Genomic DNA, 112,979 nt, shown 5'->3' on the forward strand with positions numbered 1-112,979 from the left:
AGGTCCACCGCAACAACTGCACTTGAGAAATCAGGGCAGTTGATGAGATCCCGTCCGATCGGTTGATCGGGCGGGATCTTTTTGTGCCCCGAACTTGCTCCGAACTCCCCGCCGCCCGGGGGCGGCGGGCCCGCATCAGGGCGTGAGCGGCTTGGCGAAGCACAGGCTCAGATCGTGGAAGCGGTAGTAGCCGAACTTCGCGCACGGCTCATAGCCGCTGGAGCGGTACAGGGCGACGGCCTCCGGCTGCTTCGTGCCCGTCTCCAGCACCATGCGCAGCCGGCCGGCCGCGCGGGCGTCCTCCTCCAGAGCGGCGAGGATGCGCCGGGCGAGGCCACGGCCGCGCATGGCGTCGATCACATACATCCGCTTCAGCTCGGCGTCCCCGTCGAGGTTGCCCTCGCCGTTGGCGTCCTGGACGCGCCAGCCGCCCGAGGCGACCGGGGAGTCGTACGCGTCGTAGGCGATCAGGTACACGCCGTTCGGCCGTTCGAAGTCGGCCGGGTCCATGGGAGTGGCGTCCCCGCCGTCTCCGTAGCGGACGTCGTACTCGGCCTGGACCGCGTCGTTGAGCTTCCTGGCGTCGGGGTGGTCGAAGGGGACGCGACGTATGTGCATGCGGGCAACCGTACATTCATGGGCAGTCGGAATCTGGACTCCGTCCAGTGTGCCGGTATCGTGCCCGGGTGCTCACTGTGACCTCCGTAAATGTGAACGGGCTGCGTGCCGCCGCGAAGAAGGGCTTCGTGGAGTGGCTGGCCGGTACCGCCGCCGATGTGCTGTGCCTCCAGGAGGTGCGCGCGGAGCCCCAGCAGCTGCCCGAGGCCGTGCGCGCGCCCGAGGGCTGGCACGTCGTGCACGCGCCCGCCGCCGCCAAGGGACGCGCGGGGGTCTCCCTCTACGCGCGGCGCGCGCCCGACCGGGTCCAGGTCGGCTTCGGGTCGAGCGAATTCGACGCGAGCGGACGGTACGTCGAGGCCGATCTGCCCGGTGTGACCGTCGCCTCCCTGTACCTGCCCTCCGGGGAGGTCGGCACCGAGCGCCAGGACGAGAAGGTCCGCTTCATGGGCGAGTTCCTGGCCTACCTCAAGGAGCTGCGTGAGCGTGCCGCCGCCGACGGGCGCGAGGTCTTGGTCTGCGGCGACTGGAACATCGCCCACCAGCAGGCGGACCTGCGGAACTGGCGCGGCAACACCAAGAACTCCGGGTTCCTGCCCGAGGAGCGCGACTGGCTCGGGCGGGTGCTCGACCCGGCCGAGGGCGGGTACGTCGACGTCGTGCGCGCCCTGCACCCGGACACCGAGGGGCCGTACTCCTGGTGGTCGTACCGGGGACGGGCCTTCGACAACGACACGGGCTGGCGCATCGACTACCAGATGGCCACCCCGGGGCTCGCGGACCGGGCGGTCAAGGGGTTCGTGGAACGTGCCGCCAGTCATGCGGAGCGCTGGTCCGACCATGCGCCGGTGACGGTGGTCTACGACCGCCGGCAGCCCTAGGACTGCCTACGACCGCTTGCGCAGCCTCCTGTCCAGGGCGAGGGACAGCTCCGCCTCCACCACGCTCTTGGCGAGGGGGCGCAGGCGGGGCAGGTCCTCCTCGGTGCCGTGGCGCAGGATCAGGTCGGCGAACAGGTCGGCCAGGACGTCGGCGTGCACGCGCAGTTCCTTGCCCGCGGCCAGGACCTCGGCCAGCGGGATGCCCTCGCGGACCAGGGCCGCCGACACCTCCAGCAGCCGGCCGCTGATGTGGACGATGTCCTGGCCGTCGGTGGCGAGATAGCCCAGCTCCAGGGCGGCGGCGAAGTTCTCCGGGGTGACCTCGCCGGCGAAGCGGTCGGCGAGTTCCTCGGGGGTGAGGCGGACCGGGATCTCCTCGGTGGGGGTGTCCATGCCGAGCAGGTCGGCGACGTCCCGGCCGTGGTCGAAGGCCTCGGCGAGGTCCGCGATGCCGCTGAGGGTGTGGCCGCGTTCCAGCAGGGCCGAGATCGTGCGCAGCCGGGCCAGGTGGCGGTCGTCGTACCAGGCGATACGGCCCTCGCGGCGGGGTGGCGGGATGAGCCCTCGTTCGCGGTAGAAACGCAGGGTGCGCACGGTGATGCCGGCCAGCCGGGCCAGCTCCTCCATGCGGTACTCGTGTCGGCCCTCGGGTCGTCCAGCGTCTTCTGCCACGCGGGAAGCCTATGGCGTACCGGGGGTAACTTTCCTTCGTCCACCCCCTACCCATGAGTACGGAGCTGCTCTACCCTCCCATTGCGCCAGTGTTTACTGGCAGAGTCGCACGGCTGTGGAGGGCTTCGGGATGACCGAACACGAGCATGTACGGGTGGCGGTGGTCGGATCCGGGTTCGGAGGGCTCGGGGCCGCGGTGCGGCTGCGGCGCGAGGGCGTCACCGACTTCGTCGTCCTGGAGCGGGCGTCGAGCGTCGGCGGCACCTGGCGGGACAACAGCTATCCCGGCTGTGCCTGTGACGTCCCCTCCCACCTGTACTCCTTCTCCTTCGCGCCCAACCCGGACTGGCCGCGCACCTTCTCCGGGCAGGAGCACATCCGCGCCTACCTGGAGCACGTCACGGACGTGTTCCGGCTGCGCCCGCACATCCGCTTCGACTCGGAGGTGAAGCGGATGGCGTGGAACACCGAGCGGCTGTGCTGGGACATCGAGACCACCAGCGGGAACCTCTCCGCCGACGTCGTCGTCTCCGCGACCGGGCCGCTGTCCGACCCGAAGGTGCCGGACATCCCGGGGCTGGACTCCTTCCCGGGCAAGGTCTTCCACTCCGCCCGCTGGGACCACGACTACGACCTGCGCGGCAAGCGCGTCGCCATGGTCGGCACCGGTGCCTCCGCCATCCAGATCGTGCCGGCCATCCAGCCGGAGGTCTCCCGGCTCACCCTCTTCCAGCGCACCCCGCCGTGGGTGATGCCGCGCATGGACCGCGCGATCAGCGGGGCGGAGCGCTGGCTGCACAAGCGGCTGCCCTTCACCACCCAGGCCCGGCGCGGACTGCTGTGGGGCATCCGGGAGTTGCAGGTCCAGGCGTTCACCAAGCGCCCGAACGAGCTGGGCCTGGTGGAGAAGCTGGCCAGGCAGAACATGACCCGCGCCATCAAGGACCCGGCCCTGCGCGCCAAGCTCACCCCCGACTACCGCATCGGCTGCAAGCGGATCCTGCTCAGCAGCGAGTACTACCCGGCGATCGCCCGGCCGAACGTCGACGTCGTCGCCAGCGGGCTCGCCGAGATCCGCGGCTCGACGGTCGTCGCCGCCGACGGCACCGAGACCGAGGTCGACGCGATCGTCTTCGGCACCGGCTTCCATGTCACCGACATGCCCATCGCGGACCGGGTCGTGGGCGCCGACGGGCAGACGCTGGCCGAGACGTGGAAGGGCGGCATGGAGGCCCTGCGGGGTGCGTCCGCAGCCGGCTTCCCGAACTGGATGACGATCATCGGGCCCAACACGGGCCTCGGCAACTCGTCGATGATCCTGATGATCGAGAGCCAGCTCAACTACCTGGCCGACTTCCTGCGCCAGTTGGACGTGCTCGGCGGACGGGTCGCGCTCGACGCCCGCGCGGAGGCCGTGCACGCCTGGAACGGGCGGGTGCAGGAGCGGATGAAGCGCACGGTGTGGAACACCGGCGGCTGCACCAGCTGGTACCTGGACGAGAACGGGCGCAACACCACCATCTGGCCGGGCACCACGAGCGAGTTCCGGCGGGCGACCCGGCGGGTGGATCTCGCGGAGTACACCGTCGTGCGCGCCGGGGAGCACGAGGGTGCGCCGAGTGCCGCGGCCGTGGCCGAGGGGTCCGCCGGGGCCGGCGAGCGCTCGGAGGTGGACGCGTGAGCCGCCTGACGCACGTGAGCTCCGGCCCCTACGCGCCGCCCACCCCCACCCGCGAACTCGCCGCGACCTCCGCCGACGGCGCGCGCCTGCACGTCGAGGTGCACGGCCCCGACGGCGCGCCCCCGGTCGTCCTCGCCCACGGCTGGACCTGCTCCACCGCCTTCTGGGCGGCCCAGATCCGCGAACTGGCCACCGACCACCGGGTCATCGCCTACGACCAGCGCGGCCACGGACGCAGCCCGGCGAGCCGGGCCTGCGGGACCGAGGCACTCGCCGACGACCTGGAAGCCGTACTGAAGGAGACCCTCGCGCCGGCCGAGAAGGCCGTGATCGTGGGGCATTCCATGGGTGGGATGACGGTGCTGGCCGCGGCCGGGCGGCCGGCCTTCCGGGAGCACGCGGCCGCCGTGCTGCTGTGCAGCACCGGATCGTCGCGGCTGGTGGCCCAGGCCACGGTCCTGCCGATGCGGGCCGGGCGGCTGCGGACGTGGCTGACCAAGCGGGTGCTCGGGTCGCGGGCGCCGCTCGGGCCGGTCACACCGCTCGCGCGGCGGATCCTCAAGTACGCCACCATGGGGCCCGGTTCGGCGCCGCACATGGTCGAGGCGTGCGCGCGGATCGTGCACGCCTGTCCGCGGGCGGTGCGGCACTCCTGGTCGCAGGTGCTGGACCTGCTCGATCTCGACCACGGCATACGGGAGATGACGGTACCGGCCGCCGTCGTCGTCGGGACCGCCGACCGGCTCACCCCGCCGGTGCACGCGCGGTCGCTGGCCGCCGCGCTGCCCGCCTGCGTCGGGCTCACCGAGCTGCCCGGCATCGGGCACATGACGCCGGTGGAGGCGCCCGAGCTGATCAGCGCCCGGATTCGTGAACTCGTCGTCACTTACGCACAGATCAAGGAGGGCGCATGAGCAGGGTGAGCCTCGAAGGACAGGTCGCCGTCGTCACCGGAGCGGCGCGGGGCGTGGGCGAACTGCTCGCCCGCAAGCTCTCCGCGCGCGGCGCGAAGGTGGCGCTGGTCGGGCTGGAGCCGGACGCGCTCAAGCAGGTCTCCGATCGGCTGCACAGCGAGAGCGACCACTGGCACGCCGACGTCACCGACCACGAGGCGATGGCGCGGGTGGCGCGGGAGGTCAAAGAGCGGTTCGGGAAGATCGACATCGTGGTGGCCAACGCCGGTGTCGCCTCCGGGGGGCCCTTCGTGGACTCCGATCCGGTGGCGTGGCGGCGGGTCATCGAGGTGAACCTCATCGGGTCGGCGGTGACCGCGCGGGCGTTCCTGCCGGTGCTCATGGAGAGCCGCGGCTATCTGCTCCAGATCGCCTCCCTCGCCGCCATCACCCCGGCGCCGATGATGACCGCGTACTGCGCGTCCAAGTCGGGCGTGGAGGCGTACGCGCACAGCCTGCGCGCCGAGGTCGGCTACAAGGGCGTGCGGGTGGGCGTGGGGTACTTGTCCTGGACCGACACGGACATGGTGCGCGGCGCCGACCAGGACGACGTCATGCGGGAGTTGCGGCAGCGGCTGCCGTGGCCGTCGAACAAGACGTATCCGCTGGGGCCCGCGGTCGACCGGATCGTCGCCGGGATCGAGCGCCGGTCCAGTCATGTGTACGGGCAGTGGTGGCTGCGCGGGATGCAGGGCGTGCGGGGGTATCTGCCGGCGGTCATCGGGACGGTCGGGCAGCGCGAGATGCGGCGGTTCGCGGACCGGCTGGACGGGATGCGGATCGGGCTCGTCGGGGCGGGCGGCGCGGCCGACGAACAGGAGAGGGCTACGCACCGTAACTGATCGACATGCGAAGCGTCACCGGGCATGTGAATCTGGTCGAGCTTGATCCCCTCACCCATCACGGGAGTGAAAACTCATGGGCATGAAGGACCAGTTCCAGGAGAAGTCCGAGCAGTTCTCGCAGCAGGCCAAGGACAAGATGCAGCAGGCCCGCGAGCAGGCCTCGCAGCGCGGCAAGCAGCGGGACCGCGACGAGGAGCCGGAGCGCCGCCAGCCGGAGGAGCGCGACCGCTTCGACCAGGACTTCGACGCCTGACGCTGCGCGCGAGCGGAAAGGGTGCCCCCCGATCGGAGGGCACCCTTTCTCATGCGCGGGGGTTCATGCGCGGGGCGGCAGTTGCGGCCTCGACCTGTCCGGTACCTGGGAGTAGTCCGGCGGGTCGGCCGGGGGGTTGGTCTCCAGGAGGTCCAGCGCGAGCCGCACCGCGTCGTCCAGCTGGGTGTTGCGGCCCTCCGCCCAGTCCAGGGGCGTGCGCAGGATCTCCAGGTCGGGGGTGACGCCCTTGTTCTCGATCGACCAGCCGTACGCGTCGAACCAGGCCGCGTTCATCGGCACCGTGATCACCGTGCCGTCGCCCAGCTGGTGGCGGCCGGTCATGCCGACCACGCCGCCCCAGGTGCGCTGGCCCACCACCGGGCCGAGCTTGAGGAGTTTGAAGGCGGCCGTGATCATGTCGCCGTCGGAGGAGGTCGCCTCGTCCGCCAGGGCCACCACCGGCCCGCGCGGCGCGTTCGAGGCGTACGACACCGGCTCGGCGTCGCGTGTGAGGTCCCAGCCGAGGATCGTGCGGGTCAACTTCTCCACCACCAGTTCGCTGATGTGGCCGCCCGCGTTGCCGCGTACGTCGACGATCAGGGCGGGGCGGGACACCTCCATGCGCAGATCGCGGTTGAACTGGGCCCAGCCGGAGCCGCCCATGTCGGGGATGTGCAGATAGCCGCAGCGCGCGTCGCTCAACTCCCGTACGACCTGGCGGCGTTTGGCCACCCAGTCCTGGTAGCGCAGCGGACGTTCGTCGATCAGCGGGACCACGGCGACCCGGCGGGAGCGTCCCTCGCCCTCGGCCGGGGTGAACGTCAGCTCCACCGTCGTACCGCCCGCCCCCGCGAGCAGCGGATACGGGCCCGTCACCGGGTCGACCGGGCGGCCGTCGACGTGGGTCAGCACGGCGCCCTCGCGGATCCCCGTCCCGGCGAGCGGGGAGCGGGCCTTGGAGTCGGAGGAGTCGCCGGGGAGGATGCGCCGGAGCGTCCAGCCGTCGTCGCGGCGCACGAAGTTGGCGCCGAGCAGGCCCTGGCGGCGCTGGTAGTGGGGCGGGCCCTCGTTGCGGCGGGCCGCGGCGACATAGGCGTGGGAGGTGCCCAGCTCGCCCAGCACCTCGCGGAGCAGATCGGCGAACTCGTCCGGGGACGCCACCTGTTCGACCAGCGGCCGGTACTGCGTTAGCACCGCGTCCCAGTCGATGCCGCACATGCCGGGGTCCCAGAAGTAGGCGCGGATCAGCCGGCCCGCCTCCTCGTACGCCTGCCGCCACTCGGCGGCGGGGTCGGCCTCGTGCAGGATGCGGCGGGCGTCGATCCACACCGTGGAGTCGCTGTCGCCGCTCTCGGTGGCGGGGACCGCGCGCAGCTCGCCCTCGTCGACCACGACGAGCCGGCTGCCGTCCCCGCTGACCGCGAACCAGTCGAGGTGCTCGACGAGTTCGGACTTCTTCGCCTTGCTGATGTGGAAGTGCTCCAGGGTCGGCCGCCCGCTGGTGTCGTCGGGGTTGGCGAACGTCTCGCCGAGCGCCCCCGAGATCGGCCAGCGCAGCCAGACCAGGCCGCCGCCCGCGACCGGGTGCAGCGCCGAGTACTTGGAGGCGGCGACCGGGAACGGCGTCACCCGGCTCTCCAGGCCCTCGGTCTCCACGGTCACCGCGCAGCCTTCGCCGCCCTCCTCCAACGGGTCCAGGCCCCCGGCGGCCGGACGGCCCTCCGGGTTCAGCGCGAACGGGGAGGGGGTCGCCGAGGAGAGCGGCACCAGATAGGGACGGCAGCCGAGCGGGAAGGACAGGTCGCCGGTGTGGACGTCGTACACCGGGTCGAAGCCGCGCCAGGACAGGAACGCCAGATAGCGGCCGTCGCTGGTGAAGACCGGGTTCTCGTCCTCGAAGCGGCCGTTGGTGACGTCGATGACGAACCGGTCCTTGATCCGGGCCATCTTGATCTGGCGCAGGGAGCGGCCGATGCCGGGATGCGACCAGGTCAGCCAGCAGCCGTCGGGGGAGAACGCGAGGTCGCGGACCGGGCCGTTGGCCGACCGGATCAGCTCGGTCACCTCGCCGCCGGAGTCCTCGGTGGCGTCGAGGAGGAGGAGCCGTCCGTCGTGCGCGGCGATGGCCAGGCGCTCGCCCTCGGGGTCGCAGACCAGCTCCAGCACCCGGCCCAGCTCGCCCGAGGCCAGCCGGCGTGGCGCGCGGTCCCCGGTCGCCCGGGGAAGGTACGCGATCTCGACGGCGTCCTCGCCCTCGGCGTCGGTGACGTAGGCGACCTGGCCGACCGAGCCGAGCATCTCCGGGAGCCGGACCCGTACGCCGGGCGTGTCGGTGATCGTGCGGGCCGGGCCGTCGCGGTGGGTCATCCAGTACAGGCTGCCGCGGACGACGACGGCGCTCGCGCGGCCCGTCTCGTCGACCGAGATGCCGTCGACGTGCTGGGCGGCCGGCACCTGGTAGCGGCGCCGCCCGGCGCGCGGGCCGCTCAGCCGGACGTCGAGCCTGCGCGGCTTGTCCGCGTCGGACAGGCCGTCCACGATCCACAGGTCGCCCGCGCACTGGTAGACCACCCGGGTCCCGTCGCTCGCGGCGTGCCGGGCGTAGAAGGCGTCGTGGTCGGTGTGCCGGCGCAGGTCGGAGCCGTCGTGGGCGCAGGAGTAGAGGTTGCCGACGCCTTCGTGGTCGGAGAGGAAGGCGATCCGGTCGCCGACGAACATGGGGCAGGCCAGATGGCCGTCGAGGCCGGCCAGCAGCCGTTCGCCGTGCAGCCACAGGCGGCCCGTGGCGCCGCCCCGGTAGCGCTTCCAGGCGGCGGGTTCGTGCGGCGGGGTGCCGGTGAGCAGCAGGGTCCTGCGCTCGCCGTCCAGGTCGGCGACCTGGAGGTCGGAGACCGGGCCCCAGGGCAGTTTGCGGCCGGGGGAGCCGTCGGGGGAGACCTTGTAGGCCCAGGTGAAGTACGAGAAGGGCTCGCCGTGGGAGGCGACCGCGAGGATGTCGCTGGTCCCGTCCCGGTCCGGCGGGGTCCAGCCGGTGACCTGGGTGTCCGGGCTGCCCCAGTAGCTCAGTCGGCGGGCCGGTCCGCCCTCGGTCGGGACCAGGTGGATCTCGGGGACGAGACTGCGCCAGCTGGTGTACGCGATCTGCTCGCCGTCCGGCGAGAAGCGCGGGTGGCCCGCCTTGGTGCGGTCCACGGTGAGCCGCCAGGCGCGTCCGGGTCCGTCCAGGGGGGCCAGCCAGAGATCGTCCTCGGCCACGAAGCACAGCAGGTCACCGTTGAGATGAGGGAGGCGAAGATAGCTCACCTCCTCATGCTTTGCCCCGGGATGGGCAGGAGCAACTCGTACGCAAGCGGACGGCGTGACCCAGAACACGTACGAAACCGTTTCGTTTCGATGGACGGCTGCGCTACCTTCGGACCGTACGAAACGAAACCGTGTCGTTCGCGAGTGGGAGAAGGTGATGAGCCATGACTGAGACCGCCGCGGCACGCCGCAGTCGCATCACCCCCGAGCGGGCGGCCGAGCTCTACGGAGCCGTGCTCGACCTGCTCCGCGAGGTCGGCTACGACGCGCTGACCATGGACGCGGTCGCCGCGCGCACCAAGTCCAGCAAGGCCACGCTCTACCGCCAGTGGGGCGGCAAGGCCGAACTGGTCGCGAAGGCCGTACGGCACAGCAAGCCGGGCGGCTCCCTGGACGGGATCGACACCGGCTCGCTCAAGGGCGATCTGCACGCCCTCACCAGGCGGTCGGACGACTGCCAGATGGAGCGGGACTCCGCACTCATGCGGGGTCTGGCCATGGCGGTGCACTCCAACCCGGACCTCCTGCGGGCGTTCCGGGAGCACCTCGTCGAACCGGAGCTGGCGGACTTGCGGCGCGTGATCCAGCGCGCCGTCGACCGCGGCGAGATCCGTCCGGACAACCCCGCGATCGAGTTCGTGATGCACATGATGATCGGCGGGTTCGCCGCCCGCACGATGATCGACGAACAGCCGCCGACCCAGGCCTTCCTCATCTCGTACATCGACGCCGTGGTCCTCCCCGCCCTCGGCGCACCCACCAGCTGACACCTCCCCAGCAAGCCCTCTCACCTGACGTCACCGCTCACGTCGCCGGGCTGATCCACCCTGCCCTGAACACCCCCACGACATGACCGGGAGTACGCCTCCGTGGCCACGTTTCTCTATCGACTCGGCCGGTTCGCCTTCCGCCGGCGCCACTTCGTCGCCCTGATCTGGGTGGCCCTGCTGACGCTCGCCGGCGTCGGCGCCGCCTCCGCGCCCGCAGCGGGCAGCGGATCCTTCTCCATACCCGGCACCGAGGCCCAGAAGGCCTTCGACCTGCTGGACGAACGGTTCCCCGGGATGAGCGCCGACGGCGCGACCGCCCGGGTCGTCTTCCAGGCGCCCGACGGCCAGAAGCTCTCGGCCGCCGACCACAAGTCGGCCGTCGAGGAGGCGGTGAAGGACCTCGGCACCGGCCCCGAGGTCGTCTCGGTCACCGACCCCTTCGCGACCAAGTCGGTCTCGAAGGACGGCAGCGTCGGCTACGCCCAGGTCCGCTACGAGGTCTCCGGCATGGAGCTGGAGGAGTCCACCAAGGAGGCCCTGGAGCACGCCGCCGAGGACGCGCGCGACTCCGGGCTGACCGTCGAGATCGGCGGTGACGCGCTCCAGGCCACGCCCGAGACCGGCTCCACCGAGATCATCGGCATCGCGGTCGCCGCCGTCGTCCTCGTCATCACCCTGGGCTCGCTGGTCGCCGCCGGACTGCCGCTGCTGACCGCCCTCATCGGCGTGGGCATCGGCGTCTCGACGATCACCGCGCTGGCCAGTGCGCTGGAGCTGGGCTCCACCACCTCCACGCTGGCCATGATGATCGGCCTCGCCGTCGGCATCGACTACGCGCTCTTCATCGTCTCCCGCTACCGCGCCGAACTGGCCGAGGGCCGGGACCGCGAGGAAGCCGTCGGCCGCGCCGTCGGAACGGCCGGCTCCGCGGTGGTCTTCGCCGGTCTCACCGTCGTGATCGCCCTGGTGGGTCTGGCGGTCGTCAACATCCCGATGCTGACGAAGATGGGCGTCGCCGCGGCCGGCACGGTCGTGATCGCGGTCCTGATCGCGCTCACCATGATCCCGGCCCTGCTCGGCTACGCGGGCCGCAAGGTGCAGCCGGCGGGCGCGCGGAGCAAGCGGTTCGGCCGCCGCAAGGCCGCCGCCGAGGACCGTCCGGCCACGCCCAACATGGGCACCCGCTGGGCGAGCTTCGTGGTCCGCCGCCCGGTCGCCGTCCTGCTGTTCGGCATCATCGGGCTCGGCGCCGCCGCGGTCCCGGTCGGCTCGCTGGAGCTCGGTCTGCCCGACGACGGTTCACAGCCCACCTCCACCACCCAGCGCCGCGCCTACGACCTGCTGTCCGAGGGCTTCGGGCCCGGCTTCAACGGCCCGCTGATGGTCGTCGGCGACGCCAAGGGCAGCGACGACCCGAAGGCCGCCGCCGCCGAGGTGGCCGACGAGATCAAGGGCCTGGACGGCGTGGTGACGGTCGCGCCGGCGACGTTCAACAAGGCCGGGGACACCTTCACCATCACCGTCGTCCCCGACTCCAAGCCCTCCTCCACCCAGACCGAGGACCTGGTCCACGCGATCCGGGACACCGGCGCCGGCGTCCAGGCCGACACGGGGACCGAGGTGCTGGTCAGCGGCACCACGGCGATGAACATCGACTTCTCGCAGAAGATGAACGACGCGCTGGTGCCGTATCTCGCGCTCGTGGTGGGCCTCGCCTTCCTCCTGCTGATCGCGGTGTTCCGCTCGATCCTGGTCCCGCTGAAGGCGGCCCTCGGCTTCCTGCTCAGCGTGCTCGCCGCGCTCGGTGCCGTCGTCGCGGTCTTCCAGTGGGGCTGGCTGTCCGGCCTCATGGGCGTGGAGGAGACCGGCCCGATCATGTCGATGATGCCGATCTTCATGGTCGGCGTGGTCTTCGGACTCGCGATGGACTACGAGGTGTTCCTCGTGACCCGGATGCGCGAGGCGTACGTCCACGGCGAGAGCCCCAGCCAGGCCGTGGTCACCGGGTTCAAGCACGGGGCGCGGGTGGTCACCGCCGCCGCGGTGATCATGATGGCCGTCTTCGCCGGCTTCATCGGCTCCTCCGAGTCGATGGTCAAGATGATCGGCTTCGGCCTCGCCATCGCGGTCTTCTTCGACGCGTTCGTGGTCCGGATGGCGATCGTCCCGGCGGTGCTGGCACTGCTCGGCAAGCGCGCCTGGTGGCTGCCGAAGTGGCTGGACCGCGCGCTGCCGAACGTGGACGTCGAGGGCGAGGGCCTGAAGGCCGCGGCCGAGGCGCACGCCGGCAAGGACAAGGAGCTGGTACGCGCCTGACGTACCGCTCCTGAGCGAGACCAGCCGGTGAGGGCCGCCGTGGGGACGGCGGCGCCCTCACCGGCTTCCTCGTTCCCGCCGCCCCCGAATCCGGTCGCATGTCTCGTACACGGACCGCTAGCGTGCCCCGCATGACGACTGCCGACTCAGGAGCACACCCCCGGTTCGCCGCCGCCCTGGAGGAACTGGGGCTCGGTGCCGTGCAGGAACGGATCCGGCGCTTTCCGGAGGCCACCCGGACCGCCGCGGAGGCGGCCGCCGCGATCGGGTGCGAGCTCAGCCAGATCTGCAAGTCCCTGATCTTCGCCGCCGACGGGGTGCCGGTGCTGGTCCTGATGGACGGGGCCTCCCGGGTCGACGTGGAGCTGGTGCGCCGGGAACTCGGCGCCGGGAAGGTCACCCGGCCGAAGGCGGACGTCGTCCGGGAGACCACCGGGTACGCCATCGGCGGGGTGCCGCCCTTCGGGCACCGCACGCGTACGCGGGTGCTCGCCGACCGCTCGCTGCTCGACCACGACCTCGTCTGGGCCGCCGCCGGCACGCCGTACACCGTCTTCCCCATGGAACCCAAGACCCTGATCGCCCACGCCGGCGGCACCCTGGTGGACGTGCGCGAGCGCGACGCGTGACGCCGCTGGTCGCGGCCGCCGTCCTGCTCGCCGCGGTCACCCACGCCGGCTGGAACGCCCTCGCCCACCACATCCCCGACAAGCTCGCCGGGTTCGCCCTGATCTCCGGGGGCGGCGTGGTGATCGGGCTCGCGCTGATGCCGTTCACGGCGGTTCCGGCGGCCGGGGCCTGGCCGTATCTGCTCGCCTCCGCGGCGATCCACATCGGCTACTACGCCCTGCTGATGAGGTCCTTCCGGCTCGGCGACTTCGGGCAGGCCTACCCGATCGCCCGCGGCACCGCGCCGCTGGTCGTCACGGTGCTCGCCGCGCTCTTCGCCCACGAGGTACCGGACGGCTGGGCGGCCGCCGGCGTCGTCGTCTCCTGCGCGGGGCTGACCGGGGTCGCCCTGTGGGGGCTGCGCGGACGCCGGCCGGACTGGGCGGCGATCGGCGCGGCCCTCGCGACCGGCCTGACCATCGCGGCGTACACGGTCGTCGACGGCCTCGGCGTGCGGGCCTCGGGCTCCTCCCTCGGCTACATCGCCTGGCTGATGACCGTGCAGGGCGTGGTGATCCCGGCGTACGCGCTCCACCGCTGGCGGGGCGGGACAGTCGCGGTCCTGCGGCCGTTCGCCGCGCTCGGCCTGCTCGGCGCCGCCCTGTCCGTGGCGGCCTACGCCCTCGTCCTGTGGGCCCAGACCCGGGCGGACCTGGCACCGATCGCCGCGCTGCGGGAGTCCTCGATCATCGTCGGAGCGGCGATCGGCGCCGTGTTCTTCAAGGAGAAATTCGGAACCCCGCGCATCGTGGCGGCGGGCCTGGTTGTGGTGGGGATCGGACTGATGCTGCGGGCGGGTTAGTCCCGCTCGGCGGGCCGCACGGCCACCGCGTCGATCTCGAAGAGCATGCCGGGCAGGGCGAGGGCGGCGACGCCGGTCAGGGTCTGGGCGGGCAGCCGGTCGCCGAAGCGGGCGCCGATCGCCTTGCCGAGCACCTGCAGCTTCCCCGGGTCGTGGTCGACGACGTAGGTGCCGAGGCGTACGACGTGCTCGTAGCCGAGGCCGACGCCCGCCAGTGCCGAGCGCAGCCGGTCCAGGGCGAGTTCGACCTGGGTGGCGAAGTCACCGGGGACGGGGGCGCCGGAGGAGTCGGAGGCGTACTGGCCGGCGATGTGGACGGTCTCGCCGGGGGCGGAGACGGCGTGGCTGTAGCCGAAGGGGGTGGGGTCGTGGAGCGTGGCCGGGTTGGTGATCGTGCGCTCGTCGGACGTCATGATCCACTCAACGTCCCGGAACCGCCCGCCCATTCCGGGTGCGTGCGGTGGTGCGGAAGGTGGCTGGAGGAGCACCCTGGAAGCAACGGTTCCGGAGGTGATCGTCATGATGCGGACCACAGTGGGATGGCACGTCGAGATGGAGTTCAGCGAGGACGACCAGCACACGCGCGCGGCGGCGATGGTGCGTCTGCCCGACGGGTCCGAGGTACGGGCCCAGGGCCACGCGAGCCGCCACCACACCGACGCGAATCAGCCACGGGTCGGTGAGGAGATCGCCGGGGCGCGGGCGCTGAACGAACTCGCCATGCAGCTGCTGACGAAGGCGCACGGGGAGATCGACGCGGCGTCGGGGCGGGCCTCGCACCCGATCCACGTATGAGGTGCGAGGGCTGAGGGTCACGCGCCCCGCGTGAGCGACTCCCGTACCGCTCGCACCAGTGCCTGCGCGCGGGGGTCAGCCGTCACCGTCTTGCGGAAGCCGTTGGTGACATAGCCGAAGGCGATGCCCGAGGCGGGGTCGGCGAAGCCGAGCGAGCCGCCGCGGCCGGGGTGGCCGAAGGAGTCGGGGGACAGGAGCGGGGACGCGCTGCCGTGCAGCATGAACCCGAGGCCGAAGCGGGTGTTGACGACCAGCACCCGGTCCGGGCCGGCCGACTCCTCCGCGCGGGCGAGCCGGGCGGTGGCCTCGTCGAAGAGCCGGACGCCGTCGACCTCGCCGATCAGCGCCGCGTAGACGCGGGCGAGGCCGTCGGCGGTCGCTATGCCGTTGGTGGCGGGCAGCACGGTCGCCCGGTACGCCGGGTCGTTCTGGTCCGGGAAGGGGGTGATCGCGGCGAAGGCCCGGCGGGTGAGCGAGCCGGGGTCGGCGTACGCCTCGGTCACCGACCGCTTGGGCCGGGCGCGCAGCACCGCACCGGAGGAGGGCTCGGGGCCGTCGACCCGGCCGACCCGTCCTGCCCGCCCCGCGGCTTCCTCCGCGGCGGGCAGCCCCAGCCAGAAGTCGGCGCCCAGCGGCCCGGCGAGGTGCGCCGCGATCCACTCCCCGGCGCCCTGCCCGGTCACCCGGCGCACCAGCTCGTCGAGCAGCCAGCCGTAGGTCAGCGCGTGATAGCCGTGGGCGCTGCCCGGCTCCCACGCCGGGGCCTGCGCGGCGACCGCCTCGGGCCCCTTCGCCGGGTCCAGCGCCTCCGCCGGGCTGAGCGGACGGTCCAGCACCGGCAGCCCGGCCCGGTGGCCCAGCACGTGCCGGACCAGCACCCGCTCCTTGCCCCGCGCCTTGAACTCCGGCCAGTACTCACCCACCGGCGCGTCCAGGTCCAGCAGCCCCCGCTGCCGCAGCAGCAGCGGTACGGCGGCGGCGACGCCCTTGGTCGCCGAGCGCACGACCTGCGCGGTGCCGCGCTGCCAGGGGGCGGTGCCGTCGATGTCCTTGGTGCCGGCCCACAGGTCGGCCACCTTGCGGCCGTCCCGGTACACGGCCACCGCGGCGCCCCGCTCCCCGAGCGCCGCGAAGTTCCGTGCGAACGCCTCCCGGACCGGCTCGAAGCCCTCGGCCACTGTGCCGTTCACGTCCACGCCCGTACTCCTCGTCCCGCCGCCCGGTGCCTGCTTCTCCCCTTCACCCAAGCAGGATCGTCACGCCGATGTTCCCGCGGGTCCCGTCGGAGCAGGGGCGGCCGGGACGGCACGCGGGTCGAAGCCGAAGGGCAGCTCCAGCCGGTGCGCCCGCATCAGGTCCTCGTCCGCGAGCAGTTCCCCGGTCCGGCCGTCCGCGGCGATCACCCCGTCGCTGAGGACCAGCGCGCGCGGGCACAGCTCCAGCGCGTAGGGCAGATCGTGGGTGACCATCAGCACGGTCACGTCCAAGGAGCGCAGGATGTCGGCCAGTTCGCGGCGGGAGGCGGGGTCGAGGTTGGAGGACGGCTCGTCCAGGACCAGGATCTCCGGTTCCATCGCCAGCACCGTCGCCACCGCCACCCGGCGGCGCTGCCCGAAGGACAGATGGTGCGGCGGCCGGTCCTTGAACGCGGCCATGCCGACCTGCTCCAGCGCCCGGTCCACGCGCTCCTCCAGCGCGGCCCCCTTCAGCCCGGCCGCGGCGGGACCGAAGGCCACGTCCTCCCGGACCGTCGGCATGAAGAGCTGGTCGTCGGGGTCCTGGAAGACGATGCCGACCTTGCGCCGGATCTCCGCCATGTGCTCCCGCCCGACCGGCAGCCCCGCGACCTTCACCGTGCCGGTGCCGCCGGTCAGGATGCCGTTGAGGTGCAGCACCAGGGTGGTCTTGCCGGCGCCGTTCGGGCCGAGCAGCGCGACCCGTTCGCCGCGTGCGACGCGGAAGTCGACGCCGAACAGGGCCTGGTGGCCGTCGGGGTAGGCGAAGGCGAGGCCGGAGACCTCCAGAGAAGCTGTCACAGCGTCCATCCCAGCAGACATACGACGAGGGCGGCGAGGGGGAGGGTGAGCGCGTACGTCCACTGCGCCCGGGACGCGGTCACCTCGTCGATGACCGGCATGGCACCGGCGTACCCGCGGCTGATCATGGCCAGGTGCACGCGCTCGCCGCGTTCGTAGGAGCGGATGAACAGGGCGCCCGCCGTCTTCGCGAGCACCCCCCAGTGCCGCACGCCGCGCGCCTCGAACCCGCGCGATTCGCGTGCGATGCGCATGCGCCGCATCTCGTCGGTGATGACATCGCCGTAGCGGATCATGAAGGACGCGATCTGGACCAGCAGGGGCGGGAGCTTCAGGCGCTGCAGGCCGAGCAGCAGCTCGCGCAGCTCGGTGGTGGACGCCAGGAGCACCGACGCGGCGACGCCGAGGGTGCCCTTCGCCAGCACGTTCCACGCGCCCCACAGGCCGCTGACGCTCAGCGACACGCCGAGCACCTCGACCCGCTCGCCCTCCGCCACGAACGGCATCAGCACCGCGAACGCGACGAAGGGCACCTCGATCAGCAGCCGCTTGAGCAGGAAACCGGCGGGCACCCGCGCGACGCAGGCGACGCCGGCGAGCAGTACGGCGTACAGGCCGAACGCCCACATCGCCTCCCGCGGGGTGGACACCACGACCACCACGAACGCGATCGTCGCGGCGAGCTTGGTGTGCGGCGGCAGGCCGTGCACGGGGGAGTGCCCGTGCCGGTAAAGCTTGTGGGCGTGCCCGGCGCCCATGTCAGACGCTCGTGCTCACGGGCGAGGCGTCCTCGTGCGCGCGCCGCCTGCGCACCGTCCAGAACACCGCGGTGCCCGCGACGACCGTGACCCCGACGCCGATGACGCCCGCCAGCCCCCCGGACAGGCGGGCGTCATCCACGTCCTTCACGCCGTAGTCCGCCAGCGGCGAATCGGCGTAGGCGTGCTCCTCGGCCTTCTCGTCGATGCCGTTGTCGGCGGCGACCTTCTCCAGACCGTCCGGATCGGCGGAGGCGTAGAAGCTGACGACGCCGGCGAGGACGAGGGAGGTGGCCAGGCCCGAGATCCACAGCGTCCGGCGGGAGGCGCGCGCCGCGACGGGCGCCGCGTCCGCCCCGTCGGCCGCCGGGACGTCGACCAGCTCGCCGTCGACCCGCAGCCGCAGCCGCTGACGCAGGTCACGCGCGCCGTACACGAGGTCGGGGCGTACGGCGATCACCGCGCCCACGGTCAGTGCCGTGATCGCCGCCTCGCCGATGCCGATCAGGAGGTGCACGCCGACCATGGCGCCCGCGACCTTGCCGATGGAGACGTCCGTGGTGCCGCCGATCGCGTACATCAGCGTGAAGGCGAGTGCCGCCGCCGGGACCGAGACCAGGGCGGCGACGAAGGAGGCGACGGTCACCGAGCGGCGGGTGCGCGGCAGCAGCTTCACCAGGGCGCGGAAGACGCCGTACGCCACGACCGTGGTGACCACCGCCATGTTGGTGATGTTCACGCCGAGCGCGGTCAGGCCGCCGTCCGCGAAGAGGATGCCCTGCATCAGCAGCACCACGGACACGCACAGCACGCCCGTGCAGGGGCCGACGAGGATCGCGGCGAGCGCGCCGCCGAGCAGATGGCCGCTGGTGCCCGCGGCGACGGGGAAGTTCAGCATCTGCACCGCGAAGATGAACGCGGCCACCAGGCCGGCCAGCGGCGCGGCGCGCTCTCCCCCCTGCTCGCGCCGCGCGCCGCGCAGGCTCACGGCGACCGCGGCGGCGGCGACCGCTGCGGTCGCGACCGACGTGGGGGCGTCTATGAATCCATCAGGCACATGCACCGTTCGATGATAGTGGCTTGTTGCGAACATCTTGCAAGAGCGTGTGGCGTTGAACAACCCGCGCGGGGTCTCCGGGCGCAGGGTCTCCGGCCCCCACGGGCGCCCGGCGGAAAATATGCGACATTGGAGAGGAAGCGGATCCACAGCTTTCGCACAGGTCGCTCAGCGTAAGGGGCCGTCCGATGTCCGTAGTCGAGCAGTACGCACGAGCCCACATCGTCACGGACACCGACGTCCGCGTGCAGGAGGACCGGGACGCGGTACCGGTCGTCCTGCGCTACGACCCCGACCGTGACCCCCGCGCGGTGCGGTTCGGACTGCCCGGGGCGCACGAATGGACGTGCGACCGGGCGCTGCTGGAACAGGGGCTGCGCGCCCCGGCCGGCAGCGGCGAGGTGCGGGTGTGGCCGTGCGGCCGGGTGCAGGCGGTGGTGGAGTTCCACTCCGCGCAGGGCGTCTCGGTGGTGCAGTTCGAGACCAAGACCCTGCTGCGCTTCCTGCGCCGCACCTACATCGCGGCCGCCGAGCCCGTACGCGGCTGAGTCAGCCGCCCAGCTTCAGCAGCGCGGCCACGATCGGCCCCGCCGTCTCCCCGCCGTGCCCGGCCGCCTGGACGACGCCCGCGGCGGCGAGGTCGCCCCGGTAGGCGGTGAACCAGCCGTTCGGCTTCTTCTGGCCGTCGACCTCCGCCGAGCCGGTCTTGGCGCCGACGTCACCGCTCACCCCGGCCATCGCCTCGGCCGCCGTGCCATAGGCCGCCGTATAGGCCATCAGGTCGCGCAGCTGGGACAGCGTGCCGGCGGACATCGTGCGCGAGGCCGTGGCGAGCTCGCGGCCGTCCACCTCGGGGGAGACCAGGTAGGGCTGGCGGAAGACGCCCGACTTCACCGTCGCGGACACCGACGCCATGTTCAGCGGGTTCATCCGCACCCCGCCCTGGCCGATCAGCTCGGCCGCCATCTGCGCCTGCGACTGCACCGGGACGGCACCGTCGAAGGTCGAGACGCCCACGGACCAGTTGTTCAGGCCGAGGCCGAACACCTGCTGGGCCTGCTTGGTGAGGCTGTCGTCGTCCAGCTCGGGCGCCTGGCTGATGAAGGCCGTGTTGCAGGAGCGCGCGAAGCTCGCCTTGAAGGTGCCGCCCTTGATCAGGAACTTGTCGTCGTTCTGGAACTTCCAGCCGCCGTACGTGAAGTACTTCGGGCACGGATGCGCCTTGTCCGCCGAGGCCAGGCCCTTCTCGATGAGCAGCGAGGAGGTGATGACCTTCATGGTGGAGCCCGGCGCCAGGGAGCCCTGGAAGGCGGTGTTGAAGCCCTTGGAGGCGTTCGCGGCGGCCAGGATCTCGCCGGTGGAGGGGCGCAGCACGACCACCGAGGAGCGCGCCCTCTCGGCGACCTGCTTCTCGGCGGCGGCCTGGAGGGCCGGGTCCAGCGTCGTCTTCACGGTGCCCGGCGTGCCCTTGCTGAGCTCCAGCAGGGTCTTCTCCGCCGCCTCGGACTTCTTGGCGCGGACCACGCGCAGCTCGATGCCCGCCTTGCCGCCCGCCGTCTTGCCGTACTTCTCGCGCAGCGAGTCCAGGACGGGGCCCAGCGAGGGGTACTTCGCGGTCGTCAGTTCGCCGCCCTCCCGGTCGAGCGCCTTGACCGGCGGGGTGCCGGACTCGCCGGTGACCAGGGTGTCGCCGTCCTTGAGGCCGGGATGGACGACGGACGGCCGCCACGCGACGACCGGTTCGCCGTCGGTCTGCCGCCGTACGACGGTCAGCGCGCTGTCGTAGGCCAGCGGCTTGCTGAGCTTGCCGTGGGTCACCGTGCCCTTGACGGAGAAGGGGACCTCGGCGCCGGTGGGGGTGCCCGCGGTGAGCGTGACGTCCCGGACCCGGGCGTCCTCGGTGAAGCCGGTGAGCAGCTTGCGGGCCGCCGCCGCGTCGTCCGTGGCCGCGGCCGCCCCGGCGACGCTGCCCTGCTGCCAGGCGGTGAGGAAGGCGCGGGAGGCGGTGGTGACCTCCTTGGCGGACAGCGGGCCCGTCTTCACCCTCTTCTCGCCGGCGGAGGTGCTGCGCCCGCGGTCCTCGGCCGCCGAGGAGCCGCCGTACAGCGCATAGCCGGCCACGGCCGCGCCGACGGCGACCACGGCGATGGCCCCGCCGGCCAGCACCGCGGGACTCGTCTTCCGTCGCTCGGCGACGCGCCTTCTCTTGCCCACTGTCTTCCGATCCTCCGCGAGATCCCGAGGCCCCCGTCAGCCCAACGACGGGACCACCCTAGAGTCCCGGAACCCGGCGGGTGACGTCAGCCACCCGCCGCCAGCACCGCCTTCACGATCGGGCCCGCCGCCTCGCCGCCGCGTCCGCCGGACACGCTCATCGCCGCCGCGGCGATGTCATTGCGGAAGCCGGTGAACCAGCTGTTGGCGGTCTGTCCGTCCACCTCGGCGGAACCGGTCTTGGCGCCGATGTCGCCACCGAGCCCGGCCATCACGTCCCGGGCGGTGCCCTGGGTCGCGGTGAGCCGCATCATCTGCTTGAGCTGGGCGGCGGTGTCCGGCCGCAGGCCCTGGGCGGTGGCCAGGGGCCGGTCGTCCAGGTCGGGGGAGACGAGGTACGGCTGCCGGAAGGTTCCGGTGATCGCGGTGGCTGTGACCGACGCCATGTTCAGCGGGCTCATCTGGACCTGGCCCTGGCCGATGGCGTTGGCCGCGCGGTCCGGTCCGGTGGAGGCGGGCACGCTGCCGTCGAAGGAGGAGATGCCGGTCTTCCAGTTGTCCTTGCCGAGCCCGAACCGCTCCTGCGCCTCCGCGGTCAGCGAGGCGTCGGTCAGCGGCTCCTCGTCGACGAGCTTGATGAAGCCGGTGTTGCAGGAGCGCATGAACGTGTCGGCGAGCGTGGCGCTCTCGTTGGCGGCGAGGCCGGGCAGGTTCTTGAAGGTCTGGCTCTGCCAGGTGGCGGTGTCCGGGCAGGGGGCGGGGCCGTTCATCGAGGCGACACCGTTGTCGATCAGCATCGCCGCGGTGACGATCTTCATCGTGGAGCCGGGCGCGACCCGGCCCTCGAAGGCGGCGTTGAAGGCGTCCGCACGGTGGTTCGCCACCGCCAGCACCTCGCCCGTGCTCGGCTTGACGGCCACCACCGACGACTCGGCGTAGCTCTTCACCGCCCGCTCGGCCGCCGCCTGCACGCCCGCGCTCAGCGTGGTGCGCAGCGTGCCCGCCTTGCCCTCGGCGAGCGTGAGCAGCGGGGTGTCGGCGACGTCCTCGGCGGCGTGCCGGATCACCAGCTCGACGCCGGGCGTGCCGCCGGCCTTGTCGCCGTAGCGGTCGCGCAGGGTGTCCAGGACGGGGCCGAGCGAGGGGTACTTCGCCTTCGTCAGCACCTGTCCGTCGCGGTCCACGGCCTCGATGGGCGGGCTCTTCGATTCACCGGTGACGAGGGTGTCGTCCTTCTTCAGCTCCGGGTGGACCACGGCCGGATCCCAGTCGACCAGCGCCTTGCCGGAGGTCTTTCCCCGCACGACCTTCAGCTCGCTCCGGTAGGTGAGCGGCTTGCTCTTCCCGTCGTACGACACCTTCGCGTCGACGGTGAAGGGCACGACCCCGCCGTTCGCCGCACCCGGCGTGATCTTCACGCCGGTGATGTGCGCGGCCTGCGCGTACGCGGTCAGCAGCGGCCGGGCCGCCTGGTCGAAGTTGGTGTACGAAGCCGCCTCGGCCGCCTGCCCCTTCTCCCAGGCCGCGAAGAACTTCCCGGCCGTCTCCTCTACCTCGTCCCCGCTCGGCGGCCCGGTCCGCGCGACCGCGGGCCCGCTACCGTCGCCGTCCAGCGCCGACACCACGTTGTAGGCGCCGTATCCGGCGCCCCCCACCATCACCGCGAACACTCCCCCGATGACGGCGGCCTTCACCCCCTTGCCCATTGGGCTGTCCCTCCCCGTTTCCCCAGTGGTCTTCGCACTGTAAAGGCAGGGTGTGACAGCGGGGGCGGGTGTTCCCGGATTGTTGCTATACCCAGGTATCCAGCCACATGCGGGAACGCCAGTCGTCGATGGGGATGGCGGTGCCGGTGAAGATCGGCCAGAAATAGATGAAGTTCCAGGCGATCAGCAGCACCAGCACGCCCGCGCCGGTCGCCCCCGCCACCCGGCGGGTCTCGCTCGACTTCGGCGGTCCGACGATCGCGCCGAGCAGCATCGCGACGGCCAGGCACAGGAAGGGCAGGAACACCACGGCGTAGAAGAAGAAGATCGTCCGCTCCTGGTACATGAACCAGGGCAGATAACCGGCCGCGATGCCACAGGCGATGGCGCCAGCCCGCCAGTCGCGGCGGAAGAACCAGCGCCACAGCACGTACAGCACCGCGAACGCGGCCACCCACCACAGCAGCGGCGTGCCGATCGCCAGCACCTCGCGCGCGCATTTCTCGCCCGCGTCGACCGGGCAGCCGTCCTTGCCGGGCGCGGGGGACTCGTAGAAGTACGAGACCGGGCGGCCGGTGACGAGCCAGCTCCACGGGTTGGACTCGTACGTGTGCGGCGAGGACAGGCCGACATGGAAGTCGTACACCTGGGACTCGTAGTGCCACAGGCTGCGCCACCAGTCCGGGAAGAGCCACGACCAGTCGCTGTTCTTGCCGTCGGTGGCGGCCCAGTTGCGGTAGTAGCCGCCGGAGCCGTCGGCGGGGGAGAGGATCCAGCCGGTCCAGGACACGATGTACGTGAGGACCGCGACCGGCACGGTGGCCAGGAACGCGAAGCCCAGGTCGTGCTTGAGCACCGCCGTATGCGGGCTGCGGGCGCCCGCCACCTTGCGGGAACCGACGTCCCACAGGACCGTCAGCAGGCCGAACGCGGCCAGGATGTACAGGCCGTTCCACTTGGTGCCGATGGCCAGGCCCAGCATCAGGCCGGCCGTCCAGCGCCAGGGGCGCCATCCCAGGCGCAGGGTCTCGGCGAGGTGCGCGTCCGGGCGGACCCGGCCGTCGGCGTCCGCGGGCAGGGCGGCGGCGAGTTTCTCGCGCGCCTTGTCGCGGTCGATGACCAGACAGCCGAACGCGGCCAGCACGAAGAACATCAGCACGCCGTCGAGCAGCGCGGTGCGGCTCATCACGAAGTGCAGTCCGTCCACCGCCATCAGGGCGCCCGCGAGGCAGCCCAGGAAGGTGGAGCGGAAGATCCGGCGGCCGATGCGGCACAGCATCAGCACGGACAGCGTGCCGAGCAGCGCGGTCATGAACCGCCAGCCGAACGGGTCGAACCCGAACATCAGCTCGCCGAGCCCGATGACGTACTTGCCGACCGGCGGGTGCACGACGTACGCCGCGTCCGACGGGAGCTGGACCTTGTCGCCCATGGACAGGACCAGGTCGTTGGCGTTCTTGTCCCAGTTGACCTCGAAGCCGCGGTGGACGAGCGCCCAGGCGTCCTTGGCGTAGTACGTCTCGTCGAATATCACCGCCTTCGGGCTGCCCAGGTTCCAGAACCGCAGCACGCCCGCGAACAGCGTGATCAGCAGCGGACCGCCCCAGCCCGACCAGCGCACCAGCCGGTCGGCGAGCGTCGGCGGCAGCCCGAGCACCGCCCACAGCCGCGGACTGGGCTGCACGTACGGCGGCACCAGGCGGTCGCGGACGTCGGCTCTGGCCCCCGCCGAGTATCCGAATCGGCGCAGCCGCTGCTGCCACGAGGGCCGCTGGTCGTGCGGCGCCTGGCCCTGCCGGGTGTCCGTGGAGTCCATGGACGACGCTGTACTGGTCACCGCGCCATCGTAGGGAACCCTTCTGTGGGAGTCCCGCGCATGGCGCCTGCGAGGATGGAAACGTGACAGGAACCCTTGTTTTGGCAGGCACCCCGATCGGCGACATCACCGACGCCCCGCCCCGGCTCGCCGCGGAACTCGCCGGCGCCGACGTCGTCGCGGCCGAGGACACCCGGCGGCTGCGCCGGCTGACCCAGGCGCTCGGCGTCACGCCCAAGGGGCGGGTCCTGTCCTACTTCGAGGGCAACGAGTCCGCCCGGACCCCCGAACTCGTCGACGAACTGCTGGGCGGCGCGCGGGTGCTGCTCGTCACCGACGCGGGGATGCCGTCGGTGTCCGACCCCGGGTACCGGCTGGTCGCCGCGGCGGTCGAGCGGGACATCAAGGTCACCGCCGTGCCCGGGCCGTCCGCCGTGCTCACCGCGCTCGCGCTGTCCGGGCTGCCCGTGGACCGGTTCTGCTTCGAGGGGTTCCTGCCGCGCAAGGCGGGCGAGCGGCTCTCGCGGCTGCGGGAGGTCGCCGAGGAGCGGCGCACGCTCGTCTACTTCGAGGCCCCGCACCGCCTCGACGACACCCTCGCCGCGATGGCGTCCGTCTTCGGCGAGGAGCGGCGGGCCGCGGTGTGCCGGGAGCTGACCAAGACCTACGAGGAGGTCAAGCGCGGCCCGCTGGCGGAGCTGGCCGCATGGGCGGCCGAGGGCGTGCGTGGCGAGATCACCGTGGTCGTGGAGGGCGCGCCGGAGAAGGGACCCGAGGAGATCGGCCCCGAGGAACTGGTGCGCCGGGTGCGGGTGCGCGAGGAGGCGGGCGAACGGCGCAAGGAGGCCATCGCGGCGGTGGCGGCGGAGGCGGGCCTGCCCAAGCGGGTCGTCTTCGACGCGGTGGTGGCGGCCAAGAGCCGCTGACGGGGGCGTGAGGGGGGCTTGCTGGCGGGGTGGGGGCGGCCTGGGCTCGCTGACGCGGGGTGAGGGCGGTCTGGGTTCGCTGGCGGGGTGGTGACGGTCTGGGTTCGCTGGCGGGATGGGGGCGGTCTGGAACCGCTGACGTGGTGGGGGGGGTCTGGGCTTGCTGGTGGGGGTGGCGGGCCGTGGGATGGGCGGTGGGCGCGGACTCGATTTCGGCCGGTTCGACGCGGAAGCCGCGGATCTTGGCCTGGTCGTCGCCCGGCCGAGGCTCAAGAGCCGCTGGCGGGTGACGGTCTGGAGCCGCTGGCGGGGTGGTGACGGTCTGGAGTCGCTGACGGGCCTAGCCGCTGACGCGGTGGTGGCGGCCGAGAGCCGCTGACGTGCCGAGAGTCGCCGGTGCCCCCTTTCGTAGGATCGGGGCATGCCTTCCTCCAGCGACAAGAACGCGGCGCCGCCGCTCCCGGAACCGCTCCGGGTGCCGGTCGCCGACTCCCACACCCACCTCGACATGCAGTCCGGCACCGTGGAGGAAGGGCTCGCCAAGGCCGCGTCGGTCGGGGTGACGACGGTCGTGCAGGTCGGCTGCGACGTACGCGGCTCGCAGTGGGCCGCGGACACGGCGGCCGCGTTCCCGGAGGTGCACGCGGCGGTCGCCCTGCACCCCAACGAGGCGCCGCGCATCGTCCACGGCGACCCCGACGGCTGGTCCCGGCAGGGGGCCCGCGAACCGGGCGGCGACGCCGGGCTCGACGCGGCGCTCGCCGAGATCGACCGGCTGGCCGCGCTGGAGCACGTGAAGGCCGTCGGCGAGACGGGCCTCGACCACTTCCGCACCGGTGACGAGGGCAAGGAGGCGCAGGAGCGCTCCTTCCGCGCCCACATCGAGATGGCCAAGCGGCACGGCAAGGCGCTGGTCATCCACGACCGCGACGCGCACGCGGACGTCCTGCGGGTGCTGAAGGAGGAGGGCGCGCCGGAGCGGACCGTCTTCCACTGCTACTCCGGTGACGCCGAGATGGCGGAGATCTGCGCCGCGGCCGGATACTTCATGTCCTTCGCCGGCAACGTCACCTTCAAGAACGCCCAGAACCTGCGGGAGGCGGTGGCCGTGGCCCCGCTGGAGCTGCTGCTGGTGGAGACCGACGCCCCCTTCCTGACGCCGGCGCCCTACCGCGGACGGCCCAACGCCCCCTATCTCATTCCGGTCACGGTGCGCGCGATGGCCGCGGTGCGCGGGATCGACGAGGACGCGCTGGCGACGGCCCTCGGCGCCAACACCGCCCGCGCCTTCGGCTACTGACACCCCTACCGGCTCGCGACGGTGTGTAGTCGCGTCGCTTTGGAGAGTGACACTCGCTCCGCTAGGTTCTGGGGGCCCGATCGGGACCCCTCTGGCCCACTGGAGCGTGGCGACGTGAGCAGCAGGTCGCAGTACGAGACGTACCCGCCGCAGGCGTACGGCGGATTCGACGCGCCCCCCGGTGATCTGCACAGCGCGGAGACGCTGGCGTACGGGGTGGCCGGACCGTACGAGCCGTGGGTGCCCGAAGAGGAAGCGCTCGCGCCGGTGGTGCGAGCCGCTCCGGTACGGCGGGGCACGCGTCGGCGCAAGGGCCGCTACCAGGGGAGTGCGGACGGCTCCGTGCGCCGGCTGCTGCCGCAGGCGCTGGTGGTCGCGTTCCTGGCGGGCGGCACCACCGCCTTCGTCGCCAAGGACAAGGCGATCGAGCTGAACGTCGACGGCCGCCCGCGCACCCTGCACACCTTCGCCGACGACGTCACCGAACTGCTCGCCCAGGAGGGGGTGGAGGTCGGGGCGCACGACGTGGTCGCCCCCGCCCCCGGGACGGAACTCAGCAGCGGCGACGAGGTCGCGGTGCGCTACGGGCGCCCCGTGCGGCTCACGGTCGACGGACAGCGGCGCGAGGTGTGGACGACGGCACGCACCGTCGAGGAGGCGCTCGGGCAGTGGGGGGTGCGGGCGGAGGGGGCCTATCTGTCCGCCGCGCGCTCCACGCGGATCGGCCGGGCGGGGCTCGCGCTCGACGTGCGCACCGAGCGCTCCGTGACGATCATGGCGGACGGCCGGGCCCGTACCGTGCGCACCAACGCGGCGACCGTCCGGGAGGTCGTCGAGGAGGCCGGGATCACCCTGCGCGGACGGGACGCCACCTCCGTGCCGCCCGGGAGCTTCCCGCGCGACGGGCAGACGGTGACCGTGCTGCGGATCACCGGCACGAAAGAGGTCCGCGAGGAGGAGATCCCCTTCGACGTCAGGCGCAGCGAGGACCCCTCGCTGTTCCGGGGCACCGAGGTCGTCGAGCGCGCCGGGCAGCCCGGGCTGCGCCGGGTCACGTACTCCCTGGTCACCGTCAACGGCGTCCGGCAGAAGCCGCGGCGCCTCGGCAGCGAGGTGGTGCGCGAGCCCCGGACCCAGGTGGTGAAGGTGGGGACGAAGCCCATGCCGACGTCCGTGCGGGGGGCGGACCACCTGAACTGGCAGGGCCTTGCGGCGTGCGAGTCGGGCGGGCGCCCCCAGGCGGTGGATCCGTCGGGGACGTACGGGGGCCTGTACCAGTTCGACACGCAGACCTGGCGGAGCCTCGGCGGCAGCGGACGGCCCCAGGACGCACCGGCCGCGGAGCAGACCCTGCGCGCGAAGAAGCTGTACGTCCAGCGCGGGGCGAGCCCCTGGCCGCACTGCGGGGCGCGGCTGCAGGGGTGAGGGCGCCCGCTTCCCGGCCCGTACCCTTGTCCCGTGAGCAGCAGCCCCACCCCCGACGCCCTTCTGGGCCCCGCCGACATCCGTGAACTCGCGGACGTGCTCGGCGTGCGGCCCACCAAGCAGCGTGGTCAGAACTTCGTGATCGACGCGAACACCGTGCGCCGCATCGTCCGCACCGCGGACGTGCGGCCCGACGACGTGGTCGTGGAGGTCGGGCCCGGGCTCGGTTCGCTCACGCTCGCGCTGCTGGAGGTGGCCGACCGGGTCACCGCCGTGGAGATCGACGACGTCCTCGCGGGCGCGCTGCCCGCCACCGTCGCCGCCCGGATGCCCGACCGCGCCGACCGGTTCGCGCTGGTCCACTCCGACGCGATGCACGTCACCGGGCTGCCGGGCCCCGCCCCGACCGCGCTGGTGGCGAACCTGCCGTACAACGTCGCCGTACCCGTGCTGCTGCACATGCTCGACACCTTCCCGAGCATCGAGCGCACCCTCGTGATGGTGCAGGCGGAGGTCGCCGACCGGCTCGCCGCGGCGCCCGGCTCGAAGGTGTACGGCGTGCCCTCCGTGAAGGCGAACTGGTACGCCGAGGTCAAGCGGGCCGGAGCGATCGGCCGCAAGGTCTTCTGGCCGGCCCCGAACGTGGACAGCGGGCTGGTGTCGCTCGTCCGCCGCGGTGAGCCCGTGAAGACCACCGCCTCCAAGAAGGAGGTGTTCGCCGTCGTCGACGCCGCCTTCGCGCAGCGGCGCAAGACGCTCAGGGCCGCGCTCGCGGGCTGGGCCGGGTCCGCGCCGGCCGCCGAGGCGGCGCTCGTCGCGGCGGGCGTCTCCCCGCAGGCGCGCGGAGAGGCCCTGACGGTCGAGGAGTTCGCGCGGATCGCCGAGCACAAGGAGTCCGGTCCCCAGTGAGCGTCACCGTCCGCGTCCCCGCCAAGGTCAACGTCCAGCTCGCGGTGGGGGCCGCCCGCCCCGACGGCTTCCACGACCTCGCCAACGTCTTCCTCGCGGTCGGCCTGTACGACGAGGTCACCGTCACCGCGTCGGCGGGCGGCCCGCGCGTCACCTGCACGGGGCCCGACGCCGTCCAGGTCCCCCTGGACGGTACGAACCTCGCCGTGCGGGCCGCCGAGGCGCTCGCCGCGCGCTACGGCATCAGCCCCGACGTGCGGCTGCACATCGCCAAGGACATCCCCGTCGCCGGCGGCATGGCGGGCGGCAGCGCGGACGGCGCGGGCGCCCTGCTCGCCTGCGACGCGCTGTGGGGCACGGGCGCCTCCCGGGACGAACTCCTCGACATCTGCGCCGAGTTGGGCAGCGATGTGCCGTTCAGCCTGGTCGGCGGGGCCGCACTCGGCACCGGACGGGGCGAGAAGCTGCGCGCGCTGGAGACCGGCGGCACCTTCCACTGGGTGTTCGCCATGGCCTCGCGCGGGCTGTCGACGCCGGCCGTCTTCCGTGAGTTCGACCGGCTCGCCGAGGGGCGGGACATCCCCGCGCCGGTCGCCTCCGAGGACCTCCTCGGCGCGCTCGCCGAGGGCGACCCCGACGCGCTCGCCGCGGCCGTCTCCAACGACCTCCAGCCCGCCGCGCTCTCCCTCTTCCCCGAGCTGGCCGGCACCCTCGCCGCGGGCCGCACGGCCGGGGCGCTGGCCGCGCTGGTCTCCGGCTCGGGCCCCACGACGGCCTTCCTCGCGCGGGATCCGGAGGCGGCGCTGAAGGTGGCCGAGTCGCTGCGCTCGTCCGGTACCTGCCGGGCGGTACGGGTGGCCACGGGCCCGGCGCCGGGCGCCACCGTGGTCTCCGCGTAGGGGCGTCGCCGGACACCGGGTCCGCGGGCCCGGCGCGACGACTACCCTGGAGGGTCGATCGATCCCCCTGGGCAGGAGAGTAATGGCCGTCAATCTGGTCAATGTCGAGAACGTCAGCAAGGTGTACGGCACCCGTGCCCTGCTCGACGGCGTCTCCCTCGGCGTGTCCGAAGGGGACCGGATCGGGGTGGTCGGCCGCAACGGCGACGGCAAGACGACCCTGATCCGGATGCTGGCCAAGCTGGAGGAGGCCGACACCGGCCGCGTCACGCACTCCGGCGGGCTGCGCCTCGGCGTGCTCACCCAGCACGACTCCCTCGACCCGGCCGCCACCGTGCGGCACGAGGTCATCCGGGACCTGGCGGACCACGAGTGGGCGGGCAACGCCAAGATCAGGGACGTGCTCACCGGCCTCTTCGGCGGCCTCGACCTGCCCGGGTTCCCGCAGGGCCTGGACACCGTGATCGGGCCGCTCTCCGGTGGCGAGCGCCGCCGTATCGCGCTCGCCAAGCTGCTCATCGACGAACAGGACCTGATCGTCCTCGACGAGCCGACCAACCACCTCGACGTCGAGGGCATCTCCTGGCTCGCCCAGCACCTGCGCGAGCGCCGGTCCGCGCTGGTGTGCGTGACCCACGACCGCTGGTTCCTGGACCAGGTGTGCACGCGCATGTGGGACGTGCAGAAGGGCGACGTCTTCGAGTACGAGGGCGGCTACTCCGACTACGTCTTCGCGCGGGCCGAGCGGGAGCGCATCGCCGCCACCGAGGAGACCAAGCGGCAGAACCTGGTCCGCAAGGAGCTGGCCTGGCTGCGACGCGGCGCCCCCGCGCGCACGTCCAAGCCGCGCTTCCGGGTGGAGGCCGCCAACGAGCTCATCAAGGACGTGCCGCCGCCCCGGGACACCAGTGAGCTGATGAAGTTCGCCTCCTCGCGGCTCGGCAAGACCGTCTTCGACCTGGAGGACGTGACCGTCCAGGCCGGTCCCAAGGTGCTGCTCAAGCACCTCACCTGGCAGCTCGGCCCGGGTGACCGGATCGGTCTCGTGGGCGTCAACGGCGCCGGGAAGACCTCGCTGCTGCGCGCGATGGCGGAGGCGGCCCGCACCGAGGGGGAGGCGCAGCCCGCGGGCGGCCGGATCTCCGTGGGCCGGACCGTCAAGCTCGCCTACCTCTCCCAGGAGGTCGCCGAACTCGCCCCGACCCTGCGGGTGCTGGAGGCCGTGCAGCAGGTGCGGGAGCGGGTCGACCTCGGCAAGGGGCGCGAGATGACGGCCGGGCAGCTGTGCGAGACGTTCGGCTTCAACAAGGAGAAGCAGTGGACGCCGGTCGGCGACCTGTCCGGCGGTGAGCGGCGCCGGCTGCAGCTGCTGCGGCTGCTGATGGACGAGCCGAACGTCCTCTTCCTCGACGAGCCCACCAACGACCTCGACATCGAGACCCTGACCCAGCTGGAGGACGTCCTCGACGGCTGGCCCGGCTCGATGATCGTCATCTCCCACGACCGGTTCTTCGTCGAGCGCACCACCGACCGGGTCTTCGCCCTGCTCGGTGACGCCACCCTGCGGATGCTGCCGCGCGGCATCGACGAGTACATCGAGCGGCGCCGGCGGATGGAGGAGGCGGCCGCCGCCGCGGCGCCCGTCGTCGAGAAGGCCGCCCCCGACCGGAGCGCCGCCGACCAGCGCGCCGCCAAGAAGGAGTTGCAGAAGATCGAGCGCCAGCTCGACAAGGTCACCGAGAAGGAGACCAAGCTGCACGCCCAAATGGCCGAGAACTCCACCAACTTCGCGAAAGTGGCGGAACTCGACGCCGAGCTGCGGGACTTGGCCGGACAGCGCGAGGAGCTGGAGCTGCGCTGGCTGGAGCTGGCGGAGGACGCGTAAGCGGCGTGAAGGGCGCGTGAAGGCGCGTAACGGCGGTATCACGAGCCGGTCGTCCCTTGGGAACAGGCGTTCACCGGCCCGGTGGGTTGTCGGTGCCGAGTGATAGAAAGAGGCGGTCTGAGAACCGTCTGAATACAACGGGTGTGGCGGAAACGCAGCGCCACAGAGCGCGGCGCCACATCGGTCACAAGGGGGAAACCGCTGATGAGCCAGCCGCCCAACCAGCCGCCGCACGGCGGTTTCGGCGCGCCGCAGGACCCGCCGCCGCAGGGCGGCTTCGGCGCGCCGGGGACCCCGCCGCCACCCCAGGGCCCGCCTCAGACGCCCCCGCCCCCGCAGGGCCCGCCGCCCGCCGGGCCCCAGCCCGGTTACGGCTACCCGCAGGCACCCCAGCAGCCCGGCCCGTACGCCCAGCCGGGCCCGTACGCCCAGCAGCCGGGCCCCTACGGGCAGCCGGGTCCCTACGGCCAGCCGCAGCAGCCGGGCGCCTACGGCCAGCAGCCCGGGTACGGCTACCCGCAGCAGCCCCAGTACCCCGGCGCGCCCACCCCGCCCGGCGGCTCCCGCAACCCCTTCAAGGGCAAGCCCGCGCTCGTCATCGGTGCCGCGGTGGTGGCGCTGCTCGTCGTCGGCGGCACCGTGTTCGCGGTGGCCGGCGGTGACGACGACGGCGGCAAGAAGAAGAAGCCGGTCGCGCAGCGGAGCGACGACCCCAAGGCCTCCGACGACCCGGTCAACCCCGGGGACGGCAGCGGCGACGGCGGCGAGGACCCGGAGAACCTCAACGAGGGCCGCAAGGCCGGTGAGGCGAAGGTGCTCTGGTACAAGGAGGCGCCGGACGCGCCCGGTTCCGGTGCCGACGCCCCCGGCCTGTGGATCACCGACAAGACGGCGGTGAAGGCCGCGTACAAGCAGGTCTTCGCCTACAGCGTCGGCGACGGCGTCCCGGCCTGGGACCCGATCACCTTCCCGCAGAAGATCTGCGCGGTCACCCCGGAGAAGACGGCCGACGACAAGGTCGTCATCGCGTACATGAGCGGCGCCAGCGACCGCGCCGAGTGCAACCAGCTCCAGGAACTCGACCTGAACACCGGCGAGAAGGGCTGGCAGGGCGAGGTCGCCGACGGCGAACTCTTCGACAGCACCCTCCAGATCGAGATGTCCATCACCGGCAACACGCTGATGGTGGGCCGCTCGCAGTCCGGCACGGCGTACGACGTCACCACCGGCAAGAAGCTCTGGGACAAGAAGAAGTACGGCGACGCCTGCTTCCCGGCCGCCTTCGCGGGCGGCGAGAAGCTGATCGCCGTCTCGTCCTGCGGCGCGGGCGGCGACAACGAGCACGACGAGGTCCAGGAGCTCGACCCGAAGACCGGCAAGGCCAAGTGGACCTGGAAGCCCGACAAGGGCTGGAGGGCCGAGCGGATCTACTCCCTGAACCCGGTCGTCGTCTACAGCACCAACGAGAAGAAGAACGCGTGGAACATCTCCACGCTGGGCTCCGGCGGCTCCATCAAGTCCCAGGTCGACGTCGACGACAGCTTCTCCCCCGAGTGCGGCTGGGCCGTCCTCCAGCGTGACCTGCGCGGCTGCCAGGGCGTGGCCGCCGACGCCTCGACGCTGTACCTGCCCACCGAGGCCACCACCGGCGCCAACGAGATCGTCGCGATCAGCCTCGCCAGCGGCAAGGAGAAGTGGCGCGTGAAGTCACCGGCGGAGGAGTCGATGCTGCCGCTGAAGGTCGAGGGCGGCAAGCTCATCGCCTACGTCAAGCCGTCCTGGGAGTCGGGCGGCCAGGTCGTGTCGATCCCGGTCACGGGCAGCAGCCACAAGCCGGTGAAGCTGCTGCAGAACCCGGCGGGCACGGCCGACATCGAGGACAGCTTCTACTCCGGGACCTACGACTGGATCGACGGCCGCTTCTATCTGTCGACCACGCGCCTGTCCGGCAGCGACGAGACGGAGGAGAAGCTGATGCTCGCCTTCGGCAAGTGAGCCGCTCCCGCGTCCCGTTCCCAGTCGTCCCCCTTCCCGAGGTAGCCACACCATGACCCAGCCCCCGCCTCCGCCGCCCAACCAGCCCCCGTCGGGCGGCGGTTTCGGCCCGCCCGAGGACCAGCCGCCGCAGCAGCCCGGCTTCGGCGCGCCGCAGCAGCCCCAACAGCCCGCCCAGCAGCCCGGCTTCGGCGCACCCCAGGCACCGCAGCAGCCGCCGCCGACGCCCCCGCAGGGCTACGGCTATCCCCAGCAGCCCGCGGGCTACGGCTACCCCGGCCAGCCCGCCACCCCGGCGTACGGCCAGCAGCCGGCGTACGGCCAGCCGCCGACCCCGCCCTACGGCCAGCAGCCCGGCTACGGCTATCCCGGTCAGCCGACCATGCCGATGCATCCGCAGCCGGGACAGCCGGGCGGCGGACGGAAGATGAACGCGCAGATGGCCATCATCGTGGCCGCAGTCGTGGCGATCGCCCTGATCATCGGCGGCGGCGTCTGGTACGCCTCGTCCTCCGGCGAGGACGGCGGCAAGGACGACACCGCGAGCTCCAGCGGCGGCACCGGCGGTGGCGGCGACAAGGGCGGTGACAAGGGCGGCGACACCGGCGGCACGGGCGGCACCGCGGCCGGCAAGGCGACGGAGAAGGTGCCCGCCGACCCCAACTCCAAGGTGCTCTTCCAGGTCCCGGCCCCCGAGGTGAAGGACGACCGGACCATCCCCACGGTCGGCTCCTGGCTCACCGACACGGTGTACGCCAAGAGCGGCGTCGCCGAGGTCGTCGGCTACGACCCCGACAAGGGCACGAAGCTGTGGACGATCGAGCTCCCCGGCCCCGTCTGCCAGGGCAGCAACCACGCCACCGAGGACAACAAGACGGCGATCACCTACCAGCCGAAGATGCCCACCAAGGCCGACCCGTCCCACGGCTGCAGCCAGGTCTCGGCGATCGACCTCGACGCGGGCAAGAAGCTGTGGACCAAGACGGTCGAGAGCGGCACCCAGCCGATCAGCTTCGACAACGTCACGGTCAGCGCGAGCACCGTCGCCGCCGGCAGCACCAGCGGCGGCGCCGCCTTCGACATCGCCACCGGCGACCAGCTCTGGGCACCCAAGGCGACCGACACCTGCTACGACGCCGGTTACGCGGGCGGCCCCAAGCTGGTGGCGGTGCGCAAGTGCGGTCAGTACGGCGACCGTGAGCTGAGCATCCAGAACATCGACCCGAAGTCCGGGAAGGTGATCTCGGAGTACAAGATGGACACGGGCATCGAGTACGCCAGCGTCGTCTCCACCGAGCCGCTGGTGGTGGCCGCCGACGTGGGCGACGCGGCCGGGGACGGCAGCGGTATCTCGGACTTCTTCTCCATCGACAACAAGACCGGCAAGCTGCGCACCCGCATCTCCGCGCCGGGCGAGCAGTACAACGCCAGCTGCGACGGCATCACCAAGGTCGAGGAGTGCCGTCAGCTCGCCGTGGGCAACGACCGGCTCTACCTGCCGACCGAGAAGCGCGACGGCACCGCCGAGTACAGCGACACCAACGAGATCGTCTCCTTCGACCTGGCCACCGGCAAGCCGACCGGCCAGCGGGCCGACGCCGGGGACAACTACGAGCTCGTGCCGCTGCGCATGGACGGCCCGAACCTGATCGCGTACAAGCGCGGCCCGTACGACAAGGGCGGCCAGGTCGTGTCCCTCGACGGCGGCTCCTTCAAGGAGACGAAGCTGATGGAGAACCCGGCCACGGAATCGGTGATGGACGTGGAGCGCAGCATGCTGCCCGACTACGCCGAGATCCTGTACGGCCAGGGCCGGCTGTTCATGTCGGACGTCTTCGCCAGCGAGCTCGGCAGCACCGGCGAGGAGGAGTACCTGGTGATCGGCTTCGGCGCGAAGTAGCCGATCGAACGCCTGTGGCACGGCCCCGTCCCTGTTCAGGGGCGGGGCCGTGCACGTACCGCTCATCACCCGCGAATGCGAGGAATTTCGGCGATCCGGGGCACATCTCTCCAGTAGGGGGAGCGCAACGTCGAACAAGCGTGTAGCTTCCGGGGGCATCCCCGGGGGTGCGCCCGGGGACGTGTGGGTGGGGACGTGTGGGGATCTGGGGGGTTGCTCGATGGGAGTTCGGCTCATGGTGGTCGACGACCACCGATTGCTCGCCGAGGCGCTGGCCTCGGCCCTGAAGCTGCGGGGGCACCGGGTGCTGGCCGCGGCGGCACCGGCCGCGGGGGCGGCGGAGCTGGTGATCACCAGGGCGCCGGAGGTGTGCCTGCTGGGTACGGCGACACCGGCCGAGCCGGGGATGTTCGACCCGGTGGTGAAGATCAAGCGGGAACGCCCGCAGGTGGCGGTGCTGGTCCTGGGCCCGGTGCCCAGTCCGCGGGGGATCGCGGCGGCGTTCGCGGCGGGAGCGTCGGGTTATGTACGGCACGACGAGCGCATCGAGGGAGTGGAACGGGCGATCATGAAGGCGAGGGCGGGGGAGGCCGCGGTGGCCCCGCAACTGCTCCAAGGTGCCTTCAGCGAGCTGCTCAACCCGGCGGCCCAGCCGGACGACGAGGGCCAGCGCCTGCTCCAGATGCTCACCCCGAGGGAGGTGGAGGTCCTGGTCCGCGTAGCCGACGGCGAGGACACCCGCCTGATCGCGGCGGGCATGGGCATCGCTCCGTCAACGGCCCGCACCCATGTGCAGCGGGTCCTGATGAAGCTGGGCGTCGGCTCCCGCCTGGAAGCAGCGGCCCTGGCGGCCCGCACGGGCCTGCTGGACCGGGCGGGACCGCTGCCGCCCTCGTCACCGTCACCGGAGGCCTGAGACGGGGGTGCCCGCGTGGGCACCCCCGTGCCGATTACTTCCGCTCGTCCTCGGGCGCCTCCGCCGGCGTCGGCGGCGGCGTGGGCCGCAGCTTCAGCCAGGTCAGGAAGAAGATGCCGAGGAGCAGCATGCCCAGGCCGGTCCAGAGGTTGATGTTGATGCCCTCGGCCTTGTCCAGGGTGGCGTCCGAGGGGTTGATGCCGGCGATCGTGACGATCACGCCGTAGACGACGAAGAGGCCGCCGATGATGCGGCGCAGGTCGAAGATGCGGGCCGCGGTGGCGGACTGGGCCTCCAGCTCGGAGACCTCCCGCTGGACGTCCTTCTCGGAGTATCCGTGGTGGTCAGACATGGTCTCTCAATCCTCCCGCGTCAGAACGAGAACGGGATGTAGCAGGCGGCCGCGAGCACGATCGCGCCCCAGCCCAGCAGGGCCGGCTTGCGGTACCAGGCGTCGTCGCCCTCGGCCGGTGCCTCGGACATGCCGGGCGAGCGGGTGCCGTAGACCAGGCCCGCGAGTTCCTCCGCCGGCTTCGGGGCGGTGAACATCGAGACGGCGACCATGACGACCCCGCCGGCCACGAAGCCGACGATCGCCGAGACGAAGTTGGCGCCCTGGTCGGTGGGGATGTCGACGATGCCCTGCTTGTAGATCCAGAAGTAGTTCACCATCGCGGCGAGCGTGCCCGCGAGCAGGCCCCAGAAGCCGGACTTCGCGGACGCCCGCTTCCAGAACATGCCGACGATGAAGACGACGAACATCGGCACGTTGAAGAAGGAGAACAGGGTCTGGAGGTAGCTCATGATGTTCGAGAAGGACGAGGCCAGGAACGCCGTGCCCACCGACGCGCAGACGCCGATCACCGTGATCAGGCGGCCGAAGCCGACGTAGTAGCCGTCCTCGCGGCCCTTGACCACGTACCGCGCCCAGATGTCGTTGGTGAACACCGTGTTGAAGGACGAGACGTTGGCCGCCATGCCCGCCATGAAGGCCGCCAGCAGGCCGGTCACCGCGATGCCCAGCACGCCGTTGGGCAGCAGCTGTTCCATCAGGTACGGGATGGCGTCGTTGTACTGGTAGCCCGACTCCGCCGTGCCGAAGCCCGGGACCAGGGCCGCCGCCGCGAGCCCGGGGATCATCACCAGGAAGACGATGAAGATCTTCGGGAACGCGGCGATCAGCGGGGTGCGCTGGGCCGCGCTGAGGTTCTTTGCCGACAGCGCGCGCTGGACCTCCGCGAAGTTCGTCGTCCAGTAGCCGAAGGACAGCACGAAGCCGAGACCCAGCACGATCGTCAGCCAGTTGGCGCCCAGCGGGTTGTCGCTGCCGATGCCGGTGCCGCCCCAGGCGGTGGTGAAGTCCGCGCCCTGGGACTTGGTGAGCGTGTCGGTCAGGCCGTCCCAGCCGCCCGCCTTCTTCAGGCTCAGCACGACGAGCGGGATGAGCGCCGCGAGGATCACGAAGAACTGCAGCACCTCGTTGTAGATCGCCGACGACAGACCGCCCAGCGTGATGTACGCCAGCACGAAGGCACCGGCGACCACGATCGCCACCCACTGCGGCCAGCCCAGCAGCGCCTCGACCACGATGGCGAGGGCGTACAGGTTCACGCCGGAGATCAGGATGGCGGCGAAAGCGAACAGAGCCGAACTCAGCAGATGCGCCCACTTGTCGAAGCGCAGCAGCAGCATCTCGGGGACCGAACGCACTCTGCTGGTGTAGTAGAAGGGCATCATCACCAGGCCCAGGAACACCATCGCGGGGATGGCGCCGATCCAGTACCAGTGCACGGTGTAGGCACCGTACTGCGCGCTGTTGGCGGCCATGCCGAGGATCTCGGTGGCGGCGAGGTTGGCGGAGATGAACGCCAGACCGGTGATCCAGGCGGGCAGGGAGCGCCCCGAGAGGAAGAAGTCGAGGCTCGTCTTCACCGAGCGGCGGGCCGCGAAGCCGATGCCCAGGACGACGACGAAGTAGATGCCGAGGATCGTGTAGTCGAGCCAGTTGGTGGGGAGCCGTAGCTCGGCGGCCAAATATGTGGGGGTTTCCATGCGTACTCGCTTCGTTGCGCGAACTGATCCGTAGCGGAACCTACGCCTCCGCGTTCAGTAATTGAACACTTCGGATGGTCGTCTTTGTTGGATTGTGATGTTGACGGTTGAGGGGAGTCGTGTTTCGATGTGTTGAGTTCTGTTTGATGAGTGTGTGGCTCGAATAGGGAGTCCGGCGTGAAGAAGACCTCGACCCGACTGGCCGACGGTCGCGAGCTGATCTACTACGACCTGCGCGACGACGGCGTGCGGGACGCGGTGGACCGGCGGCCGTTGGAGCGCACCGTCACCACCTCCGAGGTCCGGCGCGATCCGCTGCTCGGCGACGCGGTCGCCATCGCCTCGCACCGGCAGGGCCGCACCTACCACCCGCCGGCCGACGAGTGCCCGCTGTGCCCCTCGCAGGGCGACCGGCTCAGCGAGATCCCGGACTCCTCCTACGACGTCGTGGTGTTCGAGAACCGTTTCCCCTCGCTGGCCGGTGACTCCGGCCGCTGCGAGGTGGTCTGCTTCACCTCCGACCACAACGCCTCCTTCGCCGAACTCACCGAGGAGCAGGCGCGTCTCGTGCTGGACGCCTGGACCGACCGCACCTCGGAGCTGTCCCATCTGCCCTCCGTCGAGCAGGTGTTCTGCTTCGAGAACCGTGGCGCCGAGATCGGGGTGACCCTCGGGCATCCGCACGGGCAGATCTACGCCTACCCCTTCACCACCCCACGCACCGCGCTGATGCTGCGCCAGGTCGCCCAGCACAAGGAGGCCACCGGCGGCCAGAACCTCTTCGACGCCGTCCTGGAGCGTGAACTCGCCGACGAGCGCGTAGTCCTCGCGAGTGAACACTGGGTCGCCTTCGTGCCCTACACCGCGCACTGGCCGTACGAGGTCCACCTGTACCCGCGCCGCCGGGTGCCGGATCTGCTGGGGCTCGACGAGGACGCGCGCTCAGAATTCCCCCAGGTTTATCTGGAACTCTTGAAGCGCTTCGACCGGATCTTCGGTGAGGCGGAGCCTGTGACGCCCTACATCGCCGCCTGGCACCAGGCGCCGTTCGGCGCGCTGGAGGAGTTCGACGGTGTCGTCCGCGACGACTTCGCGCTGCACCTCGAGCTTTTCACCATCCGCCGCACCTCCGGCAAGCTGAAGTTTCTCGCGGGTTCCGAGTCCGGCATGAGCGTGTTCATCAACGACGTGCCGCCGGAGCGCGCGGCCGAGCGACTGCGAGAGGTAGCGAGTTCATGAAGTACCTGGTCACCGGTGGCGCGGGTTACGTCGGCAGTGTGGTCGCCCAGCATCTGCTGGAGGCGGGCCACGAGGTCACCGTGCTCGACGACCTCTCCACCGGTTTCCGTGAGGGCGTGCCCGCGGGCGCCGTCTTCGTCGAGGGCGACATCCGCGACGCCGGCAAGTGGCTGGACCCCTCCTACGAGGCCGTGCTGCACTTCGCGGCCTCCTCCCAGGTCGGCGAGTCGGTCGTACGGCCGGAGAAGTACTGGGAGAACAACGTCGGCGGCAGCATGGCCCTGCTCGGTGCCATGCGCGAGGCGGGCGTGCGCAAGCTGGTCTTCTCCTCCACGGCGGCCACCTACGGCGAGCCGGCGCAGGTCCCGATCACCGAGACCGCGGCGACCGAGCCGACCAACCCGTACGGCGCCTCGAAGCTCGCCGTCGACCACATGATCACCAGTGAGGCGGTCGCCCACGGCCTGGCCGCGGTGTCGCTGCGCTACTTCAACGTGGCGGGCGCCTACGGCGAGTTCGGCGAGCGCCACGACCCCGAGTCGCACCTGATCCCGCTGGTCCTCCAGGTGGCACAGGGCCGCCGGGACGCCATCTCGGTCTTCGGCGACGACTATCCGACGCCGGACGGCACCTGCGTGCGGGACTACATCCACGTCGCGGACCTGGCCGACGCCCACCTGCTCGCCGTCCGGGCCGCCCGGCCCGGCGAGCACCTGATCTGCAACCTCGGCAACGGCAACGGCTTCTCGGTGCGCGAGGTCATCGAGACGGTCCGCAAGGTGACGGGGCACCCGATCCCCGAGATCGTGGCCCCGCGCCGGGGCGGCGACCCGGCGGTCCTGGTGGCGTCCGCCGCCACCGCCCGGGAGAAGCTGGGCTGGAACCCGTCGCGCGCCGACCTCGCGGGGATCGTCGCGGACGCCTGGGAGTTCGCGCAGAAGATCACAAGGGAGCAGTAGTGGGGCAGCAGGTGCGGGACCGTTTCGTCGAGCTCTACGGAACCGGCCCGGAAGGAGTCTGGTCGGCGCCCGGCCGCGTCAACCTCATCGGTGAGCACACCGACTACAACGACGGCTTCGTGATGCCCTTCGCGCTGCCGCACACGGCCGTCGCGGCCGTCTCCCGGCGCACGGACGGCGTCCTGCGCCTGCACTCGGCGGACATCGACGGCGGAGTGGTGGAGCTGCGCCTGGCCGACCTCGCGCCGGAGAGCGACCGGAACTGGACGGCGTACCCGGCCGGGGTCGTCTGGGCCCTGCGCGAGGCCGGGCACCCGGTCACCGGCGCGGACGTCCACCTCGCCTCGACGGTCCCGGCGGGCGCGGGCCTGTCCTCCTCGGCGGCCCTGGAGGTCGTGATCGCCCTGGCGCTCAACGACCTGTACGACCTCAGGCTCCCGCGGTGGCAGCTGGCCCGGCTGTGCCAGCGCGCCGAGAACGTCTACGTCGGCGCCCCCACCGGGATCATGGACCAGACGGCCTCGGCCTGCTGCGAGGAGGGACACGCGCTGTTCCTCGACACCCGGGACCTCGCCCAGAAGCAGATCCCCTTCGACCTGGCGGCCGAGGGCATGCGCCTGCTCGTGGTCGACACCCGCGTCAAGCACGCCCACAACGAGGGCGAGTACGGCAAGCGCCGCGCGGGCTGCGAGAAGGGTGCGGCACTGCTCGGCGTCGACGCGCTCAGGGACGTGCCGTACGACGGGCTGGACGCGGCGCTGGAACGCCTCGGCGACGAGGAGGAGATCGTCCGCCTGGTCCGGCACATCGTGACGGAGAACCAGCGGGTGGAGCGCGTCGTGTCGCTGCTGGAGTCCGGCGACACCCGTGCGATCGGGCCGGTGCTGGTGGCGGGCCACGCCTCGCTGCGCGACGACTTCCGGATCTCCTGCCCCGAGCTGGACCTGGTCGTCGACACCGCCCTCGCGGCCGGCGCCCTGGGCGCCCGGATGACCGGCGGCGGCTTCGGCGGCTCGGCGATCGTGCTGGCCGAGGCGGCGGACGTGGACACCATCACCAAGGCGGTCCAGGAGGCGTTCGCGGCAGCCGCCTTCACGGCCCCGCGCGTCTTCGAGGCGGTGCCCGCGGCGGGCGCCCGCCGCCTCAGCCCAGCCGCTTGACCAGCGTGAACTCCGTGATCCCCGGCGGATAGTCGGGGATCACGCACACCACCTCGTACCCCAGCCGCCGGTAGAACTCCGGCGCCTGGAAGTCCCAGGTCTCCAGGCGTACGGCGGCACAGCCCCGCTCCTCGCGCGCCAGCCGCTCCGCCTCGGCGAGCAGCCGCGAACCGAGCCCCGCCCCGCGATGCCGTGCGTCGACCCAGAGGTACGTCACATGGAGCCAGGTCGCCCAGGTGTGCCCGACGAGGCCGCCGGCCAGGCCGCCCTCGCTGTCCAGCATCCAGATGTGGAGCGGCAGTTCACGCTCACCGGGGGTTCCGCGCAGCGCGTTGATGACCGGGGAGGCCGCGGTGTTGGTCTCCCGCAGCCGGGCGCGAAGAAGATCGCGCCGCTCTTTGTCGACTTCTGTCACCATTCGGAACATGCGGCTCACCATAAACGTGTGAACGGGCCAGTTCTGCAAATTGCCTTCCGCTCCCGGCCCCCGCCCGTACTCTGATGAACAGCGCCGGTGGGGGCCGGTGCTGATCAGGGGGCGAGACAGTCGGGTACGACGCCCGCGATGGGGGTAACAGTTTCTGCACGGCGGCGGCCGTGCGGCTCTGCGACCACCCCTGGGTGTCGTACCCGCGCCGGTCTTCGTACTCCGGACCAGTGGGGGTATCAGTGGTTCGCATCCGAGTCCTGGTCGTCGACGACCACCGTATCTTCGCCGAGTCGCTCGCCGCCGCCCTGGCCGCCGAGCCCGACGTCGACGTCTCCGCCGCGGGCAGCGGTCCGGCCGCGCTGCGCAGCCTGGAGCGCGCCGCCGCCGAGGGGCGCCGGTACGACGTCCTGCTCGTCGACGCCGATCTGGGGGGCGTGGCACCGGGCATACGGCCCGCCGTGCCGGTCCAGGAGGTGGGGGAGGACGGTCTGGTCGACGGCATCTCCCTGGTCGCCGGGGTGCGGACCGCGCAGCCCGGTGTGCGGATCGTGGTGCTCGCCGAGAAGGACGACCCGCGGCGGGCGGCGCTGGCGCTCCAGGCCGGGGCGTCGGGGTGGGTGGCCAAGGACTGCTCGCTGTCCCGGCTGCTGACCGTCATCCGCGGGGTGCTGCGCGAGGAGACGCATCTTCCGCCGGCCCTGCTCACCGGCGTGCTGCGCGAGTTGACGGCCGCGCGCAAGCACCGCACCGAGAGCGAGCGGCTGGTGGAGTCGCTGACCCCGCGCGAGCGGGAGGTCCTGCGGTGCATGGTGGCGGGCCTGGGGCGCAAGGCGGTCGCCGAGCGCCTGTACCTGTCCCCGCACACCGTCCGCACCCACATGCAGAACGTCCTGGGCAAACTGGGCGTCCACAGCACCCTGGCCGCGGTCGCGCTCGCCCGCCGCGCGGGGGTGGGCCCGGTGGACCTGACGGCGGATGTGGTGGCACGGGGCGGTCAACTGGCGTGACGGGCCGGAGCGCGGGGCTGTGACGATGTGCGCCTCCGCCGCCCCGACGCGCCCGGCCATGGCAGCGGCACACCGCGTCGGGGAGCCTCTGACCGGGGATGTGGTGGGCGCGGGTTGTGGTGGGTGGGGTGAGGCCGCGCGGGCGCGGGCAGCTATGGCGGCCGCGCTGTATCGCGGCTGTTGCCGAGGAGCGTCCGGCCGGGGATGTGGTGGGTTCGGGGCGCGGCTGGCGGAGTGCGGTTCGGCCGCGCACTGCCACGGCGGCCCCACATTGTGCGCGGCTCTTCCAGCGGAGCGTCTAGCCCGGGATGTTGTCGAACGGGGCCGTCAACTGGCGCAGCAGCCCCGCCAGTTCACCTCGCTGGGCTCGGGAGAGCTCTGCGAGGATGGCGCGCTCCTGGTCCAGCAGGCCGGCCAGGGCCTGGTCCGCCCGGTCGCGGCCCTCGTCGGTGAGCCGGACCAGTACGCCCCGGCGGTCGCTGGGGTCGGGGAGCCGCTCCACCAGGCCCTTCTTCGCCAGCCGGTCGATGCGGTTGGTCATCGTGCCGGAGGTCACCAGGGTCTGCGTCAGCAACTGGCCGGGGGAGAGCTGATACGGCGTGCCCGCGCGCCTGAGCGCGGTGAGCACATCGAACTCCCACGGCTCCAGGCTGTGCTCGGCGAAGGCCAGCCGACGCGCCCGGTCCAGGTGCCGGGCCAGCCTGCTGACACGGCTGAGCACTTCCAGCGGTTCCACGTCGAGGTCCGGGCGCTCCCGACGCCACGCCGCGACCAGCCGATCGACCTCGTCCTCCATGACGATCAGTGTAGTGGTTGTGTCGACGTGAAGTCTCTTGACGTCAAGATACCTCCGGTGCAGGCTGGAGTACGACAGACAGGAGGCCCCGCCATGTCCGCTGCCGCCGCCCCTACCTGGGACCCCGCGCAGTACCTGCGTCACGCCGGCCACCGCGCCCGCCCCTTCGCCGATCTGCTCGCCCAGGTCACCGACCTGCCCGGCGACGCCCCCCGCATCGCCGACCTCGGGTGCGGACCGGGCAACGTCACCGCCGTCCTCACCGAGCGCTGGCCCACCGCCCGCGTCACCGGCTACGACAACTCCCCGGAGATGCTCGCCCACGCCCGGGCCCACGCAGGCCCCCGCCTCGACTTCGCCCACGCCGACATCCGGACCTGGACGCCCACGGAGCCGTACGACCTCATCGTCAGCAATGCTGCTCTGCAGTGGATCCCCGGCCACGCGGACCGCTTCGGCGACTGGATCGACGCACTCGCGCCCGGTGGCACCTTCGCTTTCCAGGTCCCCGGGAACTTCGACTCCCCGAGCCACCGTCTGATGCGTGAGCTGGCCGACCGGCACGGCCTGGACGGCACCCTGCGCCACGGTGACGCGGTGCTCACGCCCGCGGCCTACCTGGAGCGGCTGACCGCCCTCGGCTGCACGGTCGACGCCTGGGAGACGACGTACATTCCTCTCCTGTCCGGCGAGGACCCGGTCCTGGACTGGGTGAAGGGCACCGGTCTCAGGCCCGTGCTGACGGCTCTCGCCGATGATCCCGAGGCCACGGAGGCGCTCCTCGCCGAGTACCGGGCGGCCCTGCGCGCGGCCTATCCGGCGGGGCCGCACGGCACGCTGTTCCCGTTCCGCCGGATCTTCGCCGTGGCCCGCAAGGAGGCCCGGTGATCACCGCCGTCGACCATGTCCAGCTCGCCGCGCCACCCGGCTTCGAGGAACGGCTGCGGGCGTACTACACCGGTGCCCTCGGCATGACCGAGATCCCCGAGCCCGCGGCGCTCGCCGCCCGAGGGGGCTGCTGGTTCCGGGCCGGGAGCGTCCAGCTGCACCTCGGCGGGGTCTAGGCCTTGCGGCGGCCTATCAGGTGGGGCTTGGCCTCCAAGCCGTCCAGGCCGTGCCAGGCCAGGTTCACCAGATGGGCCGCCACCTCCGCCTTCTTCGGGCGGCGCACATCCAGCCACCACTGGCCGGTCAGGGCGACCATGCCGACCAGGGCCTGGGCGTAGAGGGGGGCCAGTTTGGGGTCGAAGCCCCGGCTCTTGAACTCCCGGCCGAGGATGTCCTCCACCTGGGTGGCGATGTCCGAGATCAGGGAGGCGAAGGAGCCCGTGGACTGGGGGATGGGGGAGTCGCGGACCAGGATGCGGAAGCCGTCCGTGTACTCCTCGATGTAGTCCAGGAGGGCGAACGCCGCCTGTTCGCACAGTTCCCTGGGGTGGCCCGCCGTCAGGGAACTGGTGACCATGTCCAGCAGGCGGCGCATCTCACGGTCCACCACCACCGCGTACAGGCCCTCCTTGCCGCCGAAGTGCTCGTACACCACCGGCTTGGAGACCCCGGCCTTCGCCGCGATCTCCTCCACCGACGTGGCCTCGAAGCCCTTCTCGGCGAAGAGGGTGCGACCGATCTCCAGCAGTTGCTGGCGACGCTCCGCACCGGTCATCCGGGTACGGCGCGCGCGCCGCGGCTTCTCGTTGCTCGGGGTATTGCTGGAGTCGGTCGCCACAGCGTCAATCATGCCGCCTTGGCGGCATCCGCCCCCCGCCGGGAGCCGTCATCCGCGGCGTTCCGGCGGGAATCGATACGCGAGCGTGACGGCCAGCGGACGTCGAACGCCCAGCCCGCCTGCTCGAACCAGCGGATGAGCCGCGCGGAGGAGTCCACCTGCCCGCGCATCACTCCGTGCCGCGCCGAGGTCGGGTCGGCGTGGTGCAGGTTGTGCCAGGACTCGCCGCAGGACAGGACCGCCAGCCACCACACGTTGCCCGAGCGGTCCCGCGACTTGAAGGGCCGCTTGCCGACCGCGTGGCAGATGGAGTTGATCGACCAGGTCACGTGGTGCAGCAGCGCCACCCGGACCAGCGAGCCCCAGAAGAAGCCCGTGAACGCGCCCCACCAGGACATCGTCACCAGGCCGCCGATCAGGGCGGGCAGGGCCAGCGACAGGATCGTCCAGTAGAGGAAGTGCCGGGAGATCGTGCGGATCGCCCGGTCCTTGATCAGGTCGGGGGCGTACTTCTCCTGCGGGGTGCGCTCCTCGTCGAACATCCAGCCGATGTGCGCCCACCACAGGCCCTTCATCAGCGCCGGAAGGGTCTCCCCGTAGCGCCACGGGGAGTGCGGGTCGCCCTCCGCGTCGGAGAACTTGTGGTGCTTGCGGTGGTCGGCGACCCAGCGGACCAGCGGGCCCTCGACCGCCATCGAGCCGGCGATGGCGAGCGCGATGCGCAGCGGGCGCTTGGCCTTGAAGGAGCCGTGGGTGAAGTAGCGGTGGTAACCGATCGTCACACCGTGGCAGGCGAAGTAGTAGAAGAAGATCAGCAGACCGAGGTCGAGCCAGCTCACACCCCAGCCCCAGGCCAGCGGCACCGCGGCGGCCAGTGCCAGGAACGGGACGACGATGAAGAGGAGCAGCGCGAACTGTTCGAGCGACCCCTTCTTCTCGCCGCCCAGCGTGGCGGGGGGTACGGGGGTGTCGTCGTTCGCCTGCGGGGCGTCTTCGATCACATCGGAGCTCGTGGACATGGGCGTCCCCTGTGGGGTCGTGGGTGGTGAGGCTGATGCCGGGTGGTTCCGGGAACCGTTCCCTGGTTCCGTTACAACGGTCCTTACGGTTCCGTAACCTACGGCGTCGTAAGTATGGCAGCGCGTCGCCCGGCGGCAAGAGCCCGAGAGTCTGCGCGTCCGCACGGCCACCTATCCTTGGAGTCGGTCGGACAGCGCGGTCCGCTCTGAATTTTTCCCGGATCTCCGTCCCGGATGCGGCAGCCGCCGCGCGGGACATGCTGACGGGTTCCCTCCCGGACGAGCTTCAACACTGCAAGGAGCCGCATCTGTGAGCAGTGCCGACGACCTGACTACGAGCACCACGTCGACCAGCACCGAGCTGCGCGCCGACATCAGGCGGCTGGGCGATCTCCTGGGCGAGACTCTCGTCCGGCAGGAGGGTCCGGAACTTCTCGAGCTGGTCGAGAGGGTCCGCCGACTCACCCGCGAGGACGGCGAGGCCGCGGCGGAGCTGCTGCGCGGCACCGAACTGGACACCGCGGCCAAGCTGGTCCGCGCCTTCTCCACCTACTTCCACCTCGCCAACGTCACCGAGCAGGTGCACCGCGGCCGGGAGCTGCGCGCCAAGCGCGCCGCCGAGGGCGGTCTGCTGGCCCGCACGGCCGACCGGCTGAAGGACGCCGACCCCGAGCACCTGCGGGCGACGGTGAAGAACCTCAACGTCCGCCCGGTCTTCACCGCCCACCCCACCGAGGCCGCGCGCCGCTCGGTGCTGAACAAGCTCCGGCGCATCGCCGCCCTGCTGGAGACCCCGGTCATCGAGTCCGACCGCCGCCGCTACGACACCCGTCTGGCGGAGAACATCGACCTCATCTGGCAGACCGACGAGCTGCGCGTCGTCCGCCCCGAGCCGTCCGACGAGGCCCGCAACGCCATCTACTACCTCGACGAGCTGCACGCCGGCGCCGTCGGGGACGTCCTGGAGGACCTCACCGCCGAGCTGGAGCGGGTCGGGGTCAAGCTGCCCGACGAGACCCGGCCGCTCACCTTCGGCACCTGGATCGGCGGCGACCGCGACGGCAACCCCAACGTCACCCCCCAGGTCACCTGGGACGTGCTGATCCTCCAGCACGAGCACGGCATCAACGACGCCCTGGAGATGATCGACGAGCTGCGCGGCTTCCTGTCGAACTCCATCCGCTACTCGGGCGCCACCCAGGAGCTGCTGGAGTCGCTGAACGAGGACCTGGAGCGCCTGCCGGAGATCAGCCCCCGCTACAAGCGGCTGAACGCCGAGGAGCCCTACCGGCTCAAGGCCACCTGCATCCGGCAGAAGCTGGAGAACACCAAGCAGCGCCTCGCCAAGGGCATCCCGCACGAGCCGGGCCGCGACTACCTGGGCACCAGCGAGCTGCTGGCCGACCTGGTGCTGATCCAGACCTCGCTGCGCGAGCACCGCGGGGGACTGTTCGCCGACGGCCGGATGAACCGCACGATCCGCACGCTGTCCGCGTTCGGCCTGCAGCTCGCCACGATGGACGTCCGCGAGCACGCCGACGCCCACCACCACGCCCTCGGCCAGCTCTTCGACCGGCTTGGCGAGGAGTCCTGGCGGTACGCGGACATGCCGCGCGACTACCGGGGCAAGCTGCTCGCCAAGGAGCTCAGGTCCCGGCGGCCGCTGGCCCCCTCACCGGCGCCGGTGGACGCGGCCGGGGAGAAGACGCTCGGGGTCTTCCAGACCGTCAGACGGGCGCTGGAGGTCTTCGGGCCCGAGGTCATCGAGTCGTACATCATCTCGATGTGCCAGGGTGCCGACGACGTCTTCGCCGCCGCCGTGCTGGCCCGGGAGGCCGGGCTGATCGATCTGCACGCCGGCTGGGCGAAGATCGGCATCGTGCCGCTGCTGGAGACGACGGACGAGCTCAAGGCCGCCGACACGATCCTGGAGGACATGCTCTCCGACCCGTCCTACCGGCGTCTGGTGGCGCTGCGGGGCGACGTTCAGGAGGTCATGCTCGGCTACTCCGACTCCTCCAAGTTCGGCGGCATCACCACCTCGCAGTGGGAGATCCACCGGGCGCAGCGGCGGCTGCGTGACGTGGCGCACCGCTACGGCGTACGGCTGCGGCTCTTCCACGGCCGCGGCGGCACCGTCGGCCGCGGTGGCGGCCCCTCGCACGACGCGATCCTCGCCCAGCCCTGGGGCACCCTGGAGGGCGAGATCAAGGTGACCGAGCAGGGCGAGGTCATCTCCGACAAGTACCTGGTGCCGTCGCTGGCCCGGGAGAACCTGGAGCTGACGGTCGCGGCCACGCTCCAGGCGTCCGCCCTGCACACCGCCCCCCGCCAGTCCGACGAGGCCCTGGCCCGCTGGGACGCGGCGATGGACGTGGTGAGCGACGCGGCCCACGCCGCCTACCGCCGCCTGGTGGAGGACCCGGACCTGCCGACGTACTTCCTCGCGTCGACGCCGGTGGACCAGCTCGCCGACCTGCACCTCGGCTCGCGGCCCTCCCGCCGCCCCGGCTCGGGTGTCTCCCTCGACGGACTGCGTGCCATTCCGTGGGTGTTCGGCTGGACCCAGTCCCGGCAGATCGTCCCCGGCTGGTTCGGCGTCGGCAGCGGACTGAAGGCGCTGCGCGAGGCGGGCCTGGGCACCGTGCTCGACGAGATGCACGAGCAGTGGCACTTCTTCCGCAACTTCGTCTCCAACGTGGAGATGACGCTCGCGAAGACGGACCTGCGCATCGCCCAGCACTACGTCGACACCCTCGTCCCCGACGAGCTCAAGCACGTGTTCGAGACCATCAAGGCCGAGCACGAGCTGACCGTGCGCGAGGTGCTGAAGGTGACGGGCGAGGCGGAGCTGCTGGACGCGACCCCGGTGCTGAAGCAGACCTTCTCGATCCGGGACGCCTATCTGGACCCGATCTCCTACCTCCAGGTCGCCCTGCTCAAGCGCCAGCGCGACGCGGCGGCCGCCGGGGAGCAGGCGGATCCGCTGCTGTCCCGGGCGCTGCTGCTGACGGTGAACGGCGTGGCGGCGGGGCTGCGCAACACCGGCTGACGGTTCCTCGCACAACGGCGGTGCCCCCGAGCCTCGTACCGGCTCGGGGGCACCGCTGTGTTCTGGGGAGGGGCGGGTCAGGCCGAGCGGCGGCGGTGGAGGAGGTAGCCGCCCGCGGCGAGCAGGGTGGCCGCGATGCCGGTCAGCAGGCCGACCGGGGCGCCGTTACCGGTCTCGGCGAGGTCGCCCTCGGGGCCGCTGCCGCCGCCCTGGGGGGAGGGGGCGGCCGACGACTCGGCGCCGGAGGTGGGAGTGGCGGTGGGGGTGGCGCTCGTGTCCGGGGACGGGATGCCGGACTGCCCGGGCTTGCCGGGTTCCCTGGTCTCCTCGGACTCCTCGGACTCTTCGCAGTCCGTCCAGAAGACCTTGTGCTTGGCGGACCCCTTCTCGCCCTCGAAGGTCCAGAACAGCTTGTAGTGGCCGTCGGGCAGCGTCATGTCGTCGCTGCGGCCGTGGCCCTCGCTGTCCAGGGTGAGCTCGCCGGACTTCACGGTCTCGCCCTTGACGCCGGCCGTCGGAGCCCAGGACTCGATGTGCCAGCCGACCTGCTGGCCGCCGTCGAAGCCGAAGGCGTCGAGGTAGAAGGAGCAGACGCGGGGCTCGTTGTGGCGCAGCTCCTCGTCGGTGGTGGCGTCGTGGATCTTCACGGTGCCGTTGTCCCCGGGCGGGGTGGCATGGGCGGCGGGGGCGAGGAACAGGGCCGCCGAGGCGACGGCGGACAGGGCGCCGGCGCGGGTGAGGGTACGCATGGGCAGTCCAGCTTCGTGAGGGGGAACGGGCGGAAGTGGAGGGGGCGGCTCAGCTTCCGGCCGGCCCCGACTCCAGGTCAATCACGAAGGGAGAACACTCGGTTTCTTCACAGGGTTACTGCTCAGACGGCGAGAAAGGCCGCCGTGAGCAAGGCGGTTCCGGTGCCCGCCAGGGCCCAGGCGGCCCGGGTGCGGCGCAGTCCGCCCGCCACCACGACCGAGGCCAGCAGCAGTGCGCCGCCCAACGGGACCCAGGCGTAGAGGATGCCGGACGGGCCGGAGCGGACCACGTCGTCGGAGCCCGGTTTGATGATGACCGTGTAGGTGCTGCCCTTGCGGACGGCGGCCGTGTGCTCGATGACGACGCGGTCGCGGGGCTGCGAGCCCTGGGAGAGGGGGGTGTACGGGCCGGTGCAGGTGTCCTCGGCGCAGCGGGTCACCTCGACGGTGCCGCGCTCGCGCCCCTTGGTGAGCATCACGTGCTGGGCGGTCCCCCACGACGCCCAGACGCCCGCGATCAGGATCAGCGCCGCGACCGTACCCATGGCCGCGACGCGTCCGAACCGCAGTGCGGTGACGGCGCCCTGGCTGGACATGACGGCGGTAGGCATGGCCGTGATCTTTGGCCATTGCCTTGCTGAAAGTCAATGTCGCTCTTGCCGGGAACTCCAGCGGGAGAGCGATGAGCAGAGAAATCGGCGCTACGAGTTGTACGTCCCCTGCGCCCGCTCCAGCCCCTCGATGACCAGGCTCTCCACCGCGTCCGCCGCCCGGTCCACGAAGTAGTCCAGCTCCTTGCGCTCAGCGGCGGAGAAGTCCTTCAGCACGTAGTCGGCGACCGGCATCCGCCCCGGCGGCCGGCCGATCCCGAACCGCACCCGGTGATAGTCGGCGCCCATCACCTTCGTCATCGACTTCAGACCGTTGTGCCCGTTGTCCCCGCCGCCGAACTTCAGCCGCAGGGTGCCGTAGTCGATGTCCAGCTCGTCGTGGACGGCCACGATGTTGGCGACCGGCACCTTGTAGAAGTCCCTGAGCGCGTTCACCGGCCCGCCGGAGAGGTTCATGAACGACATCGGCTTCACCAGGATCACCCGGCGGCTCAGCGGCCCCGGCGGCCCGATCCGCCCCTCCACGACCTGCGCCTGCGCCTTCCCGGCCCGCTTGAACCTCCCCCCGATCCGCTCGGCCAGCAGATCCGCCACCATGAACCCGACGTTGTGCCGGTTCATCGCGTACTCGGGCCCGGGGTTGCCGAGACCGGCGACGATCCAAGGGGCGCTCGGGTCGGAAGTCACGTCCATGTCTCCTTGATACGCCACAGCCGCCGCTTCCGGGGAAACGGCGGCTGTCGGCCTGCTGCGGTCAGTGAACAGGTCAGGCTCAGGCCTGGGCGGTCTCGTCGCCCTCGGCGGCCTCGCCCTCCGGGGCCTCCTCCGCCTGCGCGGCCAGGACCTGGATGACGACCGCGTCCTCGTCGACGGCGAGCTTCACACCGCTCGGCAGGGCGATGTCCTTGGCGAGGATGGAGTCACCGGCCGACAGGCCCTCGATGGACACCGTGACCGACTCGGGGATGTGCGTGGCCTCGGCCTCGACCGGCAGCGCGTTGAGCACGTGCTCCAGCAGGTTGCCACCGGCGGCCAGCTCGCCCTCGGTGTGCACGAAGATCTCGACGTTGACCTTCTCGCCACGCTGCACGAGCTGCAGGTCGACGTGCTCCAGGAAGCCCTTGATCGGGTCACGCTGCACGGACTTCGGGATCGCCAGCTCGTTGGTCTTGCCGTCGATGTCCAGGGCGATCAGGACGTTCGGCGTACGCAGCGCGAGCAGCAGCTCGTGGCCCGGCAGGGTCAGGTGCAGCGGGTCGGAACCGTGGCCGTACAGCACACCGGGAACCTTGCTGTCACGGCGGATGCGGCGGGCGGCACCCTTGCCGAACTCGCTGCGCGTGACGGCGGAGATCTTCACCTCGGACATAACGATCACTCCTCGTATGGGTGAGAAACGGACAGGGTCACCCGGCCACGAACGGCCTGCTACGAAGAGCGCGTCGATAACGGATCACCGAACCCCCATGAGTGCACCTCACGGAGAACGGCCTCCCTCGCCGAGCAACCTGAGCAGTCTACTCGGCAGGGGAGGCCGTACGAAATCGATCTAGCGGCTCACTGCTCGTCGAACAGGCTCGTCACCGAACCGTCCTCGAACACCTCACGCACCGCGCTCGCGATCGTCGGCGCGATCGACAGCACCGTGATCTTGTCGAGGTCGCCGGCCAGCTCACCCGGCGTCGGCAGCGTGTTGGTGAACACGAACTCGCTCACCCGGGAGTTCTTCAGCCGGTCCGCCGCCGGACCCGACAGCACACCGTGCGTGGCCGTCACGATGACGTCCTCGGCACCGTGCGCGAACAGCGCGTCGGCCGCGGCGCAGATCGTGCCACCCGTGTCGATCATGTCGTCGACCAGGACGCACACCCGGCCCTTGACCTCACCCACCACCTCGTGGACGGTCACCTGGTTCGCCACGTCCTTGTCACGCCGCTTGTGCACGATCGCCAGCGGCGCGCCCAGACGGTCGCACCAGCGGTCGGCGACCCGCACCCGGCCGGCGTCCGGCGAGACCACCGTCAGCTTGGCGCGGTCGACCTTGCGGCCCACGTAGTCCGCCAGCAGCGGCAGCGCGAACAGATGATCCACCGGACCGTCGAAGAACCCCTGGATCTGGTCCGTGTGCAGATCGACCGTGAGGATCCGGTGGGCACCCGCCGTCTTCATCAGGTCCGCGATCAGACGCGCCGAAATGGGTTCACGGCCGCGGTGCTTCTTGTCCTGACGGGCGTAACCGTAGAACGGCACGATGACCGTGATGGAGCGGGCCGACGCACGCTTCAGCGCGTCGATCATGATCAGCTGCTCCATGATCCACTGATTGATCGGAGCCGTGTGGCTCTGGATCACGAAGCAGTCCGCACCACGCGCCGACTCCTGATAGCGCACATAGATCTCGCCGTTGGCGAAGTCGAAGGCCTTCGTCGGGACGACCCCGACACCCAGCTGTTGGGCGACCTCCTCGGCAAGCTCGGGGTGGGCGCGGCCGGAGAAGAACATCATCTTCTTCTCGCCGGTCGTCTTGATCCCGGTCACAGCACTGTCTCCTCAGAGGTGTCTCAGCTGGGTGTCGAGAGGCCGCACCAGCCCGTCCCGACTGGGTGCGAGCGGCCGTCTCAGCTGGTTAGGTGCGGATGTGCACTTATCACGGTACGCCGTCCCCGACGTGCCTGTTTCCAGTCAGCTTTCGTCTTCCGGCCGCCCGGACGCCGCCTCGGCCGCCTTCGCCGCCGCGCTCCCAGGACGCTTACGGGCCACCCAGCCCTCGATATTCCGCTGCTGACCACGGGCCACGGCCAGCGAACCGGGCGGTACGTCCTTGGTGATCACGGACCCGGCGGCGGTGTACGCCCCGTCCCCGATCGTGACAGGTGCCACAAACATGTTGTCCGAACCGGTCCGGCAGTGCGACCCGATCGTCGTGTGGTGCTTGTCCTGCCCGTCGTAGTTCACGAAGACACTGGCGGCACCGATGTTCGTGTGGTCCCCGATCGTCGCGTCACCGACGTACGACAGATGCGGGACCTTCGTCCCCTCACCGATCGAGGCGTTCTTCGTCTCGACGTACGTGCCGATCTTGCCCTTCGCACCCAGCCGGGTCCCCGGCCGCAGATAGGCGTACGGCCCCACCGTCGCCTCCGCGCCCACCTCGGCCCGGTCCGCCACCGTGGCCTCGACCCGCGCCCCGGCACCGACCCGGGTGTCGGTCAGCCGGCAGTTCGGGCCCACCTCCGCGCCCTCACCGAGATGCGTGGCGCCCAGCAGCTGGGTGCCCGGGTGCACCACGGCGTCCTGCTCGAAGCTCACCGTGACATCGACCCAGGTGGTCGCCGGATCGACGACCGTCACACCGGCCAGCATCGCGTCCGTGAGGAGCCGGTCGTTGAGGATCCGCCGCGCCTCGGCGAGCTGCACGCGGTTGTTGATACCGGCGATCTCGCGGTGATCCCCCGCGACCGAAGCCCCCACCCGGTGGCCCGCCTCCCGCAGGATCCCCAGGACGTCCGTCAGGTACTCCTCGCCCTGGCTGTTGTCCGTACGGACCTTGCCCAGCGCGTCCGCGAGCAACTGCCCGTCGAAGGCGAACACCCCGGAGTTGATCTCCCGGATCGCCCGCTGGGACGCGTCGGCGTCCTTGTGCTCGACGATCGCGGTGACGGCACCCGAGGCGCCGTCCCGCACGATCCGGCCGTACCCGGTCGCGTCCGGCACCTCGGCCGTCAGCACGGTCACGGCGTTGCCGTCGGCGGAGTGGGTGGCGGCCAGGGCCTGGAGGGTGGCGCCGGTCAGCAGCGGGGTGTCGCCGCAGACGACGACCACGGTCCCGTCGACGGCGCCGCCCAGCTCCTCGAGGGCCATCCGTACGGCGTGCCCGGTGCCGTTCTGCTGCGCCTGCACGGCCGTACGCACCTCGGCGTCCACCTCGGCGAGGTGCGCGGTGACCTTCTCGCGGGCGTGGCCGACGACCACGACGAGGTTCTCGGGCTGCAACTCACGCGCGGCGGCCAGCACATGACCCACGAGGCTGCGGCCGCAGATCTCGTGCAGGACCTTGGGTGTGGCCGACTTCATACGGGTGCCCTCACCCGCTGCGAGAACGACGACGGCTGCCGGGCGAATGGCGCTCACGGGGTTGCCCTTCGGCTTTTGGGATGGGGAGGGGTGACATCCGCAGGATACCGGGGCGTTTCGCGGGGGTTATGGGAGCGGGTCCTGACTGGCACTGTTTGGCCGTCAGGACCCGAACCGAGCAGTTGCTCCCCCGCCAGGACTCGAACCTGAAATACATCATCCAAAGTGACGTGTGTTGCCGATTACACCACGGGGGAATGTACCCGGCTAATCGGGCATATCGCCGATCTGCTGGGTGGCTCCCAACACTATGCCGTACCAAGAGCCTTCGATGCGACGGTACAACTCGGCACTTTGCCGGACGGTGAGCACCAGGCAGCCGCGATACTCATCGCCCGTGTTCTTGCGGACGGTCTTCGGGTTGTGCCGCTTCAGGGTTGTCTTGGCGAAGGCGCTGCGGTCGACCCGAGCGATGTCCGCCCAGTACGTCTCGGCTGCCTCGACGTCGGCGGACTCGTGGATCATCACGCGGTAGCCGATGCGCTCTCTGTCGACTTCGAGCAGGTCTAGCCAGGCAAGGAACAGGCGGATCATGCCGGGGTCGCTGTTGACGAAAGCCACCCGCTCCCGCCGGGCATGCGGCTTGTCCTTGGTGCCCTCGGCCCAGTACAGACCAACGCCCAAGATGAAGAGTTCCCGCTTGGACAGCTTGCCGATCTCCGCTGCGGCCGCAGCCTGGACGTGCTGCCGTTGCTCGTCGCGCACGGCGAGTTCGTGCTCCCAGCGCTTCTGCGCCGCCAGCTTCGCCTGATCCGCCGGATCGCGTCGCTCCGGCTTCGGCAGGTCTCGTACCCACAGGGAGATCGAGCTCTTCGAGCAGCCCAGCTCCACCTGGATCTGGTCGTACGTCCAGCCCTGGAGTCGTAGCTCGCGTGCTTTGTACCTGAGGTCGTCCTTCGCGTTCGGGCGCTTCGTCCATTGCGGAGGTGGCTCGCCCTCCAGGAGCCGGTTGAGGAGGTCGTTGTTGTCGATGTGGAGTTCGTCGCGGATCCGGCGTCGGCTGAGTCCCGCTCGGCGCAAGGCCGTCGCCCGCTCTCGCAGCGCTTCGAAGTCGGTGTATTTGGTCGGTGGATGTGCCATAGGCATACCGTCCGGACGGAATGATCGGTTCCGGGGTCGAACGGTGAGTGATTCAGTAGTTCGAGGTATTTCGGGTTGTTTCGCCTCCCGTCGGTCCGGTCCTGTGGTGTAGGCCAGTCCCGGAAACTCACCGGAAAAGGCCCGCCCCCCGCCCGTAGGCTGGAGTCATGACCACGACGGGGGAAGAGCACACCGGGGCCCTGGCCGGGCCGTGGTGGTGGGCGAGGTGGCGCAGTGCCGCGCTGGACATAGGTCTGGCCGCGGTGTCCGCGCTGGAGTGCGGGGCGAAAGGGTTCGGCTTCGCGGCGGACGCGGGGATCCCGGCGTTCGTGGGTGTGCTGTTCGGGGTGCTGGCCGGTTCGGTGCTGGTGGTGCGGCGGCGGTGGCCGATCGCGGTCGTGCTGGTCTCGATCGCCGTCATGCCCGCCCAGATGGGCTTCTTGATGATCGTCGTCGGCCTGTACACCCTGGCCGCCTCCGAACTGCCCCGCCGGATCATCGGCGCGCTGGCCGGCATGTCCCAGGTGGGCATGCTGATCGTGACGTTCGTGTGGCTGCGCCAAGGCGTGGACCAGGGCGATCTTCAGTTCGGGGACTGGTTCGTGCCGTTCGGCGCGATCACCACCTCGCTGGGGATGACCGCGCCCCCGCTGCTGCTCGGGCTGTACGTGGGCGCGCGCCGGCGGCTGATGGAGTCGCTGCGGGAGCGGGCGGACAGTCTGGAGCGGGAGCTGCAACTGCTCGCGGAGCGCGCGGAGGAGCGGGCCGAGTGGGCGCGGGGTGAGGAGCGCACCCGGATCGCGCGGGAGATGCACGACGTGGTCGCGCACCGGGTGAGCCTGATGGTCGTGCATGCGGCGGCGCTCCAGGCGGTCGCCCGCAAGGATCCGGAGAAGGCGGTCAAGAATGCCGCCCTGGTCGGTGACATGGGCCGGCAGGCGCTGACCGAGCTGCGCGAGATGCTCGGGGTGCTGCGTGCCACCGACGGTCTCGCGGGGCGGCGTCCGGTGGTGCCGCTGGCGGCGGTCGGCGCGGCGGCCGCGGCGGCGGCTTCCCGGGCCGCGCAGGACGAGGGGGGTTCGGCCGAGGGGCCGTGTCTGTCGGAGCTGGACGAGTTGATCGGGCAGTCCGCGGCGGCGGGCATGGTGGTCGACCTGTCGGTCGAGGGTGACGCCCGGGGTTATCCGCCCGAGGTGGAGCAGACGGCGTACCGCGTGGTGCAGGAGGCGCTGACCAACGTGCACAAGCACGCGGCGGGTGCGAAGACGCACGTACGGCTGGCTCATCGGGTCGCCGAGATCGCGATGCAGGTGGAGAACGAGCCCCCGCCGGAGGCGTCGTCGGCGTCCTCGGCGCGGTTGCCGTCGGGCGGCAACGGCCTGGTGGGGATGAAGGAGCGGGTGGCCGCGCTGGGCGGGGTGTTCGTGTCGGGGCCGACGGATGCCGGGGGGTTCCGGGTGTCGGCGGTGATCCCGGCGGCGTGAGGGCGGCGTGCGGGTGGCTCAGGGCGCGGTGAGCCGTACCGGTTCGGTGCCCGCGACGAGGGTGCTGAGCGCCAGGTCGATGTCGGGGCCGAGGTACCAGTCGCCGGTGTGGTCGAGGGTGTAGACGCGGCCCTCGGCGTCGATGGCGAGCAGGGCGTCGGTGTCGGTTTCCGCGCCGAGGGGGCAGACCTCGGTGTCGAGGGCGCGGCCGAGGTCGCCGAGGGTGCGGGCCATGTGCAGGCCGTGCAGCGGGTCGAGGTGGACGCTGGCGGGGGCGACCTGGCGGCCCGGTCCGGGCGGGGTGATGTGCAGTCCGCCGAACTCCGCCCAGGCCTCCACCGCGGCGGGGAAGACGGTGTGCCGGTGGCCCGCGGGCGAGGCGTGGTCGCGCAGGGCGTCGGCCCAGATCTCGGCCTGCTTGATGTCCCAGCGTCCGGGCTGCCAGCCGGCGGCGCGCAGGGCGGCGTCGACGGGCACGGGGAAGCGGGTGGTGGAGGTGCGGTCCGGGTGCATCTGCCCTCTATCGTGCGGGGGTGAAGGACGGGCGTCGGTCGTCAGTCGCCGGCCGGGTCGACGATCCGGACGCCGAAGTGGGCGCTGAGGGCGGTGCAGGCGCGGCAGGGCGCGGCGAAGCTGCCGTGCAGGGGGTCGCCGTCCTCGCGGATGCGGCGAGCGGTGAGCTTGGCCTGCTTGAGGGCCTTGCGGGCCTCGCCGTTGGTCATCGGTTTGCGGGCGGCACGTTTGCTGCGGGCGGCGTCGGCGGCGGCGATGTGCCGGGAGATCAGGATCGTCTCGGCGCAGCGGCCGGTGAAGCGGTCGCGTTGGGCGCTGGTCAGGGTGTCGAGGAAGTCCTGGACCAGTGGGTGCAGCGCGGGTGGCTGGTCGCCGCGGGCGGCGGTGCCGGTGAGGGTGGCGCCGCGGACCGAGAGGGCGGCGGCGACGGTGGGGAGTATGCCGTCACGGCGGTGGCGCAGGGTGGGGGCGTGCCGGGCCTCGGTGGCGCTCCAGCCGACCCGGGGGTCGCCGGACGGGCTCGTTCTCGGGCCCCCGTGTGGTCCTGTCTGCGTCGCGTTCATGATCGTCATCCCCTCCCGTGCATCCCCCCGGACGACACAGAGTGCCAAATGGCGTGGCTGGTGCGGAAGCTGGGGCGCCGCGACACGCCCGGGTTTGGGCAGGCTGTCACGGCGGGGTGACGGCTGGTCACGGAAGCGGAGGGGCCCTGACCGGTGCCCGGTGACCCGTGTCGTCGTACCGCATAGGCTGTCGGCACCGCGATCCATGCGGTTGACGCGTGGAGACAGTCGATACGGGGCGTAGTGGCCGAGGAGGGTCAGTGCGTGCCGTACCAGAACGCCGCAGGGGGCAACCGCCATGACGACAGGTCGGCTCGGGCTGGGGGCGCCTCCCGGCCGCCAGGCCGGGGGACACGCCGCGCCGCCGAACGCGGCCTACGCCGGGCAGGTCGTGCATTTCCCGGATCCGGTCCGGGCTGCCCGTCACCCGCGTGGGGTGCGGATCGACGAGCACGGTTATCCCGACTTCTCGCCCTACGCGCGGGCGGCCGCGGAGATCGCGGATCCGCCGGAGGGGTTCGGCGTCGACGAACTGCGCCTGACGGACTACGTGTCGGCGAACGCGGCGCTGGCGGCCTCCGGTCATGAGCTGTGGGACACGGTGCCGTCGGTGGCGACGCCGCACGGCTGGACGTGGCACCACGCGGCGGCCTCGCGGCGGCTCGAGCTGGTTCCGGTCGAGGTCAAGGCGCTGCTGCGGCATCACGGCGGGATCGCCACGGCGGCGGTGGACCAGGACAAGCGGGGCACCCGGCCGCTCCAGGAGACGCGTCCGGCGCACATCGGTCTGCCCAAGTCGGGGGTGGCGGTGAGCGAGGCGCAGGTGCTGGGTGTCGAGGAGGACCTCGGGTACCGGTTGCCGGGCGCGTACCGGTCGTTCCTGAAGGCGGCGGGCGGTTGCGCGCCGGTGGGGACCGCGCTGGACGCGGAGTTGGGCCTGCTGATCGACCAGCCCTTCTTCACGGTGCGCGAGGAGGCGGCGGTCAATGATCTCGTCTACGTCAACAAGTGCCTGCGGGACCATCTGACCAAGGATTATCTGGGCGTCGGTTTCGTCCAGGGCGGTCTGCTGGCGGTGAAGGTCAAGGGCGAGCGGATCGGTTCGGTCTGGTTCTGCGCGTACGACGACGCGCGGGACGTCGATCCGGCGTGGTCGCCGGCGGAACGGGTGGAGCGGCTGCTGCTGCCCTGCGGTGACGACTTCGACGTCTTCCTCTCCCGGCTGGCGGGTTCTCCGCCCGAGCTGGAGACGGTGGCCAATCTGATGGTCGACGGCGGTTTCGCCCGTTCCGTGCCGGTGTCTAGTTCCGTGTCTGGGGAGTGAGTTTCGCGATGGTGACGTTCGCTCAGGCGCAGGAGCGCGCGGAGGAGTGGGTCAACGGTGATGTGCCCGCGTACCAGCACCGGGAGGTGCGGGTGCGGGAGTTCGAGCTGGGTTTCGTCGTCTGGGCCGAGGACCGCCCGGACGGGCCGCGCTCGGACGGCGGGGCGCAGCGGCTGGTCATCGCCCGGGACAGCGGCGAGGCGAGCCTGTGGCCCGCGCTGCCGGTGGGCGAGGTGATCCGCCGCTACGAGGAGGAGTACGGCCGCCCGGACGAGGCACCGGAACCGGCGCCGGCGGCTTCGGCGCGGGTGGATCTGAACCAGACGTCGTTCCTGCTGACTCCTCCGGAGTGGTTGCAGGAGGCGGCGGATCAGCTGGGGATTCCCGGCCGCCGGGGTGGGGACACCTCGGGCGGTGCGTCGACCGGGTCTGGTGTGGGTGCCGGTGCGTCGGCGGGGCCTGATGAGGGGTCCGGTGGGTCGGTTGGGTCCGGTGCTGGTGCTGGTGCTGGTGCTGGTGCTGGTGCTGGTGCTGGTGCGGGGGCCGGGTCCGGTGCCGGGGTCGGTGCTGGTGGTGGGGTTTTGCCGGAGACGCAGGCTGGTGCGCCGGGGGCGGGTTCGGCTTGGCCGGATGCCGGGGTGGCCGATGCGCCGGGCGGGTCCGGTGCGGGCGCCGGGTCCGGGTCCGGTGCCGGGGCTGGTGCTGGTGGTGGGGTTTTGCCGGAGACGCAGGCCGGGGCGCCGGGGGCCGGTGCGGGTTGGCCGGATGCCGGGGCGGCCGATGCGCCGGGCGGGTCTGGTGCGGGTTCCGGGGTCGGTGCTGGGGGGTTGCCGGAGACGCAGGCCGGGGCGCCCGGAGCGGGGTCGGCCTGGCCCGATGCCGGGGTGGCCGGGGCGACTCCCTGGGCCGGTACGGACACCAATGCGGACGCCGGTGAGGACCGTTCCGTACCGCTGCCCGCGACCGTGTTCGCGCAGCAGCTGAACGACGTGGACGACAGCACGCCGCCGCCGGCCGTGCCGGACGCGAAGACGGCGTTGATGTCGGGGGGCAGCCAGCTGCCGCGCACCGCGCTGGCGCCGGCGCTCGACGACTCGGCCGCGCCCGGCGGTACGCCCGCTCCGGGCGCCCCCGCGCCGGGTGCCACGCCTCCGCCTCCCGCGGGCGCGCCTTCCTCCGGTTACCGGCAGGGCGGCCCGGGTGCCGCCCCCGACGCCGGGCCGGGCCGGCCGCTCGCGCCGAACGCCGGGGACATCGCCGACGCCGCGACGAGCAAGGCGGCGCCTCCGCAGCGTCGTGCGGCGACCCCGCCGCCTCCGCCGAGCGCCCCCGGAGTGCCGGGCGCGCGCCCCGGCGCCACGCCGCCGCCCGCGCCGTCCGGCCCTGGTGCGCCGGGGACGCCCGCGGGCGGGTACGTACCGACGCAGCTCGTGTCCGCGCTCGGACCCGAGGGCCCCGGCGGCCCGGCCGGTCCGGGCGTGCCGCACCCTCCCGGCGCTCCGGGTGCGCCCGGCGGGACGCCTCCGGGCGGTGTGCACCATGCTGCCACGATGCTGGCCGGCCCGAGCCAGATGGGCGGGGGCGCCGGCGTGCCGCAGCCTCCTGGCCCGCCCGGTGCGCCGAACGCCCCGGGGATGCCGAACCCGCCCGGAGCCCCGGGCGCCCCGCAGCCTCCGGGAGCCCCCGGCATGCCCGGCGCCCGCCGCGGTGCCGTGCACCACGCGGAGACCGTGCTGTCCGCGCCCCCCGTGGGCGGCCCCGGCGCGCCTCCGCCGCCGCACGCCCCTGGCGCTCCGGGCGCCCCCGGCATGGCACCGGGCGCCGTACATCCGCCGATGCCGCCCGGCGCGATGCCCCCCGGTGCGATGCCGCCGCCCGGTCAGCCGATGCCCGTGCCGATGCCCATGCCGGGTCAGCAGCCCCCGGCGTACGGCTACCCGCAGCAGCCCACCGGTCAGCCGACCGTGGGCCCGGGGTACCAGGCCGTGCTGCGCTACCGCGCGCAGGACGGTTCCGAGCAGCAGCTGATCCGGCGTTCGGCGCCGGGCACGCCGCACCCGGAGTGGCAGATCTTCCACGAGCTGCGCGCCATGAACGTGCCGCCGGACCAGGTGCTGGAGCTGCACACCGAGCTGGAGTCGTGTGAGCTGCCGGGCGCGTACTGCGCGCGGATGATCCGGGAGCAGTGGCCGCAGGCGCGGATCGCGAGCATCGCGCCGTACGGCACGGATCACGCGAGCCGGCAGCAGGGGATGCGGCAGTTGCTGGCGCACCAGGGCGAGCTGCACCAGGTGGCGGACGGCCCCGCGCGGCCCGCGCCGGTGCGGGCGCCGCTGCCGCCGGTGCCGCCCGCGCCGCCGGTGCCGCCGGAGGCGATCGGGCAGGAGCTGGCCGCGGCGTTCGGGCCGGGGGTGTTCCGGTTCGAGCAGGCCGCCGTGTCCCGGCAGGGCGTGCCGCCGATCGTGGCGCACAGCCTGGTCGCGGCGGGGCTGCCGATGGACATGGGCCCCTTCTTCTGGGCCCAGGCCCAGCCGGGGCGGCCGGTGCCGACGCTGGCGGAGCTGGCGGTCGAGCGCGGCGTGCAGCCGGCCTCGGACGCGGGCTCGTACCTGGTGATGGGCAGCGACTTCGGCCGGGCGATCTGTGTCCAGTACGGGACGGCGAACATCGTCGCGGTGTCGGTGGAGGCTGGTCCGGGCGGGGCGCCCGTGCCGCCGCAGTTCGTGAACACCGGGCTGCCCGAGTTCCAGCGCTGTCTGGCGCTGCTGGGCCGGATGTGGCGGCTGCGGTTCGGGCTGAACCAGGAGCAGGCGGGCCGCTGGACCGTCGACTTCCAGGCGCAGCTGGCCGCGCTGGACCCGGCGGCGCTCGGTTCGCCGGAGAGCTGGTGGTCGGTCCTGCTGGAGCAGATGTGGGACGGCCTGCTGTGACGCACCGCCGCTGAGCGGCACGCACGCGTGGACGCCGGGCCCGGTCAGGACGACCGGGCCCGGCGTCTTCGTACCCCCGGACGGTGCATGACCCGGACGGCGCGTGACCCATGACCGGAGTGTCGCTTTATGTACCTTTCTTTCCCATACATGAAGATGGCCGCGAAATCATGATTGTGCGTCCGTCTGATGGAGAGGGGTTCCAGCATGAGCGGCACACCGGTCCCGCCCCACGGCTTCGTGGCCGTACGGGGGCGTGGGTACCGTCCCGAACAGGTCGACGCGTTCGCCGCCGCCCTCTCCCAGGACCGGGACGCCGCGTGGGAGCGCGCCGCCCGGCTGACCGTGCTCGCCAAGGAGATGCAGGCCGAGGCGGTACGGATGCGGGAGACCGTGGCCCGGCTCGCGCCCCAGACGTACGACGCCCTCGGGGAGCGCGCGCGGCGCCTCTTCGAACTGGGTGTGGAGGAGGCCGCGGCGGTGCGGGAGGACGCTCGGCAGGAGGCGCGGCGCCTCGCGGAAGAGGCGCGGGCGCACGCGGACAGCGTGCAGGGGGCGGCGCAGGAGCACGCCGACTCGGTGCGCGCCGAGGCGGAGGAGCGCGCGCGTCAGCGTCTGCTCGCGGCGCGCGCCGAGGCGGACGAGATCCGGATCACGGCCCGGCGCGAGGTCAAGGACTGCCGCGGGGAAGCGGCGGCCGCCCTGCGCGAGGTGCGGCAGCGCACCACCGGCCTGCTCACCGAGCAGGCCAGGGAGTACGCCGAACGGCTGGCCGCGTTCGAGCGCGAGGCCGAGGAGCGGGCGGCCGCGGCCGAGGCCCGGCATGCCGAGCGGGTGGCCCGCGCGGAGGCCGCGCTCTCCGACGCGAAGCAGGCGCTCGCCGATGCCGAGGCGGCGGGGCGCCGGAGCCAGGAGGAGGCGCGGGCGCGGGCGGCCGAGATGATCGCGGAAGCACGGGTACGGGAGGAGCGCATCGCGAGCGAAACCGAGCGCGTGCTGCGCGAACACGGCGAACGCTGGGACGACGTACGCGCCCACATGGACCACGTACGCACCAGCCTCACCACCCTGACAGGCCGAGCCGCGGCGGAGTAACCACCCCCGGCGGCGCCCACCCTCGCGGCCCGGGTTCGTCAGTTCTGGTGGCGGGTGGCGCCTGCCAGGATCCAGCCCTCCACCGCCTCGTACTGGTGCCGTTGCTCCTCGGCCTTTCGGCGGCCCGAGGCCAGCGTGCCCAGCCAGCCGAACAGGAAGCCCGCGGGGATGGAGACGAGGCCGGTCGTGGTGAACGGGAACCAGTTGAAGTCGGCCTCCGGGAAGGCGGAGAAGGGTGATCCGGAGACCAGGTTGGTGCCCGGCATCATCAGCAGCACCACCAGGGAACCGCCGATGAGCGTGGCGAGCAGGCCGGTGCGGGTGTACCGGCGCCAGAAGAGGCTGTAGACCAGCGCGGGCGCGATGGCCGAGGCGCCGAGGCAGAACGACAGCGTCACCAGCGGCTGCAGACTGCGGTGCTGCACCATCGTGGCCAACAGGATCGCCGGCGCCCCCACCGCCAGCGCGGACAGCCGCGCCAGCGTCATCTCGCGGCGCCCCGACAACTCCCGCAGTCGGGTGGCGAACACGTCGTGGGCGAGGGTGTTGGCGCAGGCGAGGATCATCCCGGCGACCGAGGCGAGCACCGTCAGGAAGATCGCCGTGGTGACCGTGGTGAACAGGAAGGTCTCCGCCGTGGAGACCTCGGCCCCGAACGCGGCCTGGGAACCGAGCAGATAGGCGGTGTTGCCCTGCGGATCGGCCCCGGCGATCCCCGCCCGCCCGATCAGCGCGGTCGCGCCGAAGCCCACGACGGTGATGACCAGCACGAACAGCACGACCGTGGAGACCGCCCAGGACATCGAACGGCGGACCTGCCGGGCGCTGTCGGCGGTGTACATCCGCATGGTGACGTGCGGCAGACAGGCACCGCCGAGGACGACGGCCAGCTGGGAGCTGACCATGTCGAGGCCCGGATGCGGCCCGCCCGAGAACTGCAGCCCGGAGCTGAGGAAGGCGGATCCCACCCCGCTCCCCTCGGCGGCGGCGTCGAAGAGGGCGGCCGGGTTCCAGTCGAACTTGCTCAGCACCAGGACGGCGACCACGGCGCCGGAGCCCAGCAGCATCACCATCTTCAGGATCTGGATGAGCGCGGTGCCCTTCATCCCGCCGATCGCCGCGTAACTGATCATCAGCGCACCGAGACCGATGATGCAGCCCGTCTTCATCGAGTCACCGGAGAAGCCGAGGATGAACGCCATCAGCTGCCCGGTGCCGGCGAGTTGGACGACCATCAGCGGCACCAGCGCGGCGATCGTCACCACGCACGCCGTGATCCGCACGCTGCGCCCGGGCATCCGGCGGGCGAGCGCGTCCCCCATGGTGAACCGGCCCGCGTTGCGCAGCGGTTCGGCCAGCAGGAACATCAGCAGCATCAGCGACAGCGCCGTGCTGAGGGCGAGGACGATGCCGTCGTAGCCGTACAGGGCGATGACGCCGGTGGTGCCGAGCACGGTCGCGGCGGATATGTAGTCGCCGCCTATGGCCAGGCCGTTGCGCATCGCGGACAGGGAGCCGTAGCCGGTGTAGAACTCGTCGAGGTCGTCCCGGTCGGGGCCGGTCATCACGCACAGCAGCAGCGTGATGGTGGCGACGGCGGAGAACGCCACCAGGGACATCGCCTGTGCGTCATCGCTGAACTGGGTGGTCATCGCCGCGCCGCCTCCTCGCGCCGGGCGTCCACCGCGGCCTGCTTGCGGATGCGCTCCGCGAGCGGGTCGACGTGACGGCGTGCGGTGTGCTCGTACAGCGCGATCGCCAGCCAGGTGACGGGGAGCTGGACCAGGGCGAGCAGCAGTCCGGTGGGCAGACCGTCGGTGACGGTGCTCGTCATGAAGGCCGGCGCGGTCGCCGACAGGATCAGGAACAGGACGAAGTAGCCGAGCGCGGTGAGGGTGGCGGTGCGCCGCTGCCAGCGGTAGGCGTTGCGCAGGATGCGCAGGTCGCTGTGGTGGCCGAGCGCGGGGTGGCGCGGGGCGCGGTGCCGTGGGGGTTCGGCATACGGCTGGGGAGGCCGGTGTGGGGACGGCGGATACGAGTCGGGGGACATCCCGTACTCCTTGCGTGGCGGCTCGGGTCCGGTACGGACCGCAGGGAGGTGGGGGGCGGTCGAGCGGGTGACGCACGTTACTCGCTGGTAGCAAGATCCGCGAGGCTTTCGGCAAACTGAGTGGTCGGTATGCGCTTGCTTTCGCTTCGATGCCTCTGACCTCGGGTGTTACCCCCGTTAACTCCGACTTTTCGGGAGCGCCGACTGCCGCAGCGCGCGGTGATAGGCGATGCAGGGCCGCTCGTCGATCACGAGTTCGCCGGTGGGGGAGAAGGCGTTGCGCTCCAGCACCGCCCGGGACGCCAGGTTGTCGAGCGTCGTGACCGCGGTGAGCTCCGTGAGCCCGTACGCGGTGGCGGCCGGCTCGCAGACGGCCCGGACCGCCGCCGTCGCCACCCCCCTGCCCGCGGCCCGCTCCCCGACGCGATAGCCGAGTTCGCCGCCGCCGTGCTCGACGTCCATCAGGTTGATCCGGCCGATCAGCCGGTTCTCGTCGTCGAGCAGGACATGGAAGTGGCAGATGCCGAGGGCCTGTTCGGTCAGCAGGGCCTGGTGGCGGGCGGCGAAACCGGCGGGTTCGAAGTAGGCATCGCCGCGGTCGGGGATCGTGCGCACGAAGTACGCGCGGTTCTCCCGCTCGAAGGCCAGCACCGCGTCCGCGTGATCGGCCCGCAGCCGTTCCAGCCTCACCATGCGGCCAGGGTAGGCCCGTTCAGTCCCCGATCACCGGGAATTTCCGCGGCGCCAGGAACAGCAGCACCAGGAACGCCAGCGCCGCGGCACAGGCCGCCCCCAGATACACGGCGTGCACCGCGTCCGCGACCGCGTGCCGCGTCGCCTCCGCCGCCGCCCCCGAGCCGACGGCGCCGGTGACCGGGTCCAGGTCGCTCGCACCGCCGAGGCGGGCCGCGAGGACACCGTTGGCGATGGCGCCGAAGGCCGCCGCGCCCAGCGTCTGCCCGGTCTGCCGGCAGAACAGCACGGACGCCGTGGTGGTGCCCCGCTCCGACCAGCCCACCGTCGACTGGACGCCCACGATCAGCGGCAGCTGGAAGAGCCCGAGCGCGCCCCCGAGCAGCAGCATCAGCAGCGTCGGCTGCCAGGCCTGGCCCGGATACGGCAGGAACGGGAAGGCGAACAGGACCAGGGCCGCGGCCGCCATGCCGAGCAGCGCGGTGTCCCGGAAGCCGATCCTGCGGTACACGTGCTGGCTGAGGGCGGCCGACACCGGCCAGCTCAACGTCCATACCGACAGCACGAATCCGGCGGCCATGGGGCCGAGTCCGAGCACCGACTGGGCGTAGGTGGGCAGGAAGACGGTCGGGGCGACCATCAGCAGGCCCAGCGCGCCGAGCGCGAGGTTGACCGCGGCGATCGTACGGCGGCGCCAGACCCAGCCCGGGATGATCGGCTCCGCGGCCCGGCGCTCGACCAGGACGACGACCCCCACGAGCACGCCTCCCGTCGCCAGCAGGGCGATCGAGGGCGCCGACAGCCAGGGCCAGGCCACCCCGCCCTGCACCAGCGCGGTCAGCAGGACGCCGCCGCACGCGAACACCGCGACCGCGCCCGCCCAGTCGACACGCGCGCGCGTGGCGGGCGTTTTCCGCTCCGGCTCGTGCAGATGACGCACGATCAGCCACAACGCCACCGCCCCGACGGGCAGGTTGACCAGGAAGATCCACCGCCAGTCCGCGTACGCCGCCAGCAGGCCGCCCACACCCGGTCCGGCCACCGCGGACACCGCCCACACCGTGGACAGCTTGGACTGGATCCGGGGGCGCTCCTTGAGCGGGTACAGATCCGCGGCGAGCGTCTGGACCGTCCCCTGCAGCGCGCCGCCGCCGAGGCCCTGCAGGATCCGGAACGCGATCAGCGCCCCCATGTTCCAGGCCACCGCGCACAGCAGCGAGCCGAGCAGGAACACGGCGGCGCCCGCCACCAGCACCGGCTTGCGGCCGAAGGTGTCGGAGAGCTTGCCGTAGACGGGCAGGCTCACCGTCACGGCCAGCAGATAGCCGGAGAAGAGCCAGGAGAAGTAGGAGAAGCCGCCGAGGTCGCCGACGATCTGGGGGACGGCGGTGGAGACGATGGTGGAGTCCAGCGCGGCCAGCGCCATGGCCAGCATCAGGGCGGCCACCACGGCACCGCGCCGCTCGGTCCCGGTGCGCTGTGCGCAGTCTCGGGTCACAGGTCTCGTGTCGCCGCCCACAGGATGCCTTCCCCTTGCACCTATCTGCCGCCCGACAGCATCCCACTTGAACCTCACGTCGCGGCAGGGATGAGGCTGAAGGAGGAGGCGACCCCGAGAACACCTCCGCCCAAAGGTGCACTGCCCCTAGGGGTACCTCCCCACCAGGGCTCGGGGAGGGTTCGTCCCGGCGGAGGACGAACGGGCCCCGGCCGGTCCTTAACCTGGCTTTATGCCGCTGGGGGGCGGCTGACCGGCCTCGCGGGGGTGGGGTTTTCCCCCGTACAAGACTGCGCTGGGCACCAGCGCGCCACGACCCCTCCCGGGACCAGACTCATCGTCGTACCGCTCAGCACCGCTTCGCATGACGCATTCGCATGACGCACTTGTTGACCGACATAGGAGATTTGCCATGACATCGGCCGTAACCATTCCCAGGCACGGGGGCACTGGAGGGCGTACGGCCGTTGCCGCCCGGGCGCGCCAGGTCGTGAAGGCCTACGGGTCCGGGGAGACCCGGGTCGTGGCCCTGGACCATGTGGACGTGGACATCGCGCGGGGACAGTTCACCGCAATCATGGGCCCCTCGGGATCCGGCAAGTCCACCCTGATGCACTGTCTCGCCGGTCTCGACACCGTGACCAGCGGTCAGATCTACCTGGACGAGACCGAGATCACCGGGCTGAAGGACAAGAAGCTCACTCAGCTGCGCCGGGACCGGATCGGCTTCATCTTCCAGGCGTACAACCTGCTGCCCACGCTGAACGCGCTCGAGAACATCACGCTGCCGATGGACATCGCCGGGCGCAAGCCCGACAAGCAGTGGCTCGACCGCGTGGTGGACACCGTGGGACTGTCCGACCGGCTCAAGCACCGGCCCACCCAGCTCTCCGGCGGCCAGCAGCAACGCGTCGCCGTGGCCCGGGCACTGGCCGCCCGCCCCGAGATCATCTTCGGTGACGAGCCGACCGGAAACCTCGACTCCCGCGCGGGCGCCGAGGTCCTGGGCTTCCTGCGCCGCTCGGTCGACGAACTCGGGCAGACCATCGTGATGGTCACGCACGACCCGGTCGCCGCCTCCTACGCGGACCGGGTGCTCTACCTCGCCGACGGCCGCATCGTCGACGAGATGTTCAAGCCGACCGCCGAGGCCGTCCTGGACCGCATGAAGGACTTCGACGCCCGGGGGCGTACGTCATGACCGTGCTGAAGACCTCGATGCGCAACTTCTTCGCGCACAAGGGCCGGATGGCCCTGTCGGCCGTGGCGGTCATGCTGTCGGTGGCCTTCGTCTGCGGAACCCTGGTGTTCACCGACACCATGAACACCACCTTCGACAAGCTGTTCGCCGCCACCTCCTCCGATGTGACGGTCAGCTCGAAGGACGCCTCGGACACCGGTGAGACCACCGCCGACAACGGCAAGCCGCCGGTCATGCCGGCCACCGTGGTGGAGCGGGTGCGCGGCGCCGAGGGCGTGAAGTCGGCGGAGGGCACCGTCTTCACCACCTCGGTGACCGTCGTCGACGGCGACAAGGACAGCCTCTCGCCCTCCAGCGGCGCCCCGACCATCGTCGGCAGCTGGAACAGCAACGACGCCCGCACCATGAAGATCACCTCCGGTACGGCGCCGAAGGGCCCCGACCAGGTCATGGTGGACGCGGACACCATCGACAAGCACGACCTGAAGCTCGGTGACGAGATCGGCGTGATCAGCGCCGTCGGCACGCACACCGCGAAGATCTCCGGCATCGCCGACTTCGAGGTCACCAACCCCGGCGCGGCGATCTTCTACCTGGACACCGCCACCGCGCAGCGGACGCTCGCCGGTGAGCCGGACGTCTACACCAACGTCAACGTCACGGCCGTGAGCGGCGTCAGCGACGCGCAGCTGAAGAGGAACGTGCTCGCCGCGACCGGCGGCGACTACAAGGTGCAGACGGCCCAGGAGACCGCCGACGCCAACCAGAAGGACGTCGAGGGCTTCATGAACGTCATGAAGTACGCGATGCTCGGCTTCGCCGGGATCGCCTTCCTCGTCGGCATCTTCCTGATCATCAACACCTTCTCGATGCTGGTCGCCCAGCGCACCCGGGAGATCGGCCTGATGCGGGCCATCGGCTCCAGCCGCAAGCAGGTCAACCGGTCCGTGCTGGTGGAGGCGCTGCTGCTGGGCACATTCGGCTCGCTGCTGGGCGTCGGCGCGGGCGTCGGGCTCGCGATCGGCCTGATGAAGCTCATGGGCTCCATGGGCATGGAGCTGTCCACCTCCGACCTGACGATCGTGTGGACCACCCCGGCCGTCGGCCTGGTCCTCGGCGTGGTCGTCACCGTCCTCGCCGCCTACCTGCCGGCCCGCCGTGCGGGCAAGGTCTCCCCGATGGCCGCCCTGCGGGACGCGGGCGCGCCGGCGGACGCCAAGGCGGGCCGGGTGCGGGCCGTCCTCGGCACGCTGCTCACCGCGGCCGGCTGCTACGGCCTCTACCTGGCCACCGCCGCCGACAAGGCCAAGGAGGGCTCGCTCTGGCTCGGCCTCGGCATCGTCCTGTCCCTGATCGGCTTCGTCGTCATCGGCCCGCTCCTGGCGAGCGGGGTGGTACGGGTCCTGGGCGCCCTCATCCTGCGGATGTTCGGCCCCGTCGGCCGCATGGCCGAGCGCAACGCCCTGCGCAACCCGCGCCGTACGGGAGCCACCGGCGCCGCCCTGATGATCGGCCTCGCGCTGGTCGCCTGCCTCTCGGTCGTCGGCTCCTCGATGGTCGCCTCGGCGACGGACCAGCTCGACAAGACCGTCGGCACGGACTTCATCATCCAGTCCGACAGCGGCCAGCTGGTCACCCCCGAGGCCGTGAAGGCGGCCAAGGCGACCCCGGGCCTCGAGCACGTCACCCAGTACAAGATCGCCGAGGCGGACTACACCACCCCCGACGGCAAGACGCTCAAGGACACCGACATCACCGCGGCCGACCCGACGTACGCCGAGGACCTGCGCACCAAGACGGTCGCCGGCAACCTCGCCGACGCGTACAAGCCCGACTCGATGTCCGTCCACGAGAAGTTCGCCGAGGCGCACGACATCGAGCTCGGCTCGAAGATCAAGGTCGCCTTCAAGGACGGCGCCACGGCCGAGCTGACGGTCCGGGCGATCACCAGCAGTGACGTGGTCATCGACGCCGGCTCCAAGTACATCTCGATCGCCACGCTCGCCAAGTACGTCCCGGCCGACAAGATGCCGCTCGACCAGCTGGTCTTCGCCTCGGCGAAGGACGGGCAGCAGGACGCCGCGTACAAGTCGCTGAAGGCGGCACTGCACGACTACCCGCAGTACACCGTGCGCGACCAGACCGACTACAAGGAAGCCCTGAAGGACCAGATCGGCCAGCTGCTGAACATGATCTACGGCCTGCTGGCCCTCGCGATCATCGTCGCGATCCTCGGAGTGGTGAACACCCTGGCCCTGTCGGTGGTGGAGCGGACCCGGGAGATCGGCCTGATGCGCGCCATCGGCCTCTCCCGCCGCCAGCTGCGCCGCATGATCCGCATGGAGTCGGTGGTCATCGCCCTCTTCGGCGCCCTGCTCGGCCTCGGCCTCGGCATGGGCTGGGGCGCGACGGCCCAGCAGCTGCTGGAGCTGGAGGGCCTGAAGATCCTGGAGATCCCCTGGGTCACCATCGGCGGTGTCTTCATCGGCTCGGCCTTCGTGGGCCTGTTCGCCGCCCTGATCCCGGCCTTCCGGGCGGGCCGGATGAACGTCCTGAACGCGATCGCGACCGAGTAGCGGGCGGGTCGGACAGCCACCGCACACGGGGGTTGCGGGGGAACCGGTGCCGGGAAGCCTTGGGGGGCTTCCCGGCACCGGGCATATGGGCAACCCGCTTGTCCACAGCCCCGGCGCCTGTCGGTGCGGCGACGTACGCTGGAGACCCCCGGCCCGTACGACGAGTCGGGCCCTTTCGCGTTGCCCCACCCCTCGGACGGAAGCTCCCTCCACATGAGCCTGCACGGTCTGCTCGACGCCGTCGTCAAGGACACCGCCCTCGCGGAAGCGATCACCGCGGCCACCGACGGCACCCGCATGCACGTCGACCTCGTCGGCCCCCCGGCGGCCCGCCCCTTCGCGATCGCCGCGCTGGCCCGCGAGGCCGGCCGCCCCGTGCTCGCGGTGACGGCGACGGGCCGGGAGGCCGAGGACCTGGCGGCCGCCCTGCGCTCCCTCCTCCCCCCGGAGGGCGTCGTGGAGTACCCCTCCTGGGAGACGCTGCCGCACGAGCGGCTCAGCCCCCGCAGCGACACCGTCGGCCGCCGCCTCGCCGTCCTGCGGCGCCTGACCCACCCCCGCCCCGACGACCCCGAGACCGGTCCGGTCTCCGTCGTCGTCGCGCCGGTCCGCTCGGTACTCCAGCCGCAGGTCAAGGGCCTCGGCGACCTGGAACCGGTGGCCCTGCGCACCGGCCAGACCGCGGACCTGAACGACATCGTCGAGGCCCTCGCCGGCGCCGCCTATTCCCGGGTCGAGCTGGTCGAGAAGCGCGGCGAGTTCGCCGTACGGGGCGGCATCCTCGATGTGTTCCCGCCCACCGAGGAACACCCCCTGCGCATCGAGTTCTGGGGCGACGACGTCGAGGAGATCCGCTACTTCAAGGTCGCCGACCAGCGCTCCCTGGAGGTCGCCGAGCACGGCCTGTGGGCGCCGCCCTGCCGCGAGCTGCTGCTCACCGAGGACGTTTGCGCACGCGCGCGTGCCCTCGCCGAACAGCACCCGGAGCTCGGCGAGCTGCTCGGCAAGATCGCCGAGGGGATCGCCGTAGAGGGAATGGAGTCCCTGGCTCCGGTCCTGGTGGACGACATGGAGCTGCTGCTGGACGTGCTGCCCAAGGGCGCGATGGCCCTGGTGTGCGATCCGGAGCGGGTACGCACGCGTGCCGCCGACCTCGTGGCGACCTCGCAGGAGTTCCTCCAGGCGTCCTGGGCGGCCACGGCGGGCGGTGGCGAGGCACCCATCGACGTCGGCGCGGCCTCCTTGTGGTCCATCGCGGACGTCCGCGACCACGCGCGCGAGCTGGACATGATGTGGTGGTCGGTGTCGCCGTTCGCCGCGGACGACGCCCTCGAAGAGGCCGACACCCTCAAGCTCGGCATGCACGCGCCCGAGACCTACCGCGGCGACACCGCCAAGGCGCTCGCCGACACCAAGGGCTGGCTCGCCGACGGCTGGCGCGCCGTCTACGTCACCGAGGCCCACGGCCCCGCTGCCCGCACGGTCGAGGTGCTCGGCGGCGAGGGCATCGCCGCCCGCCTGGACGCCGACCTGACCGCGCTGAGCCCGTCCGTCGTGCACGTGGCGTGCGGCTCGATCGACTACGGCTTCGTCGACCCGGCGCTGAAGCTCGCCGTCCTCACCGAGACCGACCTGTCCGGCCAGAAGGCGGCCGGCAAGGACGGCGCGCGCATGCCCGCCCGCCGCCGCAAGACCATCGACCCGCTGACCCTGGAGGCCGGCGACTACATCGTCCACGAGCAGCACGGCGTCGGCCGCTACATCGAGATGGTCCAGCGGACCGTGCAGGGCGCCACCCGCGAGTACCTCGTCGTGGAGTACGCCCCCGCCAAGCGCGGCCAGCCCGGCGACCGGCTCTACATCCCCACCGACCAGCTGGAGCAGATCACCAAGTACGTCGGCGGCGAGGCGCCCACGCTGCACCGCCTGGGCGGCGCCGACTGGACGAAGACCAAGGCGCGCGCCAAGAAGGCCGTCAAGGAGATCGCGGCCGACCTGATCAAGCTGTACAGCGCGCGCATGGCGGCCCCCGGCCACGCCTTCGGGTCCGACACGCCCTGGCAGCGCGAGCTGGAGGACGCCTTCCCCTACGCCGAGACTCCCGACCAGCTGACCACCATCGCCGAGGTCAAGGAGGACATGGAGAAGTCGATCCCCATGGACCGCCTGGTCTGCGGCGACGTCGGCTACGGCAAGACGGAGATCGCGGTCCGGGCCGCCTTCAAGGCCGTCCAGGACGGCAAGCAGGTGGCGGTGCTGGTGCCGACGACGCTGCTGGTGCAGCAGCACTTCGGGACGTTCTCCGAGCGGTACTCGCAGTTCCCGGTCAATGTGCGCGCACTCAGCCGCTTCCAGACGGACACCGAGGCGAAGGCGGTCCTGGAAGGGCTGAAGGACGGCTCCGTGGACGTCGTCATCGGCACCCACCGGCTGTTCTCGTCGGAGACGAAGTTCAAGGACCTCGGCCTGGTCATCGTCGACGAGGAGCAGCGCTTCGGCGTCGAGCACAAGGAGCAGCTGAAGAAGCTGCGCGCGAACGTGGACGTCCTGACCATGTCCGCGACACCGATCCCCAGAACCCTGGAAATGGCCGTGACGGGCATCCGCGAGATGTCCACGATCACCACCCCGCCGGAGGAGCGGCACCCGGTGCTGACCTTCGTCGGGCCGTACGAGGAGAAGCAGATCGGCGCCGCGATCCGCCGTGAACTCCTGCGCGAGGGCCAGGTCTTCTACATCCACAACCGGGTGGAGTCGATCGACCGGGCGGCGGCCCGCCTCCGGGACATCGTCCCCGAGGCGCGCATCGCGATCGCCCACGGCCAGATGTCGGAGACGGCCCTGGAACAGGTGGTGGTGGACTTCTGGGAGAAGAAGTTCGACGTGCTCGTGTCGACGACGATCGTCGAGTCGGGCATCGACATCTCCAACGCCAACACCCTGATCGTCGAGCGCGGCGACAACTTCGGCCTCTCCCAGCTGCACCAGCTGCGCGGCCGGGTCGGCCGCGGCCGGGAGCGCGGGTACGCCTACTTCCTGTACCCGCCGGAGAAGCCGCTGACGGAGACGGCCCACGAGCGGCTGGCGACGATCGCCCAGCACACGGAGATGGGCGCGGGCATGTACGTGGCGATGAAGGACCTGGAGATCCGCGGCGCGGGCAACCTGCTCGGCGGCGAGCAGTCCGGGCACATCGCGGGCGTCGGCTTCGACCTGTACGTCCGGATGGTCGGCGAGGCGGTGGCGGACTACCGCGCCTCCCTCGAAGGCGGCGTGGAGGAGGAACCGCCGCTGGAGGTCAAGATCGAGCTCCCGGTCGACGCGCACGTCCCGCACGACTACGCCCCCGGCGAGCGCCTGCGCCTGCAGGCCTACCGCGCGATCGCCTCCGCCAACACGGAGGAGGACGTCAAGGCCGTACGCGAGGAACTCGTCGACCGCTACGGCAAGTTGCCCGAGCCGGTGGAGAACCTGCTGCTGGTGGCGGGCCTGCGCATGCTCGCCCGCGCGTGCGGCGTCGGCGAGATCGTCCTCCAGGGCACCAACATCCGTTTCGCGCCGGTGGAGTTGCGGGAGTCGCAGGAACTGCGGCTGAAGCGCCTCTACCCGGGCAGCGTGATCAAGCCGGCGGCGCACCAGGTGCTGGTGCCGCGCCCGAAGACGGCGAAGGTGGGCGGGAAGCCGCTGGTCGGGCGGGAACTGCTGGGGTGGGTCGGGGAGTTCCTGGCGACGATCCTGGGGTCGTAGCGGTGCCCGTGGTGCGGTCGTAGCCGTGCTGGTGGGTGCGGTCGCCGACGGGAGTCGGAAAGGCGAAGCCGTCCGCGGGGTGGTGGGTCTCCACGGACGGCTTCTCTTTCGGGCCGGCCTTACGGCTGGTCGGGCCTGTCGCGGTCCATGCCGAGCGCGCCCTCGCCTCTGCGCTGCGCGTCGTCGACGTGGCTCTCGTACTTGTTGCCCGTCTTGTCGTTGACCTTCTTCTCCGCGGTGTCGGACATGCCCTTGGCTTTGTCCTGCGCGCCGCGGTTGCCCTTGAATCTGTCGAGGATGCCCATCCAGAGCTCCTTCCGAGGTGACTCAGAACCGACGATACGCCGGTGATGCGACGGATGCGCATTTTCGGACCATATGGCCTGGACCTCTCGGCGGCTACGGTGGGAACAGGTAATCGGCATGCAGGGGAGGGGCGCACAGTGATGCGGCGTAGGGGCGGGGCGGCACTGCCGGCCGCGGTGCTCGGCATGGTGCTCGTACTCACGGGCTGCGACGACCTGGAGGAGCTGCCCCTGGACGACGCCGCCTCCGGTCCGGCCCAGGGCGCGGGCCGTTCGGTCAACCCCCTGGACAACCCCGACGGTACGGAACCGGGCCTGGCGGCCATCACCTCCGACGCCGACCGGGCCGAGGCACGGGCCCTGATCGAGAAGGTGGCGACCAAGGGCCGCGGCCCGAAGACGGGGTACGACCGGGACGAGTTCGGTTACGCCTGGATGGACTCGGCGCCGGGCGGCATCCCGTTCGCCCGCAACGGCTGCGACACCCGCAACGACCTCCTCCAGCGCGACGGCGAGGATCTGCGCTTCCGGTCCGGCTCGGACTGCGTGGTGATGTCGATGCGGCTGGACGACCCGTACACGGGCCGGACGATCGACTGGACCAAGGCCCGTGCCTCGGAGGTCCAGATCGACCACGTCATGCCGCTCTCCTACGACTGGCAGATGGGCGCCGCCCGCTGGACCGAGGGCAAGCGGCAGGACATCGCCAACGACCCGCTCAACCTGATGCCCGTCGACGGCCGCACCAACAGCTCCAAGGGCGACTCGGGCCCCGCCGCCTGGCTCCCCCCGAACAAGCAGATCCGCTGCTCCTACGCGGTGCGCTTCGCCCAGGTCTCGCTGAAGTACGAGCTGCCCGTGACCCCGCCCGACAAGCAGATGATGCTGCGGCAGTGCGGAGGCTGACGGGGGAGACGCCCGCGTCCCGGCTCCGGGCGTCGCTCCCGGCGTTGCTCCCCGCGTCGCTCGCGGCTCAGGCGCCGAGTGCGTCCAGGTCGATGATGTCGCCGGTGGGCTTGTCCGTCGGGACCGGCTTGCCGTAGTCGCTGAACGTGAGCGAGCCGGGGTCCGAGGGGCTGGTGCTGACGAGCTTGAGCACGTACGGCTCGCCCTCGGTGGCGACGTAGAGCGTGTTCCGCTCCTTGCCGTCCTTCTCGTGCAGGGTGATCGCGGGCGCGCCGTCGACCGTGGTGGTCTCGCCGCGCGTCGCGTCCGACGTGCCGCCGGTGGCGTCACCGAGGAGCGTGTTCAGGTCGCAGAAGGCGTCGAAGTCCTCGGCCCCCTCGCCCGTCGCCGACATCTTGGTCCACTTGCCCGCCAGCATGGCGACCGCGGCGTCGGTATCCGCCTCGGGCTCGCCCTCGCTCTGGCTGCGCAGGAAGGCCTCGTCGTACTTCATGTAGACGGTGTTGCCGTCCTTGATCAGATCGGCCCGGCCCTCGCCGTCCATGCTCATGTGACCGGCGCAGTCGCCCTTCTGGTTCAGGGCCATGTCCATCCCGATGGTGCCGCCGCTCTCCTCGTCGGGGATGTCGCCCGTGATCCGCAACGAGTCGGCACCGCGGGTCGCCTTCACCGCCCGGTCGGCTATCTGCCCGCCGGTCAGACCGGCGAACGCTTCCTTCGGCTTGCTGGAACTGGCGGCCTTGTCCCTGGCCTTGCCCTCCGACTTGTCCTCGCCCTGGCAGCCGGTGACGGCCACGGTGGCGACGGCGGTGAGACAGAGGGCGGCGAGTGCGGTGCGACGCATGAGGGTTCCTCGGTGAAGACGTAGCGCGCGGGGCGCTGGATGAGCTGGTGACTGTGTGAGTTGGGGGTGGGACGTTGGTGTGCCTCTGTGGGCCGCGCCCCGCTGGAGAGGGTCAGGCGGACTTCTTCCAGTCCTGGCAGCCGGACGTCTTGAAGTAGGCGTCCGAGGCGCTGATGGTGACGACGGCCGTGCCGGTCACGTTGTTGTTGGCGATGATCGAGTCGATCGAGTGGTCGGCGTCCTTGGCGCGCTCCCAGTAGCAGGAGTCGTCGGTGTTGCCGGTGGACTTGTAGGTGCCGGGGGCGATGTCGACGCCGACTCTGAGCATGCCCGCGTCGCCGGTCATCTTCGACGCAGGGGAGCCCTTCGCCTTCTCGTCGACGGCCTCCCAGTCGCCGCAGTCACTGGACGAGAAGAGCTTGTCGGTGGCCTTGACGGTGACGTAACCGGTGCCGGTCACATTGTCGTTGGCCAGCAGCGAGTCCATCTCGCCGGACGAGTCCTTGGCCCGCTCCCAGTAGCACAGGCCGTCGGTGTTGCCGGTCGTGCGATACGTGCCCGGCTTGATGTCGGAACCGACCTCGAAGTCGCCGTCTCCCCCGAACGCGACCTTCTTCTCGGCGACTTCCTCCGTGTCCGTCTTCTTCTTGTCCCCGCCGGTGCTGCCGTCCGCGGACGCCGAAGAGCCCTTGTCGCCGGAGCCGCTGGAACCGCCGGAGCCGCTGCTGTCGCCGCCGGCGTTCGCCGATACGGCGCCGATGACGACGATCCCCACGACGGCGCCCAGCGCGACCTTGCCCTTCATGCCCATGGCTGTTCCCCTCCCCTGAGCGGCGACCGCCTCCACCGGAGGTCGCTCGTTCGATGGGTCAATAAGAGCAGAGGCTGTGAACCGAGTCAACACGATTCACGGAATGTTATGTGTACACGGCCGTGAACCCTCAGATCTTGCGTGCGTCGGTATGCTCGGGCGTCACAGAGCGCGTCACCGAGTGGACGCGAGCGATCGGGCGGGTGAGGGGAGCCGGGCGGTGCAGGACAATGCGACAGAGGTGACCGCGGCCGGGATCGCCCGGCTGGCGGGCGTCGGCAGGGCCGCCGTGAGCAACTGGCGGCGCCGGCACGCCGACTTCCCCAAGCCGGTGGGCGGCACCGAGACCAGCCCGTCCTTCGCGCTCGCCGAGGTGGAGGCCTGGCTCCGCCGTCAGGGCAAACTCGCCGAGGTACCGCTGCGCGAGCGGGTCTGGCAGCAGCTCGCCGGGCATCCCGAGGGTCCGGTGACCGCGCTGACGCACGCGGGGTGCGTGCTCCTGCTCATCCACGACCGGCCCACGCTCTGGCTGGAGGTGAGCGCCGGGTCCGACGAACGGCTCGCGGCGATGCTGCCGGGGGCACTGGAGCAGGTGCTCACGCCGCGGTTCGGGGGGATGTCGGCGCGCCGGGGGGCGGCGGCTGTGAACTCGCCGGGGGCTGTGAACTCGCCTGGCCTTGTGAACCCGCCCGGCCCTGTGAACTCCCGCGACCGATCGAACCCCGGCGCCGCTGTGAACGGACCGGCCGCTGTGAACCCCCGCAGTCCCACACGCCCCACTGCCGCCTCCGCCGCCCCCACCCCCGCCGTACACACCCCCACCGGCCCTCAAATCCTCCCCTCCACCCCCCTCCTCCGCGGCGCCGCCGAGCTCGCCGCCGAGATGGGCGGCGCCCGCCCCGCCTTCGAGTTCCTGCTCGGCCGACACCTCGACGCCAACCCGCGCCAGTACACGCTCACGCCCGCCGAACTCGCCGCTCTGATGGCCGACCTGGCCGGCCCCGCCCGTACCGTCCTCGACCCGGCCTGCGGCACCGGTGCCCTCCTGCGTGCCGTCGCCCCCCGCCCCGAGCAGCAGCTGTACGCCCAGGACAGCGCCCCCGACCTCGCCGCCGTCACCGCGCTCCGGCTCGCTCTGCGCACCGGGGCCACCGTGTGCGCCGGAGTCGGTGACACCCTGCGCGCCGACGCGCATCCCGAGCTGCGCGCCGACGCCGTCCTGTGCCACCCGCCGTTCAACGAGCGGAACTGGGGCCATGACGAACTCGCCTACGACCCCCGCTGGGAGTACGGCTTCCCGGCCCGTCCGGAGTCGGAGCTGGCCTGGGTGCAGCACGCGCTCGCGCGGCTGAGGGACGGCGGCACCGCCGTGCTGCTCATGCCGCCCGCCGCCGCCTCCCGCCGCTCCGGCCGCCGGATCCGCGCCGACCTGCTGCGGCGCGGTGCGCTGCGCGCCGTCGTCGCGCTGCCGGTCGGCGCGGCACCGCCGTACAACCTCCCGCTCCACCTGTGGGTGCTGCGCAGGCCCGACAAGGCGCCGGCGCAGCCCGAGGTGCTGCTCGCGGACGCGGGGCAGTTCGCCACCGAGGGGCGCGGCGGGCCGGACTGGCGGGCCGTACGGGACGCCGTGCTCGACGCCTGGCACGCCTTCGACCGGGCCGGCACGCTCGACGAGCGGCCCGGTCTGGCCCGCGCGCTGCCCGTGATCGAACTCCTCGACGACGACGTCGACCTCGCCCCCGCCCGCCATCTGCCGCCCCCCACCGAGGCCGACGGCGCCGAGGCGCTCACGGCCGTGCGCGAGCGCCTGGGCCAGACCCTGGGGCTCGCCGCCGAACTCACCCCGCCGCCCGCCGCGGGCGCCCGCCCGGTGCGCTGGCCGCTCACCACCGTCGGGGAACTCGCGCGCGGGGGCGCCCTGGTGATGCGAACCGGCGGAAGCGGCGGCCACGCGCGTGTGCCCGTGCTCACCGACCATGACGTCCTCGCCGGGACGGCCCCCTCGGGCACGCTCCCCGAGAGCGACGAGGAGGCGGCGCTGACGGAGCCGGGCGATGTCGTCGTCCCGGTGCTCGGCGGCGGCTCGATGGCGCGCGTGATCGACGACACCACGGGGGGCGCCGCCCTGGGGCGCAACCTCGTCCTCCTGCGCCCCGACCGCACGGCGCTCGACGCGTGGTTCCTCGCCGGATTCCTGCGCGGCACCGCCAACAACCGCCAGGCCAGCAGTTACGCGTCCACCGCCACGCGCCTGGACGTGCGCCGGCTCCAGCTGCCCCGGCTCCCGCTCGACGAACAGCGGCGCTACGGCGCGCGGTTCCGCGCGCTGGACGAGTTCGAGCGGGCGCTGCGGCACGCGAACCGGCTCGGGGACCAGCTGGTGCGCGGGATGTACGACGGTCTCACCGACGGGACGGTGGCTCCCGACTGAGGCACCGGGGGAGGGCGGGAAGCCGGGGAAGTGATCAGTACAACAACGGTTCGGTACAACCCGGGACCGGTTGTCCGTGTCGGCCTATACGCTCGAACTCTGTCGTTCGTTCGTCCCCATCGGCCAACCGTCCAGGAGCAGTCATGTACGGCCACGGCGCGGCGCCGCCCACCCGCAGCGAGGCAACGGTCATCTCCCTGCGGGTGCTGTTCGCCGCCGCCGGTCTGCTCTCCTGCGGGATCCTCGCGTGCGTGCCGCTGTTCCGGGTGGCCATCCTGCGCGGCCGCTGGCCGGACTGGGTGCTGGCGTGGGTGAGCCTGCCGGTGTCCATCGCGTGTTTCGCCGTGGTCGGCTCGGTGCCGGAGACGGACCCCAAGTCGGACGTCGCGCTGGCCGCGGTGCTGCTGCTCGGCGCGTTCAGCTCCGTGTACTTCCTGGTGATGGACATCCGCGTGCACAACCGACTCCGGCTGCGGCACGGCGGTTACGCGCGGCCGGGGGCCACGACGATCCACGCTCCGAACGGCCCCGCCGGTTACGGCTATCCGCAGCAGGTGGCGTCGCCGTACACGACCGCGCCGGTCCAGCAGCCCCTGCCGCAGCAGCACCGGCCGCCCGCGCCCGTACCGCACCCGGCGACCCCGGTCCCCACCCCGCCGCTGCCCCAGGACGCCCCGCCCGCCGGCCCCGTACCGGCGCCGCCGCAGCGGCCCGCGCCCGCCCGGATCGACCAGGTGCGCGCCGAGCTGGACGAGCTCAGTGACTATCTGCGCAACCACGACGGCCGCGGCGACCACGAGGGCGGAAGGTGACCGTGACGACCGGGCGCGTCGTCGCCGCCCGCTACGAACTGTCCACGCTCATCGGGCAAGGCGGCATGGGCCAGGTCTGGACGGCGTACGACCAGCGGCTCGACCGGCGCGTGGCGGTGAAGCTGCTGCGCCCCGACAAGGTGGCGGGGCAGGAGGCGGACGAACTGCGCCGCCGGTTCGTGCGCGAGTGCCGGGTGACCGCGCAGGTCGACCACCCCGGCCTGGTCACCGTGCACGACGCGGGCAGCGAGGGCGAGGAGCTGTTCCTCGTCATGCAGTACATCGACGGCGCGGACCTCTCCGACCATCTCGCCGAGCACGACCCGTACCCGTGGCAGTGGGCGGTGGCGGTCGCCGCGCAACTGTGCGCCGTGCTGAGCGCCGTGCACGCCGTGCCGATCGTCCACCGCGATCTCAAGCCGCGCAATGTGATGGTGAAGCAGGACGGCACGGTCACCGTCCTCGACCTCGGCGTCGCCTCCGTCATGGACGCCGACACCACCCGCCTCACCCACACCGGCACCCCCATCGGCTCGCCCGCCTACATGGCGCCCGAGCAGGCCATGGGCGGCGCGGTCGGCCCGTACACCGACCTGTACGCGCTCGGTGTGCTGCTGCACGAACTCCTCAGCGGCGACGTCCCGTTCTCCGGCTCGACCGCGCTCGGCGTGCTGCACCGGCACCTCTACGAGCCCCCGGTGCCCGTGCGCCGGATGCGCCCCGAGGTGCCCGAGGCCCTGGAAGCGCTGGTCCTGCGGCTGCTCGCCAAGGACCCGCAGCACCGCCCCGGCTCCGCGCAGGAGGTGTACGAGGACCTGGCGCTGCTGCTGCCCGCGCGCGGGACGCCCACCGGGGCGCCCCTGGACCCCACGCGCCCGTTCCTGCGCCCGCACGCCCCCTGGCCGGACCGCGCCCGCACCCCCGCGCCCCAGCCCGCCCCCGCCGCCCCGGTCGCTCCGGCCGCCGGGAAGCCGGACGTGGCCCGCGCGGTGGACGAGGTCAAGCGCCTCCTCGGCGAGGGCCGCATCACCCAGGCCGTCGACATCCTCGGCGCGATCCTCCCGGTCGCCGCCGAGCGGCACGGCGAGAAATCCCCGGTCGTGCGCACCCTGCGCAAGCAGTACGCGGCCACGCTCATGGACGACGGCCAGTACCGGCGCGCGCTTCCCGTCCTGCGCGCCCTCGCCACCGAGCGCGCCGCCGAGGCCGGCCACGCCGACCCCCAGTCACTGCGCTTCCGCTACGAAGCGGCCCAGTGCCTGGAGCAGCTCGGCGACCCGGCGGCAGCGCTGGCGGAGTACCGGTCGCTGCTGCCGTACTACGAGAACCAGTACGTGGCCGGAGACCCGGAGCTCGCCCACGACGTCCGCCGCCGCATCGGCCACCTGCTGCTCGCGCTCGGCGACCGCCCCGCCGCCCACGACACCCTGGTCCGTCTCCTGCACGACGTGGAACGCCTGCACGGTCCCGGCCACCCGCTGGCCACCGACATCCGGCGCACGCTCCAGTGGCTGGGTCAGGTGCGCGGCTAGCGAGGACGGCCGCCCGAGCCCGCGAGCCGGTGCCCGAAGTCGCGGTGAATCGTTGGTCGAATGGGTTGGCCAGAGCTTGGCCACTGCCTACCATCGATCATCGCAAGACTTTGTGCACCGTCGCACAATCTCCTCGGGAGGTCTCCTTGCACCGCCGCTACCGCCGCCGTCGCACCGCGCTCCTCCTCACTGCCGCCCTCGCGGCGGCGCCTCTCCTCACCGCCTGCGGAAACGACGCGCACCCGGGTGCCGCGGCCGTGGTCGGGGATCAGCGGATCACCGTCTCCCAGCTGGAGAACAGGGTGAACGAGGTGCGCGCGGCCCAGCGCGCGGTCGTCTCCGACGAGGCGCAGTACGCCCAGGCCGTGTCCCGGACCGGCAGCCTCACCCGGGACACCCTGCACGGCATGGTCCTGGACCGGGTGCTGCATCAGGCCGCCCAGGACGCGGGCATCACCGTCAGCCGCAAGGAGATCCAGGAGATGCGCAACGGCCTGGAACAGCAGGCCGGCGGTGCCAAGGCACTGGAGACGACCTGGCTCCAGGAGTACGGCGTGGCCCCGGCGCGCCTGGAGGAGAACCTCCGCCTGCAGCTGGAGGCCCAGAAGCTCGCCGCCAAGCTCGGCACCGACACCACGCAGCCGGAGTTCTGGAAGGCCCTGTCGGAGGCTTCCGAGAAGCTCGACATCGACCTGAACCCGCGCTACGGCAGCTGGGACGTCCAGAAGAGCGGCCGCGTGGACGCCAAGACGCCGTGGGTGCGTGAGGTGACGGCGGCGGACCCGCAGCAGCCGGCGTAGCGGGCACAGCGGCGGGGAGACAGCGAGGCGGAACGGTACGGCGCCTCCGGGGGCCGTACCGGTACACCCTCTGCGGTCATACGATCACACCCCGGCCTCTGCCTGTGGACAACGCGATCCGGTCCGTCCCCGCCGTGCGTTAGCTTCGAACCGTGAACACCACCAGCCCCGAAACCGCCCCCGCCGCCCCCGGCCGTATCGTCCTGCTCACCACCAGCCACCGCGTCGCCCCCGGCCTGCTGTCCTGGCCCGCCTGGCAGGCGCTGCGCTCCGCCGACAGCGTGCTGTGCGCGGACGGCGCCCACCCGCAGCTGCCGTATCTGCGGGAGGCGGGCATACGGGTGACCGAGGCGGCCCCCACCGCCGAGGCGCTGGTCGGCACCTGCGCCGGCGGCCGCACCGTGGTGGTCGTGGCCACCGGCGAGGGCGAACCGGCGCTGACCGACGGCCTCGCCCGCCTCGCCGGATCCGGCCGCGTGAGCATGCCGGAGCTGGAACTGCTCCCCGCCTCCTACGACCTGCCCGGCGCCCGCCTGCTCGACCTCGTCCAGGTCATGGACCGGATCCGCGCCGAGTGCCCCTGGTCCTCCCAGCAGACCCACAAGGGCCTCGCCAAGTACGGCATCGAGGAGGCCTACGAACTCGTCGAGGCCATCGAGGAAGGGGACCGGGACGAACTGCGCGAGGAACTGGGGGACGTCCTCCTCCAGGTCGTCTTCCACGCGCGCATTGCCGAGGAGGACCCCGAGGCGCCCTTCTCCCTCGACGATGTCGCCGGGACCATCGTCGCCAAGCTGATCCATCGCCACCCGCACGTCTTCGGGGACGAGACCGCCACCACCCCCGAGGAGGTCAAGGAGCACTGGCTGCGGACCAAGGCCACGGAGAAGCGCCGCGAGTCCGTCACCGACGGCATCCCCCTCGGCCAGCCCGGTCTCGCCCTCGCGGCGAAGCTGGCGTCCCGGGTCAGAACGGCCGGGCTCGACGTGCCCCTGCCCAGGACCGAGGGCATCGGTTACGAGCTCCTCGCCCTCGCGGTGCGCGCCGAGGCCGAGGGCGTGGATCCGGAGGCGGCGCTGCGGGCGGCGGGGCGGGCGTACCGGGATGCGGTGCGGGCTGCCGAGGGCCTGGAAGGTTAGTACGGTTGCCTCCTGAGCCGGCTCTGGGGCACGAGGGCTTGTATGTCAGGCGTGTTGGACGAACTGGCGGCTGCGGCGGCCGGGGTTCTGGTGTCCTCGATGGGCTCCGACGACTGGGAGGAAAGGGCCAGGCCTGCGTTCGTCCACATCTACGCGCTGGCCATGAGCGAGGACGTGGGACCGGTTCTGGAGGGCCACCGGAGCGAGCTGAGCAGCGGGGAGCTGTCGGCGCGGGACGCGGCGCGGATCTGGCGGAGCAAGATCCGGGAGGCGTTCAAGAAGGAAGGGGGTCATCGCCAATGAGGTGCACAAGTTCATAGCGGACTTCCGGCCGACCGGTCACCTGGCCTGTCCGTCCTGCGCGACCTCGGTGGACCGCGACGACATCTACTGCGGGGGATGCGGCGATGTGCTGGGCGCTCCGGCCGCCGTACCGGTGAGCGTCACCTCCCGCGACGCTCCGGGCCCCCTCGCCCAGGGCGAACGGCCCGGGGACCACGTCGACTTCCGGCGGTCCAGCTTCCATGCCCCGGTCATCGGCGTGCAGCACAACTACGGCCAGCCGGGGCCCGCGTCCGCCGACAGCTGGCCCCGGCTCGGTGACTTACGGGGCCGCGCGCTGGGTGTACGGCCCGTCAGTTCCTTCTGGGGCGAGCCCGATCTGCCGCCCTACGTCCCGCGCGACCGGGACGCCGAACTCGACCGGCTGGTCGCGCGGGGGCTGCGGGAGGGCGGACTGGTGGTCGTCACCGGGGAGCCGCTGTCCGGCAAGTCGGCGACCGCCTGGGCCGCCCTGAGGCGGAACGCCGACGCCGGTGCCCGGCTGTTCAACGCTCACCCCGGGACCGAGCCGCGCGAGCTGCCCGCCGCGCTGCGCGGGCGTGATCCCGCCGGTACGCATGTGGTGTGGCTGGACGATCTGGAGAGCCACATCGACGAACGGGGGCTGGTGGCGGGGCCGTTGGCGCAGCTCGCGCACGAGGGTGTGCTGGTGCTCGCCACGATGCGGGACACCGCGTACGAGGCGCACCGCTTCGGTGACCTGCCGATGGCCCGTGCCCTGCGCGGGGCCCGCACGGTGGATCTGACCTGCGACTGGAGCGAGACGGAACTCGCACGGCTCGCGCAGGCGGAGGACCCGCGGCTCAGGGACGCGGTGCGCCGGCGCGGTGAGCTGGGCGTCACGCAGTTCCTGGCGGCGGGACCGGAGTTGTGGGAGGAGCGGCGCCGGGCGAGCCGTCCCGGCGGGCGGGCCGACGGTCACCTGCTGGTGCGGGCGGCCATCGACGCGGCCCGTTGCGGAGTCACCAGTGGCCTGTCGCCCCGGACCTGGGAATTCCTGATCAACGTACGGCAGATGTACGGGAGCGGGTGCGCGCTGGCGACCCCCGTCTCGCAGGAGGACCTGGACTGGGCGGCCAAGCCGCGGCTGGGAGTCTCGGGGCTGCTGGTGCCGGGTCCCGAGAAGGACACCTGGCAGGCGTGCGGGACGCTGGTCGCCGACGCGATCCGCTGTCCCGACCTGCCGCCGCTGACTCCTCATCTGTGGGGGTCGATGGCCTGGATGGCGGCGAGGTACGACCTGCCCGAGCGCGACGAGGTGTCCCGGGCGGCTCGCGAGTGGTGCGGATCCCGGCCGAGGCGGGGGACCCCGTCGCCCCGACGATCCTCGCCTTCCTGTCGACGTGGGCCGGCGACGCCCCCGAGGCGCTGCGCTGGTGGGGCGAGGTCGCGGAGCAGGACGAGCGAGAGGCGTACATGCCCGGGCGGTACCTGCTGCTGGAGCAGGGCAAGCTGACCGAAGCCCTTCCCCATATCCAGAGGGCGGCCGAGGCGGGCAGCCGGGAGCCGGCCCAGGAACTCGGGTTCCTGCTCCTCGCGCGCGCCCTGCACTGGCTAGGCGTCGCGGCCGAGCACGGCAACCCCGCCGCGGCCGAGGCCCTCCCCGCACTCCGCGCGGCCCTCACGGACCAGCGACTCCTGTCGGCCCTGGCACCCCACACCCCCGACCCCACGCCCCCGTCCCCCGGCCCCCCACTCTCAGCCGGACGCGCCATCACCCACGCCCTGGACGAAATCCGCGCCCGAAACCCCACCACGCAGTAACCCCGCCAGGGCCCAACACCGCCACACGCGCAGAGAGGCAGAGAGTAGGGGGACGGACTCTCCTCAGCAGAGCCGCCAAGACCCACCCCGGCCCACCGGGCCGCCTCCGCCGGGCCCACCCATCCACCCGCCGCCGGCTCCCGCCCTCCAGCTCGCGCAGAGAAGGGGTGGCTCTCCCCGGCGGGCCCCGACAAGAAGCCGAGCACGGCCTCACGGCGCCTTGGCCCGCCCAGCCACCCACCCCCTCGCCCCGCCCAGCGAAGCCCCCGCCCCCCGCCGGATACCGTCAAGGAGTGACCGACCACCCCACCCCCGCCCCCAATCCAGACCGCGCCGCAACCCCCGCAGCCACCCCCACCCCCGCCTCGGCCTGCCCCGTCACCCCCACCCCAGACGGTGCCGCAACCCCCGCAGTGCCCCCTCCTCCCGCCCCCGACCTCTTCACCTGGGAGTTCGCTGCCGATCCCTACCCCGCATACGCCTGGCTGCGGGAGTACGCCCCCGTGCGTCGGACTACGTTGCCCAGTGGGGTGGAGGCGTGGCTGGTCACGCGGTATGCCGATGCCAAGCAGGCGTTGGCCGATCCGCGGCTCAGCAAGAACCCCGCGCATCACGACGAGCCCGCGCACGCCAAGGGCAAGACCGGTATCCCCGGCGAGCGCAAGGCCGAGCTGATGACGCATCTGCTCAACATCGACCCCCCGGACCACACCCGGCTGCGACGGCTCGTCAGCAAGGCGTTCACGCCACGCCGGGTCGCCGAGTTCGCCCCGCGCGTGCAGGAGCTGACCGACCACCTCATCGACCAGTTCGCCGACCGGGGATCCGCCGACCTCATCCACGAGTTCGCCTTCCCGCTCCCCATCTACGCCATCTGCGACCTGCTCGGCGTCCCGCGTGAGGACCAGGACGACTTCCGGGACTGGGCGGGCATGATGATCCGCCACCAGGGCGGCCCCAGGGGCGGAGTCGCGCGGTCCGTGAAGAGGATGCGCGGCTACCTCGCCGACCTCATCCACCGCAAGCGCGCGGCCCTGCCCGACACCCCCGCGCCCGGCGAGGACCTCATCTCCGGTCTCATCCGCACCTCCGACCACGGCGAGCACCTCACCGAGAACGAGGCCGCCGCCATGGCCTTCATCCTTCTCTTCGCGGGCTTCGAGACCACGGTCAACCTGATCGGCAACGGCACCTTCGCCCTGCTGACCCACCCCGACCAGCGGGCCCGCCTCCAGCAGTCCCTCGCCGCACAGGAGACGGCCCTCCTCGAAACCGGCGTGGAGGAACTCCTCCGCTACGACGGCCCCGTAGAACTCGCCACCTGGCGCTTCGCCACGCAGCCGCTCACCGTCGGGGGCCAGCACATCGCCCCGGGCGACCCGGTCCTCGTCGTGCTCGCCGCCGCCGACCGGGACCCCGAGCGGTTCGCCGACCCCGACACGCTCGACCTCTCCCGCCGCGACAACCAGCACCTCGGCTACGGCCACGGCATCCACTACTGCCTAGGCGCCCCGCTCGCCCGCCTGGAGGGCCAGACCGCACTGGCCACCCTCCTGCGCCGCCTCCCGGACCTCCGGCTCGCGGTGGAACCGGACGAGCTGCGCTGGCGCGGCGGCCTCATCATGCGCGGACTGCGCACCCTCCCGGTCGAGTTCACCCCGGTCGAGTTCACCCCGAGCGACTGAGCCCGGCCGCCTCGACGGACCGTCAGGTCAAACCTGACACACCCTCAAGTCCGTGATCTTCACGTGATCTGCGCGGCATTAACTTGTGACAAGTGATCGTCTGCCGATACGTTCACTCGTCAGCGCGGCGCCTCGCGTCAACGGCGCCGCGCCGGTCCCCGCTGTCTTCGAAAGGCCCTCGCATGCTCTCCGGGAACGGTCGTCACCGTCGCCCCCGCCAGGCCCCGGCTCTCCTCGTCGCGGCCGGAGTGACCGGCTCCGCCATCGCCATCCCGCTCCTCGGCGCCTCCGGCGCCAGCGCGGCCGAGGGCACCACCTGGGACCGGGTCGCGGAGTGCGAGAGCGGTGCCTCCTGGAGCGAGGACAGCGGCAACGGCTACTACGGCGGCCTCCAGATCACCCAGGAGAACTGGGAGCGGTACGGCGGCACGCGGTACGCCGCCTCCGCGGACCAGGCCAGCCGCTCCCAGCAGATAGCCGTCGCCGAGCGCATCCTCGCCGACCAGGGCCTCGCCGCCTGGCCGACCTGCGGCCCGCTCTCCGGTCTCGACACCGAGTCGGGTTCGGTCGACATCGACACCGGCGTCGCGGAGGATGAGTCCGCTTCGCCCGAATCGTCGGAGTCCGCCAACTCCTCCGGCTCATCTGATTCGTCCGGTCTGCTGGACCCGCTCGACGGCGATTCCGCGGATTCGGAGCCCAGCTCCTCCCCGTCGACCGAGGCCACGGACAACTCGAACAACTCAACCAAGTCGGACAAGTCCTCCGAATCCACGGAGTCCGCCGAGTCGGTTGAGTCGGTCGAGTCGTCACAATCCTCCGATACTGCCCCCTCCGTGGAGGCCGACAGTGAGTCCTCGGCCACTCCCGGGCGGGACAACCCGGACAACTCCGGCCGGATCGAGGGTGATTCCGCCCTCACCGACACCGGCTCCAGCGGCACCGGGCGCCACCGCGGCGAACCCGCCGACGAGAGCGCCGGCCGCAGCGGCGAGGAAGGCGCGTCGGACGGCTCGTACGTCGTCCGGGCCGGCGACAGTCTCGTCGGCATCGCCGACTCCCTTGACGTGAACGGCGGATGGCGCGGGCTCTACGCCGCCAACCAGGAGACCGTCGGCACCGATCCGGACCTCATCATCCCCGGTCAGACCCTTGAAGTAGGGGTCGAAATGGGCGAAAAGCAGCGGTAGTTCACGTCACGCTTCGCGCTGAATGTCCGGTTTGGCGAAAGTGTGGGATGAGTCTCAGAAGCCCTGATCGTCTTTGAAATTCGGCGGATCGCGTGTCTACCGTCGGGACCGCTCGTCAACACGAGCCCCGGCTGCCGCAACGCCGAATCCTGCCAGCGGCCGTACGGGAACAGTCGTCGCGTCATGCGCCGCAGGCAGGAGCGGGGGACCCAAGGTAGGCGCCGGGTCCGGCAGTCGAGGCGACTCGACACCGGAACCGGCTTGGGGTGAAGCCGCGCACCGCGAGGTGCACGGCCGGGCAACTCAACCGGCCCGAACCCGACAGCTCACCTCGCAGGCGTCGGTGAGGGGATCCACCATGCTGTTTTCCGGCAAGGGCAAGCACCGTCGTCCGTCCAAGGCCACTCGCGCCATCGCCATCGCCGGTGTCACCGGCGCCGCCGTCGCCGCTCCGCTGATGGCGGCCGGCAACGCCTCCGCCGCCACCGCCGCCGAGTGGGACGCCGTCGCCCAGTGCGAGTCCGGCGGCAACTGGTCCATCAACACCGGCAACGGCTACTACGGCGGCCTGCAGTTCTCGGCCTCCACCTGGGCCGCGTACGGCGGCACCCAGTACGCCTCCACCGCCGACCAGGCCAGCAAGGCCCAGCAGATCGAGATCGCCGAGAAGGTGCTCGCCGGCCAGGGCAAGGGCGCCTGGCCGCACTGCGGCACCGGCCTGTCGAGCGCCGCCTACACGGGCGGCTCCAGCACCGGCACCGGCTCCAGCACCGGCTCCTCCTCCGAGAGCGGCACCGAGACCTCCACCCGCTCGACCGAGGAGCAGTCCGCCTCGCGTTCGACCGAGCGTCCGGCGCAGAAGCAGAAGACCGTCACCACCCCGACCGGCAAGAAGGTCAAGAAGGGCGACGGCGAGTACAAGGTCGCCACGGGTGACACCCTCAGCACCATCGCCGAGGAGAACGACGTCAAGGGCGGCTGGGAGAAGCTCTTCAAGCTGAACAAGGACATCGTGGCGGATGCCGACCTGATCTACCCCGGTCAGCAGCTGCACCTCAAGTAGTCCCGTAGCCGAACCACAGCGCGCTCATAGACGCCTGGTTCACACTGAAGACCTCGTGCGGGCCACCCCCGTCCCCACGAGCACCCCGCTCCGGTGCGTGTTCCCCCGTACGCACCGGAGCGGGGTTTTCTTTTCCGGTATGTCACCGTCCCTTTGTTCCGCTGCCGAACAATGGGTACCGTCTGTCCTTGTCCACGGGACGGTCGGTCGGCTGGCCTACGTCCCGCAGGCGGATAGGCTCTAGTCGCAAGGCTCACGTGCCCCGCACTTCCAGCGTCACATCCCAAGAAGGAGATGCTCGTGCCGTCCATCGACGTCGTCGTAGCCCGGGAAATCCTGGACTCCCGAGGCAACCCCACGGTCGAGGTCGAGGTCGGCCTCGACGACGGCAGCACGGGTCGTGCCGCCGTTCCGTCCGGCGCTTCCACCGGCGCCTTCGAGGCCATCGAGCTCCGCGACGGTGACCCCAACCGCTACCACGGCAAGGGTGTCGAGAAGGCCGTCCTCGCCGTCATCGAGCAGATCGGCCCCGAGCTGGTCGGCTACGACGCCACCGAGCAGCGCCTGATCGACCAGGCGATGTTCGACCTGGACGCCACCGACAACAAGGGCTCCCTCGGCGCCAACGCCATCCTCGGCGTCTCGCTCGCCGTCGCCCACGCCGCCTCCGAGGCCAGCGACCTGCCGCTGTTCCGCTACCTGGGCGGCCCGAACGCGCACCTGCTGCCGGTGCCGATGATGAACATCCTGAACGGCGGCTCGCACGCCGACTCCAACGTGGACATCCAGGAGTTCATGATCGCCCCGATCGGCGCGGAGTCCTTCTCCGAGGCGCTGCGCTGGGGCACCGAGGTCTACCACACCCTCAAGAAGGTGCTGAAGAGCAAGGGCCTGGCCACCGGCCTCGGCGACGAGGGCGGCTTCGCCCCGAACCTCGGCTCCAACCGTGAGGCCCTCGACCTCATCCTCGAGGCGGTCAAGGAAGCCGGTTACACCCCCGGCGAGCAGATCGCCCTCGCGCTCGACGTCGCCGCCTCCGAGTTCTACAAGGACGGCGTCTACACCTTCGAGGGCAAGGCGCGCTCCGCCGCCGAGATGACCGAGTACTACGCCGAGCTGGTCGAGGCGTACCCGCTGGTCTCCATCGAGGACCCGCTGTTCGAGGACGACTGGCAGGGCTGGCAGACCATCACCGAGAAGCTCGGCGACAAGGTCCAGCTCGTCGGCGACGACCTGTTCGTCACCAACCCGGAGCGCCTGGCCCGCGGCATCGAGGAAGGCGCCGCCAACGCGCTGCTCGTGAAGGTGAACCAGATCGGTTCGCTGACCGAGACCCTGGACGCCGTGGAGCTCGCCCAGCGCAGCGGCTTCAAGTGCATGATGTCCCACCGCTCCGGCGAGACCGAGGACGTCACCATCGCCGACCTCGCCGTCGCCACCAACTGCGGCCAGATCAAGACCGGCGCCCCGGCCCGCTCCGAGCGCGTCGCCAAGTACAACCAGCTGCTGCGCATCGAGGAGATCCTCGACGACGCCGCGGTGTACGCCGGTCGCTCGGCGTTCCCCCGCTTCAAGGGCTGAGCCTGCTGAAGGCATAGCCAGTCGTACGTACGTCCCCGTACTCGGTCCCGTACCGTGTGCGGGGACGTACGCGCGTGTGTGAACGGGAGTGAGAGATGGCCGTCAAGGACCGGGACCGTTTCTCCACCACGACCAGGATCCGGTTGCTCGGGGAGCAGACGGCGGCCCGTGTCTACCGCTCGCAGACCAAGCGGCAGGCCCGCCGCTCCCGGCTCACCGGCCGGGCGGCCCTGCTCGCCCTCGTCGTCTGCTCCCTGGTCGTCGCCCTCGCCTACCCGATAAGGCAGTACGTCGCCCAGCGCGCCGAGATCGCCGATCTGGAACAGCAGAAGCAGCAGGCCCGGCAACGGGTGGAGGAGCTGCGCGATCTCAAGGCCCGCTGGCAGGACGACGCCTACGCCGAGCAGCGGATCCGCGAGCGGCTGCACTATGTGATGCCGGGTGAGACCGGCTTCGTCGTGATCGACCCGGACGCGGCGAAGCAGGCGCGCACCGACCTGGGCACGGCGGACCGGCCCTGGTACGCGAACGTCTGGGACGGGGTCGACAAGTCCGACGCCGCCGACCGATAGATAGAGACGAAAGACTGTGATGGAAACGCCCCCGCCCACCACTCCGCGGACCGAGCCGACCGACGCGGATGTCGAGGCCTTCAAGCAGCAGCTCGGCCGGCCGCCGCGCGGGCTGCGGGCCATCGCGCACCGGTGCCCGTGCGGGCAGCCGGACGTGGTGGAGACGGCGCCCCGGCTGCCGGACGGCACGCCCTTCCCGACGCTGTACTACCTGACGTGCCCGAAGGCGAACTCCGCGATCGGCACGCTGGAGGCGAACGGCGTGATGAAGGAGATGACCGAGCGGCTGGAGCGGGACCCCGAGCTGGCCGCCGCCTATCGCGCCGCGCACGAGGACTACATCCGGCGCCGGGACGAGATCGAGGAGCTGACGGGCTTCCCGAGCGCGGGCGGCATGCCGGACCGGGTGAAGTGCCTGCACGTCCTGGTGGCCCACTCGCTGGCCGCCGGCCCCGGGGTCAACCCGCTCGGCGACGAGGCCCTCGCGATGCTGCCGCAGTGGTGGCGCAAGGGGACGTGCGTGACCCAGGGTCAGGAGGCGGCCGGATGACCCGCGTCGCCGCCATCGACTGCGGTACCAACTCCATCCGGCTCCTCGTCGCCGACTGCGACCCGGAGACGGGCGAACTGGTCGATCTGGACCGCCGTATGACCATCGTGCGGCTCGGGCAGGGCGTGGACCGCACCGGGCGGCTCGCCCCCGAGGCGCTGGAGCGGACCTTCGCCGCCTGCCGCGAGTACGCGGCGGTCATCAAGGAGCACGGCGCCGAGCGCGTCCGCTTCGTGGCGACCTCCGCCTCCCGGGACGCCGAGAACCGCGAGGACTTCGTGCGCGGGGTCGTCGGCATCCTCGGGGTGGAGCCCGAGGTGATCAGCGGGGACCAGGAGGCCGAGTTCTCCTTCACCGGCGCCACCAGGGAGCTGGCCGGACAGGATCACCTGCCCAAGCCCTACCTCGTGGTGGACATCGGCGGCGGGTCGACCGAGTTCGTCGTCGGGGAGGAGCACGTGCGCGCCGCCCGCTCCGTCGACATCGGGTGCGTGCGGATGACCGAGCGGCACCTGGTGCGGGACGGCGTCGTCTGCGACCCGCCCTCCGAGGAGCAGATCACCGCCGTACGGGCCGACATCGAGGCCGCTCTCGACCTCGCCGAGCGGACCGTGCCGCTGCGGGAGGCGCACACCCTGGTGGGGCTCGCCGGGTCCGTCACCACGGTGTCCGCCATCGCGCAGGAGCTGCCCGCGTACGACTCGGCGGCCATCCACCACTCCCGGGTCTCCCACGACCGCGTCCGCGAGATCACCGAGTGGCTGCTGCACTCCACCCACGCCGAGCGCGCCGCGATTCCCGCCATGCACCCCGGGCGCGTGGACGTCATCGCGGCGGGGGCCCTGGTCCTGCTGGCGATCATGGAGCGGATCGGTGCCGAGGAGGTCGTCGTCAGCGAGCACGACATCCTCGACGGCATCGCCTGGTCGGTGGCGTAGCTCTCCTTTGTTACTGATCGGTAGCCTCGGCTGAGCAGGTCAGGTAGCGTCTGAGCGCGTTCGAGGGGTCCTTGAGGGCCCCTCGGCGACAGTCCGTCGGGAAAGTTCGTGAAGTTCTTCACAAGGAATTGGGTCCGGTCGGGGTGCGGAAGGGGGCCGGTTGGCCCTTCCGGGGGTCCAACGCCCGCTTGAACGTGTTCAGAAGGGGTCCCGGAGGGTCCCGCGAGAAGGGCCCGTGAGAGATCGTTTCGGGGGCCTCACTCCGGCCCCGAACGCTCAGAGAGGCAGCTCACGCGGCATTGACAACGGTCCGCGGCACGCCGCGGTTCCCCCTCGCAGCCATGACGTGGATCACGCGAGCGGCGGAGGATAGCACACCCCTTGAGGATGCTTGTGAAGGGGCGCACGAGCGACCCCCCTGAGGCGGGTGGATACTCGATGGCATGAGCACCACGGAGCGTCCCAGGATCCTCGTAGTAGGCGGTGGGTACGTAGGCCTGTACGCAGCTCGGCGCATTCTCAAGAAGATGCGCTACGGCGAGGCGACCGTCACGGTCGTCGACCCCCGGTCGTACATGACCTACCAGCCCTTCCTCCCCGAAACCGCCGCCGGCAGCATCTCCCCGCGCCACGTCGTCGTCCCGCTGCGACGCGTGCTGCCCAAGGCGGAGGTGCTCACCGGCCGGGTCACCACCATCGACCAGGACCGCAAGGTCGCCACGATCGCCCCCCTCGTGGGCGAGGCGTACGAGCTGCCGTTCGACTACCTGGTCATCGCGATGGGCGCGGTCTCCCGCACCTTCCCGATCCCCGGCCTCGCCGAGCAGGGCATCGGCATGAAGGGCATCGAGGAGGCCATCGGCCTGCGCAACCACGTGCTGGAGCAGCTGGACAAGGCCGACTCCACCACCGACGAGGAGATCCGCCGCAAGGCGCTCACCTTCGTCTTCATCGGCGGTGGCTTCGCGGGCGCGGAGACCATCGGCGAGGTCGAGGACATGGCCCGCGACGCGGCCAAGTACTACACCAACGTCTCCCGCGAGGACATGCGGTTCATCCTCGTCGACGCCGCGGACAAGATCCTCCCCGAGGTCGGCCCCAAGCTCGGCCAGTACGGCAAGGAGCACCTGGAGGCCCGCGGGGTCGAGGTCTACCTCTCCACCTCCATGGACTCCTGCGTCGACGGCCACGTGGTGCTCAAGAACGGCCTCGAGGTCGACTCCAACACCATCGTCTGGACGGCGGGCGTCAAGCCCAACCCCGTCCTGAGCCGCTTCGGCCTGCCGCTCGGCCCCCGCGGTCACGTCGACTGCCGGCCGACCCTCCAGGTCACCGGCACCGACTACATCTGGGCCGCGGGCGACAACGCCCAGGTCCCGGACCTCGTCGGCCGCAAGGCCGGCAACCCGAACGCCTGGTGCCCGCCCAACGCGCAGCACGCGCTGCGGCAGGCCAAGGTCCTCGGCGACAACGTGGTGTCCGGTATGCGGGGCTTCCCGCAGAAGGACTACAGCCACGCCAACAAGGGTGCGGTGGCGGGCCTCGGCCTCCACAAGGGCGTCGCGATGATCGTCATGGGCAAGATGAAGATCAAGCTCAAGGGCCGGCTGGCGTGGTACATGCACCGCGGCTACCACGGCCTGGCGATGCCGACGTGGAACCGCAAGATCCGCGTCTTCGCCGACTGGACGCTCGGCATGTTCCTCAAGCGCGAGGTCGTCGCCCTGGGCGCTCTGGAGTCCCCGCGCGAGGAGTTCTACGAGGCCGCCAAGCCGGCGCCCGCGGCTCCCGCGGCGAAGACGGAGAAGAGCGAGAAGACCGAGAAGACCGAGGAGAAGGCCAAGGCCTCCTGACCTCCGGTCACTGATCTATCCGGCTGACCCATCCGACTGATCCGTCCGGCTGATCCATCCGCCTGATCCATCCGAAGGGCCTCCCGCCATCCGTGGTGCGGGAGGCCCTTCGGCTGTGCATGGGGTGGTGCCGCTACTGCGACTTGATCGCCGTCAGCATGTTCAGCCGCGCCGCCCGCCGGGCCGGCCACAGCGCCGCCAGCACGCCCACGGTCGCCGCCAGCAGCAGGAAGACGCCCATCCGGGTCCAGGGCAGGACCAGTTCGTACGTCGCCATCCGCGACGCCACCAGCTCACCGGCCGCCCAGCCGAAGAACACGCCAAGGCCGATGCCCAGCACCCCGCCGAACAGCGAGATCACCAGGGACTCCAGACGGACCATCCGCTTGATGCCCTTGCGGTCCAGGCCGATCGCACGGAGCATGCCGATCTCCTGGGAGCGCTCGAACACCGACATCGCGAGGGTGTTGATGACACCGAGCACCGCCACGATCACCGCCATGGCGAGCAGTCCGTAGACCATGTTCAGGATCAGCGTGGACATCTGCGCGATCTCGTTGGAGAGGTCCTTCTTGTCCTGGACCTTGATGGCCGGGTTGGCGCCCAGCGCCTTCTCCAGCGCGTCCTTCGTCGCGTCGGAGGCGCGGGCGGCCGTTTTCACCATGACCTGCATGTCGGTCGGGTCGGTGAGATGGGGGGTGAGGGTGCGGTTGTCGAGCATGATCCCGCGGATCATCTCGTTGCCCACGTACACCCCGGCGACCGTCAGACGCTCGGCCTTGCCGTCCTCGTAGTGCGCGGTGAAGGTCGAACCGGTGCGCCAGCCGTGGGAGGTGGCGGTGTCGTCGTCGACGACCACCCGGGTGCCGCCGACCTCGAAGGCGCCGCTGTCCATGGGCAGCTCGGTCAGGTCGGCGATCGAGGAGCCGTTGACGCCGGTCAGGTACTCGGTCTCGCCGTCGATCCGGGAGGGCGCGTTGCGCAGCGGGCTGGTGGCCGTGACGCCGTCCAGCTCGCGCAGCGTTGCGTCGACGTCGGGGGAGAGGCCGTTGCCGTTCGCCATGGAGACCACGTAGTCCGCGCGCAGCGCCGAACTGGCCATCTTGTCGATCGCCTGCTGCAGGCTGCCCGCCATCACCGTCATCCCGGTGATCAGGGTGAGCCCGATCATCAGCGCGGAGGCGGTGGCGGCCGTACGGCGCGGATTGCGCACCGAGTTCTGCCGGGCGAGCTTGCCCGAGACCCCGAAGATCCGCAGCACCGGAGAGGCCGCCGCGATCAGCGGACGGGACAGCAGCGGCGTCAGGATGAAGACACCGATGATCAGCAGGACCGCGCCGAGCCCCATGGGGGCCTGACCGTCCGAGCCCTCCATCGACGTCGCCGCCAGGACGACCGCGACACCGCCGCCGGCGAAGAGCGCGCCGAGCGTGTTGCGCAGTACCAGCGACTTGGTCGTGGCCTGGGCGTGCAGGCTGCTCATCGCCGCGACCGGCGGGATCTTCGCCGCCCGGCGGCCCGGCAGCCAGGCCGCCAGCATGGTGATCACCACGCCGACCGCGAGCGCGGTCACGACCGTGCCGGGCGAGATGACCAGCGGCCCGTCGGGGACGGTCGCGCCGAGCGAGCCCATGAGCGAGCGCAGGCCCACCCCGATGCCGATGCCCGCGACCAGACCGGCCACTCCGGCCACCGCGCCGACCACGAACGCCTCGATCAGCACCGACCGCGTGACCTGCCGGCGCGAGGCGCCGACCGCCCGCAGCAGCGCGAGCTCCCGGGTGCGCTGGGCGACCAGCATGGTGAAGGTGTTGGCGATGATGAAGGTGCCGACGAAGAGCGCGATGCCCGCGAAGACGAGCAGCATCTGCCGGAAGCTGCCCATCTCGGAGGAGATCATCTCGGCCTGGTCGTCGGCCAGTTGGCTGCCGGTGGTCGTCTCGACGAGGTTGCCGGGCAGCACCTTGTCCAGCTCGGCCTTGAGCGCGGCCTGGCTGACGCCCGCCTTCGCCCGGACGTCGATTTCGTCGTACGTCCCGGTCTTGCCGAACAGCCGCTGGGCGGTCGCCGTGTCGAACAGGGCCAGGCTGCCGCCCGCGGCGACATTGCCGTCGTCGGTGGTGAAGATGCCGGTGACGGTCGGCTTCAGCACCGGTCCGTCGATCGAGATCCGTACGGTGTCGCCGACCCGGTATCCGGCCCGCTCGGCGGTCTTGGCGTCGAGCAGCACCTCGTTCCTGCCGCTCGGGGCGTGCCCGCTGACCAGCGGGTAGCGGGGGTCCTCGGCGCCGGAGTAGTTGCTGCCCTCCGACTGCCAGCCCTGGCCGATGAGGTCGCCGTCCTTGTCGGCGATGGCGGTGAAGCCGTTGACGACACCGGTGGCGGAGGCGGCACCCGGCACCTTCGCGCTCTCGTCGAGCAGCGCCTCGGTCAGTTCGGGGGTCTTGCCGACCGAATTGCCCTTGCTCTCCTGGTGGTTGGGCTGAACGGCCACGTCGAGATGGTCGAAGCCCTTGGCGGAGCTGTTGCGGTAGGCGTCGGAGATGGTGTTGGTGAAGACCAGCGTGCCGGAGACGAAGGCCACGCCGAGCATCACGGCGAGCACGGTCATCAGCAGGCGGGTCTTGTGCGCGAGGACGTTGCGCAGGGCGGTGCGGAACATCAGCTGGTGCGGCCCTTCGCGTCGAACTGCTTCATGAAGTCCAGGACTCCCTCGGCGGTGGGCCGGTACATCTCGTCCACGATCCGGCCGTCGGCGAGGAAGACCACCCGGTCCGCGTAGGCGGCGGCCACCGGGTCATGGGTCACCATCACCACGGTCTGCCCCAACTCCCGTACGGAGTTGCGCAGAAAGCCCAGCACCTCGGCGCCGGAGCGGGAGTCGAGGTTTCCGGTCGGCTCGTCACCGAAGATGATGTCCGGCCGGGAGGCGAGCGCGCGGGCCACGGCGACGCGCTGCTGCTGGCCGCCGGAGAGCTGGGAGGGGCGGTGGGAGAGCCGGTCGGCCAGCCCCACCATCCGGATGACCGAGTCCAGCCACTCCTTGTCGGGCTTCCGCCCCGCGATGTCCATCGGCAGGGTGATGTTCTCCAGCGCGGTCAGCGTCGGCAGCAGGTTGAACGCCTGGAAGATGAAGCCGATCTTGTCCCGGCGCAACTTGGTGAGCTGCTTGTCCTTCAGCGCGCCCAGCTCGGTCTCGCCGATGCGCACCGAGCCGGAGGAGAAGGTGTCGAGGCCCGCCACGCAGTGCATCAGCGTGGACTTGCCGGAGCCGGAGGGGCCCATGATCGCGGTGAACTCGGCCTGCCGGAAGTCGACGGAGACCCGGTCCAGGGCGACCACCTGGGTCTCGCCCTGTCCGTAGATCTTCGACAGATCCGTGGCGCGCGCGGCCACGGCGGTGGCCCGGTCGGCGATAGATGCGGTGGTCACGAGTAGGTGCTCCTCGACAGAAGACGAAGTGTTCGGGGGACGTCTTCCATCGTCCTGGTCGCCTACGTCCGTGGAGTCAGCCGCTGTTCCGGTTCCGAAGGCAGACTCGGGTCGGACCGAGGGCAGCGGAGTCATACCTGGGGATGACGGCGTCCCCTGACAAGGTCCCTGTCGAGAACAGGTGGAGCGTCCTTGTTCGGGCGGTGAAATTCCGTCATTCCGCGTACGTGGCCGGGCACCGCGCGCAAGGCTATTGGCAAGTGCGGATGGCTCGTTCCGTGGTCTGATGCACCCTCAGACGTCAATAAAATAAGACAACATCGGTCCGTCTCCCCGCTGTTCGGGGGATGCGTCCCGATAGGCTCGGAATCTCGACGCGGAGCCCATGGCCTGCCCGGATGGTGGAATGCAGACACGGCGAGCTTAAACCTCGCTGCCCCTCGCGGGCGTACCGGTTCAAGTCCGGTTCCGGGCACCTCCGACCCACGCGCGGCCGCCGGTACGCGGCCCCGTTCCGTGCACTCTTCATCGAGAACTTCACCGCACGGACCGTTGACAGCGGCCGATTGCGATCGGACACTCATGCCATCCACTTCGTGAAACAAACTTCACCAGACGAACATCGTGCGGAAGGGAACGACCGATGCGCACCACCGTCGGCATCATCGGAGCCGGCCCCGCGGGCCTCCTCCTCGCCCGGCTGCTCAGCAACGCCGGCATCGAGTCGGTCGTCCTGGAGAGCCGCGACCGCCCCTATGTCGAGCAGCGCCAGCGAGCCGGAATCCTGGAGCAGGGCACCGTCGACGTCCTGCGCGCGGCCGGGGCCGGCGAGCGCATGGACCGCGAGGGCCTGCGCCACGACGGCATAGAGCTCCGCTACGACCGCACCCGCCACCGCGTCGACTTCCCCGCCCTCACCGGCGGCCGGTCGGTGATGGTCTACGCCCAGACCGAGGTCTGCAAGGACCTCATCGCCCTCCAGCTGAAGGACGGCGGCCCGCTCCTCTTCGAGGCCGAGGCCCTGGCCGTGGAGGACCCCGACACCGACCGCCCGCGCATCCGCTTCCGCCACGAGGGCCGCGAGGACACCCTGGAGTGCGACTACGTCGTCGGCTGCGACGGCTTCTGGGGGGTGGCGAGGAAGGCGGTCCCCGCCGGGCTGAGCCGGACCTTCGAGCGGACCTACCCCTTCGCCTGGCTCGGCATCCTGGCCGACGTACCGCCCTCCCACGACGAGCTGGTCTACGCCCGGCACGACCGCGGCTTCGCCCTGCTGTCCATGCGCTCCCCGTCCGTCTCCCGCCTCTACCTCCAGGTGCCGGAGGGCACGGCGCCCGAGTCCTGGGCCGACGACGAGATCTGGGCCGAGCTGGAGCGCCGCTTCGAGACGGACGACGACTGGCTGCTCGCCCGCGGCCCGATCACCCAGAAGTCGGTCACCCCCATGCGCTCCTACGTCCACGAGCCCATGCGCCACGGCCGGCTCTTCCTCGCCGGCGACGCGGCCCACATCGTGCCGCCGACCGGGGCCAAGGGCCTGAACCTGGCCGTGGGGGACGTGGTGACCTTCGCGCGGGCCCTGACCCATCAGCGGCAGACCGGTTCGGCCGAGCTGCTCGACTCCTATTCGGAGACCTGTCTGCGGCGGGTGTGGCAGGCCGAGCGGTTCTCCTACGACATGACGACGCTGCTGCACCGCGCCCCCGACGCCACCCCCTTCGAGGACCGGCTCCAGCTCGCCCGGCTCGCGCGGATCACGTCCTCGCGGGCCGCAGAGACCGAGCTGGCCGAGGCGTACACGGGCTTCCCGGTCGACTGATCGGCCGACTGATCACCGATGGGTTCCGGCCATGTCCCGGGTTGGTCATGAATGGGGCCCTCCGGTACCGGGAATCACGGATCCGCGTAGCGTGTTGCGCAGCACAGCGAGGGAAAGATCCTCCCCAGGCACTAGAGTCTTTCTTTTGCCTTTCCATTACTCTTGAGCCAAGGCTACGCAGGGTGGCCATGGAGGAGTGAAATGAGGAGCAGCAACCCGGTCTTCTCGCGACGGGGGTTCAGCCGCGACAACGGCCACGCGGGCTTCAGCGCCCAGCCGCAGGCCGGGGGCGCCGCTGTGGGCACGCAGGGCAACCCCTACGCCCAGCCGCAGGGGGCCAACCCCTACGCCCAGAACCCGTACGCGCAGAACCCTTACGCCCAGCAGGACCTTCAGCACGGCGCGCCCCCGCAGGCACCGGTCACCACTGGCCGGATGACGCTGGACGACGTCGTCATGCGCACCGGCACGACCCTCGGTGTCCTGATGGTCACCGCCGCGCTCGCCTGGGCGCTGCTGCCGGTCGACGACGCCAACATCGGCAAGTCCTACGGCATCGCCATCGGCGCCGGCCTGATCGGCATGGTCCTGGCGCTGGTGCAGTCCTTCAAGCGCAAGGCCTCGCCCGCGCTGATCCTGGCGTACGCCGCGTTCGAGGGTGTCTTCCTCGGCGTCGTCTCCAGTGTCGTGGACAACCGCATCGCCGACGGCGCGGCCATGCAGGCCGTGCTCGGCACGATGGCGGTCTTCGTCAGCGTGCTGGTGGCGTACAAGGCGGGCTGGATCCGCGTGAACCGCCGCTTCGTCGGCTTCGTGATGGCGGCCGCGCTCGGCTTCATCGTGCTGATGGCGGTCAACCTGCTGTTCGCGGTGTTCGGCGGCGGTGACGGCCTCGGCTTCCGCAGCGGCCCGCTCGGCATCATCATGGGCGTCGTCGGCATCCTGCTCGGCGCGTGCTTCCTGGCCCTGGACTTCAAGCAGGTCGAGGACGGCATCGCCTACGGTGCCCCGCGCGAGGAGGCCTGGCTCGCCGCCTTCGGCCTCACGCTGACGCTGGTCTGGATCTACATGGAGTTCCTGAGGATCATCGCGATCCTCAACAGCAGCGACTGATCGCTCGCCGCTTCGGAAGGGCCCCGGGTTGCACGACCCGGGGCCCTTCGGCGTCTGCGAAGCAGTGCGCGGCTAGAAGAACTTGCGCGCGGCCCTCCTCAGGTCATACTCGTGGACGATCGCCTTCGCGTGGCCGTACGCGAGGTCGTATTCGTGGCGAAGCCAGCTGACCTTCTCCTCGAAGCGGGCGAGGGACGGGCCTTCTTCAACGGTGCGCAGCCAGTCGGAGACTTCACGACCGGTGCAATGCGGGATGCGGGAAAGCATGTTGCGGTGGGTCTCTTCGGAGAGGACATGGGACATCGGCGCCTCCGGACGCAGGGGATGTAAGCCGGTCCTTCAGGTCACCGTGCCTGAGCGTTCGCGTGTTGGCAACAGTGCGGGTGCTGCGCGTACGGTTGCGGCGTGGTGGATACGACGCGTCTGACCCGGGCTGTTGATCACTTCGCCGACCGTTTGCGGGCGGCGCCGCAGTCCCGGTTGCAACGGGGGGCGGCGGCGGAGGCGCTGGCGCTCGCTCGGGAGTTGGCCCGGCGGGCGCAGGTTCTGGAGGCGCCGGGGGTTGAGCCCCGGGTGATGCCGGATGCGGGGATGTTCGCGGCGGCTGATCAAATGACGGTTGCCGTGCATGACTTGGGCCTCGTGCTGTCGGACGAGGCCCAGGTGGATGAGGCGATGGAGTTGGTGGCGGAGGCGCAGAAGAGGGCGGGGGTCTAGGGCTCTTTGCGTCTGCGGCGGGGGTGGGGGCTGGTCGCGCAGTTCCCCGCGCCCCTGCGGAGTCCCAGGACCCCGCGCCTACATGCTCGCTATGACCCTGTCGGCCAGGATGTACACGTTTTCCTCGCCGCAGGCGAAGGTCAGGGTGTACGCGCCCGAGATGCCCGAGCCGCCCAGCAGGACCGGGGTCTGGCCGGTGCGCAGGGCCTGGGACAGGCGTTCCGCTGTTTCGCGGTGGCCCGGGGTCATGCACAGGGTGGTGCCATCGGCGAAGACGTAGACGTCGAGGGTGCCGAGCGGGCCCGGGCGGACGTCGGTCAGTTCGGTGGCCGAGGCGGCCAGGTCCTCCAGGGCGGCGACCGTACGCTCATGGTCGTTCACGACCGGTGACTGCACCGGCACGAAGTCCGGGTGCGAGGGGTGCCGGCGGCGGGCCGCGGCCAGTTCCGGGGAGTCCCCGGCGAACTCGTCGGCGTCCGCGGACGCCTCGGCCACCGGCTCCAGGGGCTCCAGGCCCACGAAGTCGGCCTGCCGGGGCAGGAACAGCTCGCTGTCGGTCAGGCCCAGCAGCGTGGGGGCGTCGGAGGTGTCGCGCGCCTCCTGGGCCGCCCAGAACGCACGCGCCTCCGCGAGCTCGCGCTCACGCTCCTCGGCCAGGGCCTCGGCCACCGCGGCGCGTATCTCGTCGGTGTCCGCGGACAGACGGGCGGCGGGCACCCGGCCCCGGGCCGCCGCCGCGTTGCTCGCGGCGAGCTCGGTGTGCAGGGCCGCGACCTGCCGGCGCAGCACCAAGAGCGTGCGCAGGACGGCGACGCCCACGGCGCCGGTGGCTGCCGTGGTGAGCAGGAGGGCAATCGGCATGGCGCTCACTGACGTACTCCCGGTTCAAAGTCGACCCCCGACTTCCTACATCAGCTTGAAGGGCGGACTAACCAGCTGTCAGTGCGTAACGTCACGAATCGGACAGGACTTTGGGCCTGGCGGGGGTCGTGAAAGCGCGTCTGACCTGCGTAGATCCCTCAACGGAGGGAGATAGGTCACATCCTGGGGGAGATTGGATCACAAATAGGCCCAGAACCGGGGTGATTGCCGGGTTCTGGGCCTATGGGTCACTCAGGGTCCCGCGACGGCTACGGTCAGCTCAGGCGCTCGATGACCATGGCCATGCCCTGGCCGCCGCCGACGCACATCGTCTCCAGACCGAACTGCTTGTCGTGGAACTGGAGGGAGTTGATCAGCGTGCCGGTGATGCGGGCGCCGGTCATGCCGAAGGGGTGGCCGACGGCGATGGCGCCGCCGTTGACGTTCAGCTTCTCCAGCGGGATGCCCAGGTCGCGGTAGGAGGGGATCACCTGCGCGGCGAACGCCTCGTTGATCTCGACCAGGTCGATGTCGTCGATGGACAGACCGGCCCGGCGCAGCGCCTGCTGCGAGGCCTCGACCGGGCCGAGGCCCATGATCTCGGGGGACAGGCCCGAGACGCCGGTCGACACGATGCGGGCGAGCGGGGTGAGGCCGAGCCGGCGGGCCTTGGTGTCGCTCATGATGACGAGCGCGGCGGCACCGTCGTTCAGCGGGCAGCAGTTGGCGGCGGTGACCATGCCGTCGGGGCGGAAGACGGGCTTGAGGCCCTGGACGCCCTCCAGGGTGACTCCGGCGCGCGGACCGTCGTCCTTCGCGACGACCGTGCCGTCGGGGAGGGTCACCGGGGTGATCTCGCGCTCCCAGAAGCCGTTCTTGATGGCTTCCTCGGCGAGGTTCTGCGAGCGGACGCCGAACTCGTCCATGTCCTGGCGGGTGACGCCCTTCCAGCGGGCGAGGTTCTCGGCGGTCTGGCCCATCGCGATGTAGGCGTCCGGGACGAGACCGTCCTCACGCGGGTCGTGCCAGGTCGTGCCCTCCTGCTGGGCGACGGCCTCGGTACGGGCCTCGGCCTCGGCGAAGAAGGGGTTGTGCGTGTCGGGCAGCGAGTCGGAGTTGCCCTTGGTGAAACGGGAGACCATCTCGACACCGGCCGAGATGAAGACGTCGCCCTCGCCGGCCTTGATGGCGTGCAGGGCCATGCGGGAGGTCTGGAGCGAGGAGGAGCAGTACCGGGTGACGGTGCAGCCGGGGAGGTGGTCCATCCCCATCTGTACGGCCACGATCCGGCCGAGGTTGTTGCCCTGCTCGCCGCCGGGCAGCCCGCAGCCGAGCATCAGGTCGTCGATGTCCCGCGGGTCGAGCTCCGGGACCTTGGCGAGGGCGGCCTGGATGATCGTGGCGGTGAGATCGTCCGGGCGCAGGTCCTTGAGGGAGCCCTTGAAGGCGCGGCCGATGGGGGAGCGGGCGGTCGAGACGATCACGGCTTCGGGCATCACGGCTCCATTGGCGTCCGGGGCAGAGGGCTGGTTGGGAAGTTACCTGTACGTAAGCCATCGGTCACGGCCATCAGGGTGTGATGCGGAACTCTTTTCCAAGCGCTTGCTTAGGGTGTACGGCGGGGGCCGAGTACGGAGGCGGGCGGCGGGGTGGAGCCCCGGTCGGCAACGGGCTCGACCGCGGGAGCCGGTGTGGGCGCGGGCCCCGGGGTGGGGGTCGGTGTTGATGTGGTCGGTCGGGTCGGGGTGGGGGTCAGGAGCCATGTCGCTGTCGGGCGGGTGAGGGGGCGGGCCAGGCGGCGGACGAAGGGGGAGGCGAGGAGGGCTGTGAGCAGGACCCCGCACAGGACCAGCGCCACCAGCTCCACCGGGGTGTTCGCGCGGGCGATCAGGCCCTTCTCGCGCAGCGGGAGGATGACCAGGGGGTGCAGCAGATAGACGGTGAACCCGCCCGCCCCGAGCGCCGACACGAAGGGCACCTTCCGCCTCGGCATCAGCCGCAGCAGGCACAGCACCAGCGCCGCCGCCGAGACCAGTACCGCGAGGCGGATCAGCCAGGCGCCCTCCATGCCCAGCGGGGTGTCCGCCTGGTAGGCGTGCCGCATCGACAGCCAGTGCCCCTGGATGTCCCGGTGCCACAGCACCGCCACGGTGATCGAGCCGAGCACTCCGGCGACCGCGGCCGGCAGGCTCCACCGGCTCTCGAACCAGTCCCGGAGCATGCCCTGGCCCAGGCGCCAGCCGAAGTAGAAGAGCGGCAGGTAGACCAGGGTCCGGCTGGCGGAGAACTGGAGCCCGAACTCCTCGACGTACCCGAGCGCGAGCGCCACCGCGGTGGTGACCAGCAGCGGATGGCGCAACTGGACCACCAGCGGCAGCAGCAGCCGCCAGCAGAACAGCGACATCAGGAACCACAGCGTCCACGGCAACTGCGCCACATGCAGATCGAGCGGCCCGCCCAGCGCCTTCCTCTCCAGCGAGAACAGCACGCTGAAGATCAGCGCGGGCAGCACGATGCTGGTCAGCAGGGTGCGCAGCCGGCGCGGCCCGAGCGGCCCCGCACTGCTGAAGACACCGGCCAGCACCACGAACGCGGGAACCCGGAAGGCCCAGGCCGCCACATGGAAGACATGCAGCGAGTCGTGCCGGGCCATGATGCTGCCCACGGTGTGCAGGACCACGATCAGTGCGGCGGAGACGACCCGGGCGTTGTCCCACCAGGGGTCACGGGTCCGGTCCTGGCCGGTGGACCTCGGAAACGGCTTTTCCATCGCGGGGGCGTGCTCCTGACAGCGGCATGACAGCGAAAGCACACCTTCGCGAAAGCCGGGGGTGATCCGGTGACGCCGGACCGCTCGGGGGGTGAACGGTACGTGTACGGAAGGCGGCCCCCGGAGTAGGGCCTGAGAAGGACCGCCTCCGCTTCACACCCCGGACGCGCTGGTGGGCGACGGTTCCGCCTCCCCGACCCGCCGCCGGCGCCTGCGCTTGAGCAGCGCCCACGGGCCCCGGGGACCGCTCGGCATCGCCGCCGCGACCTCCGTACCCGCCTCGGACGCCGCCTCCGCCGCGGCCCGGGCCACCGGCAGGAAGCCCTCGCGGCGGGAGACGTCCGGGCGCTCCTCGTCCGCCGGCCACAGGCCGAGGGCCGCGCAGACCGTGGGCAGGACCGCCATCGCCGCCGTGGCGTACCCCTCCGCCGAGGGGTGGTAGCTGTCCGGGCCGAACAGCTCGCGCGGGTTGGCCGCGAACTCCGGACCCAGCAGGTCGCCCAGCGAGACCGTACGGCCGCCCTGCTCGACGACGCCGATCGTCTGCGCGGCCGCGAGCTGACGGGAGACCCGCCGGGCCAGCCAGCGCAACGGCTGCTGGACCGGCTCGATGGTGCCGAGGTCGGGACAGGTGCCCACGACCACCTCGGCGCCGGCCGTGCGCAGCCGCCGTACCGCCGTGGCCAGACAGCGCACCGACCGGGTCGGTGGCATGCGGTGGGTGACGTCATTGGCGCCGACCATGATCACGCAGATGTCGGGCACCCGGCGAGGATCCGCCAGCGCCAGCGCCACCTGCCGTTCCAGGTCGTCGGAGGTGGCCCCGGGCAGCGCGACATTGCGCAGCTCCACCGGCCGTTCCGCCACCGCCGCCAGTCCCGACGCCAGCAGCGCGCCCGGCGTCTGCCCGGCCCGCCGTACGCCCTGCCCCGCCGCCGTGGAGTCACCCAGCAGCATCAAACGCAGCGGCGGCTCGCCCACGGCGGCGTACCCGCTGCCGTACACACCCTCCGCGCTCGGCGCGTGCGGGGCCGTGCCGTTGCCCACCGCCCGCTTGGCCAGCTGGACCTCGGCCAGCATCAGACCCACGGCGGCCGCGCCGGCCAGACCGATCCCGCCACCGCCGTATGCGGCACCGGCCGCGATCCGCCGGGCCACCCTCGCCCTCGACATGCTCGTCATGCCTCGCCGCCACCTCCTCGAACCCGTACATCCACTCCTTGCCCCGCACGGACCGTGGCCCAATCCCAACGGGGAGTGAACGACCGTCATGGCGGGCGTGGAGCCCCTAGGCTGGCGATATCACTGACGACATCTTTTGCAGCATCCGGAGACAACGGTGCAATTCCACGACTCGATGATCAGCCTCGTCGGCAACACCCCGCTGGTGAGGCTCAACAGCGTGACCAAGGGCATCAAGGCGACCGTCCTGGCCAAGGTGGAGTACTTCAACCCGGGCGGTTCCGTGAAGGACCGGATCGCCCTGCGCATGATCGAGGCCGCCGAGGAGAGCGGCGCGCTCAAGCCCGGCGGCACCATCGTCGAGCCGACCAGCGGCAACACCGGGGTCGGGCTCGCCATCGTGGCCCAGCAGAAGGGCTACAAGTGCATCTTCGTGTGCCCCGACAAGGTGAGCACCGACAAGATCAATGTGCTGCGGGCCTACGGGGCGGAGGTCGTCGTCTGCCCGACCGCCGTCGACCCCGAGCACCCGGACTCCTACTACAACGTCTCCGACCGGCTGGTCCGGGAGACGCCGGGCGCGTGGAAGCCGGACCAGTACTCCAACCCCCACAATCCGGCCTCGCACTACCACTCCACCGGTCCCGAGCTGTGGGAGCAGACCGAGGGCCGGATCACCCACTTCGTGACGGGCGTCGGCACCGGCGGCACCATCTCCGGCACCGGCCGCTATCTGAAGGACGCCAGCGACGGCAAGGTCAAGGTCATCGGCGCCGACCCGGAGGGCTCGGTCTACTCCGGCGGCTCGGGACGGCCGTACCTCGTCGAAGGCGTCGGTGAGGACTTCTGGCCGACCGCCTACGACCGCACGGTCGCCGACGAGATCGTGGCGGTCTCCGACAAGGACTCCTTCCAGATGACCCGCCGCCTCGCGAAGGAGGAGGGCCTGCTGGTCGGCGGCTCCTGCGGGATGGCCGTGGTGGCCGCGCTGCGCGTCGCCGAGCGGCTCGGGGAGGACGACGTGGTCGTCGTCCTGCTGCCGGACAGCGGCCGCGGCTACCTCAGCAAGATCTTCAACGACGAGTGGATGGCCGACTACGGCTTCCTGGAGGACGAGGGCCCCAGCGCCCGCGTCGCCGACGTGCTGAACGACAAGGAGCACGGCGCCATCCCGTCCCTCGTCCACATGCATCCCGACGAGACCGTCGGCCAGGCCATCGAGGTGCTGCGCGAGTACGGCGTCTCGCAGATGCCGATCGTCAAGCCGGGCGCGGGCCACCCGGACGTGATGGCCGCCGAGGTCGTCGGCTCGGTCGTGGAACGCGAGCTGCTCGGTGCCCTGTTCAGCAAGGCGGCCTCGCTGGAGGACCCGCTGGAGAAGCACATGTCGGCCCCGCTGCCGCAGGTCGGTTCCGGTGAGCCGGTGGGCGACCTGATGTCGGTGCTCGGCACGGCGGACGCGGCGATCGTCCTCGTCGAGGGCAAGCCCACCGGAGTGATCAGCCGTCAGGACCTGCTGGCCTTCCTCGCCAAGGGCGGGAAGTAGCGGCGAACGTCCGGTGAACTGCGCGTGTCGGCGGCGAACTTGCGGTGATCAGCAGCCTTCGCGCCTTCGTGGAAGTGGTACGAGCGCGTCACGTCCGCGCAGCACCCGCTTAACACGCGTACGGCACATTGGTGGATGTCGGCAGGGCGGGAGCGGCTCCCCGCCCCGGCCGGCGCCGAACGTCCAAGGACCTCCGGAGCGGCTCCCGGACCTCCATGGACGCCGGACGTGAGACCTGGCCCGACCCGGTCGACGTCCTTCGCGGGGACCGCCGTCGTCCCGCCCCCCGGCAACGGGGGTGCGGCGGTCCCCGCGCATATCACTCCCAGTCGCTGTCCTTGCGCGCCTTGCGGCGGCGGAACAGGTCCGGATGAGTGCGGGCCGCCTGGACCACGTTCACCCCGACGATGCCGGCCCACGCGACCAGCAGGCCGGGCAGGTGGGCCACCCCGCCGCCGATGCCGGACAGCGGGATCGCCAGGACCAGCGAGACGATGCCGAAGCCGAAGCGCTCGCCCCAGGAGTCCGTCGGCTTCGGTGACCGGGAACCCCGGGCCACCACCATCTGCTGCTCGGCGAGCTGCCGGCGCACCCTGCGCTCGACCGCCCCGTCGATGCGCTGGTCGACCTTCTCCAGGAACGAGTCGACCAGCGCGGACTCGTACTCCTCACCCAGCTCCCTGCGTGCTTGCAGGGTGGCGTCGAGTTCCTTCTTCAGCTCGGGGTCCCGCATGTCCATTCCGGTCATGGGATCCACGGTAGAAAGCCGCGACGCGGGCCGCACTGGGGTTAGCCCCCCTGTTCGCCCGGGGGCGGCCCCGCGTGTGCGTCGCTTGCCCAGCTGTATGACGTCATGCAGAGTTCTCACTGTCTGAATAGGTGGGCGCGCTGAGATCTGGAGGGGGAGCGCGGCATGAGCGAGGACAGGAACACGGGGGACACCCCGGCGGCACGGCTGCAAGCGCTCTTCGAGGGGCACCGGCTGACGCCGACCCAGCGGCGCATCGCGCACAGCATGGTGCGCCGGGCCGCCGAGGTGCCCTTCCTCTCCAGTGTCGAACTGGCCGAACTCGCCGGTGTCAGCCAGCCGTCGGTGACCCGTTTCGCCGTCGCCCTCGGCTTCGACGGCTACCCCGCCCTGCGCAGGCATCTGCGCGAGGTCGCGCCCGCCGAACCGGCCACCGCCCCGGGCGCGTTCAACGAGTACCAGCAGGCCGTCGAGGCCGAGATCGAGAACCTGCGGCATCTCGCGGAGCTGCTCGCCGACCCGCGTCCGGTGCGGCGGGCGGGCCGGCTGCTGGCCGCCTCCCGGCCCCTGCCGGTGCTCGGACTGCGCGCGGCGGCCTCCCAGGCGTACGGCTTCGCCTACTTCGCCGCCAAGGTCCATCCGGACGTCCGGCTGCTGCACGAGGGCGGCACGATGGTCCACGACCGGATCGACGCCTGCGTGCGGGCGGGCGCCACGGCGCTGCTCTGCTTCGCGCTGCCCCGGCACCCGCGCGAGGTCCTGGACACCCTCGGCTACGCCAAGGAGGCCGGGCTGACCGTGGTGACGGTCGCCGACTCCGCCTTCGCGCCGGTCGCCAAGGCCTCCGACCTGCTGCTGCCCGCGGCGGTAGGCACCGGGCTCGCCTTCGACACCGCCTGCGCCCCGATGCTGCTCGGCCGGGTCCTGCTGGAGGCCATGTGCGACGACCTGCCGGACGCCCAGGCACGGCTGGAGGAGTTCGACGCGCGGGCCGCGGCGCGGGGGCTGTTCGTGGAGTGAGATTTTCCCGCGTCTTCTAAGACAGGTCTCACGTAAGCCCGTTACCCTCCCGCCACTGCGAGTTCGACTTCGAGGCGATTGGGAGGCGGAACGTGGCACGCGGAGGTCAGGGGCTGGCTCGGGTGGCCGTCGTCGTACGGGCCGGAGCGGCACCGATGTGGTGGCTCGGGGTGTGCGCGGCCGGGATCGGCGTACTGCTGCCGGGTCTGACCGGACGCCGGATCGGGGGGCTGGCGGGCGCGGCGCTGTTCCTCGTCACGACGGCGGTCGTGGCGTACCGGCGGCGCGGGCGGTACGGCGCCCTCATGCGCGGGGCGGCCCGCGCGGGCAAGCACGATGTGCTCCAGGATCGCGCGGTGACCGTACGGAACTGGCGCCGGGGCCATCGCTGGTGGCTGCTGCTGGCCTTCGTGGCCGCACTCGGCAGCGCGTTCGCGGTGCCCGTGGCGGGCGGGATGCTGCTCGCCGGGGCGGGCGCCGGGCTCTGGCTGAAGTCCGCCTGGATCGGCCGGTGCGAGCGGGCCGAGGACACGCTGCTGTGGGTGCGGGTGGACTGGCTCGTCGCCGGCGGGCGGCCCGCCGGGCAGGCCGTCAAGTCCTACCGCGACACCGGCATCGCGGCGGGCGACGCGGCCCCGGGTGGGGCCCGCCGCCGCGCCGACGCG

The 112,979-nt window shown here is 71.5% G+C and carries 98 protein-coding genes, 3 tRNA genes, 1 pseudogene and 1 riboswitch (2 of these 103 only partly in view); of the genes and pseudogenes, 60 read left to right on the forward strand and 42 right to left on the reverse strand.

All coding sequences use genetic code 11. The annotated features are described in order from the left end of the window. A tRNA-Ala gene (locus ACFYW5_RS19610) sits at positions 1–7 on the forward strand (it extends 67 nt beyond the left edge of the window). Positions 8–135: 128 nt separating this feature from the next. On the opposite strand, the gene ACFYW5_RS19615 is transcribed toward ACFYW5_RS19610, so the two are convergent. Further along, positions 136–618 carry a GNAT family N-acetyltransferase gene (locus ACFYW5_RS19615; protein ID WP_389418276.1) on the reverse strand — a complete coding sequence of 161 codons (483 nt, stop codon included), beginning with the start codon at positions 616–618 and terminating at the stop codon, positions 136–138. A gap of 47 nt (positions 619–665) precedes the next feature. On the opposite strand from ACFYW5_RS19615, the gene ACFYW5_RS19620 reads away from it, so the two are divergent. After that, positions 666–1,499 (forward strand): exodeoxyribonuclease III, encoded by an 834-nt coding sequence (locus ACFYW5_RS19620; RefSeq protein ID WP_389418277.1) that lies wholly within the window; start codon positions 666–668, stop codon positions 1,497–1,499. A 6-nt stretch (positions 1,500–1,505) separates the two neighbouring features. Here the strand turns inward: ACFYW5_RS19620 and ACFYW5_RS19625 are convergent, their stop codons facing one another. Next, positions 1,506–2,126: a MerR family transcriptional regulator gene (locus tag ACFYW5_RS19625; protein ID WP_389418433.1), complete on the reverse strand. Its 621-nt coding sequence runs from the start codon at positions 2,124–2,126 to the stop codon at positions 1,506–1,508. Between the two features lie 175 nt (positions 2,127–2,301). Here ACFYW5_RS19625 and ACFYW5_RS19630 point away from each other — a divergent pair, with 175 nt between their 5' ends. The 4 genes from ACFYW5_RS19630 to ACFYW5_RS19645 all read left to right on the forward strand — a co-directional run bounded on the left by ACFYW5_RS19630 (position 2,302) and on the right by ACFYW5_RS19645 (position 5,903). Then, complete coding sequence (locus ACFYW5_RS19630) at positions 2,302–3,852, forward strand: flavin-containing monooxygenase (protein ID WP_389418278.1); 1,551 nt, start codon at positions 2,302–2,304, stop codon at positions 3,850–3,852. Beyond that, entirely contained in the window at positions 3,849–4,766 is a 918-nt protein-coding gene (locus ACFYW5_RS19635) for an alpha/beta fold hydrolase (protein WP_389418280.1), read from the forward strand. Before ACFYW5_RS19630 ends, ACFYW5_RS19635 begins: the two co-directional genes overlap by 4 nt. Beyond that, positions 4,763–5,647: an SDR family oxidoreductase gene (locus tag ACFYW5_RS19640; RefSeq protein ID WP_389418281.1), complete on the forward strand. Its 885-nt coding sequence runs from the start codon at positions 4,763–4,765 to the stop codon at positions 5,645–5,647. Before ACFYW5_RS19635 ends, ACFYW5_RS19640 begins: the two co-directional genes overlap by 4 nt. A gap of 76 nt (positions 5,648–5,723) precedes the next feature. After that, positions 5,724–5,903, forward strand: a complete 180-nt coding sequence (locus ACFYW5_RS19645; protein ID WP_250077555.1) for a hypothetical protein — start codon at positions 5,724–5,726, stop codon at positions 5,901–5,903. Positions 5,904–5,966: 63 nt separating this feature from the next. On the opposite strand, the gene ACFYW5_RS19650 is transcribed toward ACFYW5_RS19645, so the two are convergent. Then, positions 5,967–9,206 carry a S41 family peptidase gene (locus ACFYW5_RS19650; protein ID WP_389418282.1) on the reverse strand — a complete coding sequence of 1,080 codons (3,240 nt, stop codon included), beginning with the start codon at positions 9,204–9,206 and terminating at the stop codon, positions 5,967–5,969. A gap of 164 nt (positions 9,207–9,370) precedes the next feature. Between ACFYW5_RS19650 and ACFYW5_RS19655 the strand changes: the two genes are divergently transcribed. The 4 genes from ACFYW5_RS19655 (at position 9,371) to ACFYW5_RS19670 (ending at position 13,763) form a co-directional block, all read left to right on the forward strand. Further along, a complete protein-coding gene (locus ACFYW5_RS19655; RefSeq protein WP_389418283.1) occupies positions 9,371–9,973 on the forward strand; it encodes a TetR/AcrR family transcriptional regulator in 603 nt (200 codons plus the stop codon). A 102-nt stretch (positions 9,974–10,075) separates the two neighbouring features. Further along, the gene (locus ACFYW5_RS19660; protein WP_389418284.1) at positions 10,076–12,292 is read left to right on the forward strand and encodes an MMPL family transporter; all 2,217 of its coding nucleotides are present in this window, start codon (positions 10,076–10,078) and stop codon (positions 12,290–12,292) included. A gap of 98 nt (positions 12,293–12,390) precedes the next feature. Then, complete coding sequence (locus ACFYW5_RS19665; protein ID WP_389418285.1) at positions 12,391–12,921, forward strand: YbaK/EbsC family protein; 531 nt, start codon at positions 12,391–12,393, stop codon at positions 12,919–12,921. After that, entirely contained in the window at positions 12,918–13,763 is an 846-nt protein-coding gene (locus tag ACFYW5_RS19670; RefSeq protein WP_389418286.1) for an EamA family transporter, read from the forward strand. Before ACFYW5_RS19665 ends, ACFYW5_RS19670 begins: the two co-directional genes overlap by 4 nt. Here the strand turns inward: ACFYW5_RS19670 and ACFYW5_RS19675 are convergent. After that, positions 13,760–14,176: a RidA family protein gene (locus ACFYW5_RS19675; RefSeq protein WP_389418287.1), complete on the reverse strand. Its 417-nt coding sequence runs from the start codon at positions 14,174–14,176 to the stop codon at positions 13,760–13,762. The two genes, ACFYW5_RS19670 and ACFYW5_RS19675, sit on opposite strands and share 4 nt — an antisense overlap. 106 nt (positions 14,177–14,282) lie before the next feature. Here ACFYW5_RS19675 and ACFYW5_RS19680 point away from each other — a divergent pair, with 106 nt between their 5' ends. Further along, a complete protein-coding gene (locus ACFYW5_RS19680) occupies positions 14,283–14,558 on the forward strand; it encodes a DUF1876 domain-containing protein (protein WP_389418288.1) in 276 nt (91 codons plus the stop codon). Positions 14,559–14,575: 17 nt separating this feature from the next. On the opposite strand, the gene ACFYW5_RS19685 is transcribed toward ACFYW5_RS19680, so the two are convergent. From ACFYW5_RS19685 to ACFYW5_RS19700, 4 genes are read right to left on the reverse strand one after another with little or no spacing between them, the layout of a single operon-like run. After that, the gene (locus tag ACFYW5_RS19685) at positions 14,576–15,754 is read right to left on the reverse strand and encodes a serine hydrolase domain-containing protein (protein ID WP_389418289.1); all 1,179 of its coding nucleotides are present in this window, start codon (positions 15,752–15,754) and stop codon (positions 14,576–14,578) included. Positions 15,755–15,814: 60 nt separating this feature from the next. Continuing rightward, positions 15,815–16,603 (reverse strand): energy-coupling factor ABC transporter ATP-binding protein, encoded by a 789-nt coding sequence (locus ACFYW5_RS19690; RefSeq protein WP_389418290.1) that lies wholly within the window; start codon positions 16,601–16,603, stop codon positions 15,815–15,817. Further along, a complete protein-coding gene (gene cbiQ, locus ACFYW5_RS19695) occupies positions 16,591–17,352 on the reverse strand; it encodes a cobalt ECF transporter T component CbiQ (protein ID WP_389418291.1) in 762 nt (253 codons plus the stop codon). The genes ACFYW5_RS19690 and cbiQ overlap by 13 nt, the downstream gene beginning before the upstream one ends. A 1-nt stretch (position 17,353) precedes the next feature. Continuing rightward, positions 17,354–18,415: an energy-coupling factor ABC transporter permease gene (locus ACFYW5_RS19700; protein ID WP_389418292.1), complete on the reverse strand. Its 1,062-nt coding sequence runs from the start codon at positions 18,413–18,415 to the stop codon at positions 17,354–17,356. A 182-nt stretch (positions 18,416–18,597) separates the two neighbouring features. On the opposite strand from ACFYW5_RS19700, the gene ACFYW5_RS19705 reads away from it, so the two are divergent. Next, positions 18,598–18,957 carry an SsgA family sporulation/cell division regulator gene (locus ACFYW5_RS19705; protein WP_389418293.1) on the forward strand — a complete coding sequence of 120 codons (360 nt, stop codon included), beginning with the start codon at positions 18,598–18,600 and terminating at the stop codon, positions 18,955–18,957. A gap of 1 nt (position 18,958) precedes the next feature. Here the strand turns inward: ACFYW5_RS19705 and ACFYW5_RS19710 are convergent, their stop codons facing one another. The 3 genes from ACFYW5_RS19710 to ACFYW5_RS19720 form a co-directional block, all read right to left on the reverse strand. Next, the gene (locus ACFYW5_RS19710) at positions 18,959–20,623 is read right to left on the reverse strand and encodes a penicillin-binding transpeptidase domain-containing protein (RefSeq protein ID WP_389418294.1); all 1,665 of its coding nucleotides are present in this window, start codon (positions 20,621–20,623) and stop codon (positions 18,959–18,961) included. A gap of 86 nt (positions 20,624–20,709) precedes the next feature. Next, on the reverse strand, positions 20,710–22,329 hold the full coding sequence (locus ACFYW5_RS19715; protein ID WP_389418295.1) for a penicillin-binding transpeptidase domain-containing protein: 1,620 nt from the start codon (positions 22,327–22,329) through the stop codon (positions 20,710–20,712). Positions 22,330–22,414: 85 nt separating this feature from the next. Continuing rightward, the gene (locus ACFYW5_RS19720) at positions 22,415–24,166 is read right to left on the reverse strand and encodes a dolichyl-phosphate-mannose--protein mannosyltransferase (RefSeq protein WP_389418296.1); all 1,752 of its coding nucleotides are present in this window, start codon (positions 24,164–24,166) and stop codon (positions 22,415–22,417) included. A 62-nt stretch (positions 24,167–24,228) separates the two neighbouring features. Between ACFYW5_RS19720 and rsmI the strand changes: the two genes are divergently transcribed. The 10 genes from rsmI to ACFYW5_RS19770 all read left to right on the forward strand — a co-directional run bounded on the left by rsmI (position 24,229) and on the right by ACFYW5_RS19770 (position 36,300). Then, positions 24,229–25,071, forward strand: a complete 843-nt coding sequence (gene rsmI / locus ACFYW5_RS19725) for a 16S rRNA (cytidine(1402)-2'-O)-methyltransferase (protein WP_389418297.1) — start codon at positions 24,229–24,231, stop codon at positions 25,069–25,071. Between the two features lie 187 nt (positions 25,072–25,258). Further along, a complete protein-coding gene (locus ACFYW5_RS19730; RefSeq protein WP_389418298.1) occupies positions 25,259–25,450 on the forward strand; it encodes a hypothetical protein in 192 nt (63 codons plus the stop codon). Positions 25,451–25,492: 42 nt separating this feature from the next. Next, positions 25,493–26,371 (forward strand): TatD family hydrolase, encoded by an 879-nt coding sequence (locus ACFYW5_RS19735; protein WP_389418299.1) that lies wholly within the window; start codon positions 25,493–25,495, stop codon positions 26,369–26,371. 114 nt (positions 26,372–26,485) lie between these two features. Continuing rightward, positions 26,486–27,796 carry a ubiquitin-like domain-containing protein gene (locus tag ACFYW5_RS19740; RefSeq protein ID WP_389418300.1) on the forward strand — a complete coding sequence of 437 codons (1,311 nt, stop codon included), beginning with the start codon at positions 26,486–26,488 and terminating at the stop codon, positions 27,794–27,796. Between the two features lie 33 nt (positions 27,797–27,829). Further along, complete coding sequence (gene rsmA, locus ACFYW5_RS19745) at positions 27,830–28,705, forward strand: 16S rRNA (adenine(1518)-N(6)/adenine(1519)-N(6))-dimethyltransferase RsmA (RefSeq protein WP_389418301.1); 876 nt, start codon at positions 27,830–27,832, stop codon at positions 28,703–28,705. Beyond that, positions 28,702–29,604, forward strand: coding sequence for a 4-(cytidine 5'-diphospho)-2-C-methyl-D-erythritol kinase (locus ACFYW5_RS19750; protein WP_389418302.1), 903 nt, complete (start codon positions 28,702–28,704; stop codon positions 29,602–29,604). Before rsmA ends, ACFYW5_RS19750 begins: the two co-directional genes overlap by 4 nt. Before the next feature lie 82 nt (positions 29,605–29,686). Continuing rightward, on the forward strand, positions 29,687–31,489 hold the full coding sequence (locus ACFYW5_RS19755; protein WP_389418303.1) for an ABC-F family ATP-binding cassette domain-containing protein: 1,803 nt from the start codon (positions 29,687–29,689) through the stop codon (positions 31,487–31,489). A 204-nt stretch (positions 31,490–31,693) separates the two neighbouring features. Beyond that, entirely contained in the window at positions 31,694–33,484 is a 1,791-nt protein-coding gene (locus ACFYW5_RS19760) for a PQQ-binding-like beta-propeller repeat protein (RefSeq protein WP_389418304.1), read from the forward strand. 52 nt (positions 33,485–33,536) lie between these two features. After that, on the forward strand, positions 33,537–35,384 hold the full coding sequence (locus ACFYW5_RS19765; RefSeq protein WP_389418305.1) for a PQQ-binding-like beta-propeller repeat protein: 1,848 nt from the start codon (positions 33,537–33,539) through the stop codon (positions 35,382–35,384). Between the two features lie 220 nt (positions 35,385–35,604). Further along, a complete protein-coding gene (locus ACFYW5_RS19770) occupies positions 35,605–36,300 on the forward strand; it encodes a LuxR C-terminal-related transcriptional regulator (RefSeq protein WP_250077532.1) in 696 nt (231 codons plus the stop codon). A 34-nt stretch (positions 36,301–36,334) separates the two neighbouring features. Here the strand turns inward: ACFYW5_RS19770 and ACFYW5_RS19775 are convergent, their stop codons facing one another. Both ACFYW5_RS19775 and ACFYW5_RS19780 read right to left on the reverse strand, forming a co-directional pair. Then, complete coding sequence (locus ACFYW5_RS19775; protein WP_389418306.1) at positions 36,335–36,652, reverse strand: hypothetical protein; 318 nt, start codon at positions 36,650–36,652, stop codon at positions 36,335–36,337. A gap of 20 nt (positions 36,653–36,672) precedes the next feature. Continuing rightward, on the reverse strand, positions 36,673–38,352 hold the full coding sequence (locus tag ACFYW5_RS19780) for a sodium:solute symporter family protein (protein WP_389418307.1): 1,680 nt from the start codon (positions 38,350–38,352) through the stop codon (positions 36,673–36,675). Positions 38,353–38,529: 177 nt separating this feature from the next. Here ACFYW5_RS19780 and galT point away from each other — a divergent pair, with 177 nt between their 5' ends. The 3 genes from galT to galK are packed head-to-tail and all read left to right on the forward strand — an operon-like array spanning position 38,530 to position 41,710. Further along, complete coding sequence (gene galT, locus ACFYW5_RS19785) at positions 38,530–39,591, forward strand: galactose-1-phosphate uridylyltransferase (RefSeq protein ID WP_389418308.1); 1,062 nt, start codon at positions 38,530–38,532, stop codon at positions 39,589–39,591. After that, the gene (gene galE / locus ACFYW5_RS19790) at positions 39,588–40,550 is read left to right on the forward strand and encodes a UDP-glucose 4-epimerase GalE (protein WP_389418309.1); all 963 of its coding nucleotides are present in this window, start codon (positions 39,588–39,590) and stop codon (positions 40,548–40,550) included. The genes galT and galE overlap by 4 nt, the downstream gene beginning before the upstream one ends. Further along, complete coding sequence (gene galK, locus ACFYW5_RS19795) at positions 40,550–41,710, forward strand: galactokinase (RefSeq protein WP_389418310.1); 1,161 nt, start codon at positions 40,550–40,552, stop codon at positions 41,708–41,710. Before galE ends, galK begins: the two co-directional genes overlap by 1 nt. On the opposite strand, the gene ACFYW5_RS19800 is transcribed toward galK, so the two are convergent. Continuing rightward, positions 41,694–42,149, reverse strand: a complete 456-nt coding sequence (locus ACFYW5_RS19800) for a GNAT family N-acetyltransferase (RefSeq protein WP_389418311.1) — start codon at positions 42,147–42,149, stop codon at positions 41,694–41,696. The genes galK and ACFYW5_RS19800 overlap by 17 nt on opposite strands. A gap of 230 nt (positions 42,150–42,379) precedes the next feature. Here ACFYW5_RS19800 and ACFYW5_RS19805 point away from each other — a divergent pair, with 230 nt between their 5' ends. Next, positions 42,380–43,147: a LuxR C-terminal-related transcriptional regulator gene (locus ACFYW5_RS19805; RefSeq protein WP_389418312.1), complete on the forward strand. Its 768-nt coding sequence runs from the start codon at positions 42,380–42,382 to the stop codon at positions 43,145–43,147. Between the two features lie 298 nt (positions 43,148–43,445). Here the strand turns inward: ACFYW5_RS19805 and tamR are convergent, their stop codons facing one another. After that, positions 43,446–43,943: a MarR family transcriptional regulator TamR gene (gene tamR / locus ACFYW5_RS19810; RefSeq protein ID WP_030941878.1), complete on the reverse strand. Its 498-nt coding sequence runs from the start codon at positions 43,941–43,943 to the stop codon at positions 43,446–43,448. Between the two features lie 93 nt (positions 43,944–44,036). On the opposite strand from tamR, the gene ACFYW5_RS19815 reads away from it, so the two are divergent. Beyond that, complete coding sequence (locus ACFYW5_RS19815) at positions 44,037–44,831, forward strand: trans-aconitate 2-methyltransferase (RefSeq protein WP_389418313.1); 795 nt, start codon at positions 44,037–44,039, stop codon at positions 44,829–44,831. Then, positions 44,828–44,998 (forward strand): annotated as a pseudogene (locus ACFYW5_RS19820) (glyoxalase); the annotation flags it as partial. The gene ACFYW5_RS19815 and the pseudogene ACFYW5_RS19820, both read left to right, overlap by 4 nt. A 5-nt stretch (positions 44,999–45,003) precedes the next feature. Here ACFYW5_RS19820 and ACFYW5_RS19825 read toward each other — a convergent pair. Both ACFYW5_RS19825 and ACFYW5_RS19830 read right to left on the reverse strand, forming a co-directional pair. Then, a complete protein-coding gene (locus ACFYW5_RS19825) occupies positions 45,004–45,681 on the reverse strand; it encodes a TetR family transcriptional regulator (protein ID WP_389418314.1) in 678 nt (225 codons plus the stop codon). Next, positions 45,678–46,688 carry an acyl-CoA desaturase gene (locus ACFYW5_RS19830; RefSeq protein ID WP_389418315.1) on the reverse strand — a complete coding sequence of 337 codons (1,011 nt, stop codon included), beginning with the start codon at positions 46,686–46,688 and terminating at the stop codon, positions 45,678–45,680. Before ACFYW5_RS19830 ends, ACFYW5_RS19825 begins: the two co-directional genes overlap by 4 nt. Before the next feature lie 310 nt (positions 46,689–46,998). Between ACFYW5_RS19830 and ppc the strand changes: the two genes are divergently transcribed. Continuing rightward, positions 46,999–49,740, forward strand: coding sequence for a phosphoenolpyruvate carboxylase (gene ppc, locus ACFYW5_RS19835; protein WP_389418316.1), 2,742 nt, complete (start codon positions 46,999–47,001; stop codon positions 49,738–49,740). A gap of 77 nt (positions 49,741–49,817) precedes the next feature. On the opposite strand, the gene ACFYW5_RS19840 is transcribed toward ppc, so the two are convergent. The 8 genes from ACFYW5_RS19840 to ACFYW5_RS19875 form a co-directional block, all read right to left on the reverse strand. Further along, the gene (locus ACFYW5_RS19840; RefSeq protein WP_389418317.1) at positions 49,818–50,489 is read right to left on the reverse strand and encodes an LPXTG cell wall anchor domain-containing protein; all 672 of its coding nucleotides are present in this window, start codon (positions 50,487–50,489) and stop codon (positions 49,818–49,820) included. Positions 50,490–50,611: 122 nt separating this feature from the next. Then, positions 50,612–51,100 (reverse strand): hypothetical protein, encoded by a 489-nt coding sequence (locus tag ACFYW5_RS19845; RefSeq protein WP_389418318.1) that lies wholly within the window; start codon positions 51,098–51,100, stop codon positions 50,612–50,614. Between the two features lie 90 nt (positions 51,101–51,190). Next, complete coding sequence (gene pth, locus ACFYW5_RS19850; protein ID WP_389418319.1) at positions 51,191–51,793, reverse strand: aminoacyl-tRNA hydrolase; 603 nt, start codon at positions 51,791–51,793, stop codon at positions 51,191–51,193. Between the two features lie 79 nt (positions 51,794–51,872). Continuing rightward, positions 51,873–52,469, reverse strand: coding sequence for a 50S ribosomal protein L25/general stress protein Ctc (locus tag ACFYW5_RS19855; RefSeq protein ID WP_389418320.1), 597 nt, complete (start codon positions 52,467–52,469; stop codon positions 51,873–51,875). A gap of 188 nt (positions 52,470–52,657) precedes the next feature. Continuing rightward, entirely contained in the window at positions 52,658–53,638 is a 981-nt protein-coding gene (locus ACFYW5_RS19860) for a ribose-phosphate diphosphokinase (RefSeq protein WP_389418321.1), read from the reverse strand. Between the two features lie 144 nt (positions 53,639–53,782). Continuing rightward, complete coding sequence (gene glmU / locus ACFYW5_RS19865; protein ID WP_389418322.1) at positions 53,783–55,231, reverse strand: bifunctional UDP-N-acetylglucosamine diphosphorylase/glucosamine-1-phosphate N-acetyltransferase GlmU; 1,449 nt, start codon at positions 55,229–55,231, stop codon at positions 53,783–53,785. A 128-nt stretch (positions 55,232–55,359) separates the two neighbouring features. Next, positions 55,360–55,431, reverse strand: a tRNA-Gln gene (locus ACFYW5_RS19870). Positions 55,432–55,441: 10 nt separating this feature from the next. After that, a complete protein-coding gene (locus ACFYW5_RS19875) occupies positions 55,442–56,314 on the reverse strand; it encodes a hypothetical protein (RefSeq protein WP_389418323.1) in 873 nt (290 codons plus the stop codon). A gap of 167 nt (positions 56,315–56,481) precedes the next feature. Between ACFYW5_RS19875 and ACFYW5_RS19880 the strand changes: the two genes are divergently transcribed. Continuing rightward, positions 56,482–57,798, forward strand: a complete 1,317-nt coding sequence (locus ACFYW5_RS19880) for a sensor histidine kinase (protein WP_389418324.1) — start codon at positions 56,482–56,484, stop codon at positions 57,796–57,798. An 18-nt stretch (positions 57,799–57,816) separates the two neighbouring features. Here ACFYW5_RS19880 and ACFYW5_RS19885 read toward each other — a convergent pair whose 3' ends face one another. Further along, positions 57,817–58,311, reverse strand: coding sequence for an SUKH-3 domain-containing protein (locus ACFYW5_RS19885; protein ID WP_389418325.1), 495 nt, complete (start codon positions 58,309–58,311; stop codon positions 57,817–57,819). 41 nt (positions 58,312–58,352) lie between these two features. Continuing rightward, complete coding sequence (locus tag ACFYW5_RS19890; RefSeq protein ID WP_389418326.1) at positions 58,353–58,883, reverse strand: YwqJ-related putative deaminase; 531 nt, start codon at positions 58,881–58,883, stop codon at positions 58,353–58,355. Between the two features lie 289 nt (positions 58,884–59,172). Here ACFYW5_RS19890 and ACFYW5_RS19895 point away from each other — a divergent pair, with 289 nt between their 5' ends. The 3 genes from ACFYW5_RS19895 (at position 59,173) to ACFYW5_RS19905 (ending at position 64,223) form a co-directional block, all read left to right on the forward strand. Further along, a complete protein-coding gene (locus ACFYW5_RS19895; protein ID WP_389418327.1) occupies positions 59,173–60,198 on the forward strand; it encodes an SMI1/KNR4 family protein in 1,026 nt (341 codons plus the stop codon). A gap of 8 nt (positions 60,199–60,206) precedes the next feature. Beyond that, positions 60,207–63,128 carry an SUKH-4 family immunity protein gene (locus tag ACFYW5_RS19900; protein WP_389418328.1) on the forward strand — a complete coding sequence of 974 codons (2,922 nt, stop codon included), beginning with the start codon at positions 60,207–60,209 and terminating at the stop codon, positions 63,126–63,128. Positions 63,129–63,335: 207 nt separating this feature from the next. After that, positions 63,336–64,223, forward strand: coding sequence for a cellulose-binding protein (locus ACFYW5_RS19905; protein WP_389418329.1), 888 nt, complete (start codon positions 63,336–63,338; stop codon positions 64,221–64,223). Positions 64,224–64,261: 38 nt separating this feature from the next. Here the strand turns inward: ACFYW5_RS19905 and ACFYW5_RS19910 are convergent, their stop codons facing one another. The 4 genes from ACFYW5_RS19910 to ACFYW5_RS19925 form a co-directional block, all read right to left on the reverse strand. Beyond that, positions 64,262–65,875, reverse strand: coding sequence for a cation acetate symporter (locus tag ACFYW5_RS19910; RefSeq protein WP_389418330.1), 1,614 nt, complete (start codon positions 65,873–65,875; stop codon positions 64,262–64,264). After that, complete coding sequence (locus tag ACFYW5_RS19915; RefSeq protein ID WP_389418331.1) at positions 65,872–66,273, reverse strand: DUF485 domain-containing protein; 402 nt, start codon at positions 66,271–66,273, stop codon at positions 65,872–65,874. Before ACFYW5_RS19915 ends, ACFYW5_RS19910 begins: the two co-directional genes overlap by 4 nt. A 177-nt stretch (positions 66,274–66,450) precedes the next feature. Beyond that, positions 66,451–66,966: a GNAT family N-acetyltransferase gene (locus ACFYW5_RS19920; RefSeq protein ID WP_389418332.1), complete on the reverse strand. Its 516-nt coding sequence runs from the start codon at positions 66,964–66,966 to the stop codon at positions 66,451–66,453. 19 nt (positions 66,967–66,985) lie between these two features. Then, positions 66,986–68,485 (reverse strand): MFS transporter, encoded by a 1,500-nt coding sequence (locus ACFYW5_RS19925; RefSeq protein WP_389418333.1) that lies wholly within the window; start codon positions 68,483–68,485, stop codon positions 66,986–66,988. A 391-nt stretch (positions 68,486–68,876) separates the two neighbouring features. On the opposite strand from ACFYW5_RS19925, the gene ACFYW5_RS19930 reads away from it, so the two are divergent. The 3 genes from ACFYW5_RS19930 to mfd all read left to right on the forward strand — a co-directional run bounded on the left by ACFYW5_RS19930 (position 68,877) and on the right by mfd (position 75,988). Further along, entirely contained in the window at positions 68,877–69,665 is a 789-nt protein-coding gene (locus tag ACFYW5_RS19930) for an ABC transporter ATP-binding protein (RefSeq protein ID WP_389418334.1), read from the forward strand. Continuing rightward, on the forward strand, positions 69,662–72,241 hold the full coding sequence (locus tag ACFYW5_RS19935; protein ID WP_389418335.1) for an ABC transporter permease: 2,580 nt from the start codon (positions 69,662–69,664) through the stop codon (positions 72,239–72,241). The genes ACFYW5_RS19930 and ACFYW5_RS19935 overlap by 4 nt, the downstream gene beginning before the upstream one ends. Before the next feature lie 213 nt (positions 72,242–72,454). After that, positions 72,455–75,988, forward strand: coding sequence for a transcription-repair coupling factor (gene mfd, locus ACFYW5_RS19940; RefSeq protein ID WP_389418336.1), 3,534 nt, complete (start codon positions 72,455–72,457; stop codon positions 75,986–75,988). Between the two features lie 119 nt (positions 75,989–76,107). Here the strand turns inward: mfd and ACFYW5_RS19945 are convergent, their stop codons facing one another. Continuing rightward, positions 76,108–76,293, reverse strand: a complete 186-nt coding sequence (locus ACFYW5_RS19945) for an Rv0909 family putative TA system antitoxin (protein ID WP_383309817.1) — start codon at positions 76,291–76,293, stop codon at positions 76,108–76,110. 141 nt (positions 76,294–76,434) lie between these two features. On the opposite strand from ACFYW5_RS19945, the gene ACFYW5_RS19950 reads away from it, so the two are divergent. Then, positions 76,435–77,199: an HNH endonuclease family protein gene (locus ACFYW5_RS19950; protein WP_389418337.1), complete on the forward strand. Its 765-nt coding sequence runs from the start codon at positions 76,435–76,437 to the stop codon at positions 77,197–77,199. Positions 77,200–77,266: 67 nt separating this feature from the next. On the opposite strand, the gene ACFYW5_RS19955 is transcribed toward ACFYW5_RS19950, so the two are convergent. Both ACFYW5_RS19955 and ACFYW5_RS19960 read right to left on the reverse strand, forming a co-directional pair. Further along, entirely contained in the window at positions 77,267–78,043 is a 777-nt protein-coding gene (locus ACFYW5_RS19955) for a hypothetical protein (protein WP_389418338.1), read from the reverse strand. 112 nt (positions 78,044–78,155) lie between these two features. Further along, positions 78,156–78,854, reverse strand: a complete 699-nt coding sequence (locus tag ACFYW5_RS19960) for a hypothetical protein (protein ID WP_389418339.1) — start codon at positions 78,852–78,854, stop codon at positions 78,156–78,158. A gap of 220 nt (positions 78,855–79,074) precedes the next feature. On the opposite strand from ACFYW5_RS19960, the gene ACFYW5_RS19965 reads away from it, so the two are divergent. The 16 genes from ACFYW5_RS19965 (at position 79,075) to ACFYW5_RS20040 (ending at position 97,106) form a co-directional block, all read left to right on the forward strand. Then, complete coding sequence (locus ACFYW5_RS19965) at positions 79,075–81,285, forward strand: N-6 DNA methylase (RefSeq protein WP_389418340.1); 2,211 nt, start codon at positions 79,075–79,077, stop codon at positions 81,283–81,285. A gap of 143 nt (positions 81,286–81,428) precedes the next feature. Then, positions 81,429–82,097, forward strand: a complete 669-nt coding sequence (locus ACFYW5_RS19970; RefSeq protein WP_389418341.1) for a hypothetical protein — start codon at positions 81,429–81,431, stop codon at positions 82,095–82,097. Between the two features lie 38 nt (positions 82,098–82,135). Next, positions 82,136–83,629, forward strand: a complete 1,494-nt coding sequence (locus ACFYW5_RS19975; RefSeq protein ID WP_389418434.1) for a protein kinase — start codon at positions 82,136–82,138, stop codon at positions 83,627–83,629. A gap of 146 nt (positions 83,630–83,775) precedes the next feature. Beyond that, positions 83,776–84,429 carry a SurA N-terminal domain-containing protein gene (locus tag ACFYW5_RS19980; RefSeq protein ID WP_389418342.1) on the forward strand — a complete coding sequence of 218 codons (654 nt, stop codon included), beginning with the start codon at positions 83,776–83,778 and terminating at the stop codon, positions 84,427–84,429. A gap of 152 nt (positions 84,430–84,581) precedes the next feature. Further along, positions 84,582–85,568, forward strand: coding sequence for a nucleoside triphosphate pyrophosphohydrolase (locus ACFYW5_RS19985; RefSeq protein WP_389418343.1), 987 nt, complete (start codon positions 84,582–84,584; stop codon positions 85,566–85,568). A gap of 42 nt (positions 85,569–85,610) precedes the next feature. Continuing rightward, complete coding sequence (locus ACFYW5_RS19990; RefSeq protein ID WP_389418344.1) at positions 85,611–85,871, forward strand: hypothetical protein; 261 nt, start codon at positions 85,611–85,613, stop codon at positions 85,869–85,871. Between the two features lies 1 nt (position 85,872). Next, positions 85,873–87,366: a hypothetical protein gene (locus ACFYW5_RS19995; RefSeq protein ID WP_389418345.1), complete on the forward strand. Its 1,494-nt coding sequence runs from the start codon at positions 85,873–85,875 to the stop codon at positions 87,364–87,366. After that, entirely contained in the window at positions 87,327–87,674 is a 348-nt protein-coding gene (locus ACFYW5_RS20000; RefSeq protein ID WP_389418346.1) for a hypothetical protein, read from the forward strand. Before ACFYW5_RS19995 ends, ACFYW5_RS20000 begins: the two co-directional genes overlap by 40 nt. A 413-nt stretch (positions 87,675–88,087) precedes the next feature. Continuing rightward, the gene (locus ACFYW5_RS20005) at positions 88,088–89,359 is read left to right on the forward strand and encodes a cytochrome P450 (RefSeq protein ID WP_389418435.1); all 1,272 of its coding nucleotides are present in this window, start codon (positions 88,088–88,090) and stop codon (positions 89,357–89,359) included. A 182-nt stretch (positions 89,360–89,541) separates the two neighbouring features. Next, positions 89,542–90,549: a transglycosylase family protein gene (locus ACFYW5_RS20010; protein WP_389418347.1), complete on the forward strand. Its 1,008-nt coding sequence runs from the start codon at positions 89,542–89,544 to the stop codon at positions 90,547–90,549. A 176-nt stretch (positions 90,550–90,725) separates the two neighbouring features. Further along, a riboswitch (cyclic di-AMP (ydaO/yuaA leader) is annotated at positions 90,726–90,904 on the forward strand. 3 nt (positions 90,905–90,907) lie between these two features. Further along, a complete protein-coding gene (locus tag ACFYW5_RS20015; RefSeq protein ID WP_389418348.1) occupies positions 90,908–91,612 on the forward strand; it encodes a transglycosylase family protein in 705 nt (234 codons plus the stop codon). 300 nt (positions 91,613–91,912) lie between these two features. Further along, complete coding sequence (gene eno / locus ACFYW5_RS20020; protein WP_389418349.1) at positions 91,913–93,193, forward strand: phosphopyruvate hydratase; 1,281 nt, start codon at positions 91,913–91,915, stop codon at positions 93,191–93,193. A gap of 95 nt (positions 93,194–93,288) precedes the next feature. Next, a complete protein-coding gene (locus ACFYW5_RS20025) occupies positions 93,289–93,765 on the forward strand; it encodes a septum formation initiator family protein (RefSeq protein WP_389418350.1) in 477 nt (158 codons plus the stop codon). Positions 93,766–93,784: 19 nt separating this feature from the next. Continuing rightward, complete coding sequence (locus tag ACFYW5_RS20030) at positions 93,785–94,315, forward strand: DUF501 domain-containing protein (RefSeq protein WP_250079801.1); 531 nt, start codon at positions 93,785–93,787, stop codon at positions 94,313–94,315. Then, on the forward strand, positions 94,312–95,253 hold the full coding sequence (locus ACFYW5_RS20035; protein WP_389418351.1) for an exopolyphosphatase: 942 nt from the start codon (positions 94,312–94,314) through the stop codon (positions 95,251–95,253). Before ACFYW5_RS20030 ends, ACFYW5_RS20035 begins: the two co-directional genes overlap by 4 nt. Positions 95,254–95,696: 443 nt before the next feature. After that, positions 95,697–97,106 carry an NAD(P)/FAD-dependent oxidoreductase gene (locus ACFYW5_RS20040; RefSeq protein ID WP_389418352.1) on the forward strand — a complete coding sequence of 470 codons (1,410 nt, stop codon included), beginning with the start codon at positions 95,697–95,699 and terminating at the stop codon, positions 97,104–97,106. A gap of 133 nt (positions 97,107–97,239) precedes the next feature. On the opposite strand, the gene ACFYW5_RS20045 is transcribed toward ACFYW5_RS20040, so the two are convergent. After that, the gene (locus ACFYW5_RS20045; protein ID WP_389418353.1) at positions 97,240–99,768 is read right to left on the reverse strand and encodes an ABC transporter permease; all 2,529 of its coding nucleotides are present in this window, start codon (positions 99,766–99,768) and stop codon (positions 97,240–97,242) included. Then, positions 99,768–100,538, reverse strand: a complete 771-nt coding sequence (locus ACFYW5_RS20050; protein WP_389418354.1) for an ABC transporter ATP-binding protein — start codon at positions 100,536–100,538, stop codon at positions 99,768–99,770. Before ACFYW5_RS20050 ends, ACFYW5_RS20045 begins: the two co-directional genes overlap by 1 nt. Positions 100,539–100,930: 392 nt before the next feature. Here ACFYW5_RS20050 and ACFYW5_RS20055 point away from each other — a divergent pair. From ACFYW5_RS20055 to ACFYW5_RS20065, 3 genes are all read left to right on the forward strand, one after another. Beyond that, positions 100,931–101,013 (forward strand) — tRNA-Leu (locus ACFYW5_RS20055). A 168-nt stretch (positions 101,014–101,181) separates the two neighbouring features. Further along, positions 101,182–102,357 (forward strand): 4-hydroxybenzoate 3-monooxygenase, encoded by a 1,176-nt coding sequence (locus ACFYW5_RS20060; RefSeq protein WP_389418355.1) that lies wholly within the window; start codon positions 101,182–101,184, stop codon positions 102,355–102,357. Positions 102,358–102,558: 201 nt separating this feature from the next. After that, positions 102,559–103,470, forward strand: a complete 912-nt coding sequence (locus ACFYW5_RS20065) for a Bax inhibitor-1/YccA family protein (protein ID WP_389418356.1) — start codon at positions 102,559–102,561, stop codon at positions 103,468–103,470. 72 nt (positions 103,471–103,542) lie between these two features. On the opposite strand, the gene ACFYW5_RS20070 is transcribed toward ACFYW5_RS20065, so the two are convergent. Continuing rightward, complete coding sequence (locus tag ACFYW5_RS20070) at positions 103,543–103,773, reverse strand: DUF4287 domain-containing protein (protein ID WP_389418357.1); 231 nt, start codon at positions 103,771–103,773, stop codon at positions 103,543–103,545. A 102-nt stretch (positions 103,774–103,875) separates the two neighbouring features. On the opposite strand from ACFYW5_RS20070, the gene ACFYW5_RS20075 reads away from it, so the two are divergent. After that, positions 103,876–104,187, forward strand: a complete 312-nt coding sequence (locus ACFYW5_RS20075) for a hypothetical protein (protein ID WP_389418358.1) — start codon at positions 103,876–103,878, stop codon at positions 104,185–104,187. A 78-nt stretch (positions 104,188–104,265) separates the two neighbouring features. Here ACFYW5_RS20075 and ACFYW5_RS20080 read toward each other — a convergent pair whose 3' ends face one another. The 4 genes from ACFYW5_RS20080 to ACFYW5_RS20095 form a co-directional block, all read right to left on the reverse strand. Further along, positions 104,266–105,048, reverse strand: a complete 783-nt coding sequence (locus ACFYW5_RS20080; RefSeq protein ID WP_389418359.1) for a hypothetical protein — start codon at positions 105,046–105,048, stop codon at positions 104,266–104,268. 275 nt (positions 105,049–105,323) lie between these two features. After that, on the reverse strand, positions 105,324–106,544 hold the full coding sequence (locus ACFYW5_RS20085) for an acetyl-CoA C-acetyltransferase (RefSeq protein WP_389418360.1): 1,221 nt from the start codon (positions 106,542–106,544) through the stop codon (positions 105,324–105,326). 110 nt (positions 106,545–106,654) lie between these two features. Next, on the reverse strand, positions 106,655–107,818 hold the full coding sequence (locus ACFYW5_RS20090) for an acyltransferase family protein (protein ID WP_389418361.1): 1,164 nt from the start codon (positions 107,816–107,818) through the stop codon (positions 106,655–106,657). Positions 107,819–107,971: 153 nt separating this feature from the next. Next, complete coding sequence (locus ACFYW5_RS20095; RefSeq protein WP_389418362.1) at positions 107,972–109,000, reverse strand: SGNH/GDSL hydrolase family protein; 1,029 nt, start codon at positions 108,998–109,000, stop codon at positions 107,972–107,974. 157 nt (positions 109,001–109,157) lie between these two features. Between ACFYW5_RS20095 and ACFYW5_RS20100 the strand changes: the two genes are divergently transcribed. Beyond that, positions 109,158–110,546, forward strand: coding sequence for a cystathionine beta-synthase (locus tag ACFYW5_RS20100; RefSeq protein WP_389418363.1), 1,389 nt, complete (start codon positions 109,158–109,160; stop codon positions 110,544–110,546). A gap of 319 nt (positions 110,547–110,865) precedes the next feature. On the opposite strand, the gene ACFYW5_RS20105 is transcribed toward ACFYW5_RS20100, so the two are convergent. Continuing rightward, positions 110,866–111,294, reverse strand: coding sequence for a hypothetical protein (locus ACFYW5_RS20105; protein WP_389418364.1), 429 nt, complete (start codon positions 111,292–111,294; stop codon positions 110,866–110,868). Between the two features lie 165 nt (positions 111,295–111,459). Here ACFYW5_RS20105 and ACFYW5_RS20110 point away from each other — a divergent pair, with 165 nt between their 5' ends. Beyond that, complete coding sequence (locus ACFYW5_RS20110) at positions 111,460–112,314, forward strand: MurR/RpiR family transcriptional regulator (RefSeq protein WP_389418365.1); 855 nt, start codon at positions 111,460–111,462, stop codon at positions 112,312–112,314. A gap of 92 nt (positions 112,315–112,406) precedes the next feature. Beyond that, positions 112,407–112,979, forward strand: the 5' portion of a protein-coding gene (locus ACFYW5_RS20115; RefSeq protein WP_389418366.1) for a hypothetical protein. It continues 9 nt past the right edge of the window; the window shows 573 of its 582 coding nt (coding positions 1–573); the start codon lies at positions 112,407–112,409; its stop codon lies beyond the right edge, outside the window.

Source organism: Streptomyces sp. NPDC002779 (genome assembly GCF_042888685.1).
Lineage (GTDB): Bacteria > Actinomycetota > Actinomycetes > Streptomycetales > Streptomycetaceae > Streptomyces.

What these genes read in the sequence shown, in the direction of transcription:
- tamR (WP_030941878.1), bottom strand. Translation starts at nt 43,943, where the DNA reads ATGGAGGACGAGGTCGATCGGCTGGTCGCGGCGTGGCGTCGGGAGCGC.
- ACFYW5_RS20010 (WP_389418347.1), top strand. Translation starts at nt 89,542, where the DNA reads ATGCTCTCCGGGAACGGTCGTCACCGTCGCCCCCGCCAGGCCCCGGCT.
- ACFYW5_RS20070 (WP_389418357.1), bottom strand. Translation starts at nt 103,773, where the DNA reads ATGTCCCATGTCCTCTCCGAAGAGACCCACCGCAACATGCTTTCCCGC.
- ACFYW5_RS19665 (WP_389418285.1), top strand. Translation starts at nt 12,391, where the DNA reads ATGTCTCGTACACGGACCGCTAGCGTGCCCCGCATGACGACTGCCGAC.
- ACFYW5_RS19630 (WP_389418278.1), top strand. Translation starts at nt 2,302, where the DNA reads ATGACCGAACACGAGCATGTACGGGTGGCGGTGGTCGGATCCGGGTTC.
- ACFYW5_RS19920 (WP_389418332.1), bottom strand. Translation starts at nt 66,966, where the DNA reads ATGGTGAGGCTGGAACGGCTGCGGGCCGATCACGCGGACGCGGTGCTG.
- galE (WP_389418309.1), top strand. Translation starts at nt 39,588, where the DNA reads ATGAAGTACCTGGTCACCGGTGGCGCGGGTTACGTCGGCAGTGTGGTC.
- ACFYW5_RS19960 (WP_389418339.1), bottom strand. Translation starts at nt 78,854, where the DNA reads ATGGGCATGAAGGGCAAGGTCGCGCTGGGCGCCGTCGTGGGGATCGTC.
- ACFYW5_RS19815 (WP_389418313.1), top strand. Translation starts at nt 44,037, where the DNA reads ATGTCCGCTGCCGCCGCCCCTACCTGGGACCCCGCGCAGTACCTGCGT.
- ACFYW5_RS19935 (WP_389418335.1), top strand. Translation starts at nt 69,662, where the DNA reads ATGACCGTGCTGAAGACCTCGATGCGCAACTTCTTCGCGCACAAGGGC.
- ACFYW5_RS19830 (WP_389418315.1), bottom strand. Translation starts at nt 46,688, where the DNA reads ATGTCCACGAGCTCCGATGTGATCGAAGACGCCCCGCAGGCGAACGAC.
- ACFYW5_RS19765 (WP_389418305.1), top strand. Translation starts at nt 33,537, where the DNA reads ATGACCCAGCCCCCGCCTCCGCCGCCCAACCAGCCCCCGTCGGGCGGC.
- ACFYW5_RS19910 (WP_389418330.1), bottom strand. Translation starts at nt 65,875, where the DNA reads ATGACCACCCAGTTCAGCGATGACGCACAGGCGATGTCCCTGGTGGCG.
- ACFYW5_RS20025 (WP_389418350.1), top strand. Translation starts at nt 93,289, where the DNA reads ATGGCCGTCAAGGACCGGGACCGTTTCTCCACCACGACCAGGATCCGG.
- ACFYW5_RS19640 (WP_389418281.1), top strand. Translation starts at nt 4,763, where the DNA reads ATGAGCAGGGTGAGCCTCGAAGGACAGGTCGCCGTCGTCACCGGAGCG.
- ACFYW5_RS19880 (WP_389418324.1), top strand. Translation starts at nt 56,482, where the DNA reads ATGACCACGACGGGGGAAGAGCACACCGGGGCCCTGGCCGGGCCGTGG.
- ACFYW5_RS20105 (WP_389418364.1), bottom strand. Translation starts at nt 111,294, where the DNA reads ATGACCGGAATGGACATGCGGGACCCCGAGCTGAAGAAGGAACTCGAC.
- ACFYW5_RS19900 (WP_389418328.1), top strand. Translation starts at nt 60,207, where the DNA reads ATGGTGACGTTCGCTCAGGCGCAGGAGCGCGCGGAGGAGTGGGTCAAC.
- ACFYW5_RS19840 (WP_389418317.1), bottom strand. Translation starts at nt 50,489, where the DNA reads ATGCGTACCCTCACCCGCGCCGGCGCCCTGTCCGCCGTCGCCTCGGCG.
- ACFYW5_RS19755 (WP_389418303.1), top strand. Translation starts at nt 29,687, where the DNA reads ATGGCCGTCAATCTGGTCAATGTCGAGAACGTCAGCAAGGTGTACGGC.
- ACFYW5_RS19895 (WP_389418327.1), top strand. Translation starts at nt 59,173, where the DNA reads ATGACGACAGGTCGGCTCGGGCTGGGGGCGCCTCCCGGCCGCCAGGCC.
- ACFYW5_RS19970 (WP_389418341.1), top strand. Translation starts at nt 81,429, where the DNA reads ATGTACGGCCACGGCGCGGCGCCGCCCACCCGCAGCGAGGCAACGGTC.
- ACFYW5_RS19625 (WP_389418433.1), bottom strand. Translation starts at nt 2,126, where the DNA reads ATGGAGGAGCTGGCCCGGCTGGCCGGCATCACCGTGCGCACCCTGCGT.
- ACFYW5_RS20015 (WP_389418348.1), top strand. Translation starts at nt 90,908, where the DNA reads ATGCTGTTTTCCGGCAAGGGCAAGCACCGTCGTCCGTCCAAGGCCACT.
- ACFYW5_RS19775 (WP_389418306.1), bottom strand. Translation starts at nt 36,652, where the DNA reads ATGTCTGACCACCACGGATACTCCGAGAAGGACGTCCAGCGGGAGGTC.
- ACFYW5_RS19760 (WP_389418304.1), top strand. Translation starts at nt 31,694, where the DNA reads ATGAGCCAGCCGCCCAACCAGCCGCCGCACGGCGGTTTCGGCGCGCCG.
- ACFYW5_RS19780 (WP_389418307.1), bottom strand. Translation starts at nt 38,352, where the DNA reads ATGGAAACCCCCACATATTTGGCCGCCGAGCTACGGCTCCCCACCAAC.
- ACFYW5_RS19875 (WP_389418323.1), bottom strand. Translation starts at nt 56,314, where the DNA reads ATGGCACATCCACCGACCAAATACACCGACTTCGAAGCGCTGCGAGAG.
- ACFYW5_RS20000 (WP_389418346.1), top strand. Translation starts at nt 87,327, where the DNA reads ATGCCCGGGCGGTACCTGCTGCTGGAGCAGGGCAAGCTGACCGAAGCC.
- ACFYW5_RS19680 (WP_389418288.1), top strand. Translation starts at nt 14,283, where the DNA reads ATGATGCGGACCACAGTGGGATGGCACGTCGAGATGGAGTTCAGCGAG.
- ACFYW5_RS20040 (WP_389418352.1), top strand. Translation starts at nt 95,697, where the DNA reads ATGAGCACCACGGAGCGTCCCAGGATCCTCGTAGTAGGCGGTGGGTAC.
- ACFYW5_RS19615 (WP_389418276.1), bottom strand. Translation starts at nt 618, where the DNA reads ATGCACATACGTCGCGTCCCCTTCGACCACCCCGACGCCAGGAAGCTC.
- ACFYW5_RS20110 (WP_389418365.1), top strand. Translation starts at nt 111,460, where the DNA reads ATGAGCGAGGACAGGAACACGGGGGACACCCCGGCGGCACGGCTGCAA.
- ACFYW5_RS20035 (WP_389418351.1), top strand. Translation starts at nt 94,312, where the DNA reads ATGACCCGCGTCGCCGCCATCGACTGCGGTACCAACTCCATCCGGCTC.
- ACFYW5_RS19800 (WP_389418311.1), bottom strand. Translation starts at nt 42,149, where the DNA reads ATGGTGAGCCGCATGTTCCGAATGGTGACAGAAGTCGACAAAGAGCGG.
- ACFYW5_RS19770 (WP_250077532.1), top strand. Translation starts at nt 35,605, where the DNA reads ATGGGAGTTCGGCTCATGGTGGTCGACGACCACCGATTGCTCGCCGAG.
- ACFYW5_RS19885 (WP_389418325.1), bottom strand. Translation starts at nt 58,311, where the DNA reads ATGCACCCGGACCGCACCTCCACCACCCGCTTCCCCGTGCCCGTCGAC.
- ACFYW5_RS19955 (WP_389418338.1), bottom strand. Translation starts at nt 78,043, where the DNA reads ATGCGTCGCACCGCACTCGCCGCCCTCTGTCTCACCGCCGTCGCCACC.
- pth (WP_389418319.1), bottom strand. Translation starts at nt 51,793, where the DNA reads ATGGACGTGACTTCCGACCCGAGCGCCCCTTGGATCGTCGCCGGTCTC.
- ACFYW5_RS19845 (WP_389418318.1), bottom strand. Translation starts at nt 51,100, where the DNA reads ATGCCTACCGCCGTCATGTCCAGCCAGGGCGCCGTCACCGCACTGCGG.
- ACFYW5_RS20060 (WP_389418355.1), top strand. Translation starts at nt 101,182, where the DNA reads ATGCGCACCACCGTCGGCATCATCGGAGCCGGCCCCGCGGGCCTCCTC.
- ACFYW5_RS19825 (WP_389418314.1), bottom strand. Translation starts at nt 45,681, where the DNA reads ATGATTGACGCTGTGGCGACCGACTCCAGCAATACCCCGAGCAACGAG.
- ACFYW5_RS20030 (WP_250079801.1), top strand. Translation starts at nt 93,785, where the DNA reads ATGGAAACGCCCCCGCCCACCACTCCGCGGACCGAGCCGACCGACGCG.
- cbiQ (WP_389418291.1), bottom strand. Translation starts at nt 17,352, where the DNA reads ATGGGCGCCGGGCACGCCCACAAGCTTTACCGGCACGGGCACTCCCCC.
- ACFYW5_RS20080 (WP_389418359.1), bottom strand. Translation starts at nt 105,048, where the DNA reads ATGCCGATTGCCCTCCTGCTCACCACGGCAGCCACCGGCGCCGTGGGC.
- ACFYW5_RS19675 (WP_389418287.1), bottom strand. Translation starts at nt 14,176, where the DNA reads ATGACGTCCGACGAGCGCACGATCACCAACCCGGCCACGCTCCACGAC.
- ACFYW5_RS19930 (WP_389418334.1), top strand. Translation starts at nt 68,877, where the DNA reads ATGACATCGGCCGTAACCATTCCCAGGCACGGGGGCACTGGAGGGCGT.
- ACFYW5_RS19890 (WP_389418326.1), bottom strand. Translation starts at nt 58,883, where the DNA reads ATGACGATCATGAACGCGACGCAGACAGGACCACACGGGGGCCCGAGA.
- ACFYW5_RS20095 (WP_389418362.1), bottom strand. Translation starts at nt 109,000, where the DNA reads ATGACGAGCATGTCGAGGGCGAGGGTGGCCCGGCGGATCGCGGCCGGT.
- ACFYW5_RS19905 (WP_389418329.1), top strand. Translation starts at nt 63,336, where the DNA reads ATGAGCGGCACACCGGTCCCGCCCCACGGCTTCGTGGCCGTACGGGGG.
- ACFYW5_RS19855 (WP_389418320.1), bottom strand. Translation starts at nt 52,469, where the DNA reads ATGTCCGAGGTGAAGATCTCCGCCGTCACGCGCAGCGAGTTCGGCAAG.
- ACFYW5_RS20045 (WP_389418353.1), bottom strand. Translation starts at nt 99,768, where the DNA reads ATGTTCCGCACCGCCCTGCGCAACGTCCTCGCGCACAAGACCCGCCTG.
- ACFYW5_RS19915 (WP_389418331.1), bottom strand. Translation starts at nt 66,273, where the DNA reads ATGTCCCCCGACTCGTATCCGCCGTCCCCACACCGGCCTCCCCAGCCG.
- ACFYW5_RS19735 (WP_389418299.1), top strand. Translation starts at nt 25,493, where the DNA reads ATGCCTTCCTCCAGCGACAAGAACGCGGCGCCGCCGCTCCCGGAACCG.
- ACFYW5_RS20085 (WP_389418360.1), bottom strand. Translation starts at nt 106,544, where the DNA reads ATGCCCGAAGCCGTGATCGTCTCGACCGCCCGCTCCCCCATCGGCCGC.
- ACFYW5_RS19990 (WP_389418344.1), top strand. Translation starts at nt 85,611, where the DNA reads ATGTCAGGCGTGTTGGACGAACTGGCGGCTGCGGCGGCCGGGGTTCTG.
- ACFYW5_RS19705 (WP_389418293.1), top strand. Translation starts at nt 18,598, where the DNA reads ATGTCCGTAGTCGAGCAGTACGCACGAGCCCACATCGTCACGGACACC.
- ACFYW5_RS20065 (WP_389418356.1), top strand. Translation starts at nt 102,559, where the DNA reads ATGAGGAGCAGCAACCCGGTCTTCTCGCGACGGGGGTTCAGCCGCGAC.
- ACFYW5_RS19945 (WP_383309817.1), bottom strand. Translation starts at nt 76,293, where the DNA reads ATGGGCATCCTCGACAGATTCAAGGGCAACCGCGGCGCGCAGGACAAA.
- ACFYW5_RS20090 (WP_389418361.1), bottom strand. Translation starts at nt 107,818, where the DNA reads ATGGAAAAGCCGTTTCCGAGGTCCACCGGCCAGGACCGGACCCGTGAC.
- mfd (WP_389418336.1), top strand. Translation starts at nt 72,455, where the DNA reads ATGAGCCTGCACGGTCTGCTCGACGCCGTCGTCAAGGACACCGCCCTC.
- ACFYW5_RS19655 (WP_389418283.1), top strand. Translation starts at nt 9,371, where the DNA reads ATGACTGAGACCGCCGCGGCACGCCGCAGTCGCATCACCCCCGAGCGG.
- ACFYW5_RS19645 (WP_250077555.1), top strand. Translation starts at nt 5,724, where the DNA reads ATGGGCATGAAGGACCAGTTCCAGGAGAAGTCCGAGCAGTTCTCGCAG.
- ACFYW5_RS19730 (WP_389418298.1), top strand. Translation starts at nt 25,259, where the DNA reads ATGGGCGGTGGGCGCGGACTCGATTTCGGCCGGTTCGACGCGGAAGCC.
- ACFYW5_RS19715 (WP_389418295.1), bottom strand. Translation starts at nt 22,329, where the DNA reads ATGGGCAAGGGGGTGAAGGCCGCCGTCATCGGGGGAGTGTTCGCGGTG.
- ACFYW5_RS19950 (WP_389418337.1), top strand. Translation starts at nt 76,435, where the DNA reads ATGCGGCGTAGGGGCGGGGCGGCACTGCCGGCCGCGGTGCTCGGCATG.
- ACFYW5_RS19690 (WP_389418290.1), bottom strand. Translation starts at nt 16,603, where the DNA reads ATGGACGCTGTGACAGCTTCTCTGGAGGTCTCCGGCCTCGCCTTCGCC.